This is a genomic window from Ruegeria faecimaris (assembly GCF_900182615.1).
Taxonomy (GTDB): domain Bacteria; phylum Pseudomonadota; class Alphaproteobacteria; order Rhodobacterales; family Rhodobacteraceae; genus Ruegeria; species Ruegeria faecimaris.
Map to the genome: position 1 here is coordinate 1 of NZ_FXTE01000008.1, position 111,730 is coordinate 111,730.

112 protein-coding genes and 1 pseudogene (1 of these 113 cut by a window edge) are annotated in these 111,730 nt (G+C 57.1%); 61 read left to right on the top strand and 52 right to left on the bottom strand.

What is annotated here, in order from left to right; translation table 11 throughout:
• Both FN806_RS13340 and FN806_RS13345 read left to right on the top strand, forming a co-directional pair.
• Positions 1–132 (top strand): annotated as a pseudogene (locus FN806_RS13340) (bifunctional methylenetetrahydrofolate dehydrogenase/methenyltetrahydrofolate cyclohydrolase); the annotation flags it as partial.
• Between the two features lie 205 nt (positions 133–337).
• On the top strand, positions 338–1,081 hold the full coding sequence (locus FN806_RS13345; protein WP_142637950.1) for a LytTR family DNA-binding domain-containing protein: 744 nt from the start codon (positions 338–340) through the stop codon (positions 1,079–1,081).
• 6 nt (positions 1,082–1,087) lie between these two features.
• On the opposite strand, the gene pdeM is transcribed toward FN806_RS13345, so the two are convergent.
• The 15 genes from pdeM to FN806_RS13420 form a co-directional block, all read right to left on the bottom strand.
• Positions 1,088–1,750 (bottom strand): ligase-associated DNA damage response endonuclease PdeM, encoded by a 663-nt coding sequence (pdeM, locus tag FN806_RS13350; protein WP_142638200.1) that lies wholly within the window; start codon positions 1,748–1,750, stop codon positions 1,088–1,090.
• A gap of 42 nt (positions 1,751–1,792) precedes the next feature.
• Complete coding sequence (locus FN806_RS13355; protein WP_142637951.1) at positions 1,793–4,204, bottom strand: ligase-associated DNA damage response DEXH box helicase; 2,412 nt, start codon at positions 4,202–4,204, stop codon at positions 1,793–1,795.
• A 40-nt stretch (positions 4,205–4,244) separates the two neighbouring features.
• A complete protein-coding gene (locus FN806_RS13360) occupies positions 4,245–5,552 on the bottom strand; it encodes an ATPase (RefSeq protein WP_142637954.1) in 1,308 nt (435 codons plus the stop codon).
• Positions 5,553–5,670: 118 nt separating this feature from the next.
• Positions 5,671–6,207: a prepilin peptidase gene (locus FN806_RS13365; protein ID WP_142637956.1), complete on the bottom strand. Its 537-nt coding sequence runs from the start codon at positions 6,205–6,207 to the stop codon at positions 5,671–5,673.
• A 3-nt stretch (positions 6,208–6,210) separates the two neighbouring features.
• On the bottom strand, positions 6,211–7,062 hold the full coding sequence (locus FN806_RS13370) for a tetratricopeptide repeat protein (protein WP_142637958.1): 852 nt from the start codon (positions 7,060–7,062) through the stop codon (positions 6,211–6,213).
• A gap of 29 nt (positions 7,063–7,091) precedes the next feature.
• Positions 7,092–7,673, bottom strand: a complete 582-nt coding sequence (locus FN806_RS13375; RefSeq protein ID WP_185956705.1) for a tetratricopeptide repeat protein — start codon at positions 7,671–7,673, stop codon at positions 7,092–7,094.
• Positions 7,674–7,679: 6 nt separating this feature from the next.
• Complete coding sequence (locus FN806_RS13380; protein ID WP_142637960.1) at positions 7,680–8,657, bottom strand: type II secretion system F family protein; 978 nt, start codon at positions 8,655–8,657, stop codon at positions 7,680–7,682.
• 10 nt (positions 8,658–8,667) lie between these two features.
• Positions 8,668–9,636 carry a type II secretion system F family protein gene (locus FN806_RS13385; RefSeq protein ID WP_142637962.1) on the bottom strand — a complete coding sequence of 323 codons (969 nt, stop codon included), beginning with the start codon at positions 9,634–9,636 and terminating at the stop codon, positions 8,668–8,670.
• A gap of 11 nt (positions 9,637–9,647) precedes the next feature.
• Complete coding sequence (locus FN806_RS13390; RefSeq protein WP_142637964.1) at positions 9,648–11,090, bottom strand: TadA family conjugal transfer-associated ATPase; 1,443 nt, start codon at positions 11,088–11,090, stop codon at positions 9,648–9,650.
• A gap of 24 nt (positions 11,091–11,114) precedes the next feature.
• The gene (locus FN806_RS13395; RefSeq protein WP_142637966.1) at positions 11,115–12,350 is read right to left on the bottom strand and encodes a CpaE/TadZ family protein; all 1,236 of its coding nucleotides are present in this window, start codon (positions 12,348–12,350) and stop codon (positions 11,115–11,117) included.
• 194 nt (positions 12,351–12,544) lie between these two features.
• Positions 12,545–13,174 (bottom strand): OmpA family protein, encoded by a 630-nt coding sequence (locus FN806_RS13400; protein ID WP_142637968.1) that lies wholly within the window; start codon positions 13,172–13,174, stop codon positions 12,545–12,547.
• A gap of 17 nt (positions 13,175–13,191) precedes the next feature.
• Complete coding sequence (locus tag FN806_RS13405) at positions 13,192–14,598, bottom strand: type II and III secretion system protein family protein (protein ID WP_142637970.1); 1,407 nt, start codon at positions 14,596–14,598, stop codon at positions 13,192–13,194.
• A gap of 194 nt (positions 14,599–14,792) precedes the next feature.
• Positions 14,793–15,674, bottom strand: a complete 882-nt coding sequence (cpaB, locus tag FN806_RS13410) for a Flp pilus assembly protein CpaB (protein ID WP_142637972.1) — start codon at positions 15,672–15,674, stop codon at positions 14,793–14,795.
• A gap of 143 nt (positions 15,675–15,817) precedes the next feature.
• Complete coding sequence (locus tag FN806_RS13415; RefSeq protein WP_142637974.1) at positions 15,818–16,027, bottom strand: hypothetical protein; 210 nt, start codon at positions 16,025–16,027, stop codon at positions 15,818–15,820.
• An 81-nt stretch (positions 16,028–16,108) separates the two neighbouring features.
• The gene (locus tag FN806_RS13420; RefSeq protein ID WP_142637976.1) at positions 16,109–16,315 is read right to left on the bottom strand and encodes a hypothetical protein; all 207 of its coding nucleotides are present in this window, start codon (positions 16,313–16,315) and stop codon (positions 16,109–16,111) included.
• 352 nt (positions 16,316–16,667) lie between these two features.
• Here FN806_RS13420 and FN806_RS13425 point away from each other — a divergent pair, with 352 nt between their 5' ends.
• Positions 16,668–17,534 carry a lytic transglycosylase domain-containing protein gene (locus FN806_RS13425; protein WP_142637978.1) on the top strand — a complete coding sequence of 289 codons (867 nt, stop codon included), beginning with the start codon at positions 16,668–16,670 and terminating at the stop codon, positions 17,532–17,534.
• A gap of 43 nt (positions 17,535–17,577) precedes the next feature.
• Here the strand turns inward: FN806_RS13425 and FN806_RS13430 are convergent, their stop codons facing one another.
• The 5 genes from FN806_RS13430 to tldD form a co-directional block, all read right to left on the bottom strand.
• Positions 17,578–18,204, bottom strand: coding sequence for a 3-oxoacid CoA-transferase subunit B (locus tag FN806_RS13430; RefSeq protein WP_142637980.1), 627 nt, complete (start codon positions 18,202–18,204; stop codon positions 17,578–17,580).
• Positions 18,204–18,908, bottom strand: a complete 705-nt coding sequence (locus FN806_RS13435) for a CoA transferase subunit A (protein WP_142637982.1) — start codon at positions 18,906–18,908, stop codon at positions 18,204–18,206. The genes FN806_RS13430 and FN806_RS13435 overlap by 1 nt, the downstream gene beginning before the upstream one ends.
• 91 nt (positions 18,909–18,999) lie before the next feature.
• Complete coding sequence (topA, locus tag FN806_RS13440; protein WP_142637984.1) at positions 19,000–21,633, bottom strand: type I DNA topoisomerase; 2,634 nt, start codon at positions 21,631–21,633, stop codon at positions 19,000–19,002.
• A gap of 150 nt (positions 21,634–21,783) precedes the next feature.
• Positions 21,784–22,914 carry a DNA-processing protein DprA gene (gene dprA, locus FN806_RS13445; protein WP_142637986.1) on the bottom strand — a complete coding sequence of 377 codons (1,131 nt, stop codon included), beginning with the start codon at positions 22,912–22,914 and terminating at the stop codon, positions 21,784–21,786.
• A 238-nt stretch (positions 22,915–23,152) separates the two neighbouring features.
• Positions 23,153–24,574 (bottom strand): metalloprotease TldD, encoded by a 1,422-nt coding sequence (gene tldD, locus FN806_RS13450; protein ID WP_142637988.1) that lies wholly within the window; start codon positions 24,572–24,574, stop codon positions 23,153–23,155.
• 176 nt (positions 24,575–24,750) lie between these two features.
• Here tldD and coxB point away from each other — a divergent pair, with 176 nt between their 5' ends.
• The 11 genes from coxB (at position 24,751) to FN806_RS13500 (ending at position 34,715) form a co-directional block, all read left to right on the top strand.
• Positions 24,751–25,662, top strand: coding sequence for a cytochrome c oxidase subunit II (gene coxB, locus FN806_RS13455; protein WP_142637990.1), 912 nt, complete (start codon positions 24,751–24,753; stop codon positions 25,660–25,662).
• A gap of 87 nt (positions 25,663–25,749) precedes the next feature.
• The gene (cyoE, locus tag FN806_RS13460; protein WP_142637992.1) at positions 25,750–26,706 is read left to right on the top strand and encodes a heme o synthase; all 957 of its coding nucleotides are present in this window, start codon (positions 25,750–25,752) and stop codon (positions 26,704–26,706) included.
• The gene (locus tag FN806_RS20495; RefSeq protein WP_185956706.1) at positions 26,703–26,864 is read left to right on the top strand and encodes a hypothetical protein; all 162 of its coding nucleotides are present in this window, start codon (positions 26,703–26,705) and stop codon (positions 26,862–26,864) included. Before cyoE ends, FN806_RS20495 begins: the two co-directional genes overlap by 4 nt.
• Positions 26,864–27,439 carry a cytochrome c oxidase assembly protein gene (locus FN806_RS13465; protein ID WP_142637994.1) on the top strand — a complete coding sequence of 192 codons (576 nt, stop codon included), beginning with the start codon at positions 26,864–26,866 and terminating at the stop codon, positions 27,437–27,439. The genes FN806_RS20495 and FN806_RS13465 overlap by 1 nt, the downstream gene beginning before the upstream one ends.
• Positions 27,440–27,461: 22 nt before the next feature.
• Positions 27,462–28,277, top strand: a complete 816-nt coding sequence (locus FN806_RS13470) for a cytochrome c oxidase subunit 3 (RefSeq protein ID WP_142637996.1) — start codon at positions 27,462–27,464, stop codon at positions 28,275–28,277.
• A 155-nt stretch (positions 28,278–28,432) separates the two neighbouring features.
• A complete protein-coding gene (locus FN806_RS13475) occupies positions 28,433–29,110 on the top strand; it encodes an SURF1 family protein (protein WP_142637998.1) in 678 nt (225 codons plus the stop codon).
• Positions 29,107–30,495, top strand: a complete 1,389-nt coding sequence (gene thrC, locus FN806_RS13480; protein WP_142638000.1) for a threonine synthase — start codon at positions 29,107–29,109, stop codon at positions 30,493–30,495. The genes FN806_RS13475 and thrC overlap by 4 nt, the downstream gene beginning before the upstream one ends.
• Positions 30,492–31,754, top strand: a complete 1,263-nt coding sequence (locus FN806_RS13485; RefSeq protein ID WP_142638002.1) for a M16 family metallopeptidase — start codon at positions 30,492–30,494, stop codon at positions 31,752–31,754. The genes thrC and FN806_RS13485 overlap by 4 nt, the downstream gene beginning before the upstream one ends.
• Positions 31,754–32,338: a GNAT family N-acetyltransferase gene (locus FN806_RS13490; protein ID WP_142638004.1), complete on the top strand. Its 585-nt coding sequence runs from the start codon at positions 31,754–31,756 to the stop codon at positions 32,336–32,338. The genes FN806_RS13485 and FN806_RS13490 overlap by 1 nt, the downstream gene beginning before the upstream one ends.
• A 104-nt stretch (positions 32,339–32,442) precedes the next feature.
• Positions 32,443–33,261, top strand: coding sequence for an MBL fold metallo-hydrolase (locus tag FN806_RS13495; protein ID WP_142638006.1), 819 nt, complete (start codon positions 32,443–32,445; stop codon positions 33,259–33,261).
• A gap of 38 nt (positions 33,262–33,299) precedes the next feature.
• Positions 33,300–34,715 (top strand): FAD-binding oxidoreductase, encoded by a 1,416-nt coding sequence (locus FN806_RS13500; RefSeq protein WP_142638008.1) that lies wholly within the window; start codon positions 33,300–33,302, stop codon positions 34,713–34,715.
• A gap of 12 nt (positions 34,716–34,727) precedes the next feature.
• On the opposite strand, the gene FN806_RS13505 is transcribed toward FN806_RS13500, so the two are convergent.
• The gene (locus tag FN806_RS13505; protein ID WP_142638010.1) at positions 34,728–35,267 is read right to left on the bottom strand and encodes an adenine phosphoribosyltransferase; all 540 of its coding nucleotides are present in this window, start codon (positions 35,265–35,267) and stop codon (positions 34,728–34,730) included.
• A gap of 312 nt (positions 35,268–35,579) precedes the next feature.
• Here FN806_RS13505 and FN806_RS20500 point away from each other — a divergent pair, with 312 nt between their 5' ends.
• On the top strand, positions 35,580–35,753 hold the full coding sequence (locus tag FN806_RS20500; protein WP_185956707.1) for a hypothetical protein: 174 nt from the start codon (positions 35,580–35,582) through the stop codon (positions 35,751–35,753).
• A gap of 4 nt (positions 35,754–35,757) precedes the next feature.
• Here FN806_RS20500 and FN806_RS13510 read toward each other — a convergent pair whose 3' ends face one another.
• The 3 genes from FN806_RS13510 to FN806_RS13520 all read right to left on the bottom strand — a co-directional run bounded on the left by FN806_RS13510 (position 35,758) and on the right by FN806_RS13520 (position 38,427).
• The gene (locus tag FN806_RS13510) at positions 35,758–36,387 is read right to left on the bottom strand and encodes a LysE family translocator (protein WP_142638012.1); all 630 of its coding nucleotides are present in this window, start codon (positions 36,385–36,387) and stop codon (positions 35,758–35,760) included.
• A gap of 51 nt (positions 36,388–36,438) precedes the next feature.
• On the bottom strand, positions 36,439–37,455 hold the full coding sequence (locus tag FN806_RS13515; RefSeq protein ID WP_142638014.1) for a DUF418 domain-containing protein: 1,017 nt from the start codon (positions 37,453–37,455) through the stop codon (positions 36,439–36,441).
• A gap of 99 nt (positions 37,456–37,554) precedes the next feature.
• On the bottom strand, positions 37,555–38,427 hold the full coding sequence (locus FN806_RS13520; RefSeq protein ID WP_142638016.1) for an S-methyl-5'-thioadenosine phosphorylase: 873 nt from the start codon (positions 38,425–38,427) through the stop codon (positions 37,555–37,557).
• 302 nt (positions 38,428–38,729) lie between these two features.
• Between FN806_RS13520 and FN806_RS13525 the strand changes: the two genes are divergently transcribed.
• Entirely contained in the window at positions 38,730–40,364 is a 1,635-nt protein-coding gene (locus tag FN806_RS13525; protein ID WP_142638018.1) for a SulP family inorganic anion transporter, read from the top strand.
• Between the two features lie 31 nt (positions 40,365–40,395).
• On the opposite strand, the gene FN806_RS13530 is transcribed toward FN806_RS13525, so the two are convergent.
• Entirely contained in the window at positions 40,396–41,034 is a 639-nt protein-coding gene (locus tag FN806_RS13530) for a CatB-related O-acetyltransferase (RefSeq protein WP_142638020.1), read from the bottom strand.
• Positions 41,034–41,639, bottom strand: a complete 606-nt coding sequence (locus FN806_RS13535) for a flavin reductase family protein (protein ID WP_142638022.1) — start codon at positions 41,637–41,639, stop codon at positions 41,034–41,036. The genes FN806_RS13530 and FN806_RS13535 overlap by 1 nt, the downstream gene beginning before the upstream one ends.
• Positions 41,640–41,710: 71 nt before the next feature.
• On the opposite strand from FN806_RS13535, the gene FN806_RS13540 reads away from it, so the two are divergent.
• From FN806_RS13540 to FN806_RS13560, 5 genes are all read left to right on the top strand, one after another.
• A complete protein-coding gene (locus FN806_RS13540) occupies positions 41,711–42,205 on the top strand; it encodes a GNAT family N-acetyltransferase (RefSeq protein ID WP_142638024.1) in 495 nt (164 codons plus the stop codon).
• A gap of 53 nt (positions 42,206–42,258) precedes the next feature.
• Positions 42,259–43,017 carry an EcsC family protein gene (locus tag FN806_RS13545; RefSeq protein ID WP_142638025.1) on the top strand — a complete coding sequence of 253 codons (759 nt, stop codon included), beginning with the start codon at positions 42,259–42,261 and terminating at the stop codon, positions 43,015–43,017.
• Positions 43,018–43,113: 96 nt separating this feature from the next.
• Positions 43,114–43,572 carry an NUDIX hydrolase gene (locus FN806_RS13550; protein WP_271950475.1) on the top strand — a complete coding sequence of 153 codons (459 nt, stop codon included), beginning with the start codon at positions 43,114–43,116 and terminating at the stop codon, positions 43,570–43,572.
• A 70-nt stretch (positions 43,573–43,642) separates the two neighbouring features.
• Positions 43,643–44,098 (top strand): DUF1178 family protein, encoded by a 456-nt coding sequence (locus tag FN806_RS13555; RefSeq protein WP_142638029.1) that lies wholly within the window; start codon positions 43,643–43,645, stop codon positions 44,096–44,098.
• A gap of 3 nt (positions 44,099–44,101) precedes the next feature.
• Positions 44,102–44,740: an SDR family NAD(P)-dependent oxidoreductase gene (locus FN806_RS13560; RefSeq protein ID WP_142638031.1), complete on the top strand. Its 639-nt coding sequence runs from the start codon at positions 44,102–44,104 to the stop codon at positions 44,738–44,740.
• Here FN806_RS13560 and FN806_RS13565 read toward each other — a convergent pair.
• A complete protein-coding gene (locus tag FN806_RS13565; protein ID WP_142638033.1) occupies positions 44,734–45,090 on the bottom strand; it encodes a hypothetical protein in 357 nt (118 codons plus the stop codon). The genes FN806_RS13560 and FN806_RS13565 overlap by 7 nt on opposite strands.
• Before the next feature lie 164 nt (positions 45,091–45,254).
• Between FN806_RS13565 and FN806_RS13570 the strand changes: the two genes are divergently transcribed.
• The 6 genes from FN806_RS13570 (at position 45,255) to FN806_RS13595 (ending at position 54,054) form a co-directional block, all read left to right on the top strand.
• Complete coding sequence (locus FN806_RS13570; RefSeq protein WP_142638035.1) at positions 45,255–46,493, top strand: aspartate kinase; 1,239 nt, start codon at positions 45,255–45,257, stop codon at positions 46,491–46,493.
• A 46-nt stretch (positions 46,494–46,539) separates the two neighbouring features.
• The gene (ptsP, locus tag FN806_RS13575; protein WP_142638037.1) at positions 46,540–48,783 is read left to right on the top strand and encodes a phosphoenolpyruvate--protein phosphotransferase; all 2,244 of its coding nucleotides are present in this window, start codon (positions 46,540–46,542) and stop codon (positions 48,781–48,783) included.
• Positions 48,784–48,921: 138 nt separating this feature from the next.
• Positions 48,922–50,367 (top strand): glucose-6-phosphate dehydrogenase, encoded by a 1,446-nt coding sequence (gene zwf, locus FN806_RS13580; RefSeq protein WP_142638040.1) that lies wholly within the window; start codon positions 48,922–48,924, stop codon positions 50,365–50,367.
• A gap of 2 nt (positions 50,368–50,369) precedes the next feature.
• On the top strand, positions 50,370–52,175 hold the full coding sequence (gene edd, locus FN806_RS13585; protein ID WP_142638041.1) for a phosphogluconate dehydratase: 1,806 nt from the start codon (positions 50,370–50,372) through the stop codon (positions 52,173–52,175).
• A 5-nt stretch (positions 52,176–52,180) separates the two neighbouring features.
• The gene (locus tag FN806_RS13590) at positions 52,181–52,813 is read left to right on the top strand and encodes a bifunctional 4-hydroxy-2-oxoglutarate aldolase/2-dehydro-3-deoxy-phosphogluconate aldolase (protein WP_142638043.1); all 633 of its coding nucleotides are present in this window, start codon (positions 52,181–52,183) and stop codon (positions 52,811–52,813) included.
• Between the two features lie 50 nt (positions 52,814–52,863).
• The gene (locus FN806_RS13595; RefSeq protein WP_142638045.1) at positions 52,864–54,054 is read left to right on the top strand and encodes a pyridoxal-phosphate-dependent aminotransferase family protein; all 1,191 of its coding nucleotides are present in this window, start codon (positions 52,864–52,866) and stop codon (positions 54,052–54,054) included.
• A gap of 126 nt (positions 54,055–54,180) precedes the next feature.
• Here the strand turns inward: FN806_RS13595 and FN806_RS13600 are convergent, their stop codons facing one another.
• Positions 54,181–55,296: a pyridoxal phosphate-dependent aminotransferase gene (locus FN806_RS13600; RefSeq protein ID WP_142638047.1), complete on the bottom strand. Its 1,116-nt coding sequence runs from the start codon at positions 55,294–55,296 to the stop codon at positions 54,181–54,183.
• 87 nt (positions 55,297–55,383) lie between these two features.
• Here FN806_RS13600 and FN806_RS13605 point away from each other — a divergent pair, with 87 nt between their 5' ends.
• Complete coding sequence (locus FN806_RS13605) at positions 55,384–56,460, top strand: SMP-30/gluconolactonase/LRE family protein (RefSeq protein ID WP_246097246.1); 1,077 nt, start codon at positions 55,384–55,386, stop codon at positions 56,458–56,460.
• Between the two features lie 66 nt (positions 56,461–56,526).
• A complete protein-coding gene (locus tag FN806_RS13610) occupies positions 56,527–57,309 on the top strand; it encodes a crotonase/enoyl-CoA hydratase family protein (RefSeq protein ID WP_142638050.1) in 783 nt (260 codons plus the stop codon).
• Positions 57,310–57,514: 205 nt separating this feature from the next.
• Here the strand turns inward: FN806_RS13610 and FN806_RS13615 are convergent, their stop codons facing one another.
• Both FN806_RS13615 and FN806_RS13620 read right to left on the bottom strand, forming a co-directional pair.
• Entirely contained in the window at positions 57,515–58,678 is a 1,164-nt protein-coding gene (locus FN806_RS13615) for a benzoate/H(+) symporter BenE family transporter (protein WP_246097247.1), read from the bottom strand.
• A 143-nt stretch (positions 58,679–58,821) separates the two neighbouring features.
• Complete coding sequence (locus tag FN806_RS13620) at positions 58,822–61,974, bottom strand: valine--tRNA ligase (protein WP_142638052.1); 3,153 nt, start codon at positions 61,972–61,974, stop codon at positions 58,822–58,824.
• A 142-nt stretch (positions 61,975–62,116) separates the two neighbouring features.
• Between FN806_RS13620 and FN806_RS13625 the strand changes: the two genes are divergently transcribed.
• The 3 genes from FN806_RS13625 to FN806_RS13635 all read left to right on the top strand — a co-directional run bounded on the left by FN806_RS13625 (position 62,117) and on the right by FN806_RS13635 (position 66,675).
• Positions 62,117–64,408 carry a xanthine dehydrogenase family protein molybdopterin-binding subunit gene (locus FN806_RS13625; protein WP_142638054.1) on the top strand — a complete coding sequence of 764 codons (2,292 nt, stop codon included), beginning with the start codon at positions 62,117–62,119 and terminating at the stop codon, positions 64,406–64,408.
• The gene (locus FN806_RS13630; RefSeq protein WP_142638056.1) at positions 64,386–65,462 is read left to right on the top strand and encodes a DUF2235 domain-containing protein; all 1,077 of its coding nucleotides are present in this window, start codon (positions 64,386–64,388) and stop codon (positions 65,460–65,462) included. The genes FN806_RS13625 and FN806_RS13630 overlap by 23 nt, the downstream gene beginning before the upstream one ends.
• Positions 65,463–65,586: 124 nt before the next feature.
• On the top strand, positions 65,587–66,675 hold the full coding sequence (locus tag FN806_RS13635) for a Hint domain-containing protein (protein ID WP_142638058.1): 1,089 nt from the start codon (positions 65,587–65,589) through the stop codon (positions 66,673–66,675).
• Between the two features lie 101 nt (positions 66,676–66,776).
• Here the strand turns inward: FN806_RS13635 and FN806_RS13640 are convergent, their stop codons facing one another.
• Positions 66,777–67,352, bottom strand: a complete 576-nt coding sequence (locus FN806_RS13640; protein WP_142638060.1) for a GcrA family cell cycle regulator — start codon at positions 67,350–67,352, stop codon at positions 66,777–66,779.
• 126 nt (positions 67,353–67,478) lie between these two features.
• Here FN806_RS13640 and FN806_RS13645 point away from each other — a divergent pair, with 126 nt between their 5' ends.
• Positions 67,479–68,282, top strand: coding sequence for an ABC transporter permease (locus tag FN806_RS13645; RefSeq protein WP_142638062.1), 804 nt, complete (start codon positions 67,479–67,481; stop codon positions 68,280–68,282).
• On the opposite strand, the gene FN806_RS13650 is transcribed toward FN806_RS13645, so the two are convergent.
• Positions 68,264–69,157, bottom strand: coding sequence for a DMT family transporter (locus FN806_RS13650; RefSeq protein ID WP_142638064.1), 894 nt, complete (start codon positions 69,155–69,157; stop codon positions 68,264–68,266). The two genes, FN806_RS13645 and FN806_RS13650, sit on opposite strands and share 19 nt — an antisense overlap.
• Before the next feature lie 47 nt (positions 69,158–69,204).
• A complete protein-coding gene (locus tag FN806_RS13655) occupies positions 69,205–69,582 on the bottom strand; it encodes a MerR family transcriptional regulator (RefSeq protein ID WP_246097248.1) in 378 nt (125 codons plus the stop codon).
• Positions 69,583–69,643: 61 nt separating this feature from the next.
• Between FN806_RS13655 and FN806_RS13660 the strand changes: the two genes are divergently transcribed.
• The 6 genes from FN806_RS13660 to FN806_RS13685 all read left to right on the top strand — a co-directional run bounded on the left by FN806_RS13660 (position 69,644) and on the right by FN806_RS13685 (position 74,987).
• Positions 69,644–69,901: a zinc ribbon domain-containing protein gene (locus FN806_RS13660; protein ID WP_142638066.1), complete on the top strand. Its 258-nt coding sequence runs from the start codon at positions 69,644–69,646 to the stop codon at positions 69,899–69,901.
• A 239-nt stretch (positions 69,902–70,140) separates the two neighbouring features.
• Positions 70,141–71,328 carry an aspartate aminotransferase family protein gene (locus tag FN806_RS13665; protein ID WP_142638068.1) on the top strand — a complete coding sequence of 396 codons (1,188 nt, stop codon included), beginning with the start codon at positions 70,141–70,143 and terminating at the stop codon, positions 71,326–71,328.
• Between the two features lie 28 nt (positions 71,329–71,356).
• Positions 71,357–72,283: an ornithine carbamoyltransferase gene (gene argF / locus FN806_RS13670; RefSeq protein WP_142638070.1), complete on the top strand. Its 927-nt coding sequence runs from the start codon at positions 71,357–71,359 to the stop codon at positions 72,281–72,283.
• A 57-nt stretch (positions 72,284–72,340) separates the two neighbouring features.
• Complete coding sequence (locus FN806_RS13675) at positions 72,341–72,682, top strand: 5-carboxymethyl-2-hydroxymuconate Delta-isomerase (RefSeq protein ID WP_142638071.1); 342 nt, start codon at positions 72,341–72,343, stop codon at positions 72,680–72,682.
• Positions 72,683–72,991: 309 nt separating this feature from the next.
• Positions 72,992–73,954 carry a pirin family protein gene (locus FN806_RS13680; protein ID WP_142638074.1) on the top strand — a complete coding sequence of 321 codons (963 nt, stop codon included), beginning with the start codon at positions 72,992–72,994 and terminating at the stop codon, positions 73,952–73,954.
• Between the two features lie 67 nt (positions 73,955–74,021).
• A complete protein-coding gene (locus FN806_RS13685) occupies positions 74,022–74,987 on the top strand; it encodes a 2-dehydropantoate 2-reductase (protein ID WP_142638076.1) in 966 nt (321 codons plus the stop codon).
• Positions 74,988–74,991: 4 nt separating this feature from the next.
• On the opposite strand, the gene FN806_RS13690 is transcribed toward FN806_RS13685, so the two are convergent.
• The 3 genes from FN806_RS13690 to hrpB form a co-directional block, all read right to left on the bottom strand.
• Positions 74,992–76,470 carry an inorganic phosphate transporter gene (locus FN806_RS13690; RefSeq protein WP_142638078.1) on the bottom strand — a complete coding sequence of 493 codons (1,479 nt, stop codon included), beginning with the start codon at positions 76,468–76,470 and terminating at the stop codon, positions 74,992–74,994.
• A 93-nt stretch (positions 76,471–76,563) separates the two neighbouring features.
• Positions 76,564–77,022: an NUDIX hydrolase gene (locus FN806_RS13695; RefSeq protein ID WP_142638080.1), complete on the bottom strand. Its 459-nt coding sequence runs from the start codon at positions 77,020–77,022 to the stop codon at positions 76,564–76,566.
• Between the two features lie 139 nt (positions 77,023–77,161).
• On the bottom strand, positions 77,162–79,594 hold the full coding sequence (gene hrpB / locus FN806_RS13700) for an ATP-dependent helicase HrpB (RefSeq protein ID WP_142638082.1): 2,433 nt from the start codon (positions 79,592–79,594) through the stop codon (positions 77,162–77,164).
• A 153-nt stretch (positions 79,595–79,747) separates the two neighbouring features.
• On the opposite strand from hrpB, the gene meaB reads away from it, so the two are divergent.
• From meaB to FN806_RS13725, 5 genes are all read left to right on the top strand, one after another.
• Complete coding sequence (meaB, locus tag FN806_RS13705; RefSeq protein WP_142638208.1) at positions 79,748–80,725, top strand: methylmalonyl Co-A mutase-associated GTPase MeaB; 978 nt, start codon at positions 79,748–79,750, stop codon at positions 80,723–80,725.
• 149 nt (positions 80,726–80,874) lie between these two features.
• Positions 80,875–82,014: a Hint domain-containing protein gene (locus tag FN806_RS13710; protein WP_142638084.1), complete on the top strand. Its 1,140-nt coding sequence runs from the start codon at positions 80,875–80,877 to the stop codon at positions 82,012–82,014.
• 169 nt (positions 82,015–82,183) lie between these two features.
• A complete protein-coding gene (gene rpmB, locus FN806_RS13715; RefSeq protein ID WP_142638086.1) occupies positions 82,184–82,471 on the top strand; it encodes a 50S ribosomal protein L28 in 288 nt (95 codons plus the stop codon).
• A 407-nt stretch (positions 82,472–82,878) separates the two neighbouring features.
• Positions 82,879–83,229, top strand: a complete 351-nt coding sequence (locus FN806_RS13720) for a hypothetical protein (RefSeq protein ID WP_142638088.1) — start codon at positions 82,879–82,881, stop codon at positions 83,227–83,229.
• 42 nt (positions 83,230–83,271) lie between these two features.
• The gene (locus FN806_RS13725; RefSeq protein WP_142638090.1) at positions 83,272–83,736 is read left to right on the top strand and encodes a copper chaperone PCu(A)C; all 465 of its coding nucleotides are present in this window, start codon (positions 83,272–83,274) and stop codon (positions 83,734–83,736) included.
• 81 nt (positions 83,737–83,817) lie between these two features.
• On the opposite strand, the gene FN806_RS13730 is transcribed toward FN806_RS13725, so the two are convergent.
• Positions 83,818–84,426 (bottom strand): HdeD family acid-resistance protein, encoded by a 609-nt coding sequence (locus FN806_RS13730; protein WP_142638092.1) that lies wholly within the window; start codon positions 84,424–84,426, stop codon positions 83,818–83,820.
• Positions 84,427–84,480: 54 nt separating this feature from the next.
• Entirely contained in the window at positions 84,481–85,176 is a 696-nt protein-coding gene (locus tag FN806_RS13735; RefSeq protein ID WP_142638094.1) for an NAD-dependent deacylase, read from the bottom strand.
• A 28-nt stretch (positions 85,177–85,204) separates the two neighbouring features.
• Between FN806_RS13735 and FN806_RS13740 the strand changes: the two genes are divergently transcribed.
• A complete protein-coding gene (locus FN806_RS13740; RefSeq protein ID WP_142638096.1) occupies positions 85,205–85,648 on the top strand; it encodes a low molecular weight protein-tyrosine-phosphatase in 444 nt (147 codons plus the stop codon).
• Positions 85,649–85,715: 67 nt separating this feature from the next.
• On the opposite strand, the gene FN806_RS13745 is transcribed toward FN806_RS13740, so the two are convergent.
• The 3 genes from FN806_RS13745 to FN806_RS13755 form a co-directional block, all read right to left on the bottom strand.
• Positions 85,716–86,642, bottom strand: a complete 927-nt coding sequence (locus FN806_RS13745) for a DMT family transporter (protein WP_142638098.1) — start codon at positions 86,640–86,642, stop codon at positions 85,716–85,718.
• A gap of 159 nt (positions 86,643–86,801) precedes the next feature.
• Complete coding sequence (locus FN806_RS13750) at positions 86,802–87,743, bottom strand: LysR family transcriptional regulator (RefSeq protein ID WP_142638210.1); 942 nt, start codon at positions 87,741–87,743, stop codon at positions 86,802–86,804.
• A gap of 66 nt (positions 87,744–87,809) precedes the next feature.
• Entirely contained in the window at positions 87,810–88,121 is a 312-nt protein-coding gene (locus tag FN806_RS13755; protein WP_142638101.1) for a hypothetical protein, read from the bottom strand.
• Between the two features lie 192 nt (positions 88,122–88,313).
• Between FN806_RS13755 and FN806_RS13760 the strand changes: the two genes are divergently transcribed.
• Both FN806_RS13760 and lepA read left to right on the top strand, forming a co-directional pair.
• Complete coding sequence (locus FN806_RS13760) at positions 88,314–89,327, top strand: hypothetical protein (protein ID WP_142638103.1); 1,014 nt, start codon at positions 88,314–88,316, stop codon at positions 89,325–89,327.
• Positions 89,328–89,470: 143 nt separating this feature from the next.
• Entirely contained in the window at positions 89,471–91,270 is a 1,800-nt protein-coding gene (gene lepA, locus FN806_RS13765; RefSeq protein WP_142638105.1) for a translation elongation factor 4, read from the top strand.
• A 67-nt stretch (positions 91,271–91,337) separates the two neighbouring features.
• Here lepA and FN806_RS13770 read toward each other — a convergent pair whose 3' ends face one another.
• Positions 91,338–91,931, bottom strand: coding sequence for a helix-turn-helix domain-containing protein (locus FN806_RS13770; RefSeq protein ID WP_142638107.1), 594 nt, complete (start codon positions 91,929–91,931; stop codon positions 91,338–91,340).
• Positions 91,932–92,461: 530 nt separating this feature from the next.
• Here FN806_RS13770 and FN806_RS13775 point away from each other — a divergent pair.
• Positions 92,462–92,641, top strand: coding sequence for a CTP synthetase (locus tag FN806_RS13775; protein WP_142638109.1), 180 nt, complete (start codon positions 92,462–92,464; stop codon positions 92,639–92,641).
• 90 nt (positions 92,642–92,731) lie between these two features.
• Entirely contained in the window at positions 92,732–93,052 is a 321-nt protein-coding gene (locus FN806_RS13780; protein WP_142638110.1) for a hypothetical protein, read from the top strand.
• A gap of 1,294 nt (positions 93,053–94,346) precedes the next feature.
• Here FN806_RS13780 and FN806_RS13785 read toward each other — a convergent pair.
• The 4 genes from FN806_RS13785 to FN806_RS13800 form a co-directional block, all read right to left on the bottom strand.
• Positions 94,347–94,484 (bottom strand): entericidin A/B family lipoprotein, encoded by a 138-nt coding sequence (locus FN806_RS13785; RefSeq protein WP_142638111.1) that lies wholly within the window; start codon positions 94,482–94,484, stop codon positions 94,347–94,349.
• Between the two features lie 76 nt (positions 94,485–94,560).
• Positions 94,561–95,355, bottom strand: a complete 795-nt coding sequence (locus FN806_RS13790; RefSeq protein ID WP_142638112.1) for a metal ABC transporter permease — start codon at positions 95,353–95,355, stop codon at positions 94,561–94,563.
• Positions 95,355–96,104: a metal ABC transporter ATP-binding protein gene (locus FN806_RS13795; RefSeq protein ID WP_142638113.1), complete on the bottom strand. Its 750-nt coding sequence runs from the start codon at positions 96,102–96,104 to the stop codon at positions 95,355–95,357. Before FN806_RS13795 ends, FN806_RS13790 begins: the two co-directional genes overlap by 1 nt.
• A complete protein-coding gene (locus FN806_RS13800; protein WP_142638114.1) occupies positions 96,101–96,580 on the bottom strand; it encodes a Fur family transcriptional regulator in 480 nt (159 codons plus the stop codon). Before FN806_RS13800 ends, FN806_RS13795 begins: the two co-directional genes overlap by 4 nt.
• Positions 96,581–96,673: 93 nt before the next feature.
• Here FN806_RS13800 and FN806_RS13805 point away from each other — a divergent pair, with 93 nt between their 5' ends.
• Positions 96,674–97,693: a zinc ABC transporter substrate-binding protein gene (locus FN806_RS13805; protein ID WP_142638115.1), complete on the top strand. Its 1,020-nt coding sequence runs from the start codon at positions 96,674–96,676 to the stop codon at positions 97,691–97,693.
• Positions 97,694–97,716: 23 nt separating this feature from the next.
• Here FN806_RS13805 and FN806_RS13810 read toward each other — a convergent pair whose 3' ends face one another.
• Complete coding sequence (locus FN806_RS13810; protein ID WP_142638116.1) at positions 97,717–98,052, bottom strand: ArsR/SmtB family transcription factor; 336 nt, start codon at positions 98,050–98,052, stop codon at positions 97,717–97,719.
• Positions 98,053–98,372: 320 nt separating this feature from the next.
• On the opposite strand from FN806_RS13810, the gene FN806_RS13815 reads away from it, so the two are divergent.
• The 6 genes from FN806_RS13815 to FN806_RS13840 all read left to right on the top strand — a co-directional run bounded on the left by FN806_RS13815 (position 98,373) and on the right by FN806_RS13840 (position 102,138).
• The gene (locus FN806_RS13815) at positions 98,373–99,005 is read left to right on the top strand and encodes an ATP-dependent Clp protease proteolytic subunit (RefSeq protein ID WP_142638117.1); all 633 of its coding nucleotides are present in this window, start codon (positions 98,373–98,375) and stop codon (positions 99,003–99,005) included.
• A gap of 132 nt (positions 99,006–99,137) precedes the next feature.
• A complete protein-coding gene (gene clpX / locus FN806_RS13820; RefSeq protein WP_142638118.1) occupies positions 99,138–100,403 on the top strand; it encodes an ATP-dependent Clp protease ATP-binding subunit ClpX in 1,266 nt (421 codons plus the stop codon).
• A gap of 66 nt (positions 100,404–100,469) precedes the next feature.
• Entirely contained in the window at positions 100,470–100,844 is a 375-nt protein-coding gene (locus tag FN806_RS13825) for a Rid family hydrolase (RefSeq protein WP_142638120.1), read from the top strand.
• A gap of 79 nt (positions 100,845–100,923) precedes the next feature.
• Complete coding sequence (locus FN806_RS13830; RefSeq protein WP_142638122.1) at positions 100,924–101,307, top strand: NADH:ubiquinone oxidoreductase subunit NDUFA12; 384 nt, start codon at positions 100,924–100,926, stop codon at positions 101,305–101,307.
• A 13-nt stretch (positions 101,308–101,320) separates the two neighbouring features.
• Complete coding sequence (gene mlaD / locus FN806_RS13835) at positions 101,321–101,773, top strand: outer membrane lipid asymmetry maintenance protein MlaD (RefSeq protein WP_142638125.1); 453 nt, start codon at positions 101,321–101,323, stop codon at positions 101,771–101,773.
• Positions 101,770–102,138 (top strand): DUF2155 domain-containing protein, encoded by a 369-nt coding sequence (locus FN806_RS13840; RefSeq protein WP_142638127.1) that lies wholly within the window; start codon positions 101,770–101,772, stop codon positions 102,136–102,138. Before mlaD ends, FN806_RS13840 begins: the two co-directional genes overlap by 4 nt.
• Here the strand turns inward: FN806_RS13840 and aat are convergent.
• The 4 genes from aat to FN806_RS13860 all read right to left on the bottom strand — a co-directional run bounded on the left by aat (position 102,093) and on the right by FN806_RS13860 (position 105,313).
• Positions 102,093–102,725 carry a leucyl/phenylalanyl-tRNA--protein transferase gene (gene aat / locus FN806_RS13845; RefSeq protein WP_142638129.1) on the bottom strand — a complete coding sequence of 211 codons (633 nt, stop codon included), beginning with the start codon at positions 102,723–102,725 and terminating at the stop codon, positions 102,093–102,095. The genes FN806_RS13840 and aat overlap by 46 nt on opposite strands.
• Before the next feature lie 48 nt (positions 102,726–102,773).
• Positions 102,774–104,123, bottom strand: a complete 1,350-nt coding sequence (gene accC, locus FN806_RS13850) for an acetyl-CoA carboxylase biotin carboxylase subunit (protein ID WP_142638131.1) — start codon at positions 104,121–104,123, stop codon at positions 102,774–102,776.
• A gap of 9 nt (positions 104,124–104,132) precedes the next feature.
• Complete coding sequence (accB, locus tag FN806_RS13855; protein ID WP_142638133.1) at positions 104,133–104,624, bottom strand: acetyl-CoA carboxylase biotin carboxyl carrier protein; 492 nt, start codon at positions 104,622–104,624, stop codon at positions 104,133–104,135.
• Between the two features lie 152 nt (positions 104,625–104,776).
• Positions 104,777–105,313, bottom strand: a complete 537-nt coding sequence (locus tag FN806_RS13860; protein WP_142638135.1) for a helix-turn-helix domain-containing protein — start codon at positions 105,311–105,313, stop codon at positions 104,777–104,779.
• A gap of 222 nt (positions 105,314–105,535) precedes the next feature.
• On the opposite strand from FN806_RS13860, the gene FN806_RS13865 reads away from it, so the two are divergent.
• From FN806_RS13865 to FN806_RS13885, 5 genes are all read left to right on the top strand, one after another.
• Positions 105,536–106,834, top strand: coding sequence for a helix-turn-helix domain-containing protein (locus FN806_RS13865; RefSeq protein ID WP_185956709.1), 1,299 nt, complete (start codon positions 105,536–105,538; stop codon positions 106,832–106,834).
• Positions 106,835–106,912: 78 nt separating this feature from the next.
• Positions 106,913–107,293 carry a response regulator transcription factor gene (locus tag FN806_RS13870; protein WP_142638139.1) on the top strand — a complete coding sequence of 127 codons (381 nt, stop codon included), beginning with the start codon at positions 106,913–106,915 and terminating at the stop codon, positions 107,291–107,293.
• On the top strand, positions 107,290–107,592 hold the full coding sequence (locus FN806_RS13875) for a hypothetical protein (RefSeq protein WP_142638141.1): 303 nt from the start codon (positions 107,290–107,292) through the stop codon (positions 107,590–107,592). The genes FN806_RS13870 and FN806_RS13875 overlap by 4 nt, the downstream gene beginning before the upstream one ends.
• The gene (locus FN806_RS13880; protein WP_142638143.1) at positions 107,592–110,270 is read left to right on the top strand and encodes a sensor histidine kinase; all 2,679 of its coding nucleotides are present in this window, start codon (positions 107,592–107,594) and stop codon (positions 110,268–110,270) included. The genes FN806_RS13875 and FN806_RS13880 overlap by 1 nt, the downstream gene beginning before the upstream one ends.
• A 50-nt stretch (positions 110,271–110,320) precedes the next feature.
• Positions 110,321–111,439, top strand: coding sequence for a FliM/FliN family flagellar motor C-terminal domain-containing protein (locus tag FN806_RS13885; RefSeq protein WP_142638145.1), 1,119 nt, complete (start codon positions 110,321–110,323; stop codon positions 111,437–111,439).
• An 8-nt stretch (positions 111,440–111,447) separates the two neighbouring features.
• On the opposite strand, the gene FN806_RS13890 is transcribed toward FN806_RS13885, so the two are convergent.
• Positions 111,448–111,730: the 3' portion of a protein tyrosine phosphatase family protein gene (locus FN806_RS13890; protein WP_142638147.1), read on the bottom strand. It continues 149 nt past the right edge of the window; the window shows 283 of its 432 coding nt (coding positions 150–432); its start codon lies off the right edge, out of view; the stop codon is at positions 111,448–111,450.

Sequence of the window (111,730 nt, forward strand, 5' to 3'; positions counted from 1 at the left end):
GAACGCGCCGGAGCAATCACCCCCGTCCCCGGTGGCGTCGGCCCCATGACAATCGCATGCCTGCTGGCCAACACCCTGACCGCCGCATGCCGCGCAAACAAACTCCCAGAACCAGAAGGCCTGACTGTGTGACCCATAGCGGACAGTCGTGCATGTAGATTTTCAGGGCCGGGGTACTCCCCGGCCTAAAATTTGTTAATATGTAAACTAAGTGTGAGATTACGGGCATTGAATGTGCCTGTATTGGTGATAAACTTTCTATTCCAGCCGGTTACGTTGTAATATGGCAAGTCCCCGGTAGTATTGGCTGGACCCGGAGAGTTGTTGTCGAGTGTTTATGTTCACGAAACTGCGCCCAGTTTTCGCCGAAATAGTAGGGTACCGGTTGATTGCCGGGCTGGTTTTCCTTCTGCTATTGTCCTTCGTATTCCAACCATTTCATGCCATCGAAGTAACCTTTCCTTGGCGCTTGGCCTTCTGGATCGGGGTGATGGCGCTGGCGCTAGGAGTGACCTGCGTCGCAAGAAGATTGTTGCGTAGGTTGTTCGCTGAGACCGAGTTTTCTGGGCGCGACCTTGTGCTGATATCTTTGGTTTTCGTCCTTTTTGTTCCAAGCCTTTGGTTGATGGTCTGGTTGCTGTTTTCGGCCAACGGACTGCCGTGCCCGGATATGTTATCTGTAACATCTTATGGCGCCTTGCTGTCGGTGGGCTTGATCCTGGTGCGGCGTGAGGCATCGAAACCTCAATCCGTATATGCTGAAATTCCGCTGCCGCGCATGTACAAACGGTTGCCGGGATCCTTTCAGGGTCGGGTCTATCGCCTGACGGTCCAAGACCACTATGTGGATGTGGTGACTTCTGAGGGCACGTTTACGATCCGGTCGCGTTTTACCGACGCCATAGAGGAAATGGAACCTATACCGGGCCATTGCACGCACAGATCGCATTGGGTTGTCGATGACGCCATTGCTGGGGTCGAACGTAAGGGTGGCAAGATCATGTTGCGCCTGAAGAACGAAGAGCTTGTTCCGGTCAGCAGGAAATACCGTCCGTTCCTAGAGGAAGATGGTCTGATCTGAGCCGCCCTATCTGGGCATTGGGATCATTTGCGGGATTTTCCCTGTCAGGATCGCCATTGCCTGATCGCTCATCAAGGCGTCCAGAACGTGATCCGAGCTAAAGAGCCCACCAGTATAAGTCCCATAGGCAGGCAGGATCAGACGCGCCTGATCCATCAGGAAGGCGGGGCGGGTGATGGAACGACCGCGAACCCGCACGCGCGCCTTGGGGTGGTAATGTCCCGAAACCTCAGCCTTGCCCTTGGGTTGCGCAATATGACGAAAGACCAGAGGGTCAACCGCATATTCGGCCAGATGGCTTCCGCCCAGATCTACCGGGCCGGGGTCATGGTTTCCTTCGATCCAGACCCAGCGGCGACCGGCCTGCATCGCCGTAATCTGCAGCCTGTCGGGCACACTCAGGGCGTTTAGGGCATCAAGATCATCAAAACTATCCCCAAGGCAAATAACGATGTCAGGCTGAGTGTGCTCGATATCTGCGGCCAATCGAGCTAGGGTGTCCTGGCTGTCATAGGGGGGTAATGTCGTGCCGCCCCGGCGCGCCAAACGCTCGGATTTACCCAGATGCAGATCGGACACGCAAAGCACGCTTTTGTCGGGCCACCAAAGGGCACCAGACCCAAGCGCCAGCAGATTTTGCCCGGCTAAACAGATCGAAACTTCGTTCATGTTACGTTCTTTGCGACGTTCCGCTACCGCGCGCAAGAGGTTTTAGCAAGATTCCAGCCCAGCCTCTTGCAATAGGCGCGCGCTTTCTTCCGCCAGCAGGCGTTCTTCAGCAGCACCTTTGACGGGTACCTTGCCAACCTCAAGAAACAGTGGTGCAGCCAGAGGTGAAACCCGATCCAATCGCATCAGATCTATACGTCCCCCGATCCGCTCGATCAGTGCCTCGACCCGCCCGAAATCGACGAGACCGCGCATGGCCTCTTCTCGGGTGATCTGCATTAACAGGTGATCGGGATCGTATTTCAGCAAAGTATCGTAGAGGATATCTGAGGAAAACGTGGCTTGCCGACCACTTTTGCGCTGACCGGCCATGTTCCGTTCGATCAGCCCTGCAATCGTGGCCGAGGCACGAAAGGTGCGCTTCATCACGGCATTGCCCGCCAGCCAGGTTTCCAAGCCGTTGCGCAGCTCGTCGGGCTGAAATAGCGGACGCGGGTCTATCACCGCGTCCAACCCCCAGATCAGGGTTGCATAGTCGGTGGCAACAAAGCCCAGCGGTGCAAGGCCCGTTTCTTCCATCCGTTTGGTCAGCAACAGCCCCAGCGTCTGCTGTGCGTTGCGTCCCGCAAAACCATAGACACACAGGTTTTCGCGCCCATCTTTGGGGAAACTTTCGATCAGTAACCTGTCACGATGAGGCAGGTGAGAAATCTCTCGCTGCAACGCCAGCCAATCCGCGGTATGCGCGGGTAACTGGGGCCAATCGGGCTGTGCAAACAGCCGCAGGATACGGTCGCTCAGCTGCGTCGAGGTCGCAAATTTGGTGCCTGAAAACGTTGCGATCTTGGGCTTCTTATCCGCTCGGCGGCTGACTTCGACCGTCATCTCGCGCAATCCCTCATAGCGCACGATCTGGCCGCCGATCAGAAAGGTATCTCCGTGGGTCAGCGAGGCAGCAAAGGCTTCCTCGACCTCTCCCAGAGGTTTGCCCCCTCGATTGCGTTTCAGGCGGACTTTCAACGTATCTGTGTCCTGAATCGTGCCAAGGTTCATGCGGATACGCTGCGCAGCACGGGGGTCACGCAGCTGCCATTGCCCATCTGGCCGTAGCTGCAGCCTTTGCCACCGATCATAGGCGCGCAGGGCATAGCCCCCGGTTGCACAAAAGTCCAAACAGGCGTCGAACTCTGCTCGGGTCAACCCGGCATAGGGGCCCGCTGCGGTCATTTGCCGGAACAGGTCATCGGCCAAGAATGGCCCGGATGCTGCGGCAATCAGGATATGTTGACACAACACATCGCGTGGACCTGCGCCGCGGGGATCACCGTCCAGATCATGAGCTTTTACAGCCTCAAGTGCCGCTATGCATTCCACAACTTCGAAGCGGTTTGCGGGCACTAACAATGCTTTGGAGGGGGCGTTGTATCTGTGATTTGCGCGCCCGATGCGCTGAACCAGCCTTTTGACGTTTTTGGGCGCCCCGATCTGAATGACCAGGTCGACATCGCCCCAATCAATACCAAGATCCAGACTGCCTGTGCAGACGATTGCACGCAGCGCACCGCGAACCATTGCGGCCTCGACACGTTCGCGTTGCTGCCTGTCCAGACTGCCGTGATGAATGCCAATCGGTAGCCCGTCTTCGTTGGCAAGCCAGAGGTTGTGAAAGAAAATCTCGGCCTGTGCGCGGGTGTTGTGAAAGATAAGCGTCGTCTTATGCTTCCGGATCTGGTCCAGAACGGCAGGGATGGAATAGGCCGCGCCACCGCCCGACCACGGAGGCATTTCCGGCGTTTCCAACATTTGGATATCGGGGTCAGGCCCAGGATCGGCCTCAACGATCCGGCAGAGATCAGGGTGACGTGCCAGAAATCGGGCAATAGCATTGGGGTCTTCGACCGTTGCAGACAGGCCCACCCTGCGCAGGTCCGGGCAGAGCCCCTGCAGACGGGCCAGCGCCAGCATCAGCTGGTCGCCACGCTTGCTCTCGGCCAAGGCGTGGATTTCATCGACAACCACCCGTTGCACGCCCTGAAACATCCGCCCGGCGTCTTCGTAAGAGGTCAGCAGGGCCAGGCTTTCAGGTGTGGTCAAAAGGATCTGCGGTGGGTCAACCCGCTGACGCTTTTTCTGTGTGGCTGAGGTATCTCCGGTGCGGTCCTCAATCCGGACGGCCAGGCCCATTTCCTCGGCTGGGCCACGCAGGTTTCGCCGGATATCTGCCGCCAGCGCCTTGAGAGGGGAGACGTAGATTGTATGCAGGCCAACATGGTCCCGCTCTGCTAGATCGGCCAGCGTGGGCAGAAATCCGGCCATTGTCTTGCCCCCGCCGGTGGGGGCTATCAGCAACGTCGCCGGTTCAAGGGCCCGGTCGTACATGTCCTGCTGATGCGGGTGGATGGACCAACCTTTGTCGTCAAACCAGTCAGTAATCCGGGCGGGAATCTGCGTCATAAAGGCAGATTACCCGGTCCGTCAGCGAAATGGCATTAGGTTATTTGACGATTTTCTCATCTTTGACGAACATGTTGGCCCAAGCGCGTTCAATCAGATCGGGGCTCATCTGATAGGGGATGCCCTCGAATTCGCAGATCGAGATCATCTGATCAATCAGGAATATCGGCTGATAGTTCGCATAGATGTTGTCGATGGTCGGGTATTTGACCTTTAGCAGATGGACCAATGCGGCCTCGTCCAGAGGCATCCCGCGTTTGCGGGCCACCATGGCGAAGATTTTCAGGAAGTTCTCTTGGTTCGGACCGTCAATCTTGATCTTGAAGAAGATCCGGCGCAAAGCGGCTTGGTCAAAGATCTCGTTGGGGTGAAAGTTGGTCGAAAAGATGACCAGCGTATCAAAGGGCACTTCGAATTTTTCACCCGATTGCAGGCCAAGGATATCCTTGTTCTCTTCCAGTGGAACAATCCAGCGGTTGATCAGGGCCTGTGGTGGTTCCTGCTGACGGCCAAGGTCGTCAACGATAAAGATGCCGCCTGTCGATTTCAGCTGCAGCGGGGCCTGATAGGTCCGCGCCGTAGGGTTATAAACCAGATCGAGCATGCTGAGTGACAGTTCACCGCCAGTCACAACAGTTGGTCTTTCACATTGGACATAGCGCGAATCAAACCGCTTGCGGCGGCGCAAGCTATTGGGGTCATCTGCTTCTTGTTCGATGGCTGTGTGTACAATCGGGTCATACACCGTGATCACCTGACCAGCGTATTCGATGGCATATGGGACATAGACATTATCGCCCAAAGCATCCCGAATACCGTTCGAGATAGAGGATTTACCATTACCCGGAGGTCCATACATCAGGATTGATCGGCCTGCACTGACCGCGGGTCCAAGGTGGTCCAGCAGGCTGTCAGGCAGAACCAGATGGCCCATTGCCCCGGTTAACTGGTCGCGGGAAACCTGGATATTCCGGATCGACTGGCGTTTTACCTGCTCGCGGTACACATCCAACGGGACGGGCATGGCGCCGAAATATTCGGACTGGCTCAGCGCATCCAATGCACGCGCTTTGCCCGCATCGGTCAGCTGATACCCCATCTCATTGCCGCTGTTGGCGTTCAAAGTACCGGTTGCTTCCAGCAGCTTTTGTTCGCGTGCAAGGTCGATCAACTCCTGTGTGACAGAACCCGGCAAGCAGATCGCTTGGGCAACTTCGGAAACCGTATCTACGGTTTTACGAAAGATAGTTTTCAGCAGGATATCCCGCATCATAACAATTGGAAGCTGCATATCGCCCAACCCCTTTGGGGTAGGGGGGGCCATTACCGAGGTTGTCTGCATATTCATGAGCGTTGCCCGTCTAATTCAGTATTCACGCCAATAGCCCTGAAAAGGGCCCTTTGACGAAAATTTGGCCGGGCTTTGTGTCAGTTCCAAGGCGGGGACAAGGCGGACTGATGATAGTTTACGAGCCGTAAACAGTTCCAAGTATCAGGTAGATGGCCAGGGTTGCACCAAGCGCGAAACCCATTGGAAATTGTTTGTCCCGACGCCAGCTTTCCCAATCTGGGGCAATAGCTCTGAGGGCGGTATGTTTGGCCAATCGATGCGTGACAAAGGCCGCCAAGGTGGTCGACATCAGGATCAACAATACCAATGTGAAATCGCCCATCCAAACAAAGGCTGAGGCCGCGGCTATGAATTTTGCGTCTCCGGCTCCCATAATGCCGGCTGCGTTGAGCAGAATGCCGATGACTAGCATTACAACTATATGTAACAGCTGCCACAAATAGGGTGGGAGGGACACAGAAAACGGGCCGGTAATCCAACCATCCGACCAGGGCGGCAGGACAAACAAACCGATGACCGCAAATACCGAAGCCAGTGCTACTACGGCGTGATTCTTGATGAGCATGTCACGCAGGTCGGTGAAGGCCACGTAATAGCAGATCGGCAGTACGAACGGCAAAAACCAGGCCGCAGCACCCGCTGGAATATGCATGTATCAGGCTTCCTCAAGCGCGCGCAGGGATCGAACGGCTTCGTCGTAATGTTGCGGATGGGTAGCGATCGCTTCGCGGAACAGGTTCTTGGCCGTCGCCACATCACCGCGTTTCACCGCCGAGATGGCCATTGTGTTCAACAACATCGCGCGTTCGACCTGAGACATGGGAACGACAGGCATGCTGTAATTGCCCTGTGCAGCCCGGGCGAGGACCAGATTGTTCTTTGCCGTGAATAGAGAGTTATCCTGTCGAATGGCCTCGGTGAATAACCGTTCGGCTTCGTCGTACTGGCCGCGCGTCAGCTTGGAATATCCCCAGTTGTTCATCACACCACCGGGGCGGGTCGTCAGACCCACGGCGGTTTCATAGAAATGATCCGCGCGTTTCCAGTTTTTTTGTGAATCCGCGACGACGGCTTCCAGGCGGTAGCGTTTGAAAGATTCAAAAGTCGGCGGGATCGAATCCAATGTCGATTTGGCCTGTGACCAGTTCCCGGAACGTACCAGTGAATCTGCGTATTCGACCTTGTCTACATTGGTCGCACCGCTCATCGTGGTGACTTTTTTCCAGGCGGCGGTTGCCTCGGTCGTCCGTTTAGCGCGCGCCAGTGAAATCGCCAGCCCACGTTGCAGGTCTATACGACCCGGGTTCTTGGCGGCGGCACCCTGGAAATAGGTAACGGCTTCGTTAGGGTCGGCGGCCGACAGAAGAACGTCGTTCAGGTTGGTTTCGTCAATGACGTTCACCTCCTGAAATGTACGCTCGACCTTTTCTTCCTCGGACTCTTTTTCACAGGCTGAGAGGATCAGCCCGCAGATTGCGATAGACGGAATCAAGAATTGTTGGCGCATTTTTGCGTCCCTTACTGCTCTTGCCTATGTTACGGGAGCTTGCGCAGCATGAATTGCCCGTCGCCTTGCTGCTCCAGTGTGTATTCTTGTTCTTGAGGGGTATTATTATCAGTATTTTCCATTTTTGCGAGAGCTAACCGCAGATTGTCCCGAATTGCGTCACTTTCGCCATTATCGAGAGCATAGGCCCGGCGAAAGACCTGAGCGGCCTCGGGGTATTCACCGATTTCCATCAGCAACACACCCAGATTGTTCCAGGCGACAGACCATTCGGGGTCATCTTCAACCGCTCGGCGCAGCAGCGTTTCCGCCTGTCCAAGCCTCCGAAGGCCCAGATTTGCCGTCCCCATCGAGGTCAGGATCTGCGTTGTCATTCCCTGATTGAGCGCTGCGCGGATAAAGGCATCCAACGCAAGCTCGTATTCACCCGAAGCCATCAGCCGGTTGCCTACTGCAATCTGATCTTCGGCCGGGGCTTTACGATCAATGCCAGGTGCATCCAGATCCCCAGAGGACCCCGTTTCCGTGCAAGAAGCCACCGTGGCAAGAACCACGGTGGCCTGTAACACGCGGCGTATCCCCGTCTGGATGCACCTGGGTTTCAATTTCATAGGCTATTAGCCTCCGCCGAATTCAGCGATGCCTTTGGCCGAGGGTCCAACCAGAATGACCAACAACGGTGGCACCGTCAGCATCATAGTGGCGAGTGTCATTTTGGTTGGCAACTTGTTAGCGGCCTCTTCGGCGCGCATCACGCGCTTATCTCGCATCTCGCCAGCGTAAACCCGCAAAGCTTCGGCGATGGATGTACCGAATGTTGCCGATTGGATCATCACCGTCACAAATGAGTTAACATCCTGAACGCCACAGCGCGTACCAAAATCGCGAAGAACCGTATCCTTGTCCTTACCGGCCTTCAATTCGTGGGCGACGACTTCAAATTCAAGCGAAATCTCAGGGTAGGAGGCTTTCATTTCGCGTGCGACGCGAACGATGGCCTGGTCCAGCGACTGGCCAGCCTCGACACAGACCAGCATCAGGTCAAGAGTATCGGGAAAGCCTGCGGTGATCGCTTCTTGCCGTTCTGCGACCCTTCGGGTGATCCAATAGCGTGGCAGAAAATACCCGGCGGCCGACGGGACAAGAACTCGTATTATCATCTGCTGCGCGGTAAATTCCTGACCGTCGGAAAGGACAGTGACCAGCAAAACACCAATCACAATTCCGATGATGCCCAAGGAAAATTGAGCGAAGTGGAAGAACCGAACTGCGTCCTTTGATTGATACCCCGCCTGCCGCAGTTTCAGCTGCATGGCAGACAGTTCTTCCTTATTCTGTGGCTCAAGGAAGTTGGCAAACTTCTCAAGCTGCTCGTTTCGCCCGCTGGTTCTGAGCTTGTCCTTTTTGACCTTCTTATCCTGTCGAGGGGCTGCATTAGAACGCTGCAGTTTCTTCAGGGGATCTTCTGGCTGGCTCAGGATCAAGGGGACTGTGATCAAGATCATGAACAGTCCAAGTACACCAACCACGATCAGTGGACCGAAGGGGCCAAGGAGCTCGGTTAGAAAGTCATTTATTTGGGTCAGGATTTCCATGGTGGTGTCCTCAGACCTTGATGTCGGTTAGAATGCGCATGACGATCAGGTTCAGTGTCAGCATGATGCCGACAAAGAAACAGGCAGGAATGAACCATGGGTGATCCATAACTTCGTCATAGTACCCGGGGTCGTTCACCAAAATGAATCCCAGGCAGAACAGTGGAAATCCAGATAGGAATTTTCCTGACCATTTTGCCTCGGCTGTGATAGCGTTGACGCGCCGGAAAAGTCGAAAACGGGCCCGGATCACCTTGGCCAGACCGGCCAGAATTTCGGCCAGGTTACCACCGGATTGCTGTTGGATGCCGACGGCCACTGCCAAAAACCGTAGATCCTGCATATCCAGTCGTTGTGCCAGATCTTTGAGAGATTCACCGACGTCACGGCCATAGGCACATTCATCAGCGATAACTCCGAATTCAGTGGCGAGTGGATCCTGGACTTCATTTGCGACGATTTGAATGGTGGACACAAAAGGGTTCCCGACGCGAAGCGACCGAACCATCAATTCCACAGCATCTGGCAACTGTTCTTCCAGCATTGCCATACGCTTTTTGGCCTTGTTGTTTACCCACGCATAGACACCACCAACACCGATTGCGACCGAAATTGCGGCCCGCATTATGGTTTCCGTTCCCGTTGCAATGCTGAGCCCCATGAAGGCAAAGCCTGTCACCAACACCATAATCAGGATCAACTGACGGGGTGTGAAGGCGATGGCGGCCTTCTGAGCCTTGTCCGCCAACAGGGAATAGAGCGGAATACTCTGGGACTTCATATGCTGCTGCATTTCCTTGCGCAGCTGTTCCAGAACTTGTTCGCGCCCGACGCCTTTATCCAGCATGTCCAGACGGCGGTTCACGCGACTGTTCAGACTGATGGATTTTCCGAAGGCAACCAGATAGATTCCTTCCACCAACGCAAGTACGCCTACGAAGATCGCGACGTAGATCAGTGCCTCCATAGGCAGTTGCATTTCAAGATCTCCTACATAGTCGTTGGTTCGTAAATCGAAGGGGGCAGATCATAGCCCCACAGACGGAAGCGTTCGGAGTAGTGGCTGCGAACGCCTGTCGCGGTAAAATGGCCAATGATCTTGTTGTCGGGCGTTAATCCAACGCGTTGAAAACGAAAGATTTCCTGCATGGAAATCACATCGCCTTCCATACCAGTGATTTCGGTGATCGAAGTCATACGCCGCGAGCCGTCCTGCAGGCGGCTTGCCTGAACGATCAGGTTCACAGCACTGGAGATCTGGCTACGGACGGCCTTGATCGGCATTTCGATCCCGGCCATCGCGATCATGTTTTCAAGGCGCGAAATCCCGTCTCGGGCCGAGTTCGCGTGGATCGTTGTCATCGAGCCATCATGGCCAGTGTTCATGGCCTGTAGCATGTCGATAACTTCCGAGCCCCGTGTCTCACCCACGATGATACGGTCGGGACGCATACGAAGGGCGTTTTTCAGACAGTCGCGGGGGCTGACTTCACCCTTGCCTTCGACGTTAGGCGGGCGGCTTTCCATCCGGCCAACATGAGACTGTTGCAGCTGGAGTTCCGCTGTATCCTCGATGGTCAGAATACGCTCGGCGTCGTCGATAAAGCTGGACAATGCGTTTAGCGTGGTTGTTTTACCGGAACCGGTACCGCCCGAAACGATCACATTCAGGCGTGTAGATACAGCAGCCTGCAGATAGGCGGCCATTTCTTCGGTGAAGGCACCAAAATTCACCAGGTCATCAATGGCCAGCTTATCTTTTTTGAACTTACGAATGGATACCAGCGAGCCGTCAACGGCAATCGGTGGCACCATGGCGTTGAAACGCGAGCCATCCGCCAGACGGGCGTCCACATAGGGGTTGGATTCGTCAACACGGCGGCCCACGGCGGATACGATCTTGTCGATGATCCGCATCAGGTGCTTTTCGTCTTTAAAGGTAACGTCGCTAATTTCTAGCTTACCGAACCGTTCAACAAAAATTTGCTGCGGGCCGTTGACCAGAATATCGCTGACAGAGTCGTCCTGAAGCAAGGTCTCGAGAGGGCCAAGACCGGTTACTTCGTCATACAGTTCCTTGTTCAGCTGTTGCCGGTCGTCGCGGTTTAGAACGATGTTGCGGGATTCCAGAACCTCACTGGCAATCGCACTGATTTCCGAGCGCAGCTCGGATTCTCCAGCTTTCTCAAGGGCCGCAAGGTTCAGGTTTTCAAGAAGCTCGCGGTGGAGTTCGATCTTGATTTCGCCCAGACGCTCTTTGCGCTTGCGTTCCTTGTCCGCCCCTACAACCTCGACCGCCTTTTTGGGGGTGGGTCGCCGGGCAACAGCAGTAGCGGTTGATGCTTGCTCCGCTGCAGGTGCAGGTGTGGCCTCGGGCGATTTAGCCGGTGCCTGGACCGGTTGTGCTTCGGGTTTTTTATATCTTGAAAACACGGCGGCTCTCCCTGTGGGATTGTGTTATGCGGCTTCGGCGCTACTGCTGCCCAGGCTGTGCAGCGACTTCGCAAGCTTTGCGATTTCCTTGCGCAGTGGGTTCTTGGCCGCAGCGTTGGCCAATGGCAGACCGTGATCACCGCTTTGCATCACCGGTTTGCCGCCATCCGGCAGTTGAAGATCAATAGAGATACCCAGGCTTTCACCCATGCGCTTGACCCGGCCCTTACCATTCAGATCGGTAAATTTCGGGGCGCGATTGAGAGCGAAACGCAACTTATTGAAGGGTAGTTCCTCGGCCTGTAAAGCGCGCTTGAGGCGCAATGCGTTCTGAGCCGAACGCATGTCCAGTTCTATCAGGGCAAAGTAAACATGGGCGGCCTGCAGTACAGTTTCCGACCAGTGAACCAATGTCGTTGGCATGTCGACGATCACATAATCGAAGTGCTTTCGTGCCTTTTCGATCACCCGTTCGATATCTTCTTGCGTAATCAGATCCAAAGGCACCATATCCGACGGCGCAGTTAGCACCTGCAGCTTGTCCTCATAGGACTGAAGCGCCTGGGTAAAGAGGTCATCATCCATTGCCGCCGTATCAGACAGCATCTCGAATACAGTTTCTCGACGGGGAAGATCCAGATATGTCGAAACCGTTCCGTATTGCAGGTCCAGGTCAATCAAACAAACCGAAGGGGCCTCTTTGTCAGAGACCGTTGCCAGTTCCCAAGCTAGGTTGACGGCCATAGTCGTCGACCCGACCCCACCGGCAAGTCCTTGAACCACAAACAAAGCACCCTCTTTAGAGTCGCCAGCTGCACGTGCGGCATCTGATCCGGGGGCAACGGCGACGGGTTCGGGTTTGTTCATCCGGTCGATTGCTTCTTGCAATTCACCTTCTGGAAGAGGGTAGGGGACGAATTCGTCCGCGCCCTTGCGCAACAACTGATGCAGCGAAGCCGGGGTCACGTCCTCGGCGATCAGAACTATTTTGATATTTTTGTCTTTTGCCTGTGTGATGATTTCACCCATCAGTGACAGGTTGTCTTCATCCTCGCCATCAATGGCCAACGCGACAAATTGCAGTGAATTCGCCTCGGGTTGGTTGAAAAATGTCAGGGCTTCGGCAAAGCCGAGATCACCCCAACGCTCACCCAAAGCGCCTTCCATATCTTCTATAAGCAGATCGAAATTCTGGACATCACGGCTGATCGTGCAGGCCAGAATTGCGGTCTCTTCGTTTTGCGGCGTGGCGCTTGTCATTAACACAATCCTCGTCGAAGGGTAGGCGAACCATCCTGGCCCAGAGGACAGGATTGGCTTGCTGTCACCCTATTGCGGCCATTTTCGGACGCAGGTCACCCAATTGTTGAAAATGTGGCTTGGAACTTAGGCAAGAATTAGGCGCAAAAGAACCAATTGTAGGGAATTGGGCGACGATGTCGCCCAATCACAGTTTATTGTTCGCTTGTATCGCCAATAGCGGTCTCGCGGCGCAGCTGGGATTCATAAACCGCGCTTTCCACGTACTCACGATTGACGATAGCGGCGTATTTGCCATCGAGTAGCTGGGGTGCACGATCAACGAAGCCTGATACTTCGGTCACGGTGCGCCTGTTGCGACGGTCTCGATCCGGCGTAGCCACGAGAGGTCGAGACTTACCGAATGAAACAACCGCCTCCAACCGCGAGCGAGAGATACCCTGCTGCGTAAGGAACGCAACAGCCGCATTCGCGCGCCGCTGGCCCAGGCTTTGGTTATATGCCGTTGATCCAACAGCATCCGTATGGCCATAGACCCGGAACCGTGCCTCGGGGAACTGTTTGATCCAGTTCGCCTGACGCAAGAGTACTCGCCGAGCTGTTTCGTCCAGTTGAGCGCTGTTGAAATCAAAGTTGATCTGGGTCGGCACTTCGGCTGCGAACCGTTGGCCCAGGATCTGGGCATATGTCAGTTCGCCATTCATTACTTGAATGTTGTTCAGTGTCGCATTCCCGAACGCGCCTTGATCGGCTTCGTATCCGGCCTCACGCGTACATGCGGCGACAGCGACCGAAAGACCCAGTGTGATGATCCACTTCTGCATTGGTCCTATCCTCCTAATCAATCCAGGACGTAGCCGTACGAACTACCGAAGTCCTGATTCGCGACTTCCGAAGCTGCACCGGCACCTAGACGTTCAGTCCGACCGACTTTGCCATTGACGAACAGATCAAATTCGCTGGGCGGTTTGACCCGATCCGTAGGCAGAGCCAGTGCCTCGCCACGAGTCGGCGACACAAGGTGGGCTGTGATGATGATCACCAGTTCACTTTGCTGACGCTGATATTCCGCGCTGCGGAAGAGGGCGCCAAGAACCGGGACGTCACCCAACCAAGGAATCTGGCTGTTCAGGTCGGTGAAATCATCCTGGATCAAGCCAGCGATCGCAAAGCTTTCACCATCGCGCAGCTCAACCGTTGTGCTGGTCTGGCGTGTGATGAAAGATGGAACATTATCACCTTGAATGGTGAAGTTCGACGAACCATCGATAGCTGACACGGCAGCAGCCATTTCAAGGTTGATCAGATCACCATCCACAACGCGGGGGATAAAGTCGATTTCAACACCGAAGGCTTTGTATTCAATCGCAATTACGCCGTCGTCCTGCGGTACCGGAATAGGAACTTCACCACCTGCAAGGAACGTCGCTTCCTGACCCGAAAGTGCGGATAGGTTAGGCTCTGCAAGGCTGCGCGCCAGTCCTTTGGACTCGAGTGCCTCCAGCAGCAGACGAACCTGTGTGGAGCCTGCGCCAAAGCCGAACAGAATTGCGCCGGTATTCGTCTGTACCGCCGGAATGTTGTTGTTCAGGGCATTTGCCAAAGCACCAGCATTGTTCAGCGTGTTGATACCGCCAGTCACATCACTGCCGCCGAATCCAAGCGATGCAGTCAGGCTTTTAGCCACCGACCGATTCATCTCGGCAAAGCGCACTTTCAGCATGACCTGCTGAACGCCGCCAACCGACATCAGGTTCGATACGCGCTCCGGTGCATAGCGCTCTGCCAGCTCCAATGCCCGCGCCAACTTGGCAGCGCTAGAAATTGTGCCAGAAAGAACGATACCGTCATTGGCGGTGCGAACTTCGATAGGCTCGGTTGGCAAAATCTGGCGCAGACGTTCTTTAAACTCGGTAACATCCGGTGCCACACGGACCCGAACATTAGCAAGTAGATTACCTGCGCCGTCGAACAATGTCAGGGTCGTCAGGCCAGGAGCCTTACCCAAAACATAGATAGTACGATCCGAAAGCGACGAAATATCAGCGATGCCTGCATTGGCGATGCTGAGTTCGGCAAACGGTTGCTCACTTTCTACAACTATTGCGCGGTTCATTGGCACATCAAGCGTTTCCGCTGTACCCTTCTTTACCACGCGAAGTGTTTCAGCCCAGGCAGCATTGCCGACTGGGCCAACTACGAGCGCCAAGCCCAATAGGGCTGCGCTTATCCAGGAACTTCTTTTCATGTGACCTGCCTCTCCGATCACGCCTCGTTTTTTGCGGCTACTGCCTTATGTCTGATAACACTGCGCGAATTGAGAATTTATTGCAATAATCAATGGTTTCTGGAATTTTCCTTATGTGGACAATGCGCAACATGCGAACAAATTAGGGCCGCGCAATTCGCGCGGCCCCGGTCATGTAACGCACTGATTTTCTGTTAATTTGTGCAGGGTGTTACTATTCCCGTGTCGACGATCTCGGCACCGCGGCGCGTCTTGACCGTACAGACCTCTTCCGCGATTTTGGGTGCCACGGGGACGACATCTTTAATGCCCAGAAGTTTTCTTTGGTCAACTTCGACCGCGCTTGCGATTGTGTCGTCTTGCACGCCAACCAGCGCCAAAGACAGGCGGCCGGTGTTCTGAGCCTGAGCCAGTGCCGCGATTTGTTCCGGAGTAGCAGCGACCGTAACGGTGCGCGCGATCGTGGCTCCGGTCAGATCGGACCCGGCGCTCTGGTCAACAGCGATCAACTCAATGCTGGTTTGAATCAGGCGGGTGATTTCGCCGCGCGACCCATCGATTCCGCCACCATACGAACCGGTCCAATAAACATCGATACTGTCACCAGGGCGAAGGAAGCCGGATACGCCCGAGGCAACGTCCACGCTGATTGCAAATGCGCGCTTACCTTTCGCGATTCGTGATGTCAGACCCGCTGCCTCGCCTGGTTTGGTTACTTTGACCTCCATCAGGGCTTCGTCTTTTTCCATGGTCCTCAGAACGAAGCGGTCGCCACTGGCGTCCTCTGGAAACAGGACGGCCATTTCAAGGAAGCTTCCTTCGGGAATTGCATCTTCAGGCCATTTCACGATCCGCACATCTTCTGCGGCCAGACGCTCACCATATTTAAGAGCACGGTTCGAAACCAGAACGTCCACCGTCGGGACGGACTTAACATTTGCCAATGCTTCCTGAGCCGCCAAACGTTCTCTGGCCAATTCCGCCTGATACTGAGAAATATAGTCCCGCGCCATATAAACGGCTCCTCCTGCCAGAGCCACCCCAACAATCAGGACAAGTCCAAATACTGCACGCATGCGCGTTCCCTCGATTATTTGTATGCGATGTCAGTCGTCATAGGGAATACGACTTCAACTGACTATTGGTTACAGGAGAATTGTGTCGAAAAGGGGGACAATGAAGTATTTTTTTGACGCCCGTGTCCTTAGTGCCAGATTGATCAATCTGATTCCGATGCCTGTTCCTGATTCGCAGAATAGACCTCTATACCGCGAAGTGCGTTACCCGTCTCGGTATCGACGTGTTGTACCCCGCCCGTCAAATTGAATACGGTGACAAGTCCAAGGCCGACCAGCGCAGCAGTAAGCACCACCCAATCAACGGTGATTGCGCCATGTTCCCCGGATAAGAATTTTGAAATACCCTTCATCGCAGGACCTCGTCTTTTTTCTATAAAAAAGGGGGCCGCGATCTGACGAGCGCAGCCCCCTTCAAAATTCTATCTAAATAATTACGGGGTTGTTGGGCCCGCGTTAGGTGCAGTAACAACAACACCCGTCAGGGCGGTGTCAATGTCGCCAGCCAGATCGTCGACACCGTCGCTAACCTGTGTCCAAGCAACAGCGGCCAGGCCAACAACAGCTGCGGTCAGAACGACCCAGTCTACTGTTACGGCGCCGTCTTCGTCAGTGGTGAAGTTCTTGATGAACTTGATCATGTTACGTCCCTCCTAAAGGATCTAATAAGTCTAATGAACCTCGGCGTCTTCCAGAGCTTCGTCTCTCAGTCCGCTCCCGATCGTCTCGGTATGGCATTATGTTTGCCTGTTGGGCGTGGCAGGAATTGGGCCAAACCCCAAATTTTTGTGCCTCAGCTTAACTTTTTGGTAGCTTTCCGATTAACTAATTGAAATTAAATAAATAAAAATAATCCCTTCGTACGAGTACCGATAAAACCCGATGCAAAATGGCGCCAAATGAGGCGAAATTGCCCCAATTCACATTGTTTTTCTGGCCTTACAGACAGATTCGGGGTTCAAATCGACGCAAAAGAGAACATGAGGCAGGCAAATGAATCTCCGGAACGCAATAACTTGCGCCGGCTTGGCGCTGGCAGTGGTGTCCGCACCTGTGTCTGTCTCCGCCAACGAAGTCGAACCGCGTGGCGTATATAAACGGATCAAAGCAGCCAAGCCCGGTCAGCGCCCGCGCATTACCGTTCAGATATCGCCTACAGAACATGCCTCAGCACCTTCGGCGCCCAGCACAGGGGCTGAGATCGTAGTTCCTGAGATTATCGCGAGGACACGTGTTACGCCTCCGGGGCTTCCGGGAATTTCGCCGCAAAACAAACCCGTCGGGTCATATAAAGCGTTCTGGGACAGGATCTCACCCGGGATAGATGAGGCCAGTTCGGGTCGTTTGCAGGATTCGATAAATGCGCTTGCCGCCATAAACGTAGCCTCGCCCCGATTGCAGACGCTTCAGAATATTGCTCAGCGGCAGGGGATCGACATTTTACGCTCGACCGTAGGGACAAATGTGTCGCCTGCGTTGGTGCTGGCCGTCATCTCGGTTGAATCGGCAGGCCGGGAGAAGGCGGAAAGTTCGGCCGGGGCGCAGGGGCTGATGCAGCTTATGCCCGCGACCGCGAAACGATTTGGGGTCGAGGACAGCCTTCACCCGGGGCAGAACATCTCGGGCGGAGTGAAATACCTGAACTGGCTGATGGAAGAGTTTGGAAACGACCCGATCCTGGTCCTGGCCGGATATAATGCGGGCGAGGGTGCGGTTCGCAAACATGGTGGTGTACCGCCTTATGCGGAAACACGGGACTATGTGCCCAAGGTTCTCGCGGCTTTTCAGGTGGCGCGAGCGCTGTGTTCGACACCGCCCGAGTTGATTTCTGACGGGTGCGTGTTTCAGGCTCTTAATTGACCAAGGCCCACACTGAAGTGGGCCTTGCCATTAGGTGAATTGATCAGTCGACAATCGTCGCCTGTGTCGCGGCGCGCATCTCATCTTCGCTGACACCATCTGCGAGCTCTACGATCTTCAGGCCGCCATCGACCACATCCAGAACTCCAAAATTGGTGATGATGCGATCCACAACACCCTTGCCGGTCAGCGGCAGGGTGCACTCTTTCAGCACTTTCGATTCACCGTGTTTGTTGGTGTGATCCATAACCACGATCACACGTCCGACACCTGCAACCAAATCCATCGCGCCGCCCATGCCTTTGACCAGCTTGCCGGGAATCATCCAGTTGGCCAGATCGCCTTTTTCATCCACTTCCATGGCACCCAGGATTGCCGCGGCGATTTTGCCGCCCCGGATCATGGCGAAAGACGTAGCGCTGTCGAAATAAGCAGTCCGAGACAGTTCGGTGATCGTCTGCTTGCCTGCGTTGATCAGATCCGGGTCTTCGTCGCCCTCGAAAGGAAAGGGACCCATACCAAGCATTCCGTTTTCAGATTGCAGGGTGATATCCTTGTCGCCAACATAATTTGCCACCAGCGTCGGGATACCGATGCCGAGGTTTACATACATGCCGTCTTCGAGCTCTTGCGCTGCGCGGGCGGCCATCTGATTCCGGTCCCAGGGCATTATGCGTCCTCCTTCTTGCGGGTGGTGCGCTGTTCGATGCGCTTTTCGTGATTGCCCTGAATGATACGATGCACGTAAATTCCAGGTAGGTGGATCATGTCAGGGTCCAGAGAGCCACGGGGCACGATCTCTTCAACTTCGACCACACAGATCTTACCGCAAGTGGCGGCGGGCACGTTGAAGTTTCGGGCGGTTTTGCGGAACACCAGATTGCCGGTGTCGTCGGCTTTCCACGCCTTGATAATCGCCAGATCTGCAAAAATACCTTCTTCGAGAATATAGGTCTCGCCGTTGAAGTCCTTGTGTTCTTTGCCATCGGCGATAACGGTGCCTACGCCCGTTTTTGTGTAGAAACCCGGGATCCCGGCACCACCTGCGCGCATCCGTTCGGCCAGGGTGCCTTGAGGGTTGAATTCCAGTTCAAGCTCACCGCTGAGGTACTGACGCATGAATTCGGCGTTTTCGCCCACATATGAACTGATCATCTTTTTGACCTGCTTCGTTTGCAGCAGGATACCGATACCGAAATCGTCCACGCCCGCATTGTTCGAGGCAAAGGTCAGGTCTTTGGCACCCGAGGTCTTGATTGCCTCAAGCAGCAGCTCGGGAATCCCGCACAGGCCAAACCCGCCAGCGGCGATCAACATGCCATCCGAAAGTACGCCATCGAGCGCTTCGTTGGCATTGGCATAGATTTTCTTCATGGAAAACTCCCCCAATGAGATGGTGTTGGGCAGGTTGTGCCGTCACGTCACGGGGAAGTCAATGAAACCGGGCGAAGGGTGGTATTTCTACCTAACCGGCCTTCTTGGTTGTCTTCTTGGCGGCTTTTTTCTTGGGCGCCGCCTTTTTCTTGGTCCCTTTCAGGGCCGCGCGCTCATTGACCAGTTCGATGGCCATTTCCTGCGTTACGTCCTCGGGTTTGATGTCCTTGGGAATGGTCGCGTTGACCTTTTCCCACTTCACATATGGACCATACCGCCCATCCAGAACCTGCATTGCGCCACCATCGGGATGTTCCCCCAGTTCTTTCAGCGCTTTGGCCGCAGCCCGGCGTCCGCGCCCCGGATTGGAGCGCTTTTCAGCAAGCAATTCGACCGCGCGGTTCATACCGATCTCGAACACGTCATTGGGGTCTTTGAGGTTTGCATAAACCGGTTTGGCCTCATCCGCCAGCTGGTGCATCAGATATGGTCCGAACCGCCCGAAATTCGAGCTGATCATACCGCCCTCGGGGTGCTCACCAATCTGGCGGGGCAGGGATAGCAATGTCAGCGCCTTGTCCAGATCCATATCATCCTTGCTCCAGCCACGTGGCAGCGAGGCGCGCGGAGGTTTCTTGTTCTCAGGCGTTGGCTCTCCACGTTGAACATAAGGTCCGAACCGACCGGTCTTCAGCCAGATATCATCACCTGAATCTTCACCCAGCAGGCGCTCTTCACCCTCGGCACCTTCACCGGCGATAGGACGGGTATAGGTGCATTCGGGATAGTTGCCACAGCCGACGAACCCGCCAGTGCGTGAAGTTTTCAGGTGCAACTGGCCCGCGCCGCATTTCGGACAGACACGCGGGTCAGATCCATCCTCGCGTGGCGGATAGAGCTGCGGTGCCAGTGCTTCGTCCAGTTTGTCCAGCACTTCGGAAATGCGCAGTTCCGATGTCTCGCCAATCGCGGCCGAGAAGTCGCGCCAGAATTTGCTCAGCAGATCCTTATAGTCCCGATCACCTGCACTCACATCGTCCAGCTGTTCTTCCAGATTGGCGGTGAATTCATAACCGACATACTGACGGAAGAAGTTCAGCAGAAAAATCGTGACGATCCGCCCCTTTTCTTCGGGGATCAGCCGGTTCTTGTCCTTGCGTACATATTCCCGGTCCTGAATCGTTGTGACAATCGAGGCATAGGTCGACGGTCGCCCGATCCCCAACTCTTCCATCCGCTTGACCAGCGTCGCCTCGGTATAGCGCGGCGGCGGTTGAGTGTGATGTTGCAGCGCCAGAACTGATTCATTGTCTGACAGAATAGCCTCTTTCGCGGCCCGGTCCGTGCCATCGCTTGTCGCTTTGGTGAACTGATCCCGCAACGTGGTTTTAGAGAACCGTGCAGGGTCGCCCTGCATGATCTGGGGCAGGCGTTTGTCATCCTCATCGGCGACATCATCGCGGCCTTCTTCATAGACACGCATGAACCCGTCAAACATCACCACCTGACCGGTCGCGCGCAGGCCAACCTGCCCATCTTCGCTTCCGATTTCGACAGTTGTGCGTTCCAGCCGGGCAGCGGCCATCTGGCAGGCAATGGTGCGTTTCCAGATCAGGTCATAGAGCTTGCGCTGATCGTCGTCCGTTACCTTCAGCGCTTTGGCATCGCGGGTCATATCCGTAGGCCGGATGCATTCGTGGGCTTCCTGCGCGTTCTTTGCCTTGTTCTTATAGATGCGAGGGCTGTCCGGCACATATTCCGCGCCATAGCGGTCGGCGATGGTCTCGCGCGTAGCCGCCACGGCCTCGGGGGCCATGTCGATGCCATCGGTTCGCATATAGGTAATGTAGCCGGCTTCATACAAGCGCTGTGCCACTTGCATCGCGTGACGCGCACCCATGCCGAACTTGCGGCTGGCCTCTTGCTGTAGGGTCGAGGTCATGAAGGGTGCGCTGGGATTTCGAGCGGCGGGTTTCGCCTCGACCGAAGTGACACTGAGCGCGCGGCTGGTGATCGCCTGCACCGCCAGTTCGGCCTGGGTTGAGTTGGACAGATCGTGCTTGTCCAGCTTTTTACCGGCCAGTGTGACCAGGCGTGCCTCATAGGTCTGACCACGGGGTGTTTCGAACAGGGCGCGCACCGACCAGTATTCCACCGGTTTGAACGCCTCGATTTCCATCTCTCGCTCGACAATCAGGCGCAGGCAGACAGACTGCACGCGGCCTGCGGATTTTGCACCAGGCAGTTTGCGCCACAAGACGGGCGACAGGTTAAACCCCACAAGATAATCCAGGGCACGGCGGGCCAGATAGGCCTCGACAAGTGGCATGTCCACCTGACGGGGGTTTCGCATCGCCTCGGTCACTGCGTCCTTAGTGATGGCGTTGAAGGTCACCCGGCTGACAGGCGTATCCTTTTTGATCGACCGGCGTTTGGTCAGTGCTTCCTGCAAATGCCAACTGATCGCTTCACCCTCACGATCGGGGTCGGTGGCGAGGATCAGGGCGTTGTCTTCTTTCAGCGCGTCGGCGATGGCTTTGACATGTTTGCGGCTGTCGTTCCCGACCTCCCATTTCATCGCAAACTCATCCTCGGTATCGACCGAGCCATCTTTGGGCGGCAGATCTCGAACATGGCCGTAAGACGCCAGAACCGTGTAGTCCGGGCCAAGATATTTATTGATTGTTTTGGCCTTGGCAGGGGATTCTACAACAACAACAGGCATTTAAGGGGAAACCTCGCTCGACGGAATTGGCGCCTTCTATGAGTGTGCAAGATGTGTAGGGCAAGAGCGAATTGTCAATGCGTTCCTTTGAAAGCAAGGATTTATACGCGATTTCAATGGGATAAATGTGTAAGCTTGGATATCCAACACTCAGGCGGTCAATGACAGAAGACCCCCGGGTTGGCGTTGAATACGTCCGTCCAGTTCCAGATCGACCAAAACCGGGGCAATTTCACCCGCCGTTGCCTCAACATCGCGGATCAACTGGTCTTCGGCGATAGGAGAGGGGCCGAGCCGGGTCAAAATTAGGCGTTCCAGGTCATTGGTTGAGCATGGTGTGCGGGGTAAATTCTTTTGGAGCATTTGCTGGGGTTCGAATAGGTTCGCTTGCTGCGGTAGCGCTTCGATCACATCTTCTGCAGACCTTATCAAAGTAGCACCGTCGCGGATCAGCAGGTTGCAGCCAGCCGCACGCGCGTCAAACGGGTGTCCGGGCACAGCCAGAACATCGCGCCCCTGGTCCAAGGCGTCGCGCGCTGTAATCAGGCTGCCGGATTTGGCGGCGGCTTCGACCACAATAACGGCCTTTGCCAGGCCCGAGATGATCCGGTTACGACGCGGGAAATGGCGCGCCTGTGGCGTGACGCCCATGGGTTGCTCCGAGACGCGCAGCCCGGAACCTGCGATTTCAGCGACAAGATCGGTATTTACAGCAGGGTAAACCACGTCGACCCCCCCCGCCATAACGGCGATGGTGCCTGTTTCAACCGTGGCTAGGTGCGCCGCGGTATCAATCCCGCGGGCCAGGCCAGAAACGATCACATAACCCTGTTTTCCCAGATCGGTCGCCAATCCGCGCGCCATTCGCGCGCCCAGAGATGAGCAGTTGCGGGCACCGACCATAGCGACCGAGGGGCGCTGTAAAAGAGAGGTGTCACCGATTGCCCACAACATTGGCGGAGCATCATTCAGATCATGTAAAGCGGATGGGAAATCGGCGGACCCTAGGCACAAAAGCCGCGCATTGGCAGCTTTTGCGGCCTTGAGTTCCGCCTCAATCACGCCGGGCGGGCAGATTTCATACCCTTCTATTCCGGCAGCGCGTGCCATTTCCGGCAGCGCGGCCAGCGCATTCTGCGCCGAGCCATGTTCGCGAAGCAGCCGCCGAAACGTCGCCGGGCCCACTTTGCGAGAACGCAACAGACGAAGCCAGGAAAACCGATCCTCTTCCGTGGTGGGTGGGAGTGTGGGGTGATTGGAAGAAAGCTGCTCTTCGGTCATCCGTTGCTCCGTCTGATTGCAGAACTGGTTTACGGCTGCCAGGGTTAACAGCGTGTGAATCCCGTCAAATTTTCCGGATATATTTCGAGGCTCGGGTGTCTCAGTTGCGTAGGTTGTTGAAAAACAACGGCAAAAAATACAGCCGAGTCGGAAGTCGGAAAACACCTCTCCGCAAAGTATCAATGCATATCCAAAGCGGGCGTTAACCCTGCGCTTTGGAAGCAGTGACCGATTCTAATTAGGCCGCCGATCCGCCAATCGTCAGCCCATCCATCAGGACCGTAGGTTGGCCAACGCCCACAGGCACCCATTGACCATCCTTGCCGCAAGTGCCCATTCCCGGATCCAAGGCCATGTCGTTGCCCAACCCGCGAACGCGTTTGAGGGCAGAGGGGCCATCGCCAATCAATGTTGCCCCTTTGACCGGCGCGCCGATTTTGCCGTTTTCAACCCGGTATGCCTCGGTACAGGAAAACACAAATTTGCCGTTGGTGATATCCACCTGACCGCCGCCAAAGCCTACGGCCCAGATGCCATCCTTTATATCGGCTACCAAAGCGGCGGGATCGGCATCGCCACCCAGCATGATTGTATTTGTCATCCGTGGCATTGGTTTATGGGCATAGCTTTGACGCCGCCCATTCCCGGTTGGCGCAACACCCATCAGACGGGCGTTCTGGCGATCCTGCATATATCCGGTCAGGATGCCGTCTTCGATCAGCACCGTGCGCGAACTGGGTGTGCCCTCATCATCGACGCTGATTGATCCGCGCCGGTCGGCGATTGTGCCGTCATCAACGACCGTGACGCCTTTGGAGGCGATCTGTTGACCCATCAGCCCGGCAAAGGCGGAACTGCCCTTGCGGTTGAAATCCCCTTCAAGGCCGTGGCCAATTGCTTCGTGCAGCAAGATGCCAGGCCAGCCAGGGCCCAGTGCTACCTCCATCACGCCCGCAGGGGCGGGAACAGCCTCGAGGTTGACCATGGCGATGCGAAGGGCCTCGCGGGCTTTATCCTGCCAGTCGGTTGGGTCGATCAGCCCGTCCAGGCCGATCCGGCCACCTCCACCGGTCGAGCCGCTCTCACGACGGCCGTTCTGTTCTACGATGACCGAGATATTCAACCGGGTCATGGGGCGGACATCGCGGACCAGAATGCCGTCAGGGCGTAGAATCTCAACCTCCTGCACCGCAGCAGCAATAGTGGCGCTGACCTGTACTACACGCGGATCAAGATCACGGGCAAAGGCGTCAATCTCGCGCAATGTTTCGATTTTGACGGGGAAGCTGGCAGATTCGATCGGGTCTTCGTCTGTATAAAGGCGCTTGTTGGTGGCCCGGGGGGCATCAGCTAGCGTTCCGCCACCATCACCGACCGCCAGCCGCGCGGTCTCGGCGGCCCGTTTCAGGGCAGGAATCGAGACGTCCGTTGAATGCGCATAGCCTGCCACTTCGCCCTGCACGGCGCGCAGGCCGAAACCTTCGGACGCGTCATAAGAAGCGGTCCGCAAGCGCCCGTCATCAAAGACCAGAGACTCGGATTTCCGGCGTTCAACGTACAGTTCTCCGTCCTCGGCCCCGGCGGTGGCGGATTGCAGTACCGCAAGCGCTTCGTCATGTGGAAGAGCGCTTTCAAACGGGCGAAACGGGTCGTTGGGCATCTCTTGGGACCTTTCGAGTTTGATCCAGATCAAAAATAGCGTCTGTTTGACGCAAGCATTTTGCTTTATCTACCCGCAGGAATATGGTTTTTAACGCGGCCAAAGACAACGGGTGAGGTGTGGCCGATTCACACCTTTTCGCCAGGGACGCAAAGATCAAACGATCAGGACAGAAAATGAAGAACGCTTTGAAGCTTTCGGGGCTTATGACAGCCCTCTCCAGCCTTCCCGCCATGGCTCAGGAGCTTGAGATTATTGGTCAGCCGGTTGACGGCGGTATAGGATTCCAGCCTGCAGCCACTAGCCTTGCCGAGGGGATTCATCGCCTGGATAATATGATTCTGGTGATTATTACCGCGATCTGCATATTCGTTGCGGGCCTGCTGGTTTACTGCATCATGCGTTATAACCAACGCGTCAACCCGACCCCGGCGCGATTCTCGCACTATACTCCGGTCGAGATCGTCTGGACGTTGGGTCCGATTCTGATTCTGGTATTCATCGGTGCTTTCTCTCTGCCGGTTCTGTTCAAGCAGCAGGAAATTCCCGAAGGTGATGTCGTTATCAAGGTTGTCGGCAACCAGTGGTATTGGACATATGAGTATGTCGATCACGATTTTGCATTCGACAGCTATCTGCTCGGCCATCCGGCCACGTTGGACGAAGGTACCCGCCCCGCCGATGCGGACGTGACGGCGTTTGTCCTGGATGACGCGATGCGGGCCAAGCTGGCAGACGCAGGGTATAGCGACGATGAGTGGCTGCTGGCCACCGACACAGCGGTAGTTGTCCCGGTTGGCAAGGTCATCGTGATGCAAGTTACTGCGTCCGACGTGATCCATTCCTGGACCATTCCATCCTTCGGTGTGAAGCAGGACGGTGTACCAGGACGCCTGGCCGAGCTGTGGTTTGAGGCCGAAAAGGAAGGCATCTATTTCGGCCAGTGTTCGGAACTGTGCGGCAAAGACCATGCCTATATGCCGATCACTGTCAAAGTTGTCAGCCAAGAGGCGTATGACGCGTGGCTGAAAGGTGCGATCGACGAGTATGCGGGCCTGCCGCAGAACTATCAGGTCGCTTCGAACTGATTTCAGTAAGGGCGGGATGCGTCCCGCCTGCTACAAGATGCAGGCTGTGCGAGAGATCGCACAGCCTTCGCCCCAAAAGGACCCGAGATGAGCGACGCAAGCATCAATGCAAGCCAAACGACCGCCCAAGCGTATGCGAATGAGGCCAGCTTTGGCGATTACTTCGCCCTGCTGAAGCCGCGCGTGATGTCGCTGGTTGTATTCACGGCGCTTGTTGGTCTGCTGGCAGCGCCGGTACCGGTACATCCGTTCGTTGGGTTCTGCGCGATATTGTTCATTGCCATCGGAGGTGGCGCATCCGGCGCGCTGAACATGTGGTGGGATGCAGATATCGACCGCGTTATGAAGCGCACCAAAGGTCGCCCCATACCGTCGGGCAAGGTACAAGAAGGCGAAGCGATGGCCTTGGGCCTGGCACTGTCCGGCCTGTCGGTGATCATGTTGGGTCTTGCAACCAACTGGTTCGCCGGAGCCTTTCTGGGCTTCACCATCTTCTTCTATGTCGTTGTCTACACGATGTGGCTCAAGCGCTCGACGCCACAGAACATCGTGATTGGCGGCGCAGCTGGGGCTTTCCCGCCGGTCATCGGTTGGGTCGCTGCAACCGGATCCATGTCCGTCGAACCTTGGCTGATGTTTGCCCTCACCTTCATGTGGACGCCGCCGCATTTCTGGGCGCTGGCCCTGTTTATGCGGTCGGATTACGACGATGCGGGTGTGCCGATGTTGACGGTAACCCATGGTCGGCGGGCGACGCGCTGGCATATTCTGGTCTACACCGTTCTGCTGGCAGTGCTTGCGATTGGAACCGGCTTTTCGGCAATCGGCGGTCCGATCTATCTGACTGTCGCTATTGTACTGAACGCGTTGTTCCTGCGCGGAGCATGGGCAATCTCGCGTCGGACCGAGGATGACTCCGAGGCTGATAACTTCAAAGTTGAGCGTGGCTTTTTCAAGCTCTCGCTGCTGTATCTTTTCCTGCATTTCGGCGCGATCCTTGCCGAAGCACTGCTGAAGCCTTACGGGCTGGGAGGCTGGGCATGAGCCTGCGCAAAAGCCATGAGTTGCATCAACGTCGGTTCAGCCGAAATCTGGGCGTTGGCCTGACGCTTGCTGCATTCATCGTGCTGATCTTTGGGCTGACGATCGTCAAAGTCTCAGGGACCGATTTTAACAGGGCCATGCAAGAGGTGCAGAACTGATGGCGCTCACGGGGCCGCAAAAAACCGTCGTGCAAACTGTCGGCGTTGTTGTTCTGATGGGCAGTCTCGCCTGGGCTTCGGTACCGTTTTACGACTGGTTTTGCCGGGTCACCGGGTATGGCGGCACAACCGGAGTGGCTGAAGCCGCGCCAGAGGACATCCTTGAGCGCACTGTTACCGTTCGCTTTGACGCCTCAAAGGCGAAAGACATGGCCTGGGAATTTAAGCCGGTCGAGCGCCAGATGGAAATCCGCATCGGTGAAACGGGCCTGGCCTTCTATGAGGCATATAACCCCACGGACCGCCCGATTGCCGGTCAGGCTTCTTACAACGTTGCGCCTTATTCGGCCGGTGGGTATTTCCAGAAGATCGCCTGTTTCTGTTTTGAAGAACAGGTGTTGCAACCCGGAGAACGGGTTCAGATGCCGGTGAGCTTTTTCGTCGATCCCGAAATGGTCGAGGATCTGGAAGCCAAATATGTGCATACGATCACTCTGTCGTATACATTCTACGAAATTGACCTGCCCGAGGGCTATGCCGCCCTTGATGTTCAGGCTGATACAAACAAGAACTAACGCCTGTAGGTGAGGGACGCTGATGGCACACGCAAAAAATCATGATTACCACATTCTGACCCCTTCGATCTGGCCACTGATCGGCGCCGCGGGCGGCTTTGTAATGTTGTTCGGGGCCGTCCTCTGGATGCACGGCGTCACCTCCTACATGTTCTGGGCCGGTCTTGTTGCGGTTCTTTACACCATGTTCGCCTGGTGGTCCGAAGTGGTGGCCGAAAGCCGTGTAGGCGATCACACGCCGGTCGTGCGCATTGGCCTGCGCTATGGGTTCATCCTGTTCGTGATGTCCGAGGTGATGTTCTTCTTCGCCTGGTTCTGGTCGTTCTTCAAACACCGTATGTACCCGATGTACGACTATGCGGGCACCGAGTACATCCAGCCGGATATCCACGCGGTTGACCCGTTCCACTTGCCGCTGATCAACACGCTGGTCCTGCTGCTTTCGGGCTGTGCCATCACCTGGGCGCACCACGCGCTGGTGCATGACAATGACCGCAAGGCGCTGATCAACGGCCTAGCTATTGGTATCGTTTTGGGCATCGCCTTTACCGCTCTGCAGGGCTTTGAGTACTACGAATTGCTGGCTCATGAGGGCTGGAAATTCGGTGGTGATCAGTTCTATTCGAACTTCTTCATGGCAACCGGCTTTCACGGCTTTCACGTGATTATCGGCACCATCTTCTTGTCGGTCTGTTTGATCCGGGCACTGAAGGGTGATTTCACGCCGGAAAAGCACGTCGGTTTCGAGGCCGCGGCCTGGTACTGGCACTTTGTTGACGTTGTCTGGCTGTTCCTGTTCTTCGCAGTCTATATCTGGGGACAAGCCCCTTTGATCTGACGCCGGACCGGTAAAAAAATTGCAAAAGCCGCCCCCACGGGCGGCTTTTTCTCTATCAGGGTGCAAGATTGCACCCGATACAAATGGGTGGTTGCAATTCAGTTCACACCGCCCTTAACAAGACGCCGGTTTCTGCAACAAGGTTTGACCCCGCCATGCGCCGCATAACTTTCCTGCTGATCTTCGGGCTCGCCGGTCTGGGCGTACTTGTGTCGCTGGGCGTCTGGCAGGTACAGCGGCTTGGGTGGAAACAAGACGTGTTGGCCGAGATTAACGACCGGATCTCCGCCGAACCTGTTTCCCTGCCGCAGCAGCCTTCCGAGACACGGGACAAGTACTTACCGGTTTTCGTCCAGGGTGAGATGCAGCCGGGTGAAATCCATGTTCTGGTTTCGGTGAAACAAGTAGGCGCTGGCTATCGAGTTATCCAAGCTTTCGATACTGGCGACCGGACTATTCTGGTCGATCGCGGTTTTATCCCAACCACTGCCAAACAGGTTGAAAGACATACCGGGCAGATCGAACTGACGGGCAATCTGCACTGGCCGGATGAGATCGACGGCTATACGCCCGAACCCGATTTGTCTGCTAATATCTGGTTTGCCCGCGATGTTCCCGCTCTTGCCGCAGCTCTGGGAACCGACCCGGTTCTGCTGATCGCACGGTCCCAAACCGATCCGAATGTGACCCCTCTGCCAGTGGACACTGCGGGCATCCCGAATGATCATCTGGGATACGCGATCACATGGTTTGGCCTGGCTTTGGTCTGGGCTGCGATGACTGGTTATTTCCTGTGGCGCGGTCGCGCCCCATCAGAAAGTGAAGCGCAATGAAATATGTCTCAACCCGCGGGCAGGCGCCCGAACTGAGTTTTGAAGAGGCGATGCTGACCGGGCTGGCCCGCGACGGCGGCCTGTATCTGCCCGCCGAGATCCCGGTGATGAGCCAGGATGACATCGCTGCTTTGGCCGGCCTGTCCTATGAGGAGATCGCCTTTCGTGTGATGTGGCCCTATGTCAGCGGATCATTTGGGGAAGATGAGTTCAAACAGATCATTGCCCGCGCCTATAAAGGGTTCGGCCATGACGCCCGCGCACCGTTGAAGCAGTTGAACGAGAACCACTTCCTGCTGGAGTTGTTTCACGGCCCGACACTGGCCTTCAAAGACTTCGCCATGCAGCTAATCGGTCAGTTGTTCCAGGTAGCGCTGAAGCGTCGCGGGGATCGGGTGACTATCGTGGGCGCGACCAGCGGTGATACCGGTTCTGCCGCGATTGAGGCGTTCCGGGGGCTGGATGCGGTAGACGTGTTTATCCTGTATCCGCATGGCCGCGTTTCGGAGGTGCAGCGTCGTCAGATGACCACACCTTCGGACAGCAATGTGCATGCTCTGGCCGTCGACGGGGACTTTGACGACTGTCAGGCCGCGCTGAAAGATATGTTCAACGATTTCGACTTCCGTGACGGTGTGAAACTGGCGGGGGTGAACTCGATCAACTTCGCCCGCGTGCTGGCACAGATCGTCTATTACTTCTCAGCTGCGGTCAGCCTTGGCGCGCCACATCGCAAGGTCAGCTTTACCGTGCCTACGGGTAATTTCGGGGACATCTTTGCGGGCTATCTGGCCAAACGCATGGGATTGCCGATTGACCGCTTGGTAGTGGCGACCAACCAGAATGACATTCTGCATCGGTGTCTGGCAGGCGAAGGGTATTTCAAGGGAGACACGATCCCTTCGATCAGTCCTTCGATGGATATTCAGGTCAGCTCGAACTTTGAACGGGCGCTGTATTATGCCTATGACGAGGATGGCAATTCTGTGGCTCAGCTGATGGACGAGCTGAAGACGGGCGGCTTCAATGTCAGCCAAGGCGCGATGGAAGCGTTGCGCGAAAGCTTCGACTCGGGCCGCGTGTCCGAAGAGGAAACACTGGCGACGATCACAGCCACGCTGGCCCACAGCACCGAACTGGTCTGCCCCCATACTGCCGTGGGTATCAAAGTTGCCGAGGAGCACCGCGACGCGAACGTCCCGATGATCACTTTGGCGACTGCACACCCGGCCAAGTTCCCGGCTGCGGTCGAGAATGCGAGTGGCGTACATCCGCCTCTTCCCTCTCGCATGTCTGATCTGTATGAACGTCCGGAACGGGTGACCCGCATCGCCAATGATCTGGGCGCCCTTGAGGATCATATCAAAGGGCATATCGCCGAGTGACTGTCAGACAAGACCAACTGAAGAACGGCTTCCGTATCGTCAGTGAACATATGCCGGGGCTGCAATCTGCGGCCATAGGCATCTGGGTAACCGCCGGTGCGCGCAATGAGCGGATCGAACAGAATGGCATAGCCCATTTCCTTGAGCATATGGCGTTCAAGGGAACCAAACGGCGATCCGCGCTGCAAATTGCCGAAGCGATCGAGGATGTGGGCGGGTATATCAACGCCTATACTTCGCGCGAGGTGACGGCATATTACGCGCGCGTTCTAAAAGACGATGTGGCGCTGGCGATGGATGTCATCGGTGACATCGTCCTGAACCCGATCTTCGATCCGCGCGAGATTGAGGTCGAACGCGGTGTGATCCTACAGGAAATCGGTCAGGCCTATGACACGCCCGACGATGTAATCTTTGACTGGCTGCAAGAGCAAAGCTATCACGATCAGCCCTTGGGCCGGACCATACTTGGCCCCACTGAACGCGTCAGCGCATTCTCGCGCGAGGATCTGTCGGGTTTCGTGGCCGAGCATTATGGCCCTGAACAGATGATCCTATCCGCTGCTGGTGCGGTGGATCACGATGCACTGATGAAAACGGCCGAAGAGATGTTTGGTCACCTGCAACCACGAAAGGGTTTGATCCCTGAAGTGGCCCGATTTACCGGTGGTGAGGCGCGGCAGGAGAAAGAACTGGAGCAAGCTCATTTCGCTTTGGCGCTGGAAAGCCCCGGCTATCGCGACGACGCGATCTATACCGCGCAGATTTATTCGACCGCGCTGGGCGGGGGTATGTCTTCGCGCTTGTTTCAGGAAGTTCGGGAAACACGCGGGCTTTGCTATACGATCTTTGCCCAGGCCGGCGCCTATGCCGACACGGGCACTACCACGATCTACGCGGGCACATCTGCGGATCAGATCGGTGAGTTGGCGACGATCACCATTGACGAAATGAAGCGTGCCGCCGAGGATATGAGCCCCGAAGAGGTCGCCCGTGCTCGTGCGCAAATGAAGGCCGGAATGCTGATGGGGCTGGAAAGCCCCTCGAACCGGGCCGAGCGTCTGGCGCGTCTGGTGCAGATCTGGGGACGGGTGCCGTCGCTTGAGGATACAGTCGCCAAGATTGACGCGGTCAGCACCGAAGATGTCCGCAGCTTTGCCGAACAGATAGCAGCACAAGCGCCAGCGGCGCTGGCGCTGTATGGTCCGGTATCAGGTGCACCCACACTCGCGGACTTGCAGGAGAGGCGCGCGGCGTGATGCTTCTGGGCAGACGCAAGCTGAAACTTGAAACCGAGCGGCTCAGCTTGCGCCCGCCCGTGCACTCCGACTTTAATGACTGGGCAGCGCTGCGGCGCTCGTCCAGAGATTTTCTGACCCAGTGGGAGCCGATCTGGGCTTCGGATCATCTGAGCCGGAAGTCCTTTACCAACCGGGTCTACTGGGCGCAGCGATCTGTTGCGAGCGGGACGGCGATTCCGTTGTTCCTGTTCCGGCGCTCTGATGATCTGCTGGTTGGTGCGATCACGCTGGACAATGTGCGCCGTGGCCCGGCACAGGCTGGGACCCTGGGCTATTGGACCGGTCAGGCTTTTGCCCGCAACGGCTATATGCGCGAAGCTATTGGCGCGGTGGTCCATCATGCCTTCACGCGGTTGGACCTGAGTCGGATCGAGGCGGCGTGTTTGCCCGAAAACAAACCTTCGCGTAGGTTGCTGGAAAGCTCGGGCTTTAAATACGAAGGCGTGGCGCAGTCCTATCTGCAGATCGACGGGCGCTGGCGAACGCATGTGTTATATGCCTGCCTGCGGTCAGACCGGCGCGGGAAGACCGAAGCCGGGTAGGTGGCCTCGGTGAGGCCATTGGGGCTCTGCCCCAAACCCCGAGGTATTTTTGGCCAGATGAACTAGGGGCATGACTTGGCGGGCTCTTGCGCTACAATCACGTCATGCGCTGGGTGGTTTTTGCATTGATGGTGATCTCGGGCGGGGCCGTCGCGCAGGAGCGTCGGCCAAGCCATTGCATCGCCATTGCGGATGCGGCGCCGGGGATCGAGTACCTGCATAAAGCGGGGTGGCAGGATCCGGTGCCGGAGTATTCCGTCCGGATCAGCTATGTCGCGCATGCGTCTTTTCTGATCCAGACGCAGGGCGGGTTGAACGCTGTGACTGATTTCACCGGCTTTATCGGCGGGGCCAGCTTGATTCCCGATGTGGTGACGATGAACCACGCCCATGGCACGCATTGGACCGAATACCCCGATCCCGCCATTCCGCATGTGCTGGAGGGGTGGGGCGTGTTCGGGGAGGGGATCGAACATCATCTGGATCTGGACGAGATGCTGGTGCGCAATGTCTCGACCGATATCCGGTCCGTCTATGGCGGTGTCGAAGAACGTGGCAATTCGATCTTTGTGTTTGAGGTTGCCGGGTTGTGCATTGGGCATCTGGGTCATCTGCACCACATTCCGTCGGACGCGCAATTTGCGGCCCTTGGACGGTTGGATGTTGTTATGGCTGCGGTGGATGGTGGAACGACCATGCCGCTGCCCGAAATGATTACAGTTCTGAAACGGTTGAAGAGTTCGGTTATCATTCCGATGCATTGGTTTTCAGACTATTCGCTGGATCGGTTTCTGACAGATATCAGGGCGGACTTCCCCGTTGAACGCGATGGCGTTTCTGAATTCACCGTATCCCTGCGCTCACTTCCGGAACGGCCAACGGTGGTTGTGTTAGAGCCGCAATACCTGATCGAGTTGGAATAGGGCTTGTCGGGACCTGTTGCCTTGGGCAAGGAATGGGCATGACCCTGAATCCCGCAGACGATCAATTCGCCCAATCAATTCGCGCCGCCTTGCCGGATGAAGTGCTGCGACCGGTCACCGCGCGATATCTCGAGGAGCCGCGCCGTCGGATTTCCGGGCAGGCGGGGGTGCTTGCGGTGCCCAGAACGGCCGAGGAGGTGGCGGTTCTGATCCGATTGGCTGCCGAGGCATCGGTCCCGGTGGTGCCATATGGGGGCGGCACCGGTGTGGTTGGCGGTCAGGTGACGTCGGACGGGCCTGCGCCTTTGCTGATCTCGCTAGAGCGGATGACAGCGATCCGGGCTGTCTATCCGACAGAGAATGTGATGATTGCAGAAGGTGGTGTGATCCTTGCAGATGTGCAGGCGGCTGCCGAAGGCGCGAACCGGTTATTTCCACTTTCCCTCGCCTCACAGGGGTCATGTAGGATCGGAGGGAACCTGTCGACAAATGCAGGGGGGGTTAACGTGTTGCGCTATGGAAACGCCCGTGACCTGTGTCTGGGCCTTGAGGCGGTTCTACCAAGTGGCGAAATCTGGCATGGGCTCAGCCGGTTGCGAAAGGACAATACCGGGTATGATCTGCGCAATCTTTTGATCGGAGCCGAAGGGACGCTAGGGATCATCACTGCGGCGGCACTCAAGCTGTTTCCCCGTCCTGAGGCGGTTGGAACGGCCATGGTTCAGGTCACCTCTTCCGAAGCGGCGGTTGATTTTCTGGCGCTGGCGCGGGACCTCATGGGGGACAGCGTCAGCGCATTTGAACTGATTCACCAACAGGGGCTTTTGTTCCTGAGTGAGGTTCTGCCAGACACGCGGCAGGCCTTTGCTGAGCCGCCCGAATGGTCTGTACTGATCGAGATTGGCTTGTCGATGGGCCAATCACCTGAAACCGCGTTTGAGGTGCTGTACGAGGCCGCTGAGGCACGTGGGCTGGTCACCGATGCGGTGATTGCACAAAGCGAGGCGCAGCGGCAGGACATGTGGGCCGTGCGCGAGCGTATTCCGGATGCAAACCGGCTGATCGGGTCGGTCTCAAGCCACGATATCTCGGTGCCGATCTCGGCCATCCCAGAATTTATCCGGCGTGGTGCAGATGTTGTGGCAGCGCTTGGTCCGTATCGGGTGAACTGTTTCGGGCATCTGGGCGACGGGAACCTACATTACAATGTGTTTCCGCCAAACGGGCATTCCCGGTCAGAGTATGACGCCGAAAGTGCGAAGGTAAAAAGAGCCGTTCATGACCTTGTGCATGAGTTCCAGGGCTCTGTCAGCGCAGAGCACGGTATCGGGCGATTGAAGACCGAAGATCTGGAGCGATATGGCGATCCGGTCAAATTGAGCGCGATGCGGGCGATCAAATCGGCGTTGGACCCCAAAGGGATCATGAACCCCGGCGCGGTCCTGCGGCTGTAAGTGCGGGATCCGTCAGAGTCCTTCGAATTCGCACAGGACATGAACATCCATGCCCATCTCTTCCAGAACCTTGCGCCCGCCCAGTTCTGGCAGGTCAATGATGAAGGAACATGACACGATCTCGCCGCCCAGCCGTTCGATCAGTTTGATCCCGGCGGCGGCGGTGCCTCCGGTGGCTAGCAGGTCATCCACGACCAGAATTTTCTCACCCGGTTGGATGGCGTCATCGTGAATCTCGACGATAGCCTCGCCATATTCCAGCGTGTAATCCTGGCTGATTGTTGTGCCGGGCAGCTTGCCCTTTTTGCGGATGGGGACGAAACCGACGCTCAGCTGATGAGCGATGGCGCCGCCCAAAATGAAACCGCGCGCCTCAAGCCCCACGACCTTGTCGATCTGTTCGCCAGCATAGGGGTGCAACATCTGGTCAATCGCCATGCGAAACCCGCGCGGGTCCGCAAACAAGGTGGTGACATCCCGAAACATGATCCCTTCGTGCGGAAAATCGACGATGGTTCGGATGTAATCCTTGACCGACTTGTTTCTTGACATGACCAACCCCTTCTGGCGTCAAAACACGCTGGGTTGTTTGGCCCATCGGGGACGGTCATGCAAGAACAGAATGAACGTGCTGGCTTGCAATCTTCCTAGAACGTGCGATTGCCTATCTCACCGAAAAAACCAGATAGGTTTTCCGAGACGTCGTCTTTTTTAGCCAATGCGTTGGTTCCGAAAAAGAATTACCTGAATTGAACACAGGCTACTTGCAAAGATTCCGCAAGGTTGTTAGCTGCCCATCATATGTTTTATATATACTAAGTATATACGTTTTATTTCTTCTGAAGTCTTTTGGAGACAAAGTGCATGTCGGGGACAGATCGTAAGATTTCAGTCAAAAAGGACAGCCAGCTGGTTCTGCGGCTGGATCGTGGCGAGCGCGATGCTTTTGTAGAGCTGTGCAGGGAACTCGACACGTCGGCGGCGCGGGAAATCAGGCGGTTTATTCGCGGATTTATGAAGGATCACGCTGTAGATTAGGCCCTCAGGCCGGGCGACGCAGGATTGACGTGGCGATCCCCATACCGATCAGGGTCAGCCCCCCGAAACGCGTCAATGCACGAATGGTGCTTGCGCGGCCGATCATATGGCGCAGCCGATCTGCCAAAAGGGCATAGGCCAATGCGTTCAACCAGGCCAGCCCGACGAAGGTGCCTATCAGGATCGCGAATTGAGGGCCCAAAGGTTCGGCAGGGCGCAGGAATTGCGGCACGAAGGCGATAAAGAACGCAATCGATTTGGGGTTCAGGGCGGTTACAGCGGCCGCGTGACCAAAGACGCCTCGCGCAGTGATATCTGCGTCAGGTTCAACCGCTTGCAGCCCCGCCGATGGGGCGCTGCGCAGTAACTTGATGCCCAGCCAGACCAGATAGGCCGCGCCGACCCACTTTAGGACAGAAAACAACGTAGCTGAGGCCAGCACCAACGCCCCCAATCCCAGCAATGAGGCTGTCATGGCCACCAAATCGCCAACCGCCACCCCGGTGGCCGAGGCTACGGCAACGCTGCGGCCTTTGGACAGCGCATAGCTGAGCACCAGCAGAACAGTGGGGCCGGGGATCAGCAGCAAAGCGGTGGATGCGGCCACAAAGGCCAGCCAGATGTCAAAGGGCATGTGATCTCCGATTAAGATACGCCAGTATCAAGCTTTGGTGATGGGCAAAGGTCAAGCCCCTGAGGGCCGGGTCACGCGGTGCATCAACGCCTCAAGTGGTCCGCGTCTGAAGCGCAGGAACCATAGCAGCGCAAATCCTGAGGACAGCACGCAGAAACCCAAGGCGTAGCCAACGATCTGTGGCGCGCTGAGCGATCCGTCCAGCAGGCCGGCCTCTTCCAGAATGCCCATCCCGATTACGATATGCGCAATATAAAGCGTCAGGCTTTGCCGTCCGGGCGCAGTCAGCGCCATCGCGGCGCCCAGCCCCTGAATCCGCGGCCAGAGCTTTAGCAACAGGCCGATCACCACACAGGCGGTTCCAGCCCCGGCCAAAATGTAAAACGGCCCCGGAGGGATGGATTGAGTGCCCAGATAGGCGGCCAGGTCAGGATCGGTTGTCAGCTTTTGCGGAAACAGGGCCAGAACGGCTGCGCCAAATCCCCACATGATCAAACGGTGCTGAACACAGACCGTCTGTAGTTGCGATCGCCCAATCGCCATACCGATCAGCAAGAACGCTGCCCAAGGTAGAACGGGGTGCCAACCATTGAACAGCAAGTTTCGTACAAAGCCCGGTATCGTCCACAGGTCGGTATGGGTCAGGGAAAGCCAGTCCCATCCCTGATCATAGTCAAAGATAAGACCGGCGAGAACGGCCAGGACAACGACACTGCATGCGCCAAGCCACAACCCAAAGATCGACGAGGACAGAAACGCCGCGCCGACAACAAAATACAATGCATAGAAATGCAGGATATCGGCCTCAAACATGGTCATGTTGATCAGGCCAAGTACGAACAGAAATGCAGCCCGTCGTAACAGAATCCTAGCAGAAGGGCTGGACAGGCCAATACCGATCCCGGCCAGAATGACATACAATGCAGCAGCACGACCTTCCAGTGCATCGACAAGCGCCGATGCCCAGTCATCTGTCGGTTTGACCTGCGCCGCGATGCGAAAGTTCACCAGCACCATGCCGCAAAATGCCAGAAAGCGTGCGGCGTCCAGGGCCTCGAGCCGTTTCATTCCTATCCTCTCCGTTCCCTGCCGCCCGTACCGAACTTAAAAGGCTGCCTTTCGGTTAAGTACTGATGCGGCCGACCGGAATAGGGTTGATACCAATCGCTAGAGCACCCGCCCCGCGACTGCGTCCAGTTTCGCCAGCAGCGCCGGATCACGCTTTTCTGGCGCGGTCAGGATCGCGTATTCCAGCGCCCGGTCACACCCGTGCGGACAGGGCAGGCGCTCTGCCCCCAGCAACTCTGGCAAGCCCTTGACCAGCGCCCGGCCTTTTTCGGCGTTCCCGGTCAGGGTGGCGATAATGGCGGTCACGTCGACCTCGCCATGGTCCGGGTGCCAACTGTCGTAATCGGTGACCATGGCGATCGAGGCATAACAAAGCTCGGCCTCTCGGGCGAGTTTAGCCTCGGGCATGTTGGTCATTCCGATCACATCGCAGCCCCAATGCTCGCGGTACATTTTGGATTCCGCCAGTGTCGAGAACTGCGGCCCGTCCATGGCCAGATAGGTGCCGCCGCGATGAATGGTGATGCCGGCGGCCTTGCCAGCCGTCTCGCAAGCATCTGACAAACGTGGGCAGGTCGGGTGGGCGACACTGACGTGGGCCACGCAGCCGGAGCTGAAAAAGCTTTTGTCCCGCGCTAAGGTACGGTCGATGAACTGGTCGACGACAACGAAATCGCCGGGCGCCATATGCTCGCGGAACGATCCGCAGGCCGAGACCGAGATCACATCCGTAACCCCCAGACGTTTCAGCGCGTCGATGTTGGCGCGATAGGGTACGTCCGTCGGCGAATGAATGTGGCCACGCCCGTGGCGAGGCAGGAACGCCATCTCGATGCCGTTCAGCGCGCCGGTCAGTATTTGGTCCGAAGGCTTACCCCAAGGCGTTTCAACCGAGACCCATTGCGCATTCTCCAATCCGTCGATGTCGTAAATGCCTGATCCGCCGATGACGGCAATCTTGGTCTGGGTCACTGGTTTTCTCCGATTTTGGTGCCTGTTCAGCGATTTGTGCGCTGCGCTGCATGGTTTGACAAGGGTGATCGCCCGGTGGTTCTATCACTTTTTTCGCAGGGATTCGGGTCGTTGTTATCCGAGCCAGGCAGAGCGTCAAGCCAAGGTGTGACGGCAACGAACCGACATCAATTCACCTATTCGCGAGATATGTGCTATGCGTGCTGCGCATATCAGCCTCCCGCCTGATGCGGTGGCTCAAAAACCGGTTCACAGATAGAAGTCCCTTTTTCGCGCGAACCCATAAACCAACAGGACGCCCTATGCCCCGAGCTATGCTGGCAAGCTTTGCCAATCGTATCGCCAAACCTGATCTTCGTTGGGTTCCGGATGAGGGCCTGACCGTCTCGCGCCTTCGGATTGAGCTGCTGTCCGGCCTGACGGTTGCACTTGCTTTGGTCCCTGAGGCGGTGGCCTTTGCGTTTGTCGCGGGCGTGCATCCTTTGGTTGGTTTGTATGCTGCGTTCATGGTGGGGCTGATCACTGCACTGATCGGTGGGCGTCCGGGTATGATTTCGGGCGCAACCGGGGCCCTGGCCGTGGTGATGGTTGCCTTGGTGGCAGAACATGGGGTCGAATACCTCTTCGCTACAGTTGTTTTGATGGGAATACTGCAGCTGATCGCAGGGGCGATGCACTGGGGGCGTTTTATCAGGCTGGTACCACATCCAGTGATGCTTGGGTTTGTGAACGGATTGGCCATCGTGATTTTTCTGGCCCAGATGGGCCAGTTCAAAGTTCCCGGTAGCATGGAAAACACGGGCCATGGCATGAGCGGTGGCGAATGGCTTTCCGGTATTCAGCTTTTTACCATGTTGGGTCTGGTCGGCCTGACTATGGCGGTGATCCTTATCGTGCCGCGCATTACACGCATTGTCCCGGCGCCTTTGGCAGGGATCATGGTCGTCGCAGCATTGGTGATTGGTTTTGGACTGGACGTCCCACGGGTGGGCGATCTTGCCTCGATCGAAGGTGGCTTGCCGCCGTTCCACATCCCGATGGTGCCGCTGAACTGGGAGACGTTTGAGATCATCCTGCCATACGCCGTCATATTGGCAGCGATTGGCCTGATCGAGTCGCTTCTGACCCTGAACCTTGTTGGCGAAATCACCGGCAAACGTGGTGGTGCCTCGCAAGAATGTATCGCCCAAGGGTTTGCCAATGTGGCCACGGGCTTTTTCGGAGGCATGGGCGGCTGTGCCATGATAGGTCAGTCCATGATCAACGTGAAATCAGGTGGGCGCACGCGCATTGCCGGTATCGCAGCGGCGCTGTTCCTGTTGGTATTCATCCTGTTCGCTTCCCCGCTGATTGAGCAGATTCCATTGGCCGCTTTGGTCGGGGTGATGTTCATGGTGGTGATCGGGACCTTCGCCTGGAACTCGTTCAAGATCATGCGCAAAGTGCCTTTGATGGACGCGTTTGTCATTGTGCTGGTGACTGTCGTGACCGTGATGGAGGACCTGGCGGTAGCGGTTGTTGTTGGTGTGATCGTCTCGGCCCTGGCTTATGCTTGGAACAACGCCAAGCGTATCCATGCAATCACCCGCGATTCACTGACGGAAAAAGGCGCAAAGGTCTACGAGATTCAAGGGCCGCTGTTCTTTGGTTCGTCCGAGGGATTTGTTGAGATATTCGACGTTTCAAACGACCCGGAAACCGTGATTGTCGATTTTGCCGAAAGCCGTGTGGTGGATCAGTCGGCATTGCAGGCCATCGAGAACATCGCTTCGAAATATGAAGCCGCAGGAAAGCGCGTCATGCTCCGTCACCTCAGTCGTGACTGTCACAAACTGCTGAACAAGGCAGGCCATTTGATGGTCGACAGCGACGATGACCCCGATTACGCGCTGGCGGTCGATTATTCTGTTCGCACCGGCATTCTGGGTGGGCACTGATTGTGAAAGGCGGCCAAATGGGCCGCCTTTTTTAGGGGGCTAAACGCTCCAGCATATCGACGTTTCCGGACAGCAGAGCACTTTCGGCTTCGGTAATCAGATCAGTTGGCCAATCCCACCACTTCAAAGCAAGCAGCCGGTCGATTGTACCGGCCTCAAACCGATACCGTCGTACTTCTGCAGGATTGCCTGTCACGATTGCATAAGGCGGTACTGTTCCGCGCACGACGGATCCTGCACCGATAATGGCGCCATCTCCGATTTCAGCGCCAGGCATGATCAAGGCACCGTATGCGATCCAAACGTCATTTCCGATCACGGTATCGCGCCTGTCAGGTTGATATTCCAACAGCTTTTCGGGATCGAAAACGGGAAAAGGATAGCATGTCGCCCCGCTCATGGCGTGATTGGCCGATGAAGTGATGAACCGGACGCCGTGGGCGATTTGACAGAATCTACCCAAGACAAGTTTTTCGCGGGAAAACGGGAATAGATAAGGGGCAAGGCGTTGCGCCCAATCCTCTGGTGCGTCGAAATCCGACGCATAGCTGTATTCACCGGCTTCTATTCTGGGGTGGTCGATAGCCTGAGACAGGAAGACCGTTCCCGGGTGGTCCGAGCCGTCAGGCAATGTGATTGGGTATCGGCGCGATGCGTCAGGTAAAGGCATTAGTCATCCGGTCTTGAAAGGCTGAACAGCTCGGACGCGACCGAATAATCCCGGTAGCCAAGCCGTGCCAGTGGTTTGAAAGACGTCACATCGAATTTGCCATCCCGCATATGGTCGTCGTGCAGATGCACCCCTGTCACTTCGCCGAACACAACCCGGTTCGCCTGTCCGGGCAGGGTCACGATCTGCGTGAGCTTGCATTCTAGTGCGGCTGGGGCACCTTCGACACGGGCGCAGGGAATGGTCTCGCATTCGATTGCGGTGAGGCCGGCGTGTTTGAACTCGTCGACATGTTTGGGCAGCGCGGCTGAACTGGCGTTCATGGCGTCGCGGTGGGCGTGGGCGACAACGTTCACGCAGAATACGCCTGTTGCCTCGATATTGGCGATGCTGTCCTTTCCACCGTCCTGATCGGCCTTGGTTCCGGTCGAGGCAAACATGACCTGCGGGGGTGTGTAGGCCACACCATTAAAGAACGAATAGGGCGCGAGGTTGTTGGTCCCATCCGCGCCACGGGTTGATATCCAGCCGATCGGGCGGGGGGTGATGATGGCGTTGAACGGATTGTGTGGCAGGCCATGGCCGTCTTCTGGGCGATAGAACATAAGGTCTCCAAGCGTTTGCCCAAGGCGTAACGAAGTGCTAGGGCGAATTCCAGCTAGGAAAAGAGGGCAGGGTGCAGCAATTCGTGATCAGGCCGGAGGAGCCGGACGATTGGTGGGAAGTCGAGGCTTTGTACGATTTGTGCTTTGCGCCCGGGCGCGAAGCGCTGTCTTCGTATCGCCTGCGCGATGATGTTCCGCCAATGTCAGGCTTGTCACAAGTGGTGCGGGACGGGCAGGATATCCTGGCCGGTGCAATAAGATTCTGGCCCGTGCATGTTGGCGATCAGGACGCGCTGCTTTTGGGCCCTGTGGCCGTCCACCCGACCCATCAAGGTGAAGGACTGGGTGGATTTTTGATCCATGAAGGATTGCGGGCCGGGCGAACCAAGGGTTGGGACAGGGTCATGTTGGTCGGGGATGCACCCTATTATGCTCGGTTTGGTTTCACCCGTCTGACCGGGGTCGAGATGCCCCCGCCAACCAACCCGGATCGGGTTCTGGGCGTGGACCTGATACCCGGCGGATGGGACGGAATAACTGGTCCGGTAACCCGCTGGAGCCGCTGAGCTATTGAAACCGTTGCGGTAAGTGCCGATGTTCTAGGGGCAGGAGGGTACTTATGCAGGACATGGTTCTTGTCGGAAAACTCAATGCCGAAGCGGAACTGGACCGTTTGGCCGGATTTTACCAATCCGCCGGAGGGCCGGGCGTCAAGTTGTTGAACAGTGTCGGTGGCTCGGCAGAGTCATTGCTTGAACAGCTGCCGCCATCTGTGCGCGAAGTCCTAACCGGGGCGACAGAAAAGGCGCTTTGGATTGCGATGAACGCGGCTGAAGGGTCGCGTAGGGCGGTGCCCGATCAGTTGCCATGGGTCAATACGGCCCTGACGACAGCCATGGGAGCTGCAGGCGGTATCGGTGGCGTTCCGACCGCATTGATGGAGTTACCGGCAACCACGACCATGCTGCTGCGTTCAATTCAGGGCGCTGCGGCGCGCGAAGGGTTTGACCCTTCTGAGGATGGTGTCAAATTCGACTGTGTCCGGGTATTGTCAGCCGCTGGTCCGATGTCTTTCGATGACGGCGCGGATCTGGGTTTCTTTTCGGCGCGCCTGACCCTGACAGGCCCAGCTTTGCAAAAGCTGATATCTGCCGTTGCCCCGAAACTGGCGGTGGTTTTGGGGCAAAAACTGGCTGCGCAATCTGTGCCTGTGTTGGGCGCCATAGCCGGCGGCGGTACGAATTATGTCTATACACGCTATTACCAACAGATCGCCCGCGTCCATTTTGGCCTGAGGCGGCTGTCAGTAGATGCCGATATTCCGCATGAGGTTCTGATCCGCAAACTTGAGGCGCGGATGCAAGGGATTGAAAAATAACGCTTCATATGGCATTCTTCAGGAGCAGGTCCGATAAATAAGCGCAAAAGCGCACCGGGCAGGCGGATAAAACGTTCCCTGGAGAGGCAGCAGGACGTGATCGAGCAAAGGCAACTCAACCTGCATCAAGCGGGCACTGTACGAGTCGTACGGCAATCGGCAGCTCTGTGCTATCGTGTCCAACGCGGCACGCCTCAAGTGTTGCTCATTACAACGCGTGGTTCCGGTCGTTGGATAATACCCAAGGGGAATTTGATCGAAGGCCTCTCACCCTCCGGGACAGCCAGTCAAGAAGCCTGGGAAGAGGCGGGTGTGACCGGTACTTGCACTCCAAATGCCTTTGGGCAGTTCCTGCATTACAAGCGGAGGTACAAGAAAGGATCAGCGGTTTATCTGGTCGATGTCTATCCGCTGGTGGTCAAATCCCTGGCCGCGCGATACCCTGAATGGCAAGAGCGCAAGCGCAGGTGGTTTTCGCTGGGACATGCCGCCTCTCGGGTTAATTCGCCCGATCTTGCATCATTGTTACGCAATGTAGAGCATTTGTATCACTGATGTCCCCCTCAGGGGCTTGCCATTGCAATAGTGGTTGGTATCTATTTGGCATCCGACATCTGGACAGAACATGATTCAATATGCGTTGAAATGTAATAGCGGTCACAGCTTTGACAGTTGGTTTCAATCAGCCGCCGCTTACGACAAACTTGCCGCCGCGGGCATGGTGACATGCGCTGTGTGCGGTGATCCGCAAGTTGAAAAAGCAATCATGACCCCGCGTGTCCGCCCCGGACGTACGGTCGAATCTCGTACCTCGGTTCCGGCATCTCGGGATGAGGTCGTCAACATGGCAACGCCAAGCGTTGATGTCGAGAAAGCCCTTTCTGAGCTGCGGCGCAAAGTCGAGGACAACTCGGATTATGTTGGCAAGGATTTTGCCAAAGAGGCCCGTAAGATACATTTGGGCGACGCGCCGGAACGTGCGATCTATGGCGAGGCCAAGCCAGAAGAAGCCAGGGCATTGATCGATGACGGCGTTCCTGTTGCGCCGCTGCCTTTCGTACCTTCGCGCAAGACGAACTAGCCCATGCATGTTGTTATCACCGGTGCTGGGCGGGGGATCGGAAAGGTTCTGGCGGACAGGTATCGGGCGCAAGAATGCGACGTAACGGGCACGGCTCGGGATGGCAGCGCGGAGGTGGCGCTGGATGTAACAGACCCGAAACAACATCAAGCGATGGCGGAAAAACTGGCAATGCGCCCTGTTGATCTGCTGGTCTGCAATGCCGGTGTATATCTGGATAAATCCCAAACCATCGATGGCTACCCCGCCGAAATGTGGGCGCAGAGTTTCGCTGCCAATGTGACGGGGGTCTTTCTGACAGTTCAGGCCTTGTTGCCCAATCTGCGCGCGGCACAGGGCAAGATTGCGATTTTATCCTCGCAGATGGCCTCGCACACGCGAGCACCTGGTGGCAGCTATATCTACCGCTCGTCCAAGGCGGCGGTTCTGAACCTGGGGCGCAATCTTGCTGTGGACCTGCGCGGCGACGGCATTTCAGTAGGCATTTACCACCCCGGCTGGGTTCAGACGGATATGGGTGGGACCGGGGCTGATATCACGGTTGATAAGGCTGTTCAGGGCCTGATCAACCGTTTCGATACTCTGTCACTTGAAAGTACCGGGTGCTTTGAAACCTATGAAGGCCAGTCGCACCCTTACTGACGGGCAAGAGCGACTTTAGGGATCTCATATACCTCACCGGGATCAACGAAAATCACCATAACATCGCCTCGGTTTTCATAGGTGATCTTAGCTGCCGAATTTGTCGAATCCGGGATGCCATCGGTGAAATAGATGTTGCGGACTTCGCCATTTCCCATCGCAACCGCAAGCGTAGAGCTGCCGTCGTCACGGCGCCGCATTTCGGCGTTGCAAGTGCGCATCGCCTCGCCTGGGCTGGTCGCACAGGGCACTTTCCCCAAGGCGTTTTGACCGTCGGTGCCGGTCAGCGAGGCGACTTGCGCCGCCGCAGGTGTGGAAAATAGGGCAAGGACAAGGGCAAGACGGTGCATTGAATACCTCGTAGTGAATTTGATGCGTCAGGCTTACACCGTCATACGCGGTTGTAAAGCGATGCTAGGCCCCGACTGATGCGGTATTGCACTCTTGCTCTTGCGGCCCCCCTCGCATAAGACGCACGGGATCTGAATTCCAAGGCGCGGAGACATCAGCCCCCATGCCCGTACTCGTGATGAAATTCGGCGGCACATCCGTCGCAAATCTGGACCGTATCCGCCGTGCTGCAAAGCGCATCGGCGTTGAGGTGGCCAAGGGTTATGACGTGATCGTCATCGTCTCGGCCATGTCGGGCAAGACCAACGAGCTGGTGGGCTGGGTCAACGAAACCTCGCCACTGTTTGATGCGCGCGAATATGACGCCGTGGTGTCTTCGGGGGAAAACGTCACCGCCGGCCTTATGGCGCTGACATTGCAAGAGATGGACGTACCAGCCCGCAGTTGGCAGGGCTGGCAGGTGCCGTTGCTGACCACCAGCGCCCACAGCCAGGCCCGGATCGAGGATATTCCGACCGACAACCTGAACCAGAAATTCGGCGAGGGCATGAAAGTGGCCGTTGTCGCGGGTTTCCAGGGTCTCAGCCCTGAAGGCCGTATCACGACACTGGGCCGTGGCGGGTCGGATACCACTGCGGTGGCCTTTGCTGCCGCATTCGGGGCCGAGCGCTGCGACATCTATACCGATGTAGACGGCGTTTACACGACCGACCCGCGCATCTGCCAAAAAGCGCGTAAGCTGGATCGGATCTCATTCGAAGAAATGCTGGAACTGGCCTCGCTTGGGGCTAAGGTGCTGCAAACCCGCTCGGTTGAGCTGGCGATGCGATATAAAGTGAAATTGCGCGTTCTCTCAAGTTTTGAAGAACAATCCGACGAGGCCGGTACGCTGGTCTGCGACGAGGAGGATATCATGGAATCCAATGTTGTGGCCGGTGTGGCCTATTCCCGTGACGAGGCCAAGATGACCGTCGTTTCCGTGGCGGACCGCCCCGGTATCGCCTCGATCATCTTCACGGCGCTTAGCGACGCGGGCGTGAATGTGGATATGATCGTTCAGAACATCTCGGACGAAGGGCGCACGGATATGACCTTTTCCTGCCCCACGGATCAGGTGACGCGCGCCGAAAAGGCGCTGTTGGCTGTGAAAGACCGAGGAGAGCTGAACTATGCCGACCTGGTCGCAGATAATGATGTCTGCAAGGTTTCTGTGGTCGGGATTGGAATGCGTTCGCAATCGGGTGTTGCGGCCAAAATGTTCAAGATACTCTCGGATGAGGGTATCAACATTAAGGTCATTACAACCTCTGAGATAAAAATTTCCGTCTTGGTAGACAGGAAATACATGGAACTTGCGGTTCAGGCACTGCATGATGCCTTTGAATTGGACAAGGCGGCCTGAGCAATTCAGCCAAGGGTCACGCCTGAAACCTTAGACTGGTTGGGCTATGGCAGACGGCACTGAAACAGAATCCCGTAAGCTGCTGGGGCGGCTGCGTGAAGAGATGGCGAGCGAAGCTGCCGGTCAGGAACGTCTTGACCGGATCACTCACTTGATCGCAGACAGTATCCGGGCCGAGGTCTGCTCGATCTATCTGTTCCGCGACGAAGAAACCCTGGAACTTTGTGCGACCGAAGGCCTGTCGCCCGAGGCTGTTCATAAGACCCGTATGCGCATGGGCGAAGGACTGGTGGGGCGCGTCGCGAAATCCGGCAAAATCGTGAATACGCCCGATGCGCCGTCAGCCAAGGGCTTTCGCTATATGCCGGAAACGGGCGAGGAGCGTTTCTCGTCTTTTCTGGGTGTGCCGATTCAGCGGCTGGGTGAAAAGCTTGGCGTTCTGGTTGTTCAGTCCCGAAACGCGCGCGAATATTCTGCGGATGAAGTTTATGCGCTGGAAGTGGTTGCAATGGTTCTGGCCGAAATGGCTGAACTGGGAGCATTCGTTGGCGAGGGCGCGGCCCTGTCGCCACGCCACCAGCAACCGGTTCAGTTTACAGGCGGCCCTGCACAAGAGGGCTCGGCCGAAGGCCATGTCTGGCTGCACGAACCGCGCGTTGTTGTTACCAACCCGATTGCCGATGACCCGCATCGCGAACAAGAACGTCTGACCGAGGCGGTCGAAGAATTGCGCGTCGGTGTCGACAAGATGCTCGAGATATCCAAGAACGGCGACAAGGAACAGCTACAGGTTCTGGAAGCCTATCGCATGTTCGCCAACTCCAAGGGCTGGATGCGCCGGATGGAAGAGGACATTGCACTTGGGCTTAGCGCCGAAGCTGCGGTGGAAAAGGAACAATCCCAGGCGCGCGCGCGCATGAGCCAAGTCTCCGACCCCTATCTGCGCGAGCGATTGGCGGATTTGGACGATCTTAGCAACCGTCTGCTGCGCATTTTGACCGGGCAAGGGCAGACAAACAGTGCCGACCTGCCACCGGACCCAATCCTGGTTGCCCGGAATATCGGTCCAGGTGACCTGCTGGAATATGGCCGGTCCTTGAAAGGCATCGTGCTCGAAGAGGGCTCGGTCGGAAGCCATGCCACCATTGTTGCCCGTGCTTTGGCCATACCACTGGTGGTCCATGTCGGCCGCATTACGACCGAGGCCCTGAACGGAGACCATATCCTGGTTGATGGCGATCAGGGCACTGTGCAGCTGAGACCAGAAGATACCGTGGTCAGCGCGTTCCGTGATAAGGTCGCGATGCAGGCCAAGGCGCAGGAACGCTATGCCTCAATCCGCGAAACGCCCACGGTGACGCGGGATGGAGAGCGGATCAATCTGGTGATGAACGCGGGTCTGATGGCGGACCTGCCTTCGCTGAACAATTCCGGTGCCGAAGGCGTGGGCCTGTTTCGTACCGAGCTGCAGTTCCTGATCCGCAATAAGATGCCCAAGCGTTCCGAGCTTGTGACGCAATATCAGCGGGTTCTGGATGCGGCCGATAAAAAGCGCGTGGTATTTCGCACGCTGGATATCGGGTCCGACAAAGTTCTGCCCTACATGAAACATATCGAGGAGCCGAACCCGGCCTTAGGCTGGCGCGCAATTCGGGTTGGCCTGGATAAACGCGGCGTGATGCGGATGCAGCTGCAGGCTCTGATCCGGGCCGCCAATGGTCGTCCGTTGACGGTCATGTTCCCATTCGTGGCACAAGCGGAAGAGTATTATGAAGCGCGATGGGAAGTGAATAAGACCATCGACCGCGAGAAACGTCTGGGCCATGCCCTGCCTGAAAGTATTGAAGTCGGAGCGATGTTGGAAACACCCTCACTCGCTTTTGCACCGCAGAAGTTTTTTGACGAAGTCGATTTCATTTCGATTGGTGGCAATGATCTGAAACAGTTCTTCTTTGCTGCCGACCGTGAAAACGAGTTGGTCCGCCGCCGCTATGACTCGCTGAATGTCAGTTTCCTGACTTTTATCGAACGGATCGTAGAACGCTGCAACATCTCGGATACGCCACTCAGCTTCTGCGGTGAAGACGCAGGACGCCCGGTCGAGGCGCTGTGTCTGGCCGCGATGGGAATCCGGACGTTGTCGATGCGCCCGGCGTCGATTGGGCCGGTCAAAAGCGTATTGTTGCGGGCAGATCTGCAAGCAGTGCGCAAGATCATATCGGACGCTCGTCATCGCGGAGAGCAATCCGTGCGACCGGCTGTGATGGAATGGTTGCGCAGCCAGGGGTAGTGCGTCAAATCCACCCTTGCTTTCTTTTCTCGCTTTGCCTAAGGAAATAGTGAATGTTAGCGATAACATTTTCTATTCACCGGCGCTGTTAGCTTTAAGTGCTATTGTGGTTCAGCAGAGGATTGAAGGAGCCCGACGATGGTTTCACGCGTAATTCCCGTTAACCCGTTCGATCTGGTGCTGTTTGGCGCGACCGGTGATCTGGCGCAGCGAAAAATTCTGCCGGGTTTGTGTCATCGTTTCGAAGTCGGCCAGATGCCAGACGAAGCCCGGATTATCGGGTCCGCCCGATCCGCCATTGATAGTGACGCGTTTCGGGATCAGATTCGCGCCTCGATGAAAGAGTTCGCGCCGGAATTCAAAAAAGACGTTCTGGACCGCTTTCTGTCACGCGTGGAATATGTACAGGTTGATGCCTTGGGTGATGCGGGCTGGGACAATCTGGCCAAGTCATTGCGCCCAGACGTTGTGCGAGCGTTTTACCTTTCTGTCGGCCCAAGCTTGTTCTCGGGCATTGCGAAACGGCTGAACGATCACGATCTTGCAACGCCTGACAGTCGTATCGTTGTGGAAAAGCCGTTTGGTCATGATCTGGCCTCGGCCAAGGCGCTGAACGAAGGGCTGCGCGCCTGTTTCGAAGAACATCAGATCTATAGGATCGATCACTATTTGGGCAAAGAGACCGTGCAGAACCTGATGGCCCTGCGCTTTGCCAATTCCCTGTTCGAGCCGTTGTGGAACGCAACACATGTCGACCACGTCCAGATCACAGTGGCTGAAACCGTCGGCGTCGAAGGGCGCGGGGCCTATTACGATCAGTCGGGTGCAATGCGGGATATGATCCAGAACCACTTGGTACAGCTGCTGTGCCTGACAGCGATGGAGCCGCCGTCCAAGTTCTCTCCCAACGCGGTTCGCGATGAAAAGGTCAAAGTGATCGAGGCGCTTGAGCCGGTGATGCCTGCGGATATCGCCCGCGGTCAATACCGCACGGGCGAGGGCGGTGACGGGTATCTGGACCATGTCGGCAACCCTGCAAGCCGGACAGAAAGCTATATTGCGCTAAAGGTTCATTTGGGTAACTGGCGTTGGGCTGGGGTGCCTTTTTATCTGCGCACCGGAAAACGTTTGCGTGCGCGCGAGTCGGAAATCGCCGTCTACTTCAAGGATCCTCCACACACTATCTTCCCCAATGTAGGGCCATTGCATGGAAATGTGCTGGTGATCCGTCTGCAACCGGACGAAGGGATAACCCTGCGCACCACCATCAAAGATCCCGGTCCGGGCGGATTCCGGCTGTCGGATGTGTCGCTGGATATGAGTTTTGCCGAGGCGCTGGGCGCAGATGCGCGGGCTCAGGACGCTTATGAACGGCTGGTGATGGATGTGATCCGCGGTGACCAGACCCTGTTCATGCGTGGCGACGAGGCCGAAGCCGCCTGGGCTTGGGTTGACCCTATTATTCAGGGTTGGGAAAACCGGGGTGACCGGCCATCGAAATATGATCAAGGCAGTTCCGGGCCTGAAGAAGCTCTGATGCTGATGCATCGCGACGGGCGCCGCTGGCGTCAGATCGGAGGTTAGACATGGTTAATTCAGTTATCACCGACGTCACGCAACGGATTATAGCGCGCAGCGCCGATTTGCGTGGTCCGCATCTTGAGCGGATGGAACAGGCCCGGTCCAAAGGCCCGGCGCGGGCGCATCTGTCCTGCAGCGGTCAGGCCCACGCCTATGCCGGCGCAGGCGATGACCAACAATCGATGGCCACTGGTACGGCGGGCAATCTGGGCATAGTTACTGCCTATAACGACATGCTGTCGGCCCATCAGCCGTTCGAGCGCTATCCCGGCCTGATCCGCGATGCGATCCGCGCCGCAGGTGGAACCGCACAGGTGGCAGGTGGCGTACCGGCAATGTGTGACGGCGTCACGCAGGGCGAGGCGGGGATGGAACTGTCGCTGTTCTCACGTGACGTGATCGCGCTGGCCACAGGGGTGGCGCTGAGCCACAACACTTATGACGCTGCCGTGTTTCTGGGGGTCTGCGACAAGATCGTGCCCGGCCTTGTGATCGGCGCGCAGGCGTTCGGCCATCTGCCTGCTGTATTCCTGCCCGCAGGCCCGATGATCAGCGGTTTGCCAAATGACGAAAAGGCCAAGATCCGCCAGAAATTCGCCGCCGGAGAGATCAACCGCGCCGAGCTCATGGCCGCCGAGATGGCCGCCTATCATGGCCCCGGCACCTGCACTTTTTATGGCACCGCCAATACCAACCAGATGCTGATGGAGTTCATGGGCCTGCACCTTCCGGGATCCAGCTTTGTTAATCCAAACACACCGCTGCGCGATGCGCTGACTGAAGAAGGTGCGCGCCGTGCTCTGTCGCTCAGTGCGCTGGGCAACAACTATGCGCCGGTCTGCCAGATACTTGACGAACGTGCCTTTGTGAACGGCATCGTCGGTCTGATGGCCACGGGCGGGTCGACAAACCTGCTGATCCACCTGATCGCGATGGCGCGCGCGGGCGGCATCGTGCTGGATTGGCAGGATTTTTCCGAAATCTCCGCCGTGGTGCCTTTGGTTGCGCGGGTCTACCCCAACGGACTGGCTGATGTGAACCATTTCCACGCCGCGGGCGGGCTGGGCTATTGCATTGGCACGCTGCTCGAAGACGGGTTGCTGCACCCCGACACGCTGACCGTCGCGGGGCAGGGGCTGCACAATTATACCAAAGAACCCAAGCTGAAAGACGGCGATCTGACCTGGGAGGACGGCGCAGGCCACAGCCTGAATGACAAGATATTGCGCCCCGCCAAAGACCCGTTCCAACCTACAGGAGGTCTCTCGCGGCTCAGCGGCAATCTGGGTACCGGAGTGATGAAGGTTTCGGCGGTTGCCCCCGAGCATCAGGTGGTCGAGGCCCCGGTACGGGTGTTCCAAACTCAGGATGCGGTCAAGGCGGCGTTCAAAGCCGGAGAGTTTACGGATGACGTCATCGTCGTTGTGCGCTTTCAGGGACCCAAAGCGAATGGCATGCCCGAATTGCATTCATTGACGCCGATGCTGTCGATCCTTCAGGGCCGGGGGCAAAAGGTGGCGCTGGTGACCGATGGCCGTATGTCCGGCGCCTCCGGCAAGGTTCCCGCTGCCATTCATATCTGCCCCGAGGCTCTGGATGGCGGCGCGATCGCCTATTTGCAGGATGGCGACATTCTGCGCGTGGATGCCGTAAACGGCGCGCTCGAAATCCTCACCCCAGGTGTGCTTGACCGCACTCCGGCCACGGCTGACCTTTCTGCCAACCAACATGGTGTCGGGCGCGATCTGTTCGGCGCGTTTCGCAACGCTGTAGGCACCGCGGATACCGGCGCCAGCATCTTCGGAGTGTAAGACCTATGTCCAAGACACAACGCACCCGTGAAATCTGTGCCCTTGCCCCGATTGTCCCGGTTCTTGTAATTGACGACGCCGCCAGCGCACGACCTCTGGCCGAAGCTCTGGTCGCGGGCGGTCTTCCTGCGCTCGAAGTGACCTTGCGCACCCCGGCTGCGCTCGATGCGATCCGGGCGATGGCGCAGGTTCCCGGTGGCGTCGTCGGGGCGGGTACATTGATCACGCCGGATGACGTGCGCGCCGCGAAAGAGGCTGGCGCGCAGTTTGGCGTCTCGCCCGGTGCCACCGACGCCCTGATCGCCGCATGTGAAGCCCAAGACCTGCCCCTGCTGCCCGGCGCCGCAACCGCCACCGAGGCGATGGCCCTGCTGGAAAAAGGCTATGACATGCTGAAATTCTTCCCGGCCGAGGCCTCGGGCGGGGCGCCTGCGCTCAAGGCTATCGGCGCGCCCTTGCCGCAAATCACCTTCTGCCCAACGGGCGGTGTATCGCCTTCAAATGCCCGAGATTACCTGTCTTTGTCCAACGTGATCTGTGCGGGCGGCAGCTGGGTAGCACCCAAACAGATGGTCGCAGAAGGCAACTGGTCCGGGATCGAAACGCTTGCCCGGGATGCCGCCAAGCTGATGGATTGACGCCGGAATTGGCCACGTTAGGGTAGGGCCAATTCAAACAGGTTGATCCCATGACACATCCAATCTCCCTCGCGCGTGGGCGCGAGTATCTGGCCATTCCAGGCCCCTCGGTCATGCCTGACGCTGTGCTGCAGGCGATGCACCGACCGTCACCTAATATCTACGATGGCGAATTGATCGAGATGATGCCCGATCTGATCCGCGATCTGCGTCGCGTTGCCCGCACGGTCCATAACGTGGCCATCTACATTGCCAACGGCCATGGCACGTGGGAGGCGGCACTGTCGAACACCATCGCGCCCGGTGAGACAGTGCTTGCCCCCGCATCGGGGCGGTTTACCCATGGATGGGCCGAAATGGCCGAAGGGATCGGCGCCAAGGTGGATGTGATTGATTTCGGAACCAGCTCGGTCTGGGGTTTCGATCGCATTGCCGAGGTGCTACGCGCTGATTCATCGCATGATATCAAGGCTATACTTGCAGTTCACGTGGATACCTCGAGCTCAATTCGCAACAATCTCCCGGCGCTGCGCGCGTTGCTGGATGATCTGGGTCACCCGGCGCTGGTGATGGCGGACTGCATCGCCTCGCTGGGATGTGAGCAATTCGAGATGGATGCCTGGGGTGTCGACGTGACTGTTACCGCCTGTCAAAAAGGGCTGATGACCCCACCGGGCGTGGGGTTTGTATTCTTCAACGACAAGGCGCAGGCAAAACGGGCCGCAATGCCGCGTGTTTCCCGGTATTGGGACTGGCAGCCACGAGCCAATCCCGAGCTATTCTACCAATACTTCGATGGTACCGCGCCGACCCATCATCTCTATGGGCTGCGGGCCGCGCTCGACCTGATCCACGCGGAAGGGATCGAAAATGTCTGGGCGCGCCATCAACGCCTCGCTCAGGCAATCTGGACCGCCTGCGAAATCTGGGCACAGGGCGGTGCGCTGTCGTTGAATGTAGCTGACCGCGCAGACCGAAGTCATGCGGTCACCGCGCTGTGCCTGAGTGGAGGGCTCGGAACCCCATTGCGGTCCTATACCGAACAATCGCTGGGCCTGACTTTGGGAATAGGCCTCGGGATGGAAGATTGGGACGGCTGTTTTCGCCTGGGCCATATGGGACACATCAATGCACAGATGGTCATGGCGATGCTTGGCGGCGTGGAAACTGCCATGGCCGCCCTTGATATTCCGCGGGGCACGGGTGCGTTAGAAGCCGCCGCCACCGCGCTTGTGACCTGAGACCAGCCCCCGATCTCAGTGCTAATCTGTATCTTCATCTGACTCAAAATACTTTCGGGGGGAATCGCGCAAACGGCGCGATGGAGGCAGACAGCCCCCCCGTCCCGATGGCCATAAGCGAGAGCTTCAGACGTTCAGCGCCCGGGCGTCAGCAAGCGCTTTTGGCAAAGAGGCGGCAAAAGCCCCTAGATTGGAGGCATCGCCGCAGCTCACTCGAATGCACCTGTTCTGAGGCGCGGCAAAGGGCATCCGAACGAAAACCCCCTGCGCCACCAGCGACTCCAGAACAGCCTTGGCAAACACTCCATCCTGACCGCAATCAATGGCCACGAAATTGGTGGCTGAGGGTAAAGGGTGCAGCCCGTTCTCCAACGCTATCGCGTTGATCCTCTCGCGCGCATCTGAGATGCGGGCACGGATTTGTAACAGCCAAACCTCATCCTGCAGCGCAGCCAACGCGCCTGCTTGTGCAGCCTTGTTCATACCGAAATGGTTGCGCACCTTGTTGAACGCCGAGATCAGGTCTGACGCCCCAATGGCATAGCCGACACGCGCGCCGGCCATTCCGTATACTTTGGAAAACGTGCGCATCCGGATCAGACGCGGGTCATCTGCGGGAACTGGCGCTGCAGTCCCGTCGGGGGCGCATTCCACATATGCCTCGTCCAGAACCAGCAAACAGCCATCGGGCAGCGCATCCAATACAGCCACGATATCAGTGCCCGAATGCCAGCTGCCCATAGGGTTGTCAGGATTGGCCAGATAGACCAGCTTAGCCTCGACCTCAGCGGCCTTGGTAAAGAGTGCCTGAGGGTCTTCGTGATCGTCGCGATAGGGAACCGTGTGTATCACCCCGCCAAACCCGGCGACGTGATAGTTGAAGGTCGGGTAGGCCCCGTCCGAGGTCACAACCGTATCTCCTTGCCCAACCAGCAAGCGCACCAGATAGCCCAGCAACCCATCAATGCCTTCGCCAACCACGATATTTTCGGGTGAGACGGAGTGGTACTCAGCCAGGGCGTGGCGCAGGTTGTGGTTTTCCGGATCGCCATACATCCAGATATCGCCAGTTGCCCCCCGCATGGCCTCGACAGCGCGTGGCGAAGGGCCAAAGACATTCTCATTCGCACCCAGCCGGGCCACAAATGGTGCACCGCGCTGTCGTTCCTGTGTTTCAGGGCCGACAAAAGGCACAGAAGCAGGAAGAGATTGGGCAAGCGGGGTATAGCGTGGATTGGTCATGCAACCAGATAAACGCAAGTTCATCCGACAGGCAACCTTGCTTTGCCTGCACAGTGCCCACAGTCTGGCACCAACAAAAACAAAGGAATGTCCATGCGCATCGTGATTGGTTTGGCTTTAGTGGGACTTGCCTATTTGATATTTTGGCCTGTTGACGTGGACCCAGTGGCCTGGGAGCCGCCCGAAGCTCCGGGCTTTACCGGCGCGTTTGCCGAGAACAACGCTTTGGACAGCCTCGAACTAGTCTCTTTGCCGGATGGCGAGGAAGGCCCGGAAGACATCGCGATCATGCCGGATGGCACGATCTACACGACATCCATATCCGGCACGCTTTATCGGATCGACGGCGACAGCCCGGTCAAGATCGACGACCTGGGTGGGCGCCCTTTGGGTCTGCAAGCTGGGCCGGACGGCGCGCTATATATCGCAGATAGCTACCGGGGGCTGATGCGCTGGACCGGGCCCGGCACGCTGGTATCCCTTGTGTCTGAGATTGGCGGGTCTCCGGTGGTCTATGCCAATCAGTTGGACGTGGCTCCGGACGGTACGGTCTATTTCTCGAACTCGTCTGATCGGTTCGATCCCGAAACCATGGGCGGTACCAAAGCCACCTCGGTCCTGACCATCTGGGAGCAGTCGGATACGGGATACGTGGCCCGCTATTCCCCTGATGGCACAACAAAAAAGGTGGCCGAGGGCTTTGTCTATACCAATGGTGTAGCGCTTTCCCCGCAGACGGATTTTCTGCTGATCGCCGAAACTGGCCGTGCGCGGGTGCACAAGCTCTGGCTAACTGGGCCGAGTGCTGGGCAGCGCGAGGTGTTGATGGAAAACCTGCCGGGATACCCCGATAACCTCACGGCGCAGGGCGACGGCACTTATTGGATGGCCTTCGCCAGCCCGCGGGTGCCGAGTGAAGCTTTGATGCCCTATCCCTTTTTGCGCAAGGTGATCTGGCGGCTGGGTCCTTTGGTGCGACCGGCGCCGATTCATCGCGGCATGATCGTCCAATTCGACGGGGATGGCTCAATCCTGCAAACCTTGCAGGACCCCGGCGGGCGGCTGGGCATCACCACGGCGGGTCAGGTCGTTGGTGACCTGTTCTATGTCATGACGCTGGATTCGCCGTGGTATGGCCGGATGCCCGTCGCTGATTTGCCCTGACGTCGTGGTGGCACTGTCCTCGTCTTGCTGGCATGGTTGACGCAACACTGATTTCCGGAGGGACCAATGTCTCGCGTTTCCATCGAATACAAAGACCATATCGCCCATGTCACGCTAACCCGTGGCGACAAGATGAACGCGCTGGACGAAGCCATGATCAAGGCGATCCTGTCCGCCGGGCAAGAGGTGGCGGTCTCCGGCGCCCGCGCCGTGGTGCTGTCGGGTGAGGGTAAAAGCTTCTGCGCCGGTCTCGACATGGCCAGCTTCGCCAGCATGGCCCACAAGGACCCAACCGAATGGCTGATGAACCGCAGCCATGACGACGCCAACGAAATGCAGGAGCTTGCCTTGATCTGGCGCCGTGTCCCCGTTCCAGTCATCTGTGCCATTCAGGGTGTGGCCTATGGTGGCGGACTGCAAATCGCACTGGGCGCGGATATCCGCATTGCCCAGCCCGAGGCGAAATTGGCGGTGATGGAGATGAAATGGGGTATCATTCCCGACATGGGCGGCATGGTTCTGCTGCCCGAGCTTGTGCGCTCGGACGTCCTGCGCTTGCTGACGTATACTGCACGTCCAATAGGCGCGCCGCAGGCGGCTGATTGGGGGCTGGTCACGAAACTCTCGGACGATCCTCTGACCGAGGCGCTGGCTCTGGCTGAAGACATCGCAGGCCAAAGCCCTTCAGCCATCCGTGCCGCCAAGCGCCTGATCGACGTGGCCGAAAACCGTTCGCGAGCCGACGTTCTGCTGGCCGAATCTGCCGAACAGGTGGAGCTGATCGGCAAACCCGATCAGATGGAGGTTGTCATGGCGCAGATGCAGGGCCGTAAGCCCAAGTTCAAGTAGTCACCACATGAATCCCGATGCGCATCGCGGACCTGCACGTCAGGCAGTGGGGTGTAGGCTTTGCGCATCTGATCCAGCGTTACTTGAAATGAATTCTCTGGGTTGGACCTAGGTCTGTGCTTTCTTGATCCGGCGTACCACCAGAGTTCCCAATGATCCAAATTTTGGCCGGTTTTACTTTGGCTGTGGCCTCAAGGCAAAGCGGCTATCGCAGCCAGTTAGTCACCAGATAGGCAATGCCACCAGCCAGCAAACCCCAGACCGCGGCCCCCAGCCCGAAGACTGTGATACCGGACGCAGTGATAGCAAAAGTCAGGATCGCCGCCTCACGCTCGGCCACAACCTCCAGCGCAGCGTGGATCGCATTTGCCAGCACACCGATCAGTGCGACCCCGGCCAGCGTCCCCATCAGCAACGGATCGGCATGGGCGGCAAATCCGGTGATGGCCACGGCAAAAACACCAAACAGGCAATAGAATACGCCACCCATGATGGCCGACCAATAGCGCAGCGCAGGATCGGGATGACTGTCCTGATTTGAGCACATCGCGGCGGTGATGGCGGCAAGGCAGGTGGCGGGGGCTCCGAACGGGGCGGACAACAGGCTGGCCCCTCCGACGGCCGAGAACAATTTGCCCGGCACGGGCGTAAAGCCAAAGCTGCGCATCACCGCGATGCCGGGGATGTTCTGTGTCGCCATGGTGACGATGAACAGCGGCATTCCGATCCCTATGGCCGAGGCCAGCGAGAATGTAGGCATGGCCCAGATCGGTGCCGCAATCAGACGCTCGGGCATGATCGTTGTATCTCCGGCGTTCAGGATGACTATAATGGCTGCTGCGATCACTGCCGCGGGAACCGCAAACAGCCGGTTGAACCGCCCCGCGATGAACCATGTCAGGATTACGGGTAGCGCCTGCCACGGAATCTCGACGGCCGCCTTGAACGGGAGGATACATAGAGGCATCAGAACCCCGGCAAGCATTGCCTGCGCTAACGTGGTCGGGATTGCAGCTGCCAACCTTCCCAGCGGCTTCCACAACCCAGCCACAACCGTCAAAGCGCCAGCGCACAGGAACGCACCGATAGCTCCTGAGAATCCCTCGACAGGTGTGGCGGATACAGCCAACAGCGCGACACCCGGCGTGGACCAGGCGACACTGATCGGCAACTTGTAGCGCAAGCTCAGCGCGATGGCGGCCAGCCCCATGGCGATGGCGGCGGTCATCAGGCCCGATGCGGCCTCCTCCGGTGACGCACCCATCGCATCCAGCCCCTGCAATACAATGGGGAATGAGCTGAAAAAGCCGACGATGGCCACAACCAATCCGGTTGAGATGGTCTGCATTGGTGGAAATGCGCGTGTCATCCTGCCCTCAGCGTTATCAACCTGCACTTGCTAGCAATCGTAAGCGGAGGTGAACAGGGCGAAATCCGGACCGGGGAACGAAAACCCCGCCAACGCGGGCGTGGCGGGGTCTGGTATCTTGAACGGTTTGGAGCAGACGAAGATCAGGCGATTTCGGCCAGACGTGCCAGCGCCTCGTTCAGTTTCACCTCTTCTTCTTCACGGGCGGCGAGGTTGGCTTTGGCTTCGGCGACAACCTCTTCCGGGGCCGAGGCCACAAATTTCGGATTGTTCAGACGACCGCGCAAACCACCCAATTCCTTGGCAAGTTTGCCCTTGGCCTTTTCCAGTCGTTCCTTTTCGGCGCCGATATCGATGATATCTGCCAGCGGCAAGCCGAACGTCGCACCCGGCGCGGCAATCGAGATCGTCCCCTTGGGAAATGCGTCCACTTTGGTCAGGCTGTCGATCCGCGCCAGCCGCTTGATCAGCGCCTCGTTACGGTCCCATGCAGCTTGGCCATGCGCGTCAATCTCTGTCACCAGCATCGGTACATAAAGGCCCGCCGGAACCCGCATCTGCGCACGAGCTGAGCGCGTGTTCTCGATCACCGAGATCACCCGGTTCATTTCGCGGTCCGCCTCTGGGTCGACCAGTTCGGTGCCGTAAGTCGGCCAGTCTGCGTGTACGACCATCTTGGCGCGCGTGCCTGTCAGGCCCCACAGTTCCTCGGTAACGAAGGGCATGATCGGGTGCAGTAAGACCATGCACTGGTCCAGAACCCAGCGCATGGTAGCGCGGGTCTCGGCCTGTGCTTCGGCATCGTCACCCTGCAGCAGCGGTTTGGAGAGTTCAACGTACCAGTCGCAGACCTTACCCCAGACAAAGGCGTAAAGCCCGTTGGCAGCATCGTTGAAACGATAGCTTTCCAGTGCGGCGTCGACCTCGGCCCGTACACGGGCAGTTTCGCCTATGATCCAACGGTTTACGGCGGCCTTGGGTTTCAGATCAGCGACGTCTAGTTGCGGCACGGCGTCGGTGAAGACCTCGTTCATCTCGGCAAAGCGAACAGCGTTCCAAAGTTTTGTACCAAAGTTGCGATAGCCGGTGATGCGTTCGCGAGACAGTTTCAACACGCCGCCAATCGCCGCCATCGAGGCATTGGTAAAGCGCAGCGCGTCGGCGCCGAATTCGTCCACGATCTCCAGCGGGTCGATGACGTTGCCGGTGGTCTTGGACATCTTCTTGCCCTTCTCGTCGCGGACGAGCTGGTGCAGGTAGACGGTGTGGAACGGGATCTGATCGACCACCGCCAGTTGCATCATCATCATCCGGGCGACCCAGAAGAACAGGATGTCAAAGCCGGTGATCAGAACGTCCGTGGGGAAGTAGCGTTCCAGCTCCTCGGTTTGCTCGGGCCAGCCCAGCGTGCCGATGGGCCAGAGGCCGGAGGAGAACCAGGTGTCGAGAACGTCGGGGTCACGCCAAACCGGATAAAACAGCTTCGTCGGGTCTTGTTCAACTGCATACTGAGCAAGGCTTTCGGCGAATTGATGGATCGCTTCTTGCTTATCGGCAACTTCGATTACAGTTGCGTGGCTTAGCGGGCTGGGAATGTTTGCATTATCGTCCAGGAATTTTTCAGTCACTGCCTCCAGACTCGACGCGCATTCCATGACATTGCCACGGTGCAACATACCACCTTCGTTCAGCAAACGACCCAATTCGACCAGATCAAGGTTGCCGTCGTTCTCGTCATCTTTGAAGTTTTCGGCCGACAGGTCGAGGCCATACCAAACCGGAATCTGATGCCCCCACCACAACTGGCGCGAGATACACCAGGGCTCGATGTTTTCCAGCCAGTGGTAATAGGTCTTCTCGCCCGACTCGGGGATGATCTTGACCGTGCCGTCCTTGACCGCGTCCAGCGCGGGGCCGACGACTTTTTCGGCATCCACGAACCACTGGTCGGTGAACATCGGTTCGATCACGACCTTCGAGCGGTCGCCAAAGGGCTGCATGATCGGTTTGCTCTCGACCAGCGGGACGAGTGCAGCCGGGTCGTCATCTTCACCCAGCTTGGTGCCCAGAACAGGGTTGTCGGCGCGGGTCATGACGGCCAGCCCGTCGGCGGTGATCTCTTCGACCACCTTGGCGCGCGCCTCGAACCGGTCCAGTCCCCGCAGGTGATCGGGGATCAGGTTGATTGCGTCGATCTCATTCTCGGTGAATGCTTTGCCGCGTGCGTATTCCTGCGCTTTGCCCGCTTCCTCGGCGTAAGGCGCGCCATCGGCCCGCATTGCGCCACGCGTGTCCATCAGACGGTACATCGGAATACCGCCACGCTTGGCGACCATGTTGTCGTTGAAATCATGCGCGCCGGTGATCTTCACCGCGCCCGAGCCGAAATCGGGATCGGGATAGTCATCAGTAATGATCGGAATCTGACGGCGATGTTCCTTTGGCCCAACCGGGATCTCGCAGAGTTTGCCGATGATTGGCGCGTAACGTTCATCTGATGGGTGAACCGCAACCGCGCCATCGCCCAGCATGGTTTCAGGCCGCGTGGTGGCGATTGAGATATAGTCGCGCTGTTCCTCAAGCACGATATTCCCGTCCTCATCCTTTTCGACGTACGTATAGGTCTCACCACCCGCCAGCGGGTACTTGAAGTGCCACATATGCCCCGCGACTTCGATATTCTCGACCTCAAGATCCGAGATTGCGGTCTCAAAATGCGGGTCCCAGTTGACCAGACGCTTGCCGCGATAGATCAGGCCCTTTTCGTACATTTCTACGAAGACCTTGATGACGGCATCGTGGAAATTTGCAGAATTCTCATGCCCTGTGCGCGGGTCACCCGGTGCACCTGCCATGGTAAACGCGTTGCGCGACCAATCGCAGCTGGCGCCAAGACGCTTGAGCTGTTCAATGATTGTGCCGCCGTATTCACCCTTCCATTCCCAGACTTTCTCGAGGAACTTCTCGCGCCCGAGTTCACGCCGCCCTTCGTTGCCCTGCGCCGCCAGCATCTTTTCAACCTGCATCTGCGTGGCGATGCCTGCGTGGTCCTGACCGGGTTGCCAAAGCGTGTCGAAGCCGCGCATCCGGTGCCAGCGGGTCAGGATATCCTGCAGCGTGTTATTGAACGCGTGTCCCACATGCAGCGCCCCCGTCACGTTGGGCGGCGGGATCATGATGGTAAAGCTTTCATCGCGCGATCTGTTCGCGCCCGCCTTGAAGGCTCCGGCCTGTTCCCAGGCCTCGTAAATGCGGGCCTCGGCCTCGGCCGCGTTGAATGTCTTTTCCATCGCCATTGGATGCGTCCTGCGTCAACAAATTCGGGTTAGCGCTTGCAATATCGAAAGGATAGCAAAAGGGAAAGGGCCAAGCGCCGGGGCTATGGACAATGATGCATCGCAGCCTAATGTCGCCTAGAGGCAGAGACAGGAGCGCGCGGTGGAAAAGTTTGGCAAAAGCCAGCCCGTCAAACGGACCGAGGACCAGCGGTTTCTGACCGGGCAGGGGCAATATATGGACGATGTCCTGCCGCACGGGGCTTTGCATGCGGTATTCGTGCGATCCCAGGTGGCGCATGGGGTGATTGGGGCGCTGGATCTGGATGACGCGCGCGCGGCCGAAGGGGTGCGGCTCATCATGACGCTGGACGACCTGAAGGCCGCCGGGATCGACACGTGTATGAATGCGGCCATCCTGAATAACCGAGACGGTTCGAAAGCCGCTGCGCCGGACCGGCATATGCTGGCCGCGGATCGCATACGGTTTGTCGGAGAACCCGTCGCTGTAGTCATTGCCGACACCGCCTTACAGGCCCGCGATGCGGCCGAGCTGATCTGGGTCGAAACCTCAGACTTGCCCGTAAAACTGGACGTGTGTGCGGGCGGAGAAACGCTGCACGCGGAAACTCCGGATAATCGGGCATTTGACTGGGCGCTGGGCGATGAGGCGGCAACTATTGCTGCGTTTCAGCAGGCGGCTCATACCGTTGCACTGAATGTGGAAGACAATCGAGTGATCAACACGTCGATTGAACCGCGGGGCTGTCAGGCGCATTGGGTTGATGGGCGGTTGCACTTTTCCTATGGCGGGCAGGGGGTTTGGGCCATGCGTGGTCAGCTGGCGCAAAAGTTGCGACTCAACCCCGAAGATATCCGCGTCACGACCCCGGATGTCGGTGGCGGGTTCGGCATGAAGGTCATGCCCTATCCCGAATATTTCTGCGTGGCCGTTGCTGCGATGAAGTTGGGCCAGCCTGTTCACTGGATGTCTGACCGGTCCGAGGCGATGTTGTCCGATCACCATGGCCGCGATCTGTCGTCGCTGGCCGAGCTGGCATTTGACAACGATCACCGGATCACCGCCTATCGGGTGCACAGCAAGGTAAATCTTGGGGCCTATAACAGCCATTTCGGCCAGGCGATACAAACCAATCTTTTCAGCAAAGTGTTGATGGGTGCCTATGATGTACAAACCACCTATCTGCGGGTCGAGGGGTTCTTTACCAATACAACGCAGGTTGACGCCTATCGCGGCGCAGGGCGACCCGAGGCGATATATGTCCTTGAACGCGCTATCGACCGCGCGGCCCGAGAACTGGGCGTAGATCCCTGGGAGTTGAGGCGCAAGAATTTCATCCGGCCTGAGGCATTTCCTTACAAGACCGCGACCGGCGAAACGTATGATGTCGGCGATTTCGACATGGTTCTGTCCCAAAGCCAAAGACAGTCCAGCGGCTTTGCCGCCCGCAAGATCGCCGATGCTGAACACGGTTTGTTCCGGGGGCAGGGGATTTGTTACTATATCGAAAGCATTTTGGGCGACCCTTCCGAGAACGCAAAGATAGAGTTCGTTGAGGATGGCACCTTGAAACTTTTTGTGGGAACCCAATCCAACGGGCAGGGGCACGAAACGGTCTATGCTCAGTTCCTGTCTGACCAAACCGGGGTTCCCCTGGATTGCATCACCGTAGTTCAAGGTGACAGCGACCAGCTTCCGAATGGTGGGGGAACCGGGGGATCGCGATCAGTTACGGTGCAAAGTACAGCGACGCTTGCCACGATCGACGTCATGGTTGCCGCATTCACGCCCTATCTCGCAGATAAGATGGGGGTGGAAGAAAGCGACGTGCGCTTTGATTTTGAAACCTTCCGCGCGCCGGGATCAAACCTGACGCCCACTTTGACCGAGGCCGCGGATATGGCCCGTGCCGACGGGCGCGTAGATTTGTTGCAGCATCAGGCAAGCATCTCGCTGGACGACCGTAGCTATCCCAACGGGGCACATGTTGTCGAAATCGTGATTGACCCTTGTACCGGCGAAACATGGGTAGACCGCTATACTGTGGTCGATGATTTCGGTAATCTTATCAATCCGATGCTGGCCGAGGGGCAAGTTCATGGTGGTGTCGCACAAGGCATCGGTCAGGCGCTGTCCGAACATGTTGTCCATGATGCGCAGGGGCAACTGCTCACGGCATCGTTGATGGATTACGCCTTGCCCCGCGCAGCCGAGATACCCATGATTAAGTTTACCTCGGCGCCGGTACCGTCAACCTCTAACCCGTTGGGAATGAAAGGATGCGGAGAGGCCGGCACCGTGGGCGCGCTGGCTGCAGTGGCAAATGCGGTTCAGGATGCGCTCTGGGATCACGGGGTGCGGCAGGCCGATATGCCTTTTACGCCGCACAAAGTATGGGAACTGCTGAACGATGCAACTGTCGCGGCTGAGTAGAAAGGTACTGGGGTGGCTTGGACGGCCGCTGCGATCCGAGCATTCGGCCGAAACGCGCCATCGTGAACCTGTCAGCCATGTCATCATTCTAGACGGCACCATGTCGACGCTTGAGCCCGGATATGAAACTCATGCGGGGCAGGCGCTGCGGCTGTGCTGCGAGATGGGAAGCAAGGTATCCGTCTTCTATGAGGCCGGCGTGCAATGGGAAAGCTGGAAGTCCTCGTTGGATGTGATGATGGGGCGGGGGATCAATCGCCAGATACGCCGGGCCTATGGCTATCTGGCCTCGCGGTATAAGCCCGGCGACCGTATCTATTTCATCGGCTACTCACGTGGGGCCTACGGTGTGCGCAGCCTTGCGGGTGTGATCGATATGATTGGCCTGCTCAAGGCCGAGCATGCGACCGTAAGGAATATCAAACAGGCCTACCGCCACTATGAATGCAATGCCAATGGTAGCGCTGCTGCTGCGTTTCGCCGGCAGTTCTGTCATGAAGATGTTGCAATCGAAATGATCGGCGTGTGGGATACAGTAAAAGCGCTGGGCTTGCGTCTACCGCTGCTTTGGCGTTGGGCAGAGGATCGCCACGCCTTCCACAACCATCAGCTTGGTCCCGCTACACGCCACGGCTACCACGCGATGGCGCTGGATGAAACGCGCGAGGTATTCGAGCCGGTCCTGTGGAAATGTACCCCCGATTTTAAAGGCCATATCGAGCAAGTCTGGTTCCGAGGCACCCATGGCGATGTGGGTGGCCAGTTGAACGGGTTTGAAGAAGCCCGCCCCCTTAGCAACATCTCGCTGGTTTGGATGCTGGACAAGGCAGAGCTGCACGGCCTGCCATTGCCGGAGGGATGGAGAGACCGCTTTGTGATCGACCCTCATGCGCGTTCGGTCGGCACATGGCGCGGTTGGGGTAAGATTTTCCTACTGCGCAAGCACCGCAAAGTAGGCCGCGACCGATCCGAGCGGCTGCATGTCTCGGTTTCGCCAAACGAACTGCCCGGTTGGGTGCCGATGTTGGATTTGCCATCGCATCCAGCGCAGTAATTCGGTTCCAGCTGCGAACAAAAATCACTGGGAACATTTACTGGTTAGTGAGACCCTAGTACTCATATATTGAAACAAGTATCGGATCATCATACTCACGCCGAACACAAAGGCGAATTGACATATGGCAGACCCATATTTTTCCGAACTCAAGTACCTTGGAGGCCCACCACAGGACTTTATCGAGGTCGCTGTTGACGCGGGTGCAGATGTTTCTGGGCTTGTTGTTACGATCTACAACTCTGACGGATCTATCCGCAGCACTAACACGCTTGATGGGATCACCCCGACGACAGTCGCAGGCCGGGACGTCTATGTAATTGATTCAGCCAGTTCCGCCACCTTTACCGGGCTCGGTAAAACCAATGGTATCTCTTTATCCGACGGGTCAACGGTTTATCAGTTCAGCTCTTTCAGCGATCCCCCCAGCCCCGGCCCGATAACGGCGACAGCTGGCCCCGCCAATGGGATGAGCTCGACGGTTATCGGCGAGGCCGGGGCGGGAGATTCACTTATTTCCACCGACAATGGTGGAACCTATACGGTGAACACCACTCCGACACCGGGCACCATACCGTGCCTGACGGCAGGAACGTTGATTGCGACCGATCAGGGCCCAGTTTTGATCGAGAGTTTGAAGCAAGGTGATCGTGTCTTGACGGATCATGGTTGCACGCAGCCTTTGTCACAAATCATTCGGCGACATGTCAGTGTGCGGGATTTGCGCCGCAATCCCAAGCTTTACCCAGTACGCATTTGCGCTGGCGCGCTAGGGCAGGGCCTGCCCAGACGCGACCTGCTCGTGTCCCGTCAGCACCGGATGCTGATATCCTCGGCGATCGTTAAGCGCATGTTTGAGCGCCCCGAGGTTCTGGTCTCAGCTATAAAGTTGGTCGAGCTTCCGGGGATATACGTCGACGACAGAATTACAGAAGTTACTTATTTCCACCTGGTGTTTTCTGAACATGAGGTAATTTATGCAGATGGCGCCCCGACCGAGAGCCTTTTGCTTGGCGATGAAGCACTGAAATCTCTACCGGCAGCAGCCATGGAAGAGCTTTTTACGCTGTTCCCCGATCTTGTCGAAACCCCGATGCAAAAGACCAACTACAAAATCCCGGTGGGGGGGCGGCAAAAGCGATTGATCGCTCGGCATGCACGGAACCGGCGGCCGCTTTTGGCAGATTACGACTCTTCTTCGATTCCAGTGTGATCGCTCTTAGATGACGCAGAGCCAAAACAGGTGTATTGCCTGCATTCCGGCCTGCTGCGGGCACCGCGCTCTTTTGCTAGGTGCCTGCCTTCGTCAAAGCCTTACCGCCGCCGGTCGCGACGTGAGCTCATAGGCTGGAACGCCACACCCACATGCGCTTCGCAATAAGGTTTGCCTGCCTCAACGGGCAGACCGCAAAACCAGAAATCCTCGGTCGCGGGGTCGCCGACGGGCCATTTGCAGGTCTTCTCGGTCAGTTCCATCAGCGTCAGCTTTTTGGCTTTCTTCTCAACCTCGTTGACCTTGGCCAGCGCCTCGGGGCTGATCTCGTTCGCTGAAGGTTGCGGCGGCAGCGGTTGACCGGCCGGGATGATCTGACGGCGGGCCGGAACAGCGGGCTTGGCCTCGGCTGCCGGCGCTGCGGCTGGACGTGCCGGTTCCGTCTTGGGCGTGGGTTTGGGCTTGGCCTCGGCCTTGGGCGCGGGCGCTGGTTTTTCCTTTGGCTCAGCCTTGGCGGGGGTCGCGCCGGTTGCGCGATTCGACAGGCCCAGCCGGTGGACTTTGCCGATAACCGCATTGCGGGTCACACCGCCCAGTTCCTTGGCGATCTGGCTGGCCGACTGGCCCTCGCCCCACATCTTTTTAAGCAGCTCTACACGCTCGTCAGTCCAGGACATCATTTGCCTTTCAAAAGCGGAAAGCGGCCCCGGATTCGGGCCGCCTTGGGAATTCGTCTCAGCCCCCTATTTTAAACACTGCGGTCCGAGTTACAAGCGGTCTTCGAATCAGGTAGAGGGCAGATCATGCAGAATCTCATGGATCAGGAGGCACGCCGCTTTGGTGCGGTGAACTGGATGGGTCTCTATACGCTGGCCCGGCGGGAAACTTTGCGGTTTATGGCGGTGTGGACGCAGACACTTTTGGCACCGCTGGTGACTGCGGGGCTGTTTCTGCTGATCTTCAACATCGCTATCGGGCCCAGCCGGTCTGATGTGATGGGCGTGCCATTTTTGACCTTTCTGGCGCCGGGCATCATGATGATGACGGTGATCCAGAATGCGTTTGCCAATACTTCGTCCTCGATGGTGATCTCGAAAGTACAGGGCAACATCGTCGATACCCTTATGCCGCCGCTTTCGCCGTTAGAGATTCTGCTGGGATACCTTGCGGGCGGCATTGCCCGTGGCTTTCTGATCGCTGTTGTCGTTGCAACCGCGCTGGCGCTGGTGCTGGGTATTGTCCCGCAGAACCCACTGATCGCCATGATCTTTGTAGTGCTGGGAGGTGCCTTTATGGGCGCGCTGGGCCTTTTTGCCGGGATATTCGCCAATAAGTTCGACCAGATGGCTGCGATTACCAACTTCATCGTCACGCCTTTGGCGTTTCTTTCTGGCACCTTTTACTCGGTCGAGGCATTGCCGCCGGTTTTGTACCGGCTAAGCCACGCCAACCCGGTTTTCTATCTGATCGACGGGCTGCGCTACGGTATGATTGGGGTTTCGGACAGCTCGCCCTACCTTGGGATGTTGATCTGCACGGCTGCAACACTGGTGGTCGGTGCACTGACCTGGCAGATGCTGCGAACGGGCTATCGGCTCAAGGCCTGACGGTGCCGCGCCTCGCGCCACACAAGAATCAGCCCTCCGGCCAAGATGATGGCAGATCCAATCAGGCTGACCGCGTCGGGGACCACATCGAATATCGCAAAATCATATAGCGCAGCGAACAGCAGTGTCGCATAGCTTATCGGCGCTACGAAAGACGCATCTGCCCGCGCCATGCCGTTAACGAAACAGGCCTGTGCGCAAGCCATCAATGCGCCGATCCCCGCAAGGGCCGCCCATTGCGCCGGGCTGGGCATCTGAAACACGAAACTCACCGCGACCGACGCGATAGTCAGGCCCATAGCGTTGTTCACCAATAGAATTTGGATCGGGCTCTCTCGCCCTGACAGCTTTTTGATAAAGATCAGCTCCATCCCGATGACGACCGCCGCCGCCAGCGCCAGTAACGCCGCAGGTTGGAAGCTCGCAGGTGTCGGGCGCAGCAGAACCATAGCCCCGATCAGGGCCACCGCCGCCGCCAGCCAGCGCCAGGGGCCGACGCCTTCTTTCAGCAAGGGAATGGCCAGAACCATCGCAAAGACCGGGTTCAAGAACGAAATCGCCGTCGCATCCGCCATCGGTATGAATGCGACCGATGCAAACATCAGCGTGATTCCCAGCCAGCCAAAGCTTGTCCTACCGATATGCAGTCCCCAATGGGGCCGCCGCAGGGTAGGGCGCATGATGCCCACTGCCGAAACGATGACGAGGAAGGCGAATAGAAACCGCCCGTGGCTGATCTGCATTGGATGCAAAGGAGCACCTAGCGTATCTGTCCCCAAAGCTTTGGCCAGCAGGGTGGTTGCCGCAAGGAATGCACTGGCGACAAAAATCAACAGTGCCGCAAGGGGCGGGTTATGCGCTTTGGGAACGAACATGCGTAAGCGGTGATGTACGGGTGGACGAAAGGCAAGAGGTAAAACGGTCAGGGCTGTCCCGACGGTGTTGCAAGAGCCTGTTTGGCCTGTCGCAAGCTGTCCAGAAAACGATTTGCGCGGCCGATCCGCGCCTCAACCTCTTCGATCCGTTCCTGAAGAAATGCTACGCCGTCAAAGGTTTCGGGATCAGCCGCACCAAGTTGCCCCAGCAGAGTTGCAAGTTGGGCGATACTGATCCCCGCCGCCTGTGCATCGCCGATCTGTTCCAGCGTGATCAGCGTGTCATCCGGGTAGTCGCGATAGCTGTTTGTCGCTTCTGGCCCGGGGCGCGAGGCAATCAATCCGTGCCGTTCGTAAAACCGCAATGTGTCGCGGGGCAGCCCGCTTCGGCGGGACAGTTCTCCGATACGCATCTGTAAAACCATTGACTATACTCTATGGTTTTGATCTTATGGCCCGTGGTCAAAGCCTGCAAGGGGAAAGATGATGGGATCCAAATGTCAAAGCTGCGGCATGCCTCTTAGCAAGGATACCGAAGGGGGAGGCAGCGAAGCGGACGGAACCCGCAGCACACGGTATTGTTCACTCTGTTACGCTGACGGTGCGTTTCGACATCCCGATGCCTCGTTCGAGGAATTTCAGTCCCATTGTCTGGATGCGCTGGTGAACAAGGGCATGCCCCGCATTCTGGCCTGGGCTTTTACGCGCGGTATGGGTCGATTAGACCGCTGGAGCGAAGGCTGATACGGGGGTTGCAGCGTTGCAGCAACAAAGCCCTTTTCATCGCAAATCTTCGGCGCTATACGGCATCCATGATCAAACACGCTGATATCCTGCGACTTCGACGCCGACGCTTTGCCGCGTAACCGGCCCGTTTGATCCTTTTGCGCTGCCCAAATCGGCGCATCTCCCACCAAATCAGTTGACGAACATGGCCCTCGTGTATCACTCACGGGGCTCAACATATCGAAAAGGATGATCCGATGATCCCGTCCGTTCTGCCGACCTATAATCGTGCGCCCCTGACCTTTGTGAAGGGCGAAGGCGCTTGGCTGACCGAGGCGGATGGCCGACGTTTTCTGGATATGGGCGCGGGGATTGCTGTGAATGCACTGGGCCATGCGCATCCGGCGCTGGTGAACGCGCTGACGGAACAGGCCCACGCGCTGTGGCATGTGTCGAACCTTTATAACATCCCTCAGCAGCAGGCGCTGGCTGATAAGCTGGTTGAACATACCTTTGCCGACACGGTGTTCTTTACCAATTCAGGCACGGAAGCCTGCGAGCTGGCTGTGAAAATGGCACGCAAATATTTCTACGATAAAGATCAGCCCGAACGGGTCGACATCATCACCTTTGACGGTTCGTTTCACGGTCGGTCTTCGGCAGGTATCGCCGCTGCGGGGTCCGAGAAAATGACCAAAGGCTTTGGCCCGCTGCTGCCCGGCTTTGTACACCTGACATTTGGTGATCTTGACGGCGTCACCAATGCGATCTCGGACAAGACCGCGGCGATCTTGATCGAACCCATTCAGGGCGAGGGCGGTATTCGCCCCGTCCCTGATGCCGAGCTCAAAGCGCTGCGTCAGATCTGCAACGACAATGGCCTGTTGCTGATCCTCGACGAGGTCCAATGCGGCGTTGGGCGTACCGGTAAACTTTTTGCCCATGAATGGGCGGGCATCACGCCTGACATCATGATGGTCGCCAAGGGCATCGGTGGAGGGTTCCCTCTGGGTGCGGTGCTGGCCACCGAAGACGCGGCCAGCGGCATGACGGCAGGTACGCACGGGTCGACCTATGGCGGAAACCCTCTCGGTTGCGCGGTGGGCTGCGCGGTGATCGACCAGGTTGCAACCCCCGCCTTTCTGGACGGGGTCAATCGCAAGGCGGGCATGTTGCGCCAGAAGCTCGAAGGATTGATTGCAAATCATCCGGACGTGTTCGAAGAGGTGCGCGGCGCAGGGCTCATGCTGGGTCTGAAATGCAAGGCGACCAACTTGGACGTGGTGAATGCGGGATATGATAACGGCCTCATCACCGTTCCCGCCGCTGACAATGTGATCCGCCTATTGCCGCCTTTGACCCTGACAGAGGACGACATTGCACAGGCGGTTATTCGTCTGGAGAAAACGGCCGCGCAGGTCGATAGCAATCTGGCGTCTGCCTGAGCCCACCCGATTAGAAAAGCGAAACGACATGAAGCACTTCCTCGACATTCACAAAACCAATGAAGCCGCTTTGCGGGGCATGATCGACCAGGCTGCTGCCATGAAGCAGGCGCGTCTGGGGCAGCCAAAGGCGGCACCGGATGACGAATTGGCACTCAAAGACCGCATGGTCGCCCTGATCTTTGAAAAACCGTCAACCCGGACGCGCGTGTCCTTTGATGTGGGCGTGCGCCAGATGGGTGGTCAGACGATGGTCCTTTCGGGCAAGGACATGCAGTTGGGCCACGGCGAAACCATCGCTGACACCGCCCGCGTGCTGTCGCGCTATGTCGATATGATCATGATCCGGACATTTGACGAAACCATCCTAACCGAAATGGCGGAATACTCGGACGTGCCGGTGATCAACGGCCTGACCGATCGCACCCATCCTTGCCAAATCATGGCCGATGTTCTGACGTTCGAAGAGCACCGAGGCCCGATCGCTGGGAAGAAAGTCGTTTGGACTGGCGATGGAAACAATGTGTGTGCCTCGTTCCTTCACGCGGCGGGCCAGTTCGGGTTTGATCTGACTTTTACGGGCCCGGCGCAATTCGACCCCGAAGAGGATTTCATGGGTTTTGCCCGTCAAAAAGGGTCCAAGATTGTTGTGGAACGGGACCCCTACAAGGCTGTAGATGGGGCCGATCTAGTTGTCGCCGATACCTGGGTTTCGATGCACGACTCTCAATCCGCGAAAGAACGGCGCCATAACCTGCTGCGTCCTTATCAGGTAAACGCCGAATTGATGGCCCATGCCAAACCCGATGCGCTGTTCATGCATTGCCTTCCTGCGCACCGCGAAGAAGAAGCGACATCCGATGTCATGGATGGGCCGAACTCGGTCATTTTTGACGAGGCCGAGAACCGACTGCACGCCCAGAAGGCCGTTATGCGTTGGTGTCTGGGTGTCTGAACACATGAAAATGGCAAGAGAGAGCCGCGTGCTCTCTCATGATTTCCGGAGTGCACAATGCCCCATTTAGTCCTCGAATTCTCTCAGGGCCTTGAAGAGAAACATGATTTCCATGCGGTCTGCGAGAAGTTGTTTGCGGTGCTTTCTGAACATGCTGAGTTTGATGCACCGGCCCTTAAGATCCGTGCCAATCCGGTCACCTATTTTCGGATCGGGACCGAACCGCAGACCTTTGTCCATGCGACGCTTTTATTGATGCAGGGCCGGGATGAGGCCACGCGAGCTGAACTGAACGCTACCGTTTTGGATGTTCTGACTGTTGCCATGCCCGAGGTTGGCAGCATCACGGTGCAAGAGGTCGAACTGAACCGTGCGTCTTATGCCAAACGCCTGGCGTGATTGTGTTTGGCAATTTGTCTATCTGAAGCACGGCGACTGACACATTCTTTGGCCGCAAGCAACATTCCTTTGCAGGGCAGCAAAAATGCCCTGCATTCCCCGTCAAACAGGTGATCGGATAGCGAGCTGTTTGGATGGTTCTTTTCTCAGGTGGAACTTCTGTTAGAATTATTATGTAATAACATTAATGATATGTCATAACGGACAAAAATCCACCGGAGTTGTGCAATTTTTGAGGTTTCTTTCAGGTGCAGCGGCCTGCATCTTGCAGGGGCGAACCGTTGCCTGCCGAAAAAGGGAGAAACTGGAATGAGCTGGAACCCGTCTCACAACCCCGATCGTTTGACTGAGAACCCGTCTTTAGAGGCACTGATCATTCCTCGTGCACGTGATCTGGGTGGGTTCGAGGTGCGCCGCGCGCTACCCTCGGTCAAACGACAGCTTGTTGGCCCGTTCATTTTCTTTGACCAGGTCGGTCCTGCAGAATTCATCACAGAAGGCGGTATAGACGTTCGGCCACACCCTCATATCGGGTTGGGCACGGTCACCTACCTGTATAAAGGGGAATTTGAGCATCGTGATAGCTTGGGCACCCATCAGATGATCTATCCCGGTGAGGTCAACTGGATGATTGCAGGACGTGGCGTGACCCATTCTGAACGCACCAGCAAGGAAACGCGCAGCAAAAGACACAGTCTTTTTGGCATTCAGACCTGGATCGCGCTGCCAGAGGAACAGGAAGATATTGCACCGGACTTCGAACATCATAAACAATCTGCGCTGCCCCATATTCAGGATGCTGGGATCAGCGCTCGTCTCATCCTTGGCTCGGCTTATGGTGAAAGCAGCCCGGTCACGACACTGTCTGAAACCTTCTATCTGGACGTGCAGCTTGCCCCCGGGGCCTCTTTTCCTTTGCCTGATGATCAAGAAGACCGCGGTGTTTATGTGACGGAAGGAACGGTTGAGATCGCCGGCGATCAGTTCACCCAAGGTCGTATGATGGTGTTTCGGCCAAGGGATCGCCTTTCCGTTCAGGCAGGGCCGCAGGGTGCGCGGCTAATGTTGCTTGGAGGTGCGACGTTGAACGAGGATCGTTATATCTGGTGGAACTTCGTGTCGTCCTCAAAGGAAAAGATAGAAGCAGCCACCCGCGAATGGAAAACGGCGGACTGGGCCAAAGGGGCTTTTCAACTGCCTCCGGGGGACGATCAAGACTTCATCCCGATTTCAGAAGACCTTGAACGCACCCGTCCGAGGCGCGCGCGCTGACCTCGCGTCAGTTGGCCTTGTCTGACAGGCGGATCGCGGCAATCTTTGACCGAAGGGGAGGGGCGTCATGAGGATCGCAATCGCGGGGGCGGGCAGCATTGGATGTTACTGCGGGGCTTTGCTGGCCCGATCCGGTCACGATGTCACCCTGTTGGGGCGGGCACGAATCCTCGACCCGATCCGGGATAAGGGGCTGATGGTCACAGATTTTTCAGGCCTGCGGTGTCATGTGACCAACCTGTCCCTGACCGAAGATCCGGCGGAACTGAGTGATGCTGAAATAGTCATTGTCACGGTAAAGACCGGCGCGACGGAAGAGATGGCGAAGCAAATCGGAAAATATGCACCAAAGGCTGTGATCCTTTCCTGGCAGAACGGGTTGGAAAATGCAGGCACCTTACATACGATGCTTCCGCACCACGATGTCCGCGCCGGTATGGTGCCGTTCAACGTCGTACCGACAGATACCGGCGGATTTCATCGCGCGACTTCTGGTGAAATCGTTATCCAATCCGGCCTCGGCGATTTGGGAGCAAAGCTGACTGGCCCCGACCTACCGGTGTCAGAGAGTGACCAGATCGAAGCCGTCCAATGGGGCAAGCTGGTGATCAATCTCAATAACGCGCTGAATGCGCTGTCCGGGTTGTCGTTGAAACAGCAGTTGCTGGACCGCAACTGGCGCCAACTGATGGCAGATCAGATGTCCGAGGCTCTGACCGTGTTGCGATCCGCAGGACAACCGATTGTGTCAATGACGCCGCTGCCCGCATGGATGACACCGTATATCCTGCGTCTGCCTACGCCTTTGTTTTCGCGGGTCGCATCCCGGATGCTGATCATTGACCCTTCGGCGCGCACCTCTATGGCCTATGACCTGATGGCAGGGCGCCCAACGGAAATCGACAGTCTGCAAGGCGAGATCATCCGTTTGGGCGAGCAGCAAGGCATTGCGACCCCAATCTGCGCGCAGGTTCGCGAAAAGATTGCACAGAACCCAAAATCCCCGCTTACTCCCGAGCAAATCCGAAGCTGATGGGTTAGAGAAAAGCCGTCAGTGTCCAGAAGATAGCGGCTGATAACACTGCGGTAGCGGGGACCGTTATGATCCAGGCAGCCACGATCGTCATGAAATGCGAGCGACGGACGAGTTTCCGGCGTTTTTTCTCTTCCTGTGCCTGGCGCCGTTCGGGCAGGCGTTGGTGGTTCGCGTTCTTTCTGCGCCGCTCGGCATGCCATTCGCGATAGAAGCCCACTCCGAAGACCGCTCCCACTGCGATATGGGTGGAACTGACGGGCAGGCCCAGCCAACTGGCCAGGATCACAGTGATCGCCGCAGAAAGGGCGACACAGAATGCGCGCATTGGGTTGAGCTTGGTGATCTGACTGCCGACCATCCTGATCAATTTTGGGCCAAACAGGAACAGCCCAAAGGAAATTCCCAGCGCTCCGATCACCATAACCCAGGTTGGAATTGCGACTTGTGCAGCGAAATCCCCGAATTGCGCCGTATGCACGATTGCCGCCAACGGACCAACCGCATTTGCCACGTCATTGGCGCCGTGGGCAAAGCTAAGAAATGTTGCTGAGATAATAAGTGGTAGCCCAAACAGCGTTTTCAGAGACTTCGTTCTGTTTTCAAGTCCTTCTGATCTGCGATGCACCCAAGGGACTGTCACCAGCCATGTCAGAAATCCTGTGGCCAGACCGAACAGCAAAGCGACTTCAAGCTCAACTTTGACAAGCTTGTTCAGGCCTTTGACGGCCAAATAGGTGGTAAAGGCACCAGCCATGACAGCAACGAGTATCGGCACCCAACGGCGGGCAGCGGCGATCTTGTCGTCTTGATACTGAATTTTGGCATTGATCAAAGCCAGAAAGCCAGCGGCAATAATTCCACCTAACACAGGAGAGATGATCCAACTGGCGGCAATGGCGCTCATCGTGGTCCAACTGACCGCGCTTAGGCCAGCTGCCGCGATGCCCGCCCCCATGACGCCCCCTACCACCGAATGTGTGGTCGAAACAGGCGCGCCGACCCAGGTGGCCAAGTTGACCCACATGGCTGAAGAAATCAGAGCCGCCATCATCGCCCAGATAAAGACGGTGCTGTCGTGAACCGATGCCGGGTCTATAATCCCTTTCGAAATCGTCGACACTACATCCCCACCTGCCAGCAAGGCCCCCGCGCTTTCTGCGATGGCGGCGATGACGATTGCGCCGGTCATGGTCAGCGCGTTGGCCCCGACAGCGGGGCCCATGTTATTGGCAACGTCATTTGCGCCGATATTGATGGCCATATAGGCCCCAAAACCCGCTGCCGCGACAACGATCAACCCGCCATCAGCCCGCCCAAAAACCACTGCGGCCGTCAGCCCGGCCAGCGCAATAAAGGCGAAGGCGATACCCGGCGCCAGCATGGGGCGTGCCACATGGGCATTGGCATACTCAACGCGCGAGATGCGCGCCAGATCGCTGTCCAGCGATTGCCAACGGGGTTTGGAGCTTGGGTTCGACATCAGGCTATTGCGGGCGGCTTCCAAAAGAACACCCGCGGCTATACGGTTTCGCTCAGACGAGCAACCGTGGCGTCATCACTTTTTGTGGAGGTGTCACAGCTGCAGCAGCAAAGCGCGCAGTTCGGGTTCCTGAACACGTTTGGCCGCTATCACGGGCGAAACCCACTCGCGGGTCCTTTCCTCGGCCTCGGGGTAGATATCGGCCAGTTCCTGCACTTCGATCCGATAGACATTGGTCACCACAGTCTGGCTGGCCCCGTCTTTCAGGATCTTGTCATAAGTATATTGCCCAACAGGGTCTTTGGATAGGGATTGGGCGCGCACGCCGGCTTCTTCCCAGGCCTCTTGCCGGGCAGCCTCGGCGCCGTCCAGGCCATCAATCGGCCAACCTTTGGGGATGATCCAGCGTCCGGTGTCCCGGCTGGTGATCAAAAGAACCTGCAGCCCGTCCTGTGTTTCGCGGGTGCACAAGGCGCCAAACTGCACCCGATGGGGGCGCAGGAACAGAGGCCGGGCGACCTCTTCCCAAATATTTCGCAGCCATTTTGTCATGTTTGTCGTTCTCGAACCCGGGTTTTACCTGAGCAGCCCACATAGCAATGAAACAGATAATCTTCAATGAACGCCCGGAATCACCATGCTTTCCGCATCTTCATGCCAAGAATTCTCGACGAAAATTCCCGACGCCCGCCTAATTACGACGTTTTGCGCGCAAGGTGGGGTCGGCCTTGGTCGGATCTTCGGGCCAAGGGTGTCTGGGATATTGCGCGCGCATGTCTTTGCGCACATCCGCGTATGATCCAGCCCAGAAACCGGGCAGGTCGCGCGTGATCTGGATGGGTCGTTGGGCCGGTGAAAGAAGCGTGATCTTGAGGGCCTCACCGCCAATGACCGGATGGCGCGTTACGCCAAACAGTTCCTGCAGCCGCACCGAGATTTCCGGTACTGCACCGCCATAATCTATCGGCACCTTTCGCCCCAGAGGAGTTTCAAACGACCCTGGAGCGCGCCGGTCCAGTTCCTGCGTCTGGGCCCAGTCCAGTCGGGCGCGCAACGCTGGCAACAGGTCGAACCGTTTCCAGTCTTCAGCATTGCGGACGCCGGAAAGCATCGGCAACAGCCAGTCTTGCAGCGTGTCGGTCAACCCCTCGATCGAGAAATCAGGCAGCTCTGCGCCTTCGGTCCGGACCAGTTCCACCCGTGCCGCCAATCGCGCAGCGGCCCCGTTCAATCGCAGGCCAAGATCACGGACGCCATCCAGCATCGCCAATGCAACTGCTTCGTCCGGAACCTCTTTCCAAACACGATCACTCAACGTGATTGCGCCGAGCCGTTCTTGTTTGCGCGCAACGACACGGCGGTCACGTTTTGACCAGTCGCAGACCTCGATCCAGGTGATCTGATCCTCGAACAAGTCACGAATTTCCTTTTCCGAGATCTGTGCGGCCATGCGCACCTTTGCTTCGCGGGGGTTGCCATCGGTATCGGTCACAACCAGGTAAGGCGCGGCAGCCAGCGTATCGCTGCCATCCAGCACAACACCCTTCCCTCCTGACAACACATAACGCGGCTCATCCCCTTTGCGCCGTTGTCCAATGCGATCGGGATAGGCGAGTGCAGCTGTTGCCGCTGGGCTGAAGTCGGACAGGTTGCCTTTGCTTTGCAGCCGCTTGGTCTCGGTTTTTATCCGTTCTAACGCACCAATGTTGACCTGCCAGACACGGTTGCGTTGAAAGGCGCGCATATCTCGCATGGCTTCGAGCCTAAGCAACATATCCACCGGCGCACCCCGTAAGGGATCGCGCTCGGCCATGAGAGCGGCCAAAGGTGCGGCGGCGGGGCCGACCTGTTCCAGCATATGTCCCAATCGCGGGTGCAGAGGTAGCGCCGCTAGTGACCGCCCGTGGTCGGTGATCCGTCCCTTCCCATCCAGCGCGCCCAGCATCATCAGCAACGTGCGTGCCTCTGTCATCGTGCCCTCTGGTGGAGGGGTCAGGAAAGACAGTTCTTTGGGGTCCGCCCCCCAAAGTGCCAGTTCCAGCGCCAGCCCGGTCAGGTCGGTTGCCTCGATCTCGGCCGGGGGATAGGCGGCCAGCGCGCCTTCTTCGCCCTTCGACCATAAGCGATAGCACTTGCCTTCGGCGACACGACCAGCGCGGCCAGCGCGCTGCGTTGCCTCGGCGCGCGTCACCCGCTCGGTTACTAGTCTGGACATACCCGAACCCGGATCGAAACGCGCCCGCCGAGCCTGTCCCATGTCCAAGACCACGCGAATGTCTGGAATGGTCAACGAGGTTTCGGCAATGGACGTAGCCAAAACCACTTTGCGACCGGTTTCGACCGGTGCAATCGCTTGGCGCTGGGCAGCGAAAGGCATCGCGCCGAATAGTGGTCGCACCGTAGCTTTGCTGGATAGCCGGCCAGCCAAGGCGGCCTCTGCCCGGCGGATTTCGCCTTCTCCGGGCAGGAACACCAACATCCCACCTTCTGTATCGCGCTCGGCCTGAACCACAAGATCGACCAATGCGTCCAGCTTTCGCGCCCGTTGTCCTAGCGGTCGGTCCAGCCAACGTGTTTCGACCGGGTAGCTGCGCCCTTGGGACGTCACAACGGGGGCCTCCATCAACCGCCCCACGGGTTCAGCGTCCAGCGTTGCCGACATTGCCAGCAGGATCAGATCGTCCCGCAATGCCCCGGCGACCTCAAGGCACAAGGCCAGGCCGAGATCCGCGTTCAGGGACCGTTCATGGAATTCATCGAAAATCACCGCACTAATGCCGGGCAGATCGGGTTTGACTTGCAGCATCCGGGTCAGGATACCTTCGGTGACGACCTCGATCCGGGTCGATTTCGATACCTTCGCCTCGCCCCGCACGCGATAACCAACTGTGTCGCCCATGCGCTGTCCCAGCGTATCGGCCATGCGCTCAGCAGCAGCCCGGGCCGCCAAGCGGCGGGGTTCCAGCATCACGATCTTGCCATCGCATAGCCCCGCCTCGAGTATCGCCAGCGGCACTCGTGTTGTTTTCCCCGCGCCCGGAGGCGCCTGCAGCACTGCGCGGCCCGAAGCCTTTAGGGCGGCAAGAAGGTCAGGAATGGCGTCGTCGATGGGCAGGCGTATCATGCGGGCTTTATCCGCCAACGGTACGACAAGGTCCAGTTCCGTCTCTTATACCCGGAGAGCGCATATCCCAGAGGTAAATTCTTGTGCGCTCTGGTCTGGACAAACCCCTCATTGGGACGGCAACTAGAACTGCCGCAACTGATTGGGGGCGAAATGGAACTGGACAGCCTGAGTGACAGGATTTTGAACGGAGACCGGCGCGCGCTGGCCCGTGGTATCACGCTGGTGGAAAGCGGTCGCGCCGATCATCGTGCGCAGGCGACGGAACTGCTGACCAGATTGACCAAAGAGGGCCGCCAGGCCCTGCGGATCGGATTGTCAGGAACGCCCGGCGTCGGCAAGTCCACGTTCATCGAAAGCTTTGGCATGATGCTGACAGGGCAGGGGCTGCGCGTTGCGGTTCTTGCAGTTGATCCCAGTTCGACTCGGTCGGGCGGGTCCATTCTGGGGGACAAGACCCGGATGGAACGCCTGAGCCGCGAGAAAAACGCCTTTATCCGTCCATCACCCAGCCAGTCGCACCTGGGCGGTGTTGCCCGCCGCACACGTGAGGCCATCGCTTTATGTGAGGCCGCTGGGTTCGATGTTGTTTTGATCGAAACGGTTGGTGTCGGGCAATCGGAGACGGTTGTCTCCGAGTTGTCGGATCTGTTTATGCTGTTGCTTGCCCCGGCGGGCGGTGACGAACTGCAGGGCGTCAAGCGCGGTATCATGGAAATGGCCGACATGATCTTGGTCAACAAGGCGGATGGTGACCTGAAATCTGCTGCCACTCGCACCTGCGCCGATTATTCCGGGGCGCTGCGTCTGTTGCGTAAACGCCCCCAGGACCCGGAAGGGTTTCCCAAAGCGATGACTGTCTCAGCGGTCGAGGAACATGGGCTGGCTCAAGCCTGGGAGGAGATGCAGTCCCTCAGTAAATGGCGCCGTGAAAATGGCCACTGGGAGGTCAACCGCGCCACGCAAGCACAATATTGGTTCGAACAAGAGGTTCGGTCTGCCCTTCTGGCGCGTCTGGCGACTCCACAAGCGCGCTCGGAAATGGAGCGTCTGGGCTCGCAGGTCAGCACTGGTCAGCTCAGTCCGTCGGTTGCGGCGGAACATATGTTGTCTGCTTTAGTCGCTGGCTAAGGCCTTATTCAAGCCTTTGATCTCATTCTCTTTCTGATTTCGGATCGGTGGGTTATCGCCCATAGGTTGCAAGTTGATCCAAACTTGATGCAAACTCAGGTTAAGGCCGCGCATCTGTCGCCAGGCCGGATATGCGGGAACCGTCAGCTATGCCCGATATTACTGGGACCAACGGCAACGACGATATCGACGTTAACAATGACACGGGGACCCTGAACGGTTCACCGGCTGGAACTCCGATTGATAATATCCGCGGCCGGGGTGGCGACGACGACGTCGACATCAATAACAGCACGATTACCGGGAATGTCATCGGCAATGCCGGCTCCGACACGATCACCGTCACCAGCAGCACCATTGGTGGCAGGATTGCCAGCGGGTCGGATGACGACACTGTCGATATCAGTGGCTCGAGTGTTGGAAACATCCGGCTGGGGAGCGGCAACGATACCCTGAATTTCACCAGCACCAGCGTCAGTGGTGATTTGCGGGGTGGCGGCGGGACCGACACGTTGAACTTACCTGTGGGTACCGTCATCACCGATACCAATTTTGGCGTCATTAACGTCGTAGATGGCGTAGGCTATACCCTGTCCAGCGGGACATTCACCCTACCATCCGGTATCACGGTCACATATTCTGCCTTTGAGAACGGAAGTGGCGTTCCTTGTTTTACCCGTGACACGCACATCCTGACGCAGGACGGCATGAAAGCAATCCAAGCGCTACGGATCGGGGACATGGTCCCGACCATGGGGTGCGACCCTCAGCCTATACGCTGGATCGGTCGTCGACAGTTTGACCGCGCCGCCTTGCTGGTAAATCCCAGGCTCTTGCCGGTACGAATCCTTGCAGGTGCGCTGGGCGAGGGTTTGCCGCATCGCGATCTTCTGGTCTCACGCCAGCACAGGATGCTGGTGCAGTCCAGAATCGCGGAACGCATGTTCGGCACCACCGAAGTTCTGATTCCGGCGATCAAACTGACCTCACTGCCGGGAATCTATATCGATGAGGCCGTGCAATCGGTTGAGTATTTTCACCTGCTATTTGATCGCCATCATGTCATCTTTGCCGAAGATGCCCCAACCGAAAGCCTGTTCACCGGAGTCGAGGCCCTGAAATCCCTCGGATCGGAGGCGCGGCAAGAAATTTTCGAAATCTTTCCGGAACTGATCGAAAATCATGGTGAAAACCCGGCCCGGTTCATACCATGTGGACGCCAACAGTCCCACCTGATCCAGCGGCATTTGAAGAACAACAAACCCTTGCTTCAACGCAATGGCGCCTAGGTCTTATAGAGTTTAAGATGGGTGCAAAGATTTCGCACGGCCCGTCTTGACCCTTCCTGTGATTCCCACTAAACGCATCCAACCAGTTTTCGGGCGCGACTTCGGGTTGCGCCCCTTGTGATTTGGCCACGGGTCCTGTACCCAGCCCGCAGATACAAAGGAAGAAACCATGTCGCGCCGTTGCGAACTGACCGGAAAAGGCCCGATGACTGGCAACAATGTCAGCCACGCCAAAAACAGAACTCGTCGTCGTTTTCTGCCCAACCTGAACGACGTAACCCTGCAGTCGGAAACCCTGGGTCGTGGCGTCAAGCTGCGTATCTCGGCCGCTGCCCTGCGTTCAGTTGACCACCGTGGTGGTCTGGATGCGTTCCTGGCCAAAGCCAAGGATGACGAGCTGTCCACCAACGCACTGAAAGTGAAAAAAGAAATCGCCAAGGCTCAAGCTGCGGTCTAAACGTTCTTTTTCATCAAAGATTTCGACCCTGTACCCGAACGGTGCAGGGTCTTTTCTTTTGTCTGATTGAGTTTAGACGATTTCGCCGTCAGAGCGTGATCTTGTTCACATACAGTGTTCTGATGTTTGAATATGTTTGTTCATATTCTATTGGCGGAGTTCGATCTCATGTCTTTCAAATCCTTTGATTCCCTCTCCCTGTTGGCGGCCTTTTTTGGCAAGACGTTTGGGACATGTGTGCGGATGCAGCGTCAGGTGAACAGGTTGCATACTAGCCTGACCAAAGGGTCTGTCAAACGTCCTGGATTGGACAACTGACCTCGTACTGACCAAAATGACCCGAGGGCTTCTGGCGCATTCGATTGTGCTTGAAGCCCTTTTTGTCTCGGGCGTATACCGAAGGCAGGATGAAACACTTTCGGAACAGATTTCTATCATTTGCCCTGTCGCTGCTGGTCATTCTGACCGGTCAAGGGGTGGCTGCGTCGCGTGGCGTTGATACCGCAGTCGGGCAGATGGTGCTGTGTACTGGTGTTGGTCCTGTTGTGATCTATATGGATGCCGAGGGGCAACCGGCAAAGCCCCCGCATTTCTGCCCCGACTATGCGCTGACGTTGCTGGGTGCTATTGCTGTCGTTTCACATGTGCTGCCCGATGCACCAAGTTATGCCGGGCCATTTTTAGAGCGCGGCGACAGGAGCCTAATAGCAGCGCCCGTTCCGTTTCAGCCCGCCCGCGCGCCACCTGCAAGAGCCTGATTAAATTTAACTTTTTCAGACACTTGACATAGGAGAGGCGCAATGTCCCTCACTTCCAAACTTTTGGCAACCCTGGCTGCGGCCGCATTTGCCACCACTGCAATGGCGCAGGAAACCATCACACTAGAAGATGCCTATGCGCGCTCCGCCGGCAAAACGGCGAAAGCGGGCGCGGCCTTTATGGTGATTCAGAACACGGGCGAGGCGGATGACCGTCTTGTTCGTGCGGAATCGGAGGCGGCTGCACGGGTTGAGCTGCACACGCATCTGATCGATGCCAACGGCGTGGCGCAGATGACCCATGTCGAAGAGGGGTTCGTCATCCCTGCCGGTGGTGCGCATGCGCTCAAGCGTGGGGGCGATCACGTGATGTTCATGGGATTGGTTGCTCCGTTTGAACATGGTGCAACTGTGCCTGTGACGCTGGTTTTTGAAAAAGCCGGTGAGGTTGAGATCGACGTGCCGGTTGATCTGGAACGAAAAGACATGGGCGCCCACTCGAACTAAGGTCACGTCAACCTTCAAGCCGCTATGCGGCCGTCATCCACGCGTCAGGCCGGGCTTTGCCCGGCCTGTTTGCCTATCGCTTCAACGGTTAACAACCCGCATCGAAACGCGGTCATGCGCCCGTTTGAAGCGCACTGCCAGAAAGAACATCACGGCGGCGAAAGCCAGAGCGGAAAAGGCAATGGCCCACCCCAGTGCGACCATGCCACTGCCGGGCCAGAACAACAGCACCAACCCAATGATCAGCGCAATGATCCCCGAGTTTCGCACCGTCACGGCATCCGGGTTGTTGCTGGGTATCTGCCGCCATGCCAGCAACGAACCGATGCCGACGATCAGCGCCCAAGCACCCAGCAGGAAAAACGTCAGCCGCGCAACACCCTCGGGCCAGATCAACAGGACAAGTCCGATCAACAGTGCCCCGATGCCGACGCCGCCGATCAATCCGCGCCGTCCAAAGCCCAGTAGGGTCAGGCCGCCATCTAGAACCAAAAGCAGGCCGACCAGTCGCAACAGCAAAGAGATACTGCCCGTTGGCCAAAACAGCGCGGCGATCCCCAATGCTCCGGCCAGACATCCGCGCAACAGGAAGGTCCACCACAGATTTGCCAGTTGGTCGCCAAATGTATCGCGGCCCTCCATACTGGAATCGTCCAGGATTTCTTCGCGCGTGTGGTGGGGGTCGGTCATGGGAGCCTCTTATTTCGATTGTCGTATCAATAATTTTGGTGCCGGTCTGGCGGGCTAAGATTCGCGCAGCAGCTTTTGAACCCAGCGTGGCACGGTTTCGGATGCAGGGCCAAGTATCACCTGATCGAAACTCGAGGCGCCGGATGACGGATCTAGGTTCAACTCGACGGTTCGTGCGCCTGACATTGTCGCCTCGTGCACAAATGCTGCGGCGGGGTAGACCTGACCCGAGGTGCCGATTGAAGTGAAGATTGCAGCATTGGCCAGGTGATCGTAGATCAGGTCCATAAAATAGGGCATCTCACCGAACCATACAACATCGGGTCGGGCGGTTGGGCCACCGCAGGCGGGGCAGGGTTCACCCACCGACATCTCGGGCGGGGCGACCCAGCGGTGATCGCAGGTGGTGCATAAGGCCCCAGCGAGGGTGCCGTGCATATGGATCACATTCTCGGATCCTGCGGCTTCGTGGAGGCCGTCGACATTCTGGGTCACGATGATAACCTCGCCGGGCCAGTTGCGTTGCAGATGGGTCAGCGCGATATGGGCCGGATTGGGTTGCGCCTGTGCAGCCTGCACACGGCGCGCGTTGTAGAACTTGTGCACCACCGCCGGATTGCGGGCAAAGCCTTCGGGCGTGGCGACATCCTCGATCCTGTGCTGCGCCCACAGACCTCCTTCGTCGCGGAATGTGCCCAGCCCGCTTTCGGCGGAAATCCCGGCACCGGTCAGAATGACGATCTTTTCCATTTCCGCCTCACGCGTTACACCCGGTTGTATGACACACCGTATCCTTTTCGTCTGTTTGGGCAATATCTGCCGGTCTCCGGCCGCCGAAGGTGCCTTTCGCGCCCGTGCGCCGCATCATGCCACCGACAGCGCCGGAACCTCTGGCTGGCACATCGGAGACCCGCCTTATGGCCCAATGCAGCAGGCTGCTCATGCCCGTAGTATCGACATCAGCGATCTGCGCGCGCGCAAATTCGTGGCCGAAGATTTTGACCGCTTTGATCTGATCATCGGAATGGATGCAGAGAACCTTACCAATATCGAAAACTTGCGTCCCCGTGGCAACAAAACTCCGGTTCGCTTGCTGACTGATTTCGCTACTGAGACAGGCGCGGATCATGTGCCCGATCCGTATTACACCCGTGATTTCGAGGGCACGCTGGATTTGATCGAAAAGGCCGTCGCAGGTCTTGACGCACATCTGAGGGCTTAGTTGTAGATGCTTTGATGTCTTCGACATTCAGGTGTAAAATCAATCGACGCCTGCATCGGGACCAAGCTCACCTGTTTGGTTCTTTCGCAATCACAGTGGATAAGGTGCGTGTCGTCCGGCTTCTGGTGATTGCAATCGCACCCAAAACCAAAGCGCAGGCTACGGCCTGTGGTGTTGTGATTGCTTCGCCAAAGGCAAGAAAGCCCACAGCAAACATCGTCGGCAATTCAATGCTGCCGACGACCGCAGTTTGAGAAGCGCCGATCAACGGCGAGCAGATCGTATAAATGAGCTGTGGCACAAGCGCTGTGACCAGGCCAATTCCGACGATCAAAATCCAGTCGGAATGCCCCTGCGGGAGCAACTTGGCAACATCGGCGTTCAACATCAGCGGCAACAGCCCGAGAACCGATCCCAAGGAAACCGAAGCAATGCGCGCAAGCGGTGCGATGCGGGACAACCTGTGAACCAAGACACATATTCCGAAGCCGAACCCGATTGGGGCTGCTAGCGACATCAGAAGCGTTGGTATGTGCTGTATAGGAACGGATGCGGGCGATCCTGCAATGAGTGCCGCCAACGTAATGAGGCCCGAGGCGAACAATGCGCGCCTTGTGGGAGTATCGGCGAACAAAGCCCAGGCAATGATCAGCGTGAAAACCGGATAGGTCATATAGAGAACGCCCACAGTCGATGCGGGTAATGTCTCCAGCGCCGTCACATATCCAATCCATCCAAGGCCCATTACCGCGCCTGCCGAAAGCCCCCAAGCAATCTCGCGCCAAGCGTTTCGGTGTATAATAAGAACAGGCAGCAGCAGAATTGCCGTAACGATGTAGCGATAGAACGCGACGGCATAAGGCGCGACGCCTTGCTCGGTCAGCCCTCGGCTAAAAAAGGGAACCAACCCGAAACAAATTGAGGCGAAAAGAACGCCCGCAACCGCAAGCGGATAGGGAATAGTTGATCTCGTCTGTGTTGATATCGTTGCCATTCCAATTTGCTATCACAGGTTTGCGATTGCTGTAGCAGAGATTCGTCGAGCGGTTGCTTCGGTTCGCAAAGCTAACCCTAGTTCAGTTCTGTATGAAGATGGTGGCAGAAACACACGGCGCGTTGGTAATTATGCTTCCAATATCTGCGGTGCCCTACACTAACTCATCACCTTCAACTGCCCGCCCAGCCACGGCACCTGCGCGACTGCCGGATCAACAATCTGGGTCCGCATCAGCCGTCGGATCATGTCTGCAACCTCTTTGGGTACTTGGTCCGACCAGTCAGAGCGGGTGAACAGCGAAATTGTGCGGGCGAAGTCACCGAACGGGACCGGATGCGCCTCCATCCCGTCATGAAACCGGGTCGCACGCATATATCCCAGTGGTGTTGTGATCGCCCAGCCAAGCCCCTGTGCGACCATTGCCATCAGCGCCTGGTGCGAGCCGATTTCAAACCGTTCCTCGAACTCCATTTGCTGGCGCGCCAGATGCGCCTCGATCTGGCGGCTGATCAGCTGATCTCGGGCGTATCGCAGAAAGGGCAGGTCCTGTATTGAATTCCCCACACCCTTTGGGGTCACCAGAATGAAAGGGTCCTGAACCAGAGGGTATTCAATCACACCCTTCAGGACCTCTCCGGAATGCGCGGATACAGCCATATGCAGCCTCTGCGCCTCTAGCTCGGCGAACAGGTTTAGGCTGGGCAACGTGATCAGTTTGAATTTCGACCGGGTCAGGCTGTCGGCCAGCAAAGTCGCCAGCCGCGGGGTCAGATCGTTGTCGAAATCGTCTATCAAACCGATGGAGAGGGTGGTCAGATGCCCCAGATCCATCACGGTCAGTTCGCTTTGGGCCATTTGCAGTTCGGCCAGCACGACCTCGGCCCGCGCCAGAAAGCTGCGGCCGGCTTGCGTTAAACGCATTGGTCGTCGCCCGTGATCGACCAGATCAGTGCCCAATGCCTTTTCCAGATTGCGCAACTGCTGAGAAACCGAAGGCTGGCTGAGCCCCGTGATCTCGGCGGCCTGTGCCACCGATCCTGTCCGCGCCAAAGCCTCGAACACCTCAAGGCCCCGCAGGGTCAGCCCTTTCATTACCATCTGATACACCTTTCGCTGCGCCATATCTGAGGTGCAGTGCGCATCAGGTCAAGCAGCGTGACCAGCTTAGTTGCAGATTGCCTGCGCCATCTGGCCAAAGTTCTTGTACCGATCCCACAGCGCATCATCGCGCGAAGTCTGCGACATCTTCAACTCCTGCGCCTGATGGGGGTCGGTGAACCACTTGGCGACGGTCTTCTGATCGCCCCGCGTCAACGCCTGATCTGCGACGCGCTGAATGCAACTGCACCGTGCCCGCGTAGCCGCCGACCGGTCCGACGCCAAACACGCCCGTTTGATCTGCGCAGCCTCGCTGGGTGCCGGAGCCATCGCCGTCAGCGATGCCGCGCAGAATGCGATTAGGAGGAACTGTTTCATGCTCTTGCCTCGTTTTTGCCTGCCCGGACGGGTCTGATGCCCCTCTCGGTCTGTGGCGGAGTATGAATCAAACGGGGGGAGGGATCAATTGTTTTGACAGGCAAATCAAACGGTGTTGATTTGACGAGGGCACAACTACGCACTGAGGTGCGTCGGAAATGAATAAAAGCAGCTTATTCAAGGAGCAATTTTGTGGTTTCGATCAAAACGTTTTTCTTCTCGATCGCAGTCTGTTTGTCTCCGATAGCAGCTTTGTCAGATTCTGGTTCTCTGCAAGGCGAAGACGTGCCGGAATTCAACGAGGCGGTTCAAGCATGGTTGGATGGCGATGATTTGGTCGCATTGCAAAATCTGGCTGGACAGGCGCAACAAGGCAATACTGCGGCGCAAATCTTGCTGGCGAGTATAGCAAGCGGCAGCAAATACCACTCTCATGTTACTACAGATATGGAGCGCAAGGAGCGCATTGCTTTGTTGCGCAAACCCGGCGGTCTGTCTGGTAAATCTTGGCTGACCGAAGCACAGAACTCAGAGGCCTTAGCCCTGGCGCTTCTTCAAGCGTCCAAGATAGGAGAGAAGGCTCCGGCAATTGCAACGCTCATAGAGTTGGGCGAGCCGCAGACAGCAATAATTGCTGCGCAATCTATGCTGTTAAATGGTGAGGCTGAAGAACTTGTTTCTGTCTTGCAGGGTCTGGATGACAAACTTCCCGAAGAGGCTGATGTATTATTGGCATGGGCGCTTTTTCAAGCTTCACAAGGCTCAGACAGCCCATATGCAGGATCGGCTAGTGTTCCTAGAACTTTGACTGGTAATGAGCATTTCCGACTGTCTGAGTTTGCTTGGGGCCATCTCTCGCCACGCGCACTGGTCGAAGATGGCGAAGCGCGTGAAGCGGCAATTAAACACAGCGGCAATATCCGAGCTTGGACGCCGGTTCGAAATTTCTGTGAAGATCAATGCCCGGACTCTATTTCGGAATGTACTGCAACCGGCGGAAGTTACCTTACGACGCCATTGTCACCGCGCAGCCCGTTGGAAAGTGTAATTTCGAACGAAGTTTATTGGGCCAGTAAGCGTGTCACCGGCGATCTTGCTAGGTCCACTTGGGAAATCATCGTGGAGGCTGACAGTGATGCCAAGGTTCCCGACGCATGTTTCAAACGAAGTATGAAAGAACTGCAGCTAGTCGAAGGTCATGGGTAGGAGCGTTAGGTAAGATTTAGCAGGCCCAAGATGGAGCATACTGATGTATTTGCGCCTTAGCTGTTCTCTGTTTCAAATTTGATCGCCGCTGTTGTTTCAGCAGCCATTGACCAAACCTCAAAATCTATACATATCCCCAATCCATGACAGACCTCGCTCATATCCGCAATTTCTCCATCGTCGCGCATATCGACCATGGCAAATCCACCCTTGCTGACCGGCTCATCCAAGAGACCGGTACGGTCAAGGATCGTGACATGAAGGAACAGCTGCTCGACAGCATGGATATCGAGCGGGAGCGTGGCATCACCATCAAGGCCAACACGGTCCGCATCGACTATACCGCCGACAATGGCGAGCAATACGTGCTGAACCTGATCGACACCCCCGGCCACGTCGACTTTGCCTATGAGGTCAGCCGGTCGATGCGCGCGGTCGAAGGCTCTCTGCTGGTTGTGGACTCGACCCAGGGGGTCGAGGCGCAGACGCTGGCGAACGTGTATCAAGCCATCGACGCTGACCACGACATCGTGCCGGTGCTGAACAAGATCGACCTGCCTGCGTCCGATTGTGACCGCGTGGCCGAACAGATCGAGGATGTGATCGGCATCGACGCGTCCGAGGCGATTCAGGTCAGCGCCAAGACCGGGCAGGGCATCCATGAGACGTTGGAGGCCATTGTCACCCATCTGCCGGCTCCCAAGGGTAATCTGGATGCACCGCTCAAGGCGATGCTGGTCGATAGCTGGTACGACGCCTATCTCGGCGTCATCGTTCTGGTCCGCATCATGGACGGCACCCTGAAAAAGGGCATGCGGGTCAAGTTCATGTCGAACAACACCCTGCACCATGTCGACCGCGTCGGCGTTTTCCGGCCTGAGATGGAGATGGTCGACAGCCTCGGCCCGGGTGAGATCGGCTTCCTCACCGCCTCGATCAAACAGGTCCGCGACACCCGCGTTGGCGACACCATCACCAATGACCGCAATGGCGCAGAAATCGCGCTGGACGGCTTTAAACCCGCGCAGCCGGTGGTGTTCTGTGGCCTCTTCCCCGTCGACAGTTCCGAATTCGAAGACCTGCGCGACGCGATCGACAAGCTGGCGCTGAATGACGCCAGCTTCAGCTTTGAGATGGAAACCTCGGCAGCACTTGGCTTTGGCTTCCGCTGCGGCTTCCTTGGCCTGCTGCACCTTGAGGTCATTCGCGACCGGATTGAGCGCGAATATGATATCGAGCTGATCACCACCGCGCCCTCGGTGATCTATCACGTCTTCATGAAAGACGGCGAGATGATCGAGCTGCACAACCCCGCCGACATGCCCGACCCCTCAAAGGTCGACCATATCGAGGAACCACGCATCAAGGCGACCATCCTTGTGCCGGATGAATTCCTGGGCGACGTACTGAAACTGTGCCAGGACCGCCGCGGCATCCAGATGGACCTGACCTATGCGGGCTCGCGCGCGATGGTCGTCTATGACCTGCCACTGAATGAGGTCGTCTTTGACTTCTACGACCGCCTGAAATCGGTGACCAAGGGCTATGCCTCGTTTGATTATCAGATGACCGGCTATACCGAGGACGCGCTGGTCAAGATGTCGGTGCTGGTGAATGACGAACCGGTCGATGCGCTGTCGACCATGGTTCACCGTGACCGGGCCGAGATGCGGGGCCGGGCGATGTGCGAGAAGCTCAAGGACCTGATCCCGCGCCACATGTTCAAAATCCCGATCCAAGCCGCAATCGGAGGTAAGGTCATCGCCCGCGAGACCCTCTCGGCCCTGCGCAAGGACGTGACCGCCAAATGCTACGGAGGCGACGCCACGCGGAAACGCAAACTGCTGGACAAGCAGAAGGCGGGTAAGAAAAAGATGCGTCAGTTCGGGAAGGTTGATATACCTCAGGAGGCATTCATCTCAGCGTTGAAAATGGATAGTTAAGGTATCTCACATGATATTTGGGCACCCCAATCTTTGCAAAAGTGGGGTGCCAGCTCGTGGAAGGTTGTTATTCTAAGGGTTCATCTTGCAGGTTTTTATCCGTTTTGGGTGTGATCTCGTATCGACCGTCAACTTCAACGCAGTCCAGTCCATTTGCGTCGCAAATAGATTTTATTCCCTTCACTAGGCCATATCCAGCAAGGCCGGCCGCGACCGGAATGGCAGCTACTAGGCCAATCCCACCGAGCATTGTTCCTCCACCAATTGCTGCAAGGCCCGACGTAATCCCCGCAGCAGATAATCCACTCACGGAACCGGCCACCGAAACTGCCGCTACAGATCCAGCTATTCCTGAGGCAGTTCCCCCGACCGCGCCAAGTGTATCAAGGAGAGTTTCTCTTTCGCTGTCCGTCAGCTGGCTGAATTTGTGTCGACCGATAATAACTAGCGCCTTTAAAAGATTCATAAACTCAGGCGTTGCAGCGCTTTTCTTGGTTTCAAGTCGATAAATTGTCGATTCCGAGCATTCTAGCACCTCCGCGAGCTCTCTTCGCGACAGGCCAGAAACTTCTCTTACCAATTTCAATTTTTCCCCACAGTTGTCAGGTGTAATAGGTCCTTCCATGGCTGCTTTTTGCCTTTCATCTTCATAGCCCCACATTGAAAATTTCCTTCACAAACCCTCTCAACTCCAGTCATTTTACATTCAAAGATATGTCAAGATCAAGTCATGTCACAGTCAGTGATCAGTCATGCTCGGTTATTTGCCGATCTACGCGATGGGTTGGTCTCCAATAATGGACTGGAAATCAATGTGATGCATTCTACTCACATCGCCGGGCGGCGTCATGCTGAAAGCATGCCTCCGGAATGACCCGCCCCCGTCAAACCGAAGGTTTGCCTGCGGCAAAACTGGCGGCGCGTTTGCGCCCTGGGGCTCCGCCCGTTCGACCCTGAAACGGTCCATTGGACCATTTCCCAGACGGGCCTCACCCCCTCGGGCCGGCGCTGCCCTAACCTCTGTTGACTGAGCGTCGCAAGAGCTTTTACGAGCCAGGGCTCCGCCCGTTCGCGGCTGAATTCGTCCACTGGACGAATTCCAAGACGCCGCTCACTCTGACCCAGATCAAAGACCGCGTGTGCGCTCAATCCTAGGATCCGCGAAAGTTGAATCCCTGATATGAGGCCCCCATGCTTCCCCTGATGCTGATCGTACATATCTTCCTTGGCTCCACCTTTGCCGGGTCCGCTGTCATTGCGGTTCTGTCGATGGGGTATACGACGCTATACCCTATCCTGATCGCTGCCGGAGCTGGCTTTATTGCGGCGTTTCCGGTTTCGTATCTGGTGACCCGAAAGATCGCGGGATAAGGCCTGTTCGGCCCATTGTGACCAACCTCACAGCCGCATCCCGGCTGGCCTGCTAGAGTTTACGTTGCAGAACCCTAGCAGGAGGCGCAGATGTCCACATCCATGATCCCCTTCATTGCCCTCGGGTCAGCGGGTCTCTATTCCGTTGCCATGGTCGCGATGAAGTTCTGGTGGAAAATCCCCGGCTTGGGGCTTGGCCTGCTGATCGTCGCGACCCTGCTGGCCGGGGCGACGCTCGAACTCGCCGCGCTGCGCGACGAACGGTTGGGCATAATCTATACTGGCATTCTGGGGGCCGAGGTCGTTCTGATCGCCATCGCCTCATTCTTTCTGTTTGGCGAAAACTTCTCGCATCGCGAAGTGTTTGGCATTTCCCTGGTCGTGATCGGCACCGCGCTGGCCTGGGCCTAAGCGCGACAATCTGGTTAGGCTTTTTTAAAGCCTTCATGAAGCTTCCTTCAGGTAAGTTGCAACCGGCACTCAGCCACCCAATCTGTGTAAAAGGCCAGCGAAAGGCCCAGCACAGGAGGTGAGCCAGTGACAGCAAATTCAACTATCGAAGCGGTAAATGCCCCTTCATTTAGGTTGGCTGCGTGGGCTGGCGCAAGATCCTTGGGCTGTATGTAATTTTGAATTTGCGTAGCCTGCGCGATCGAACGAGTTCCGGGCTCGTCTCTGGTCTCCAGGTGAACTGAAGCGTCTCTGGTCCGGTTGGAATTTAGGGGGTACTGGCTGCGAATTGCCGCAGCGCTTAGTAGGTAACTCAACCGGGCCGGAGCGCTTCTCAAATTCAGAACAGGCTTTCAGCGCAATGTGCGGGCAGGTGGCCCTGATTGGTCAGAAAATGCCTCGGTCCTCGGAGGCCGTGGCCAAAGAGCGACCCGTTCACGGCGGGTTTGATTCGAAATATCAGGGATCGGATCGGCGCAATCGCTCACCAAAACCCCCAGAAGGGTCGTGCAGCCCGTTTGCGCCTGCAGAAAGAGTCCAAAATCCCGGGCCGAGCACGTAATTTCACTTGTCCAATGGCAACTCTGCGCAGGAACGTAAAATCTAGAGTTATCCACATCACTCTCCAGCGAGATATCAACAGTTTATCCCCGACTATTTTTTATGCTGCAGTGCTATTTTCTTGCCCGATTATGACCGCGATGTAACAGTCAGGTTACCGCAGAGGTTCTTAGGATCCTGGGTGGGACGCAAAGGCCAAGGGGGTCGCTGCGGTGAAGTAAAATCTTAGGATTTTGTTCTACTGCAAAGACTTACCGGTGCGTGATCAGCTGATTTGGGCGTCAAGTTTGAAACAGGTGATCAAGCTCTCAGAAGGTTAATGCGTGCTGTGCGGGGCCCTCGGGCTCTGTTCAGCGGCTGTGGCCCCTTAGGGGGACAAAGCAACTGGATCGGGACGTCCCTCGGGCGTGTCGAACCGGTAAGGCGTCAGGGGTGTCCTTTGGGCACGTGCAAAGACCGCGTCTGCGCACCTGACGCCTTTTCCTTTTTCCGGGCCCCGGATTCATACAGGCAGCGATTTAATTCCCCCTAAAACGGGAACGGGGTTCTAGCGTTTAAGCAAGAACCCCGTGATCGTGTCAGAAATGCAATGCCGCGTCTATGCACCTGTGTCCGCAAGGATAGCGGGTGTGGGTGCAGAGGGCAACCATATCTTGTATGTCGCCCGATCTTGATCGCTACATTCCGAATGGAATCAGATGTTTTCCTGAACCTCGGTGGCTGCGCCCTGAATTGCGTCACCTGCTTTTTCAATATCTTTACCGGCGCCTTTAGCGGTTTCACATGCGGCGAGTGTGCAAAGGGCCAGTCCAATAAGTGCGGCTCGGATCATAGGTCTCTCCTTTTGTATAAGTCCCGATTTTCGTAGCAGTTTTGCTAATGGTGAACCAGAGTTTTGAACCGGCATTCTATTCTTTACGAAAAAGTGGCCCGATGGCTGCTGTCACCAGAAAGATCACAGCTGCGGCGCAGACGATGCTGGGCCCGGCCGGAGTGTCGGCAAGATACGCACCGCACAGCCCGACAAGGGCGGCAGCTGATCCGATGATTGCGGCCCCGAATGCCATATTTTCAGGTGTTTTCACCAAAGATCGTGCACCGGCTGCCGGGATGACGAGCAGGGCGGCAATCAACAGAACCCCTACCACTTTGATTGCCACGGCAACGGCCAGCGCCATGGTCAGCGTCAACCACACCTCCTCGCGCTTAGGGTCAATGCCGGATGCATAGGCCATGTCCGGGTTCAGCGTGGCGACAAGTAGGGCTGACCAGCGCCAGATCATGACTGCCAGGATCAACGCGCCGCCGCCCCAAATGGTTGCCAAATCGCCTTTGGTGACAGCCAGGATATCACCAAACAGAAAGGCATTTAAATCCAGCCGGACGTCGGACAGCAAGGCGACGGTGACTAGCCCTGCGGCCAGGGCTGTATGCGCTATTACGCCTAGTAATGTATCCATCGCCAACCCCTTGCCACGCAAAAGCGTGACGGTAAGCCCCATGGCAAGCGCTGACGCCACAATCGACGGCAGCATCGGAAGCGAAAATGCCAGAGACAGTGCCACACCCAGAACAGCCGCGTGCGCAGTGGCCTCGCCCAGATAGGCCATCCGGCGCCATACCACAAAGCACCCCAAAGGGGCCGCCGCGAGTGCAACGCCGATACCAGCCAGCGCCGCACGAACCATAAAATCGTCTAACATCAGTTGGTTGTTTCCTGGTCGTGGTGGTGGTCATGGTCGTGCGAATGGCTGTGTTGATGTTGGTAAAGGGCCATCATGCCCTTGGTTCCGCTGCCAAATAAGGCCCGGTATTCAGGTGCGTCCGCGACGGTATGAGGCGACCCCTCGCAGCATATATGTCCGTTCAGACATAGCACACGGTCTGAGGCCGCCATGACAACGTGCAGATCGTGACTGACCATCACGATCGCGCAACCAAGGTCGCGTCTGACCTGCTCAATGCGTTGATAGAAGGCAGCTGCACCCGGTTGATCCAGGCCTTGCGTTGCTTCATCCAAAAGCAAGACCTGAGGATCATCAAGGAGTGCGCGCGCCAGCAGAACTCGTTGAAATTGACCGCCCGAAAGCTGGGTCATTTGCCGGTTGCGCAGATCCGGGACGCCCGCTCGTTCTAGTGCATCCAGCGCTTTGCGGGCCGAGATCCGTTTGGGTAAGCCCAGGAAACGTTGCACGGTCATCGGAAAAGCGGCGTCCAAAGCCAGTTTTTGCGGGACATAACCGATGCGCAGGCCGGGCGCGCGGCTTACCTGGCCTTCTGATGGGGTAATGGCCCCAATGATCGCCCGTAAAAGAGTCGACTTACCAGATCCGTTGGGCCCCACAATGGTCACGATCTCTGCTTCGGAAACTGCCGCATTCACATGTTCAAGGATCGTGCGGCCGTCGATCCGAATGGACATGTTTTTCAATGAAATAAGAGGGGTATTCATGCCGCCGACCCTACACATTCGGGACATAGGCCCTCGGCCTCGACCACTACTCGTTCGATTTGAAACCCCGAGGTGTTCGCCGCAGCGCCCAATCGACCCTGTGTAAGCTCGGTTTCCGTTTCAGCCACTGCTTTGCAGGACCTGCAGATCAGAAACGCGGGGACATGGTCATGGGTCGGGTGGGCGCAGGCTGTATAGGCATTCAGTTGCTCGATACGATGCACGAACCCGTTTTGCACAAGGAAATCCAGTGCACGATATGCGACCGGAGGTTGCGACCCGAGCCCTTCTGCAGCCAGCACAGCCAGGATATCATATGCGCCCATTGCCCGGTGCTTTTCCAACAGGATCTCAAGAACACGGCGCCGGACAGTGGTGAATTGCAGGCGCTTTGTTCTGCACTTGTTTTCGGCCTGAGACAGCGCAGTGTGAACGCAGTGGGCGTGATCGTGTTGTCTGAATCCAACGGTGCTCATGGCGGGACTCCAATGATTTTCAACTTGATATGTAATAACGTCCGGATTAACAAGCGCTCAACGAATGTAATAACATATCATTTCGGAGGGAATATGTTCCGACCCACACTGTATTTGTTCTCAATCGCGTTTGCAGGCCAAGCCATTGCCGAGGCGCCAAGCGTGGCCGTCGATATTGCGCCTGTCCATTCGCTGGTCGCCCGGGTGATGGACGGCGTGGGTGAGCCCAGCTTGATCATTCCACCCGGCGCGTCACCTCATGATCACGCTATGCGGCCTTCTGAGGCGCGGTCTTTGCAATCCGCCGAGATCGTATTCTGGACCGGAGAAGAGCTGACCCCTTGGCTGGTTAAACCCTTGGGCGCGCTGTCGCCGGATGCGCTGCATGTCTCTTTGTTGGATGCGGATGGAACAATTCTCTATGAATTCCGGGATGCGACCGATCATGATGACCATGATGACCATGATGACCATGATGACCGTGCGGATCATGATGGCCACGACGATCACGCGGATCACGACGATCATGCGGGTCATGACGATCACGACGACCATGCGGGCCATGCAGACGACCATGGCCATGATCACGAAGGGGTAGACCCCCACGCCTGGCTGGATCCCGAAAATGCACGTATCTGGGTTCAGGTAATTGCCGCAACGCTCTCAGAGGCGGACCCTGAAAACGCCGATTCTTATCAGCAGAACGCGGCGACCGCAGATCGGGAACTGATTGAACTGAAAGAAAAAATTATGACAGATCTGACAGATATGCAGACGCTGTCATTCATAACGTTTCATGATGCCTATCAGTATTTCGAAAAGCGATTTGGGCTGGAGTCATCCGGCGCAGTCAGTCTTGGCGATGCGTCCTCTCCCGGGCCGGCGCGATTGGCGGCTTTGCGTGAAAAGGTTGAGCATGAAGGAATTGTTTGTGCCTTTTCCGAGCCACAATTTGACACAAGGCTGGTACGGACAGCGATCGAAGGAACCGGGGCCACGATCTTTGAATTGGATCCCGTAGGCGTGAGTTTTGACACGGGAATTTCGCACTATGACAGTTTGCTAATGGCCATGTCCGCCGGCTATCAAGACTGTTCCAAAAGTAAGTCGTAAGTAGCCGGGATAGCGGATTGCTCTTATTCTTCGTTGCAAAAGAGTTCGTAGACAACCTCTAACATCCGGCGTGGCCGTTCATCGGCAAGTCTATAAAAGATCGCCTTGCCTTCGCGGCGAGGCGTCACCAACCCTTCAAGTCGCAACCGCGACAGTTGTTGCGAAACAGCGGCTTGCCGCGCCGAAAGCAGCTCTTCCAGTTCTGTTACTGACTTTTCTCCCGATACCAGGTGGCACAGGATCATGAGACGCCCTTCGTGGCTGATGGCCTTGAGAAAATTTGCAGCATGCGTTGCGTTCTCAACCATTTTGTCGAAATTTTCCGGAGATGTTTCCTGTGAAAGTTGTGGAAGGGCCATCCTCTGTTTCCTTACCAGCCCACACTTTGGGCGCCTGTTTGTGTTGCTGCCTGGAGAAGGTCGCAAGTCAGCTAGTTATGAACATTTACTCTCATATGCATGAATCAAAATGAGGTGAGGGGAAAAGGGGAACTTGTGAGAGTTCGACGCAGATTTCGACTTTGAAGAGCGTATCGCTTTAGTCACCGCTGAATATCTATTTGCATTTGCAGGGCATGAAGTTTCCTGCACCCCTTGCAGCCCCACTGTGGCGATACTAAGACTCAGGTAACAGATTTTCGGGTAGTGTCCCGATCCATAGCAAAGCAGGCAGGTTTCTTATGTTCGATCCCGTTGACACATACATGAACACGCTTGTCCCAATGGTCGTTGAGCAGACCAGCAGGGGTGAGCGCGCATATGATATCTTCTCGCGCCTTCTGAAAGAGCGGATCATCTTTATCAACGGCCCGATCCACGACGGGATGAGCCATCTTGTGGTTGCTCAGCTGCTGCACCTTGAGGCGGAGAACCCGAACAAGGAAATCTCGATCTACATCAACTCGCCGGGTGGCGTGGTCACCAGCGGTTTGTCGATTTACGACACAATGCAGTATATCAAACCGAAATGTTCCACATTGGTGATCGGTCAAGCGGCCTCGATGGGGTCGGTTCTGCTGGCCGGTGGTGAGAAGGGCATGCGCTTTTCCCTGCCGAACAGCCGCATCATGGTGCACCAGCCCAGTGGCGGATATCAGGGGCAGGCAAGCGATATCATGATCCACGCAGCTGAGACGCAAAAGCTGAAGGATCGCCTGTATGATATCTATGTACGCCATACTGGACAGACCAAAAAGGCTGTTGAAAAGGCGCTGGACCGTGACAACTTCATGAGCCCGGAAGAGGCTAAGGAATGGGGTCACATCGACGAGATCGTTGAAAACCGCGCCAAGATGAGCGGCGAAGAGGGCTAAGCCCAGACCCCTCGTGTCGGCGATACGGGGGGTATTTTGAGATTGTAGCCGCCACAGTGCTGGCCTAAGCTGCACGAACAGGCGCAAGCGCGGCCCCGCAAGGGGCATAGGATGGAGCCCGAAAGGTAGATCATGGCGACGAATTCAGGCGGTGACGGCAAAAACACGCTCTACTGCAGCTTCTGTGGCAAAAGCCAGCATGAGGTGCGTAAGCTGATTGCAGGTCCGACCGTGTTCATCTGTGATGAATGCGTCGAGCTGTGTATGGACATCATCCGCGAAGAGACAAAAGCCAACGGGCTGAAGTCTTCTGACGGTGTGCCGACGCCGAAAGACATCTGCGAAGTTCTGGACGATTATGTGATCGGTCAGGCTACGGCCAAGCGGGTTCTGTCAGTGGCGGTTCACAACCACTATAAACGATTGAATCACGCTCAGAAGGCCGGCAGCGATATCGAGCTGGCCAAATCCAACATCCTGTTGATCGGCCCGACAGGCTGCGGCAAGACGTTGTTGGCGCAAACTCTGGCGCGCATTCTGGATGTGCCCTTTACCATGGCCGATGCGACCACGCTGACCGAAGCCGGTTATGTGGGCGAGGATGTCGAAAATATCATCCTCAAGTTGTTGCAGGCCAGCGAATACAATGTCGAACGCGCGCAGCGCGGCATCGTTTACATCGATGAGGTCGACAAGATCACGCGCAAATCCGAGAATCCCTCGATTACGCGCGACGTGTCGGGCGAGGGCGTGCAGCAGGCGCTGCTGAAGCTGATGGAAGGCACCGTCGCCAGTGTTCCGCCGCAAGGTGGACGCAAGCATCCGCAGCAGGAATTCCTGCAAGTGGACACGACGAATATCCTGTTCATCTGCGGTGGTGCCTTTGCGGGTCTGGATAGAATTATCGCACAGCGCGGCAAAGGCTCGGCCATGGGCTTTGGTGCCGATGTGCGGGACAATGATGACCGCGGCGTGGGTGAGATTTTCAAAGAGCTGGAGCCTGAAGACCTGCTGAAATTCGGTCTGATCCCGGAATTTGTCGGACGTCTGCCAGTTCTGGCCACGCTTGAAGATCTCGACGAGGATGCGCTGGTCACCATTCTGACCAAACCCAAGAACGCGCTGGTCAAACAGTATCAGCGTCTGTTCGAACTGGAAGATGCCGAGCTGGGCTTTACCGACGATGCGCTCAAGGCTATCGCCAAACGCGCCATTGAACGGAAGACCGGTGCACGCGGGCTGCGCTCGATCCTTGAAGATATCCTTCTGGACACGATGTTCGAATTGCCTGGCATGAAGAACGTGACCGAGGTTGTCGTTAACGAAGAGGCTGTATCTTCGGACAAACAGCCGCTGATCATCTATGCGGATGCGGCGGAATCGGCTTCGGCCGGGTAATCACAGAATTTGAATTGCAACAGATGGCGCGGTGATCCCGCGCCATTTTGTGTTTGGGAGGGCAGGATGACGATAAGGCGAATTTCCTCGGGCGGCCAATATGAGGCCAAAGTCGGCTATTGCCGGGCAGTGGTTGCAAACGGTTTTGTCTTTGTTGCCGGGACCTGCGCACAAGGCGAAATCATTCCCAAAGATATCGTCGGACAGTGCAAATCCGCGCTGCAGGCGATTGAAAAGGCCTTGGATGAGGCTGGATCAAATTTGGCGCATGTGGTTCGGGTAAACTACTACCTTCCGGACATGTCGGAATTTGAACTGTGCTGGCCCTTGCTGGTTGAGGCATTTGGTGAAAACCCGCCGGCGGCGACAGTGACCGAATGCAACCTGATCACGCCAGAGGACCGCATCGAGATTGAAGTGACCGCAGTTTTGCCGGATTAATGCGCAACGTTACCCTAGCACTGGACCTTGGCGGACCTTTGGTCCATATCTGCAGAGACAAAAATGCCGGAGGCAGCCGATGGGAATCCTGAACAGTCTTTTGCGCGCCGTGACCTGGTGGAACGGGGCCACCCTGAACACCCAGATTTACACCGCGCGCAAAGGCGTGAAAGTCGGTGAAGATAATGAAGGCAATATATTTTATCGTACCGCGGATGACAGCAGGCGTTGGGTGATCTTCAACGGCGAGGCCGAGGCCAGCAGGGTTGATCCCGATTGGCACGGTTGGTTGCACCGCACCTGGGACGAACCGCCAACCGACAAACCTCTGGCACATAAATCCTGGGAAAAACCGCATCAGGAAAACCTGACAGGAACCGCGCTTGCTTATGCACCGGCGGGGTCTTTGCGCCGCCCGGATCCGGTCGAGCGTTCGGATTATGAGGCCTGGAACCCGGAATAAGACGAGGCGAGCAATGTCATCTTACAAAGTTTCAGAAGTTTTGGTCGGAGGCGCCGTCCTGGCCGGGGCAATAGCGTTTGGCGTCTATGCGAGCCAGTCGACAGGCCTGTCCCAGGGCGGTTCTGGTTATGAGCTTAACGCCTCTTTCCGCTCGCTCGAAGGCGTCGGCGTCGGAACGGACGTGCGGCTTGCCGGGGTCAAAATCGGCACCGTGACAGGGGTGACCCTGAACCCGGAAACCTACCGGGCGGACACGACTTTTGCGATTTCTGATGGAATTCTGGTCCCCGATGACAGTGCTATCGTGATCTCATCCGAAGGGTTGCTGGGTGGTAACTTTGTAGAAGTCATGCCAGGCGGATCGCTCTTTAACTTTGAGCCGGGCGATCAGGTCGAGGATACACAGGGCGCAGTCAGCCTGATTTCGCTTTTGGTTAAGTTCGTCGCCGGAGATGGCGGCGAATGAAGCGATATGCTCTGATCGCGGCAATACTGGCAGCCTCTGGGGTAGCGGCACAGCAAAAGGTTCAATCCGGACCGGGTGCAATGCTCAGAGGGCTGGATAAGGTCAATGGCCAGACAGTTGATGTCGAACTGCAAAACGGCCAATCCAAGACAGTCTTTGGGCTGGATGTCGCACTGGGTGATTGCCGCTATCCTGCAGATAACCCAACAGGGGACGCGTTTGCCTACCTGACCATTTGGGAACAAGGCGGAACGGATCAACTGTTTGACGGGTGGATGATTGCCACCTCGCCAGCCCTGAATGCGCTTGATCATTCGCGCTATGACGTCTGGGTGATCCGCTGTATCACGCCATCCGGCGATTGATCGAGATCAGCAGAGAAATCTGCTGCAATAGTCACTGCCTCTTCCAGCGCGTTCCGATACTGTGCCCGTGGCACCTCAATCGCACCGAGCGAGGCGAGATGCGCGGTTAAAAACTGTGTATCGAACAGTTTGAACCCGCAGGACCGCAACCGGTCGACCAAATAAGCCAGTGCAATTTTTGAGGCATCCTTGCGTCGGGAAAACATGCTTTCGCCAAAGAAGGCAGCGCCAAGAGTAACGCCATAAACGCCCCCAACCAAATTCGGGCCGTCCCAGATTTCCAGCGAATGGGCGTGACCGGATTGGTTCAGCTTTTGGTAAAGGGTGCGAAGTTCCTGATTGATCCAGGTATCCGTGCGATCAGCGCAGCCATCAACAACGCCGGGAAAATCCCTGTTGATTGACACCGTGTACCCACAGTTCCGAATCCTGCGGGCCAAGCTGCGTGAGATGTGAAATCCGTCCAGAGGGAAGATGCCGCGAAACTTAGGATCAACCCAGAACAGGTCCGGATCATCGCGATGTTCAGCCATCGGGAAGATACCGATGGAATATCCATGGAGCAGTAATTCCGGGGAAAGGCTCATGCCAGGCGCCTCAGGGTCGGAAAGCGATAACCTTCCGACCCAGCAGAGTTAGTCGGCCATATTCTCCGCAAGCCAGTGCTCCAGCCAGTGGATGTTATAATCACCGCTTTGGACGTCACTTTCTTGCAGAAGTGCGTGGAACAAGGGAACCGTCGTGTCGATTCCGTCCACGATCAACTCACCCAATGCGCGTTCGAGACGGGCCAGTGCTTCGGGCCGGTCGCGGCCCTGCACGATCAGTTTGGCGATCAGTGAGTCGTAGTAGGGCGGGATCGTGTACCCGTCATACAACGCTGAATCCATCCGCACACCCAGACCGCCCGGCGCATGGTAGGCCGAGATTTTTCCGGGGCAGGGCGAGAAGTTTGGCAATTTCTCGGCGTTGATCCGAACCTCGATGGCGTGACCATTGATTTTCAGATCATCCTGACCGAATGACATTGGCTGACCAGCCGCAACGCGGATTTGTTCGCGCACCAGATCCACGCCAAAGATGCCCTCAGTGACCGGGTGTTCGACCTGTAGGCGGGTGTTCATCTCGATGAAATAGAAGTCGCCATTTTCGTACAGAAATTCGATCGTACCTGCACCGATATAGTTGATCTTGGCAACCGCATCGGCACAGACCTTACCGATCCTTGCGCGTTCTTCGGGGGTGATGCAGGGGCCGGGTGCCTCTTCGAATACCTTTTGGTGGCGGCGCTGCAGGGAACAGTCGCGCTCGCCCAGATGAACCGCTTGGCCCTTGCCATCGCCAAAGACCTGAATCTCGATGTGGCGCGGCGTGGTCAGGTATTTCTCAATATAGACCTCGTCATTACCAAAGGCGGCTTTGCCTTCGGCGCGCGCGGTCATAAAGGCGCTTTCCATCTCATCCGCACTCATCGCGACTTTCATGCCGCGTCCGCCGCCACCGGCGGTGGCCTTGATGATTACAGGATAGCCGAATTCTTCACCGATCCGCTTGGCTGCGGCCAGATCCGGCACGCCACCATCTGAACCAGGCACACAGGGAACGCCCAAGGCCTTCATCGTGTCCTTGGCGGTGATCTTGTCACCCATCACGCGGATATGCTCAGCGGTGGGTCCAATGAAGCTGATGTCGTGATCTTCGACGATCTGCACAAACTCGGCATTTTCAGACAAAAAGCCGTAGCCTGGGTGGATCGCCTGAGCGCCAGTGATCTCGCAGGCTGAGATGATCGCAGGCACCGACAGATAGCTTTGTGGGCTGGGCGGGGGGCCGATGCAGACCGATTCGTCCGCCATGCGTACATGCATCGCGTCACTGTCTGCGGTTGAATGGACGGCGACTGTCTTAATCCCCATCTCGCGTGCGGCGCGGATGACGCGCAGGGCGATCTCGCCTCGGTTGGCAATCAGGATCTTGTCGAACATGGGGCCGCCTTACTCAACAATGACCAGAGGAGTGCCGAATTCCACAGCATCGCCATCACCCACCAAAATACGCTTGATAGTACCGGATTTAGGCGCGTGGATGTGGTTCATGGTTTTCATCGCTTCGACGATCAGCAGCGTGTCGCCTTCGGAAACACTGGCACCGACGGAGATGAAGGACGGCGCACCCGGCTCGGGCTGCATGTACACGGTGCCGACCATGGGCGAAGTCACAGCGCCCGGATGGCTGGCTGGATCGTCACTTGCTGTGGGTGCTTCAGCTGCTGCAGGTGCGGCTGCCGGGGCTGCGGCTGGCGCGGCCGCCGGGACCGCAACCTGGACCGGAGCGGCGACGGGTGACATGCGGCTAACGCGTACGTTCAGGCTGTCATCTTCGCCATAATCGCGCTTTACCTGCAACTCGGTCAGGTCGTTTTCCCGCAGCAGTTCGGCCAGTGCCTTGATAAACGCCACATCCGCTTCGTGTTTGGTATCTGTCATGAGTGTCCTCGACGGTTCCCCTTTGGCCCGTCTGTTTCGCGCGGGCTTTGGTCTGATTACGCAGCGTTATAAGCTAAGCGTACGGCCATGAAAAGCACAGTCTCGGCCTGTCAGATGGGGGTTTTGCTGAAGATTACCAGTGGTAAACAGCGTTACAGAGGCATTCCGGAGAGTTTCGCAACCAGTTCAGGCAGTTTACGTGCCCCGAATTTTTCAAGCAGCCGCGCACGGTAGGCTTCGATTGTACGATAGCTCAGGTTCAGTTCCGCACCGATTTCCTTGGCCGACAAGCCCTTGCAGGACAGAATGGCAACCTCGCGCTCACGGCTGGTTAGCTCGACCAAAGGGCGTTCCTCGGAAATATCCGAAAAACTCCAGATGCCATGGCGGAATGGATCTTCAGGCGTTAGCGAACGTCCGCGCGCGCGGCACCAGAATAGGTCGCTATCGCGGCGACGCATGACCCTCTCATCCGTGTAATATCCGGTGTCGCGCATGATTTGCAGGCTCCGTGCGCCGATACGTTCCCAATCTGCGACAGAAGGGTAGAGGTGTAGCAGGGGCATGTTGCGGTAATCGGCCTCTTCACCGCCGAAAGTGCGTGCGAACTGCAGATTGCACCGGCGGATCACGCGGTTCTCCAACTCGACCAATCCGATCGGCGCATATTCAAAGGCTGGGTCGCTCATATGTCCATGGTGCAGGTGTTTTGCCGAAAATAGAAGGGGAAGGCCTGTGATTTTCGAAATATGCAAATGGGTTACACCGTGGACCGGGTGTTTGGAATTGCGGGATGCGTTTGTGAAGAAAGTAAATTGCTCAAGAAAATTAATTGCTAAAGACTTATATTTAAATAATAGTTTTGAAAATGCTTCTGTGGTTGACCAAAGGAGCCAGCGGAAAAAGAGGAAATTTTGCGGGACACGTTAACAGGCAGCCGTATTCGCGAAAGGCGGCAGATCGCAGGATTGCGTCAGGCCCAGCTTGCACGGCAGGTTGGAATCTCGGCATCCTATCTGAACCTGATCGAGCATAACCGCCGCAGGATCGGAGGAAAGCTGCTGGTGGATATCGCTGCGGCCCTGACCGTTGAGCCTTCGGTGCTAACCCAGGGGATCGAGGCGACGCTGATTTCTGCGCTGCGCGAGGCTGCGGCAGATGCTGTTGGCCAGAAAGCCGAGGTGGACGGGCTTGAGGAATTCGCAAGTAGGTTTCCAGGGTGGGCGGGCGTTTTGGCGCAAATGCACAGCCGAGTGGTGTCGTTAGAGCGAACGATTGAAACCCTGTCGGATCGTTTGACCCACGATCCGCATCTGGCAGCATCCATGCACGAGGTCCTTTCGACAGCCGCCGCGATTCGTTCTACCGCTGCCATTCTTGCTGAAACGCAAGAGATAGAACCCGAGTGGCAAGACCGATTCCACCGGAACCTGCACCAGGATGCCGAACGCCTGGCCGATAGCTCCAAATCGCTGGTGGCCTATCTGGATGATTCCGAGGGGGCCGAGGATCGTCGCGGGGTCCCTCTGGAAGATGTCGAAGCATTTTTTGACAGGCATGATCACCATTTCCCGGAAATCGAATCCGGAGGCGGAAGCGCAGATGTTAATCTGAATGAGATTGATTCCTCTGCGGCGCGAAAAGTGGCGCGGGATATTCTGGACGTTTACGAATCCGACGCTCGGCTTTTGCCTCTGGATGCGCTCAAAGGGGCTTTGGATCGGGGAGTTACAGATCCTTTGCTTTTGGCAACAGAGTATTCAGTCGACATCGCCACCGTGCTGAGGCGGCTGGCCGCCTTGCCCAAAGGGTATTTGTCGCGCCCGACCGGGCTGGTGATATGTGATGCCTCAGGCAGCATTTTGTTCAGCAAATCGGTGCCCGGTTTTGCCATGCCCAGGTTCGGCGAGGCGTGTCCTCTGTGGCCGCTGTTTCAGGCGCTGAACCGGCCGCTGGTTCCGATCCGAAAACGGATCGTTCAGTTGGGGCGAACGGCCGCGGAATTCGATTGTTATGCCTATGCCTGGCCGCAATCCATTTCCGGCTATGATGATGCGCCGGTTTATCGTTCTGTCATGCTGGTTCGATCCGTCGAAGAAAGCCCTCAGGGCAGTCAGGCGGTTGCCCATGTTGGCCCAAGTTGCCGGGTCTGCCCCAATAAGGACTGTGAATCGCGCCGAGAGCCCTCGATTCTGAGCGAAGGTTTTTGACAGTTTCGTGACACTGCGCATAAGCTGTTTCGGACAGGTTGACAGTGGTGCAGCCCGTCTCGGGGAGGGATGAAATATATGAGCCGAAAGGTTCTGTTGATCGAGGATGAGCCGAACATTGCTGAAGCCATTCGGTTTTTGCTGACCCGCGAGGGATGGCAGGTTGAAACGCATGCTGAAGGGACGGATGCGCTGCTGGTGATTCAGGGCGCGAAGCCCGATCTTGTGATTCTGGATGTGATGCTGCCGGGCAAAAGCGGGATGGAGATTTTGCGCGACTTGCGCGAACTCGAAGAACTGCGAAATCTTCCGGTTCTGATGCTAACGGCTCGTGGCCAATCGAAAGATCGTGAGATGGCCGAGAATGCAGGGGTCAGCCGGTTCATGACAAAGCCGTTTTCCAATGCAGAAGTTCTGACCGCCGTCCGCGATTTGCACGCGCAGGCCTCGCGGTCATGAGCATGCAGGACGACCGCCAACCATCTGGTGCGCGGCCGTCGCTGTTTCTTGAGCGCCAAAGTTACCGCCGACGCAGGCTAACCGACGCCGCCCGTTTATTGCCCATATTGGGGGGCGCGCTGATTGCGATTCCGTTGCTGTGGCCGCGTGGGGGCGATGCAGCGGACGGAGTGCCGCTGTCTTCTGCGATTCTCTATATCTTCACATGCTGGGCGGTTTTGATCGTTGTCAGCGTTCTCTTTGGGTTCGCCGCAGGACGCATATCAACCGGCGATGAATCCGAGCCAGGTCAAGACTGATGGCAACGCTGAACGTGCTGATCCTGGTTTGTTTAGGCTATGTGGTGCTGTTGTTCAGCGTCGCATTTGCCGCCGACAGAATGGCCGCGGCGGGCAGGGGGGCGTGGCTGCGATCTCCGTTGATCTACACGCTGTCGCTGTCGATCTATTGTACCGCCTGGACCTTTTATGGCGCGGTAGGGAACGCCGCCCGGTCGGGGCTGGAGTTCGTAACGATCTATCTGGGACCCACGTTGGTCATGATCTGTTGGTGGTGGGGATTGCGCAAGCTGGTTCGAGTTGGCCGCAGCCAGAGGGTGACCTCAATTGCTGACCTGATTTCGTCTCGCTATGGCAAGTCGAACACTCTGGCGATTTGCGTCACAATTCTGGCCGTGTTGGGCGGAACGCCCTATATTGCGCTGCAACTTCAATCCATTACGCTGTCATTCTCAATCTTTGCCGAGGCCGACCCAAGCGGTCTTTACCGCGAAGGGTCCAGTGTGTTCTGGGTAGCGGCGGGGCTGGCGGTGTTCGCCATTCTGTTCGGTACCCGCAATCTGGATGCCAACGAACGCCATCATGGCGTTGTCACAGCCATCGCATTGGAATCTGTCGTTAAACTCTTTGCGCTGCTGGCCGTGGGCATTTTCGTTGTCTGGGGTATAGCCGGAGGAGTCGGTCCGATGATGGACCGCATCGATGCCTCTGAGATCGGGCAGTGGAATGTGAATGCCGGACGCTGGACGACGTTTATATTTCTATCGGCTGCGGCCTTTGTGTGTCTGCCGAGGATGTTTCAGGTGATGGTGGTCGAGAACGCCGATGAAGGGCATCTGAGGACAGCCGCATGGGCCTTCCCCCTGTATCTGCTGTTGATGAGTCTCTTTGTCGTGCCAATCGCGGTCGTAGGATTGGACCTTTTGCCCGAAGGATCGAATCCGGATCTGTTCGTGCTGACGGTGCCCCTGTCGCAGGGCAATGAATGGCTGGCGATGCTGTCCTTTATTGGCGGCTTTTCATCCGCCACATCGATGGTGATTGTCACGGCAATGGCCCTATCGACCATGGTGTCAAATCACGTCGTGATGCCGATCTGGTTTAGCCGGCAGGAGGGCACTGGCGCCGTATCCGGTGATGTCCGCAATGTGGTTTTGCTGTCCCGGCGGATTTCAATCGCCGTGATCATGGTGCTTGGGTTCTCGTATTACCGCATTTCCGGCGGCGGGGCCGCGCTGGCCTCGATTGGTCTGGTGGCCTTTGCCGGGATTTCCCAGATTTTGCCTTCGCTGGTTGGCGGGCTGTTCTGGCGCGGGGCGACGCGAACAGGGGCTCTGATAGGACTGACGGTCGGGTTCTTGTTGTGGATCTACACGCTGTTGTTGCCCGGCATGGGCAGCGCGATTATGTCGGATAGTGTCCTGCAGAACGGACCGTTCGGATGGGGCTGGTTGCGCCCGCAGGCCTTGTTCGGGATCGACGGAATGGACCCGATGGTGCACGCTGTGTTGTGGTCGCTGTCGCTGAACACGCTGGCATTTTGCGCGGCCTCTTTGCTGAGTTTTCCAAGCCCGCTCGAACGTTTGCAGGGGGCGCAATTCGTCAACGTATTCGACCATTCGGTTGCGCTGCGCGGTTGGACCGGATCGGTAGCGCAAAGCGAAGACCTGATGATCATGACCCAGCGCATTTTGGGCGCAGGTCCGGCGCAAGAGTTCTTTCAGGCGCAGGCGGAACAGCAGGGTGGGCGTTCCAGCCTGCCCGAACCTACGCCTGGGTTTTTGGAGCGGTTGGAACGTGAACTCAGCGGCTCGGTCGGGGCGGCGACAGCGCATGCGATGATCGGGCAGATTGTTGGTGGTTCCTCCGTTTCGGTCGAGGATTTGCTCGCTGTGGCCGACGAATCCGCGCAGATGTTGGAATACTCCAGCCAACTGGAAGCGAAATCCGCTGAACTCAGCCGTACGGCGCGCCAGCTGCGCGAGGCAAACACCAAACTGACCCAGATTTCCGAACAGAAGGACGGGTTCCTTAGCCAGGTCAGCCACGAATTGCGAACCCCCATGACCTCGATCCGAGCATTTTCCGAGATCATGCGGGATACCGAAGGTCTGACCAGCGAAGAAAGAACGCGTTACGCCGCCATCATCCATGACGAGGCGCTTCGGTTGACACGGCTGCTGGATGACTTGCTGGACCTGAGCGTTCTGGAAAGTGGGCGAGTCAATTTGAACAAGAGCGGTGACACCCTGCGGTCGGTTTTGGATCGTGCTGTGTCCAGCGCCTTGGCTGGAACCAGCCAGCAACTGATCGTTCGGCGGTCGAAAACCTCCGAACGCGTTCTCCTGCATACGGATTTGGACCGTCTGGGGCAGGTGTTTATCAATCTGATTTCGAACGCTCAGAAGTATTGTGATGCCAAAGAACCAGTTCTGACGATTTCCGCGCATGATGTCGGCGGACAGGTCGTCATTGATTTTGCTGATAACGGCACCGGCATTCCCCCGGATGCCCGGCAGATGGTTTTTGAGAAATTTGCCCGCGTCGGAGGCGACAAGGCAGGTGGTGCGGGGCTGGGATTAGCGATCTGCCGTGAGATTATGCAAAGACTGGGGGGCGATATCAGCTACTTGCCCGGCCATGGTGGGGCTGCGTTCCGGGTCAGGCTGCCACAGGCCTACCGACAGGCTGCGCAGTGACGGCTGTATAAACAGGTTGGTAACTATCGCCGGGTTAGACCTGAAAGAGAATGCAGGAACAATCAGCGGTTTTAGGCATGACGCAATCTGTCAGCGCGGCTCTGGCGCGCAAGCTTTCGATCAGTCAGGAGGAAAAGGGTGACAAGCCTCGCTCGATCCTACGTGCGCTGCGTCTGGCTTTTGCTCGCGCGGCAGAAGATCGTTTGCAGATGCCGTTGTCGGTAATCGGCGCCAAACAATCCTGTCGGCCACCAGGTGGGCTGACACAGTCTTTGGATGAGGAATGGATATTGCTGCTCTTTTCAGGCTCTGACAGCAGCTTGGCTGCGATCTGCATGGATATAGGGTTAGTGTCGGCTGTCGTGCAGGCTCAGACAATAGGCGAGGTGATGCCGGGAGCGCCTTCTGCGCGGGGGTTCACCGATACGGACGCGGCCATGGTGTCCCCTTGGATCGAAGAGGGGCTGTCCCGCGCGGCATCACTTGTCGAAACGGCGAGTGACCGCATGTGCCTGATCGGTTTTGAATATGCTTCGCGCCTTGCGGATCTGCGAACTTTGACTCTGGCGATGGTGGAAGAGGAATACCGAGTTTTTGAACTGACAGTCGAACTTGGCGGTGGGCTGAGACAAGGTCAGCTTTCAGTACTGTTGCCTATCCGACCGGCTGAAACGGCCGAGACGGAGGTGATTCATGATGAGCCAGAGGGCAGGCTTGATCAGGCATCGGGCGTGTTGAGAGCAGATTTGAATACGGTGGTCTGCCGGATGCCCTTGTCTCTGGCGACGCTTACAGAACTGGTGGTGGGGGATGTGTTGCCATTGATCGGGGCGCGGCTGGATCGTACCGAGATTGTGGCGATCGACCGCAGCCGGGCCGCGATCGGACGGCTCGGCCAATGCGGAGGATTGCGTGCGGTGCGCCTGAACGAAACCTACCAAACTCAGACATTTTCCCAGCCCGAAGCAAATGAGTTCCTTGAGGCGAGTTCAGCCAGTATACACGAAGAGGGGCCAACCGAACACGGGCAGGAAATAATGCCATTTTCCCCCGGCGCGCTGGGCCAAGAGGGGACAGAATTGAACCTCGAGAATTCGGAACACATGGTTGCCGAGATATCTCAACTGGCTGGTTTATCTGGGGATGAAAGCGCGCTGAAAGGCAGTTAGCAGACGGCTCAAGTCACTGATCTGCGTATTTCTTCCAAGGTTGGACGCAGGTTGTCCAACGCATAGCCTGCCTTGGTCGTCGCCTGAAGGATGTCTTCGGTGCTCATGCTTTCGCACTGCCCCAATGCCCAGATCACAGAACAACGCGTGCCCGATGCACAATATGCGAGAACCGGACCGGCACAGGATTCTGCCAGGTCACGTTGCAAGGAGACGTTTTCGGGCGTCATGGTCTGATGCGTCAGCTCTAGCACTTCGTATTCCAACCCGGCAGCACGCACGGCCTGTCCG

What these genes read in the sequence shown, in the direction of transcription:
- FN806_RS13595 (WP_142638045.1), top strand. Translation starts at nt 52,864, where the DNA reads ATGACACATCCAATCTCCCTCGCGCGTGGGCGCGAGTATCTGGCCATT.
- FN806_RS13740 (WP_142638096.1), top strand. Translation starts at nt 85,205, where the DNA reads ATGACACACCGTATCCTTTTCGTCTGTTTGGGCAATATCTGCCGGTCT.
- FN806_RS13720 (WP_142638088.1), top strand. Translation starts at nt 82,879, where the DNA reads ATGAAACACTTTCGGAACAGATTTCTATCATTTGCCCTGTCGCTGCTG.
- FN806_RS13755 (WP_142638101.1), bottom strand. Translation starts at nt 88,121, where the DNA reads ATGAAACAGTTCCTCCTAATCGCATTCTGCGCGGCATCGCTGACGGCG.
- FN806_RS13415 (WP_142637974.1), bottom strand. Translation starts at nt 16,027, where the DNA reads ATGAAGGGTATTTCAAAATTCTTATCCGGGGAACATGGCGCAATCACC.
- lepA (WP_142638105.1), top strand. Translation starts at nt 89,471, where the DNA reads ATGACAGACCTCGCTCATATCCGCAATTTCTCCATCGTCGCGCATATC.
- FN806_RS13555 (WP_142638029.1), top strand. Translation starts at nt 43,643, where the DNA reads ATGATTCAATATGCGTTGAAATGTAATAGCGGTCACAGCTTTGACAGT.
- FN806_RS13600 (WP_142638047.1), bottom strand. Translation starts at nt 55,296, where the DNA reads ATGACCAATCCACGCTATACCCCGCTTGCCCAATCTCTTCCTGCTTCT.
- FN806_RS13345 (WP_142637950.1), top strand. Translation starts at nt 338, where the DNA reads ATGTTCACGAAACTGCGCCCAGTTTTCGCCGAAATAGTAGGGTACCGG.
- aat (WP_142638129.1), bottom strand. Translation starts at nt 102,725, where the DNA reads ATGAGCCTTTCCCCGGAATTACTGCTCCATGGATATTCCATCGGTATC.
- FN806_RS13640 (WP_142638060.1), bottom strand. Translation starts at nt 67,352, where the DNA reads ATGTCCTGGACTGACGAGCGTGTAGAGCTGCTTAAAAAGATGTGGGGC.
- FN806_RS13655 (WP_246097248.1), bottom strand. Translation starts at nt 69,582, where the DNA reads ATGGTTTTACAGATGCGTATCGGAGAACTGTCCCGCCGAAGCGGGCTG.
- FN806_RS13785 (WP_142638111.1), bottom strand. Translation starts at nt 94,484, where the DNA reads ATGATCCGAGCCGCACTTATTGGACTGGCCCTTTGCACACTCGCCGCA.
- argF (WP_142638070.1), top strand. Translation starts at nt 71,357, where the DNA reads ATGAAGCACTTCCTCGACATTCACAAAACCAATGAAGCCGCTTTGCGG.
- FN806_RS13665 (WP_142638068.1), top strand. Translation starts at nt 70,141, where the DNA reads ATGATCCCGTCCGTTCTGCCGACCTATAATCGTGCGCCCCTGACCTTT.
- FN806_RS13685 (WP_142638076.1), top strand. Translation starts at nt 74,022, where the DNA reads ATGAGGATCGCAATCGCGGGGGCGGGCAGCATTGGATGTTACTGCGGG.
- FN806_RS13885 (WP_142638145.1), top strand. Translation starts at nt 110,321, where the DNA reads ATGCAGGAACAATCAGCGGTTTTAGGCATGACGCAATCTGTCAGCGCG.
- cpaB (WP_142637972.1), bottom strand. Translation starts at nt 15,674, where the DNA reads ATGCGTGCAGTATTTGGACTTGTCCTGATTGTTGGGGTGGCTCTGGCA.
- clpX (WP_142638118.1), top strand. Translation starts at nt 99,138, where the DNA reads ATGGCGACGAATTCAGGCGGTGACGGCAAAAACACGCTCTACTGCAGC.
- accC (WP_142638131.1), bottom strand. Translation starts at nt 104,123, where the DNA reads ATGTTCGACAAGATCCTGATTGCCAACCGAGGCGAGATCGCCCTGCGC.
- FN806_RS13780 (WP_142638110.1), top strand. Translation starts at nt 92,732, where the DNA reads ATGTCCACATCCATGATCCCCTTCATTGCCCTCGGGTCAGCGGGTCTC.
- FN806_RS13635 (WP_142638058.1), top strand. Translation starts at nt 65,587, where the DNA reads ATGGCAGACCCATATTTTTCCGAACTCAAGTACCTTGGAGGCCCACCA.
- FN806_RS13405 (WP_142637970.1), bottom strand. Translation starts at nt 14,598, where the DNA reads ATGAAAAGAAGTTCCTGGATAAGCGCAGCCCTATTGGGCTTGGCGCTC.
- FN806_RS13510 (WP_142638012.1), bottom strand. Translation starts at nt 36,387, where the DNA reads ATGCCCTTTGACATCTGGCTGGCCTTTGTGGCCGCATCCACCGCTTTG.
- FN806_RS13605 (WP_246097246.1), top strand. Translation starts at nt 55,384, where the DNA reads ATGTCCATGCGCATCGTGATTGGTTTGGCTTTAGTGGGACTTGCCTAT.
- FN806_RS13590 (WP_142638043.1), top strand. Translation starts at nt 52,181, where the DNA reads ATGTCCAAGACACAACGCACCCGTGAAATCTGTGCCCTTGCCCCGATT.
- FN806_RS13810 (WP_142638116.1), bottom strand. Translation starts at nt 98,052, where the DNA reads ATGGCCCTTCCACAACTTTCACAGGAAACATCTCCGGAAAATTTCGAC.
- thrC (WP_142638000.1), top strand. Translation starts at nt 29,107, where the DNA reads ATGAAATATGTCTCAACCCGCGGGCAGGCGCCCGAACTGAGTTTTGAA.
- FN806_RS13770 (WP_142638107.1), bottom strand. Translation starts at nt 91,931, where the DNA reads ATGTGGGGCTATGAAGATGAAAGGCAAAAAGCAGCCATGGAAGGACCT.
- FN806_RS13805 (WP_142638115.1), top strand. Translation starts at nt 96,674, where the DNA reads ATGTTCCGACCCACACTGTATTTGTTCTCAATCGCGTTTGCAGGCCAA.
- FN806_RS13490 (WP_142638004.1), top strand. Translation starts at nt 31,754, where the DNA reads ATGCTTCTGGGCAGACGCAAGCTGAAACTTGAAACCGAGCGGCTCAGC.
- FN806_RS13400 (WP_142637968.1), bottom strand. Translation starts at nt 13,174, where the DNA reads ATGCAGAAGTGGATCATCACACTGGGTCTTTCGGTCGCTGTCGCCGCA.
- FN806_RS13565 (WP_142638033.1), bottom strand. Translation starts at nt 45,090, where the DNA reads ATGCACCGTCTTGCCCTTGTCCTTGCCCTATTTTCCACACCTGCGGCG.
- accB (WP_142638133.1), bottom strand. Translation starts at nt 104,624, where the DNA reads ATGACAGATACCAAACACGAAGCGGATGTGGCGTTTATCAAGGCACTG.
- cyoE (WP_142637992.1), top strand. Translation starts at nt 25,750, where the DNA reads ATGAGCGACGCAAGCATCAATGCAAGCCAAACGACCGCCCAAGCGTAT.
- FN806_RS13370 (WP_142637958.1), bottom strand. Translation starts at nt 7,062, where the DNA reads ATGCGCCAACAATTCTTGATTCCGTCTATCGCAATCTGCGGGCTGATC.
- FN806_RS13610 (WP_142638050.1), top strand. Translation starts at nt 56,527, where the DNA reads ATGTCTCGCGTTTCCATCGAATACAAAGACCATATCGCCCATGTCACG.
- FN806_RS13750 (WP_142638210.1), bottom strand. Translation starts at nt 87,743, where the DNA reads ATGGTAATGAAAGGGCTGACCCTGCGGGGCCTTGAGGTGTTCGAGGCT.
- FN806_RS13650 (WP_142638064.1), bottom strand. Translation starts at nt 69,157, where the DNA reads ATGTTCGTTCCCAAAGCGCATAACCCGCCCCTTGCGGCACTGTTGATT.
- FN806_RS13615 (WP_246097247.1), bottom strand. Translation starts at nt 58,678, where the DNA reads ATGACACGCGCATTTCCACCAATGCAGACCATCTCAACCGGATTGGTT.
- FN806_RS13435 (WP_142637982.1), bottom strand. Translation starts at nt 18,908, where the DNA reads ATGAAGAAAATCTATGCCAATGCCAACGAAGCGCTCGATGGCGTACTT.
- dprA (WP_142637986.1), bottom strand. Translation starts at nt 22,914, where the DNA reads ATGACCGAAGAGCAGCTTTCTTCCAATCACCCCACACTCCCACCCACC.
- FN806_RS13840 (WP_142638127.1), top strand. Translation starts at nt 101,770, where the DNA reads ATGAAGCGATATGCTCTGATCGCGGCAATACTGGCAGCCTCTGGGGTA.
- edd (WP_142638041.1), top strand. Translation starts at nt 50,370, where the DNA reads ATGGTTAATTCAGTTATCACCGACGTCACGCAACGGATTATAGCGCGC.
- FN806_RS13800 (WP_142638114.1), bottom strand. Translation starts at nt 96,580, where the DNA reads ATGAGCACCGTTGGATTCAGACAACACGATCACGCCCACTGCGTTCAC.
- FN806_RS13620 (WP_142638052.1), bottom strand. Translation starts at nt 61,974, where the DNA reads ATGGCGATGGAAAAGACATTCAACGCGGCCGAGGCCGAGGCCCGCATT.
- topA (WP_142637984.1), bottom strand. Translation starts at nt 21,633, where the DNA reads ATGCCTGTTGTTGTTGTAGAATCCCCTGCCAAGGCCAAAACAATCAAT.
- FN806_RS13880 (WP_142638143.1), top strand. Translation starts at nt 107,592, where the DNA reads ATGGCAACGCTGAACGTGCTGATCCTGGTTTGTTTAGGCTATGTGGTG.
- FN806_RS13775 (WP_142638109.1), top strand. Translation starts at nt 92,462, where the DNA reads ATGCTTCCCCTGATGCTGATCGTACATATCTTCCTTGGCTCCACCTTT.
- FN806_RS13365 (WP_142637956.1), bottom strand. Translation starts at nt 6,207, where the DNA reads ATGCATATTCCAGCGGGTGCTGCGGCCTGGTTTTTGCCGTTCGTACTG.
- FN806_RS13425 (WP_142637978.1), top strand. Translation starts at nt 16,668, where the DNA reads ATGAATCTCCGGAACGCAATAACTTGCGCCGGCTTGGCGCTGGCAGTG.
- FN806_RS13730 (WP_142638092.1), bottom strand. Translation starts at nt 84,426, where the DNA reads ATGACCGACCCCCACCACACGCGCGAAGAAATCCTGGACGATTCCAGT.
- FN806_RS13645 (WP_142638062.1), top strand. Translation starts at nt 67,479, where the DNA reads ATGCAGAATCTCATGGATCAGGAGGCACGCCGCTTTGGTGCGGTGAAC.
- FN806_RS13545 (WP_142638025.1), top strand. Translation starts at nt 42,259, where the DNA reads ATGCAGGACATGGTTCTTGTCGGAAAACTCAATGCCGAAGCGGAACTG.
- FN806_RS13795 (WP_142638113.1), bottom strand. Translation starts at nt 96,104, where the DNA reads ATGAATACCCCTCTTATTTCATTGAAAAACATGTCCATTCGGATCGAC.
- FN806_RS13525 (WP_142638018.1), top strand. Translation starts at nt 38,730, where the DNA reads ATGCCCCGAGCTATGCTGGCAAGCTTTGCCAATCGTATCGCCAAACCT.
- FN806_RS13495 (WP_142638006.1), top strand. Translation starts at nt 32,443, where the DNA reads ATGCGCTGGGTGGTTTTTGCATTGATGGTGATCTCGGGCGGGGCCGTC.
- ptsP (WP_142638037.1), top strand. Translation starts at nt 46,540, where the DNA reads ATGGCAGACGGCACTGAAACAGAATCCCGTAAGCTGCTGGGGCGGCTG.
- FN806_RS13870 (WP_142638139.1), top strand. Translation starts at nt 106,913, where the DNA reads ATGAGCCGAAAGGTTCTGTTGATCGAGGATGAGCCGAACATTGCTGAA.
- FN806_RS13530 (WP_142638020.1), bottom strand. Translation starts at nt 41,034, where the DNA reads ATGCCTTTACCTGACGCATCGCGCCGATACCCAATCACATTGCCTGAC.
- rpmB (WP_142638086.1), top strand. Translation starts at nt 82,184, where the DNA reads ATGTCGCGCCGTTGCGAACTGACCGGAAAAGGCCCGATGACTGGCAAC.
- FN806_RS13830 (WP_142638122.1), top strand. Translation starts at nt 100,924, where the DNA reads ATGGGAATCCTGAACAGTCTTTTGCGCGCCGTGACCTGGTGGAACGGG.
- FN806_RS13660 (WP_142638066.1), top strand. Translation starts at nt 69,644, where the DNA reads ATGGGATCCAAATGTCAAAGCTGCGGCATGCCTCTTAGCAAGGATACC.
- FN806_RS20500 (WP_185956707.1), top strand. Translation starts at nt 35,580, where the DNA reads ATGTCGGGGACAGATCGTAAGATTTCAGTCAAAAAGGACAGCCAGCTG.
- FN806_RS13790 (WP_142638112.1), bottom strand. Translation starts at nt 95,355, where the DNA reads ATGTTAGACGATTTTATGGTTCGTGCGGCGCTGGCTGGTATCGGCGTT.
- coxB (WP_142637990.1), top strand. Translation starts at nt 24,751, where the DNA reads ATGAAGAACGCTTTGAAGCTTTCGGGGCTTATGACAGCCCTCTCCAGC.
- FN806_RS13735 (WP_142638094.1), bottom strand. Translation starts at nt 85,176, where the DNA reads ATGGAAAAGATCGTCATTCTGACCGGTGCCGGGATTTCCGCCGAAAGC.
- FN806_RS13360 (WP_142637954.1), bottom strand. Translation starts at nt 5,552, where the DNA reads ATGAATATGCAGACAACCTCGGTAATGGCCCCCCCTACCCCAAAGGGG.
- FN806_RS13470 (WP_142637996.1), top strand. Translation starts at nt 27,462, where the DNA reads ATGGCACACGCAAAAAATCATGATTACCACATTCTGACCCCTTCGATC.
- tldD (WP_142637988.1), bottom strand. Translation starts at nt 24,574, where the DNA reads ATGCCCAACGACCCGTTTCGCCCGTTTGAAAGCGCTCTTCCACATGAC.
- FN806_RS13815 (WP_142638117.1), top strand. Translation starts at nt 98,373, where the DNA reads ATGTTCGATCCCGTTGACACATACATGAACACGCTTGTCCCAATGGTC.
- FN806_RS13500 (WP_142638008.1), top strand. Translation starts at nt 33,300, where the DNA reads ATGACCCTGAATCCCGCAGACGATCAATTCGCCCAATCAATTCGCGCC.
- FN806_RS13385 (WP_142637962.1), bottom strand. Translation starts at nt 9,636, where the DNA reads ATGCAACTGCCTATGGAGGCACTGATCTACGTCGCGATCTTCGTAGGC.
- FN806_RS13725 (WP_142638090.1), top strand. Translation starts at nt 83,272, where the DNA reads ATGTCCCTCACTTCCAAACTTTTGGCAACCCTGGCTGCGGCCGCATTT.
- FN806_RS13690 (WP_142638078.1), bottom strand. Translation starts at nt 76,470, where the DNA reads ATGTCGAACCCAAGCTCCAAACCCCGTTGGCAATCGCTGGACAGCGAT.
- FN806_RS13515 (WP_142638014.1), bottom strand. Translation starts at nt 37,455, where the DNA reads ATGAAACGGCTCGAGGCCCTGGACGCCGCACGCTTTCTGGCATTTTGC.
- FN806_RS13465 (WP_142637994.1), top strand. Translation starts at nt 26,864, where the DNA reads ATGGCGCTCACGGGGCCGCAAAAAACCGTCGTGCAAACTGTCGGCGTT.
- FN806_RS13380 (WP_142637960.1), bottom strand. Translation starts at nt 8,657, where the DNA reads ATGGAAATCCTGACCCAAATAAATGACTTTCTAACCGAGCTCCTTGGC.
- FN806_RS13710 (WP_142638084.1), top strand. Translation starts at nt 80,875, where the DNA reads ATGCCCGATATTACTGGGACCAACGGCAACGACGATATCGACGTTAAC.
- FN806_RS13375 (WP_185956705.1), bottom strand. Translation starts at nt 7,673, where the DNA reads ATGAAATTGAAACCCAGGTGCATCCAGACGGGGATACGCCGCGTGTTA.
- FN806_RS13535 (WP_142638022.1), bottom strand. Translation starts at nt 41,639, where the DNA reads ATGTTCTATCGCCCAGAAGACGGCCATGGCCTGCCACACAATCCGTTC.
- FN806_RS13475 (WP_142637998.1), top strand. Translation starts at nt 28,433, where the DNA reads ATGCGCCGCATAACTTTCCTGCTGATCTTCGGGCTCGCCGGTCTGGGC.
- hrpB (WP_142638082.1), bottom strand. Translation starts at nt 79,594, where the DNA reads ATGATACGCCTGCCCATCGACGACGCCATTCCTGACCTTCTTGCCGCC.
- FN806_RS13860 (WP_142638135.1), bottom strand. Translation starts at nt 105,313, where the DNA reads ATGAGCGACCCAGCCTTTGAATATGCGCCGATCGGATTGGTCGAGTTG.
- FN806_RS13675 (WP_142638071.1), top strand. Translation starts at nt 72,341, where the DNA reads ATGCCCCATTTAGTCCTCGAATTCTCTCAGGGCCTTGAAGAGAAACAT.
- FN806_RS13570 (WP_142638035.1), top strand. Translation starts at nt 45,255, where the DNA reads ATGCCCGTACTCGTGATGAAATTCGGCGGCACATCCGTCGCAAATCTG.
- FN806_RS13630 (WP_142638056.1), top strand. Translation starts at nt 64,386, where the DNA reads ATGCAACTGTCGCGGCTGAGTAGAAAGGTACTGGGGTGGCTTGGACGG.
- FN806_RS13355 (WP_142637951.1), bottom strand. Translation starts at nt 4,204, where the DNA reads ATGACGCAGATTCCCGCCCGGATTACTGACTGGTTTGACGACAAAGGT.
- FN806_RS13505 (WP_142638010.1), bottom strand. Translation starts at nt 35,267, where the DNA reads ATGTCAAGAAACAAGTCGGTCAAGGATTACATCCGAACCATCGTCGAT.
- FN806_RS13875 (WP_142638141.1), top strand. Translation starts at nt 107,290, where the DNA reads ATGAGCATGCAGGACGACCGCCAACCATCTGGTGCGCGGCCGTCGCTG.
- FN806_RS13695 (WP_142638080.1), bottom strand. Translation starts at nt 77,022, where the DNA reads ATGACAAAATGGCTGCGAAATATTTGGGAAGAGGTCGCCCGGCCTCTG.
- FN806_RS13560 (WP_142638031.1), top strand. Translation starts at nt 44,102, where the DNA reads ATGCATGTTGTTATCACCGGTGCTGGGCGGGGGATCGGAAAGGTTCTG.
- FN806_RS13825 (WP_142638120.1), top strand. Translation starts at nt 100,470, where the DNA reads ATGACGATAAGGCGAATTTCCTCGGGCGGCCAATATGAGGCCAAAGTC.
- zwf (WP_142638040.1), top strand. Translation starts at nt 48,922, where the DNA reads ATGGTTTCACGCGTAATTCCCGTTAACCCGTTCGATCTGGTGCTGTTT.
- FN806_RS13420 (WP_142637976.1), bottom strand. Translation starts at nt 16,315, where the DNA reads ATGATCAAGTTCATCAAGAACTTCACCACTGACGAAGACGGCGCCGTA.
- FN806_RS13430 (WP_142637980.1), bottom strand. Translation starts at nt 18,204, where the DNA reads ATGCCCTGGGACCGGAATCAGATGGCCGCCCGCGCAGCGCAAGAGCTC.
- pdeM (WP_142638200.1), bottom strand. Translation starts at nt 1,750, where the DNA reads ATGAACGAAGTTTCGATCTGTTTAGCCGGGCAAAATCTGCTGGCGCTT.
- FN806_RS13745 (WP_142638098.1), bottom strand. Translation starts at nt 86,642, where the DNA reads ATGGCAACGATATCAACACAGACGAGATCAACTATTCCCTATCCGCTT.
- mlaD (WP_142638125.1), top strand. Translation starts at nt 101,321, where the DNA reads ATGTCATCTTACAAAGTTTCAGAAGTTTTGGTCGGAGGCGCCGTCCTG.
- FN806_RS13680 (WP_142638074.1), top strand. Translation starts at nt 72,992, where the DNA reads ATGAGCTGGAACCCGTCTCACAACCCCGATCGTTTGACTGAGAACCCG.
- FN806_RS20495 (WP_185956706.1), top strand. Translation starts at nt 26,703, where the DNA reads ATGAGCCTGCGCAAAAGCCATGAGTTGCATCAACGTCGGTTCAGCCGA.
- meaB (WP_142638208.1), top strand. Translation starts at nt 79,748, where the DNA reads ATGGAACTGGACAGCCTGAGTGACAGGATTTTGAACGGAGACCGGCGC.
- FN806_RS13395 (WP_142637966.1), bottom strand. Translation starts at nt 12,350, where the DNA reads ATGACAAGCGCCACGCCGCAAAACGAAGAGACCGCAATTCTGGCCTGC.